This is a genomic window from Paenibacillus sp. FSL H7-0703 (assembly GCF_038003485.1).
Lineage (GTDB): Bacteria > Bacillota > Bacilli > Paenibacillales > Paenibacillaceae > Paenibacillus > Paenibacillus polymyxa_B.
The window spans coordinates 1,959,803-2,075,145 of sequence record NZ_JBBOPF010000001.1 but is presented as its reverse complement, the minus strand read 5'-3'; the positions used below and the strand labels follow the sequence as shown (position 1 = coordinate 2,075,145).

Annotated in this window: 110 protein-coding genes, 1 pseudogene, 1 riboswitch and 1 other annotated feature (2 of these 113 running past the window's edge); of the genes and pseudogenes, 73 read left to right on the top strand and 38 right to left on the bottom strand. The window is 46.7% G+C overall.

Translation table 11 applies throughout. The features are described 5' to 3' along the window. Positions 1-61, top strand: partial view of an AraC family transcriptional regulator gene (locus tag MHB46_RS08935; protein ID WP_341162121.1) — the 3' portion only. It extends 851 nt beyond the left edge of the window; the window shows 61 of its 912 coding nt (coding positions 852-912); its start codon lies off the left edge, out of view; it ends in the stop codon at positions 59-61. Positions 62-129: 68 nt separating this feature from the next. Here MHB46_RS08935 and MHB46_RS08930 read toward each other — a convergent pair whose 3' ends face one another. From MHB46_RS08930 to MHB46_RS08915, 4 genes are all read right to left on the bottom strand, one after another. Further along, entirely contained in the window at positions 130-1,530 is a 1,401-nt protein-coding gene (locus tag MHB46_RS08930; protein WP_341162120.1) for a sugar porter family MFS transporter, read from the bottom strand. Positions 1,531-1,756: 226 nt separating this feature from the next. Further along, complete coding sequence (locus MHB46_RS08925; RefSeq protein WP_341162119.1) at positions 1,757-3,094, bottom strand: AraC family transcriptional regulator; 1,338 nt, start codon at positions 3,092-3,094, stop codon at positions 1,757-1,759. Continuing rightward, the gene (locus MHB46_RS08920; RefSeq protein WP_341162118.1) at positions 3,069-4,517 is read right to left on the bottom strand and encodes a sensor histidine kinase; all 1,449 of its coding nucleotides are present in this window, start codon (positions 4,515-4,517) and stop codon (positions 3,069-3,071) included. Before MHB46_RS08920 ends, MHB46_RS08925 begins: the two co-directional genes overlap by 26 nt. After that, complete coding sequence (locus MHB46_RS08915; protein ID WP_341162117.1) at positions 4,514-5,512, bottom strand: sugar-binding protein; 999 nt, start codon at positions 5,510-5,512, stop codon at positions 4,514-4,516. The genes MHB46_RS08920 and MHB46_RS08915 overlap by 4 nt, the downstream gene beginning before the upstream one ends. Before the next feature lie 218 nt (positions 5,513-5,730). Between MHB46_RS08915 and MHB46_RS08910 the strand changes: the two genes are divergently transcribed. The 8 genes from MHB46_RS08910 to MHB46_RS08875 all read left to right on the top strand — a co-directional run bounded on the left by MHB46_RS08910 (position 5,731) and on the right by MHB46_RS08875 (position 18,394). Next, positions 5,731-7,230 carry an alpha-glucosidase/alpha-galactosidase gene (locus MHB46_RS08910; RefSeq protein WP_341162116.1) on the top strand — a complete coding sequence of 500 codons (1,500 nt, stop codon included), beginning with the start codon at positions 5,731-5,733 and terminating at the stop codon, positions 7,228-7,230. 545 nt (positions 7,231-7,775) lie between these two features. Beyond that, positions 7,776-9,929 carry a glycoside hydrolase family 6 protein gene (locus tag MHB46_RS08905; protein WP_341162115.1) on the top strand — a complete coding sequence of 718 codons (2,154 nt, stop codon included), beginning with the start codon at positions 7,776-7,778 and terminating at the stop codon, positions 9,927-9,929. Positions 9,930-10,102: 173 nt separating this feature from the next. Continuing rightward, positions 10,103-11,038 (top strand): nucleoside hydrolase, encoded by a 936-nt coding sequence (locus MHB46_RS08900; RefSeq protein WP_341162114.1) that lies wholly within the window; start codon positions 10,103-10,105, stop codon positions 11,036-11,038. Between the two features lie 184 nt (positions 11,039-11,222). Beyond that, positions 11,223-13,898, top strand: a complete 2,676-nt coding sequence (locus MHB46_RS08895) for a PAS domain S-box protein (RefSeq protein WP_341162113.1) — start codon at positions 11,223-11,225, stop codon at positions 13,896-13,898. 161 nt (positions 13,899-14,059) lie between these two features. Next, entirely contained in the window at positions 14,060-14,449 is a 390-nt protein-coding gene (locus tag MHB46_RS08890; protein ID WP_341162112.1) for a GntR family transcriptional regulator, read from the top strand. Then, positions 14,442-15,344, top strand: coding sequence for an ABC transporter ATP-binding protein (locus MHB46_RS08885; protein WP_341162111.1), 903 nt, complete (start codon positions 14,442-14,444; stop codon positions 15,342-15,344). The genes MHB46_RS08890 and MHB46_RS08885 overlap by 8 nt, the downstream gene beginning before the upstream one ends. Further along, the gene (locus MHB46_RS08880; RefSeq protein WP_341162110.1) at positions 15,319-17,415 is read left to right on the top strand and encodes a multidrug ABC transporter permease; all 2,097 of its coding nucleotides are present in this window, start codon (positions 15,319-15,321) and stop codon (positions 17,413-17,415) included. Before MHB46_RS08885 ends, MHB46_RS08880 begins: the two co-directional genes overlap by 26 nt. Positions 17,416-17,629: 214 nt before the next feature. Then, on the top strand, positions 17,630-18,394 hold the full coding sequence (locus tag MHB46_RS08875; RefSeq protein ID WP_341162109.1) for a class I SAM-dependent methyltransferase: 765 nt from the start codon (positions 17,630-17,632) through the stop codon (positions 18,392-18,394). A gap of 58 nt (positions 18,395-18,452) precedes the next feature. Here the strand turns inward: MHB46_RS08875 and MHB46_RS08870 are convergent, their stop codons facing one another. Further along, complete coding sequence (locus MHB46_RS08870) at positions 18,453-18,725, bottom strand: hypothetical protein (protein WP_165176592.1); 273 nt, start codon at positions 18,723-18,725, stop codon at positions 18,453-18,455. A gap of 99 nt (positions 18,726-18,824) precedes the next feature. Between MHB46_RS08870 and MHB46_RS08865 the strand changes: the two genes are divergently transcribed. The 4 genes from MHB46_RS08865 to MHB46_RS08850 all read left to right on the top strand — a co-directional run bounded on the left by MHB46_RS08865 (position 18,825) and on the right by MHB46_RS08850 (position 23,094). After that, the gene (locus tag MHB46_RS08865; protein WP_341162108.1) at positions 18,825-20,276 is read left to right on the top strand and encodes a PstS family phosphate ABC transporter substrate-binding protein; all 1,452 of its coding nucleotides are present in this window, start codon (positions 18,825-18,827) and stop codon (positions 20,274-20,276) included. A 148-nt stretch (positions 20,277-20,424) separates the two neighbouring features. Then, positions 20,425-21,666 (top strand): WD40/YVTN/BNR-like repeat-containing protein, encoded by a 1,242-nt coding sequence (locus MHB46_RS08860; protein ID WP_341162107.1) that lies wholly within the window; start codon positions 20,425-20,427, stop codon positions 21,664-21,666. A 13-nt stretch (positions 21,667-21,679) separates the two neighbouring features. Continuing rightward, positions 21,680-22,543: an aldo/keto reductase gene (locus MHB46_RS08855; RefSeq protein ID WP_341162106.1), complete on the top strand. Its 864-nt coding sequence runs from the start codon at positions 21,680-21,682 to the stop codon at positions 22,541-22,543. Between the two features lie 14 nt (positions 22,544-22,557). Then, the gene (locus tag MHB46_RS08850; protein ID WP_220027161.1) at positions 22,558-23,094 is read left to right on the top strand and encodes a mismatch-specific DNA-glycosylase; all 537 of its coding nucleotides are present in this window, start codon (positions 22,558-22,560) and stop codon (positions 23,092-23,094) included. 86 nt (positions 23,095-23,180) lie between these two features. On the opposite strand, the gene ald is transcribed toward MHB46_RS08850, so the two are convergent. Continuing rightward, positions 23,181-24,311 carry an alanine dehydrogenase gene (gene ald, locus MHB46_RS08845; protein ID WP_341162105.1) on the bottom strand — a complete coding sequence of 377 codons (1,131 nt, stop codon included), beginning with the start codon at positions 24,309-24,311 and terminating at the stop codon, positions 23,181-23,183. Between the two features lie 245 nt (positions 24,312-24,556). Here ald and MHB46_RS08840 point away from each other — a divergent pair, with 245 nt between their 5' ends. From MHB46_RS08840 to MHB46_RS08805, 8 genes are all read left to right on the top strand, one after another. Next, entirely contained in the window at positions 24,557-26,221 is a 1,665-nt protein-coding gene (locus tag MHB46_RS08840) for a PucR family transcriptional regulator (RefSeq protein ID WP_341162104.1), read from the top strand. A gap of 101 nt (positions 26,222-26,322) precedes the next feature. Then, entirely contained in the window at positions 26,323-27,846 is a 1,524-nt protein-coding gene (locus MHB46_RS08835; RefSeq protein WP_341162103.1) for a copper amine oxidase N-terminal domain-containing protein, read from the top strand. Positions 27,847-28,035: 189 nt separating this feature from the next. Beyond that, the gene (locus MHB46_RS08830; protein WP_341162102.1) at positions 28,036-29,346 is read left to right on the top strand and encodes a galactokinase; all 1,311 of its coding nucleotides are present in this window, start codon (positions 28,036-28,038) and stop codon (positions 29,344-29,346) included. Positions 29,347-29,462: 116 nt separating this feature from the next. Further along, complete coding sequence (locus tag MHB46_RS08825) at positions 29,463-30,380, top strand: PD-(D/E)XK nuclease family protein (protein WP_160789085.1); 918 nt, start codon at positions 29,463-29,465, stop codon at positions 30,378-30,380. Positions 30,381-30,555: 175 nt separating this feature from the next. After that, the gene (locus tag MHB46_RS08820) at positions 30,556-31,821 is read left to right on the top strand and encodes a YVTN family beta-propeller repeat-containing protein (protein ID WP_341162101.1); all 1,266 of its coding nucleotides are present in this window, start codon (positions 30,556-30,558) and stop codon (positions 31,819-31,821) included. Positions 31,822-32,053: 232 nt separating this feature from the next. Next, positions 32,054-32,713, top strand: coding sequence for an SGNH/GDSL hydrolase family protein (locus MHB46_RS08815; protein WP_341162100.1), 660 nt, complete (start codon positions 32,054-32,056; stop codon positions 32,711-32,713). Between the two features lie 141 nt (positions 32,714-32,854). Continuing rightward, the gene (locus tag MHB46_RS08810; RefSeq protein ID WP_341162099.1) at positions 32,855-34,195 is read left to right on the top strand and encodes a hemolysin family protein; all 1,341 of its coding nucleotides are present in this window, start codon (positions 32,855-32,857) and stop codon (positions 34,193-34,195) included. A gap of 263 nt (positions 34,196-34,458) precedes the next feature. Further along, entirely contained in the window at positions 34,459-35,730 is a 1,272-nt protein-coding gene (locus tag MHB46_RS08805; RefSeq protein WP_061831071.1) for a methyl-accepting chemotaxis protein, read from the top strand. 93 nt (positions 35,731-35,823) lie between these two features. Here MHB46_RS08805 and MHB46_RS08800 read toward each other — a convergent pair whose 3' ends face one another. Then, positions 35,824-36,036, bottom strand: coding sequence for a hypothetical protein (locus MHB46_RS08800; RefSeq protein ID WP_025723740.1), 213 nt, complete (start codon positions 36,034-36,036; stop codon positions 35,824-35,826). Positions 36,037-36,176: 140 nt separating this feature from the next. Between MHB46_RS08800 and MHB46_RS08795 the strand changes: the two genes are divergently transcribed. Then, positions 36,177-36,959, top strand: coding sequence for a YwaF family protein (locus MHB46_RS08795; protein WP_341162098.1), 783 nt, complete (start codon positions 36,177-36,179; stop codon positions 36,957-36,959). 126 nt (positions 36,960-37,085) lie between these two features. On the opposite strand, the gene MHB46_RS08790 is transcribed toward MHB46_RS08795, so the two are convergent. After that, a complete protein-coding gene (locus tag MHB46_RS08790; protein WP_209950035.1) occupies positions 37,086-37,877 on the bottom strand; it encodes an SDR family oxidoreductase in 792 nt (263 codons plus the stop codon). Between the two features lie 259 nt (positions 37,878-38,136). Between MHB46_RS08790 and MHB46_RS08785 the strand changes: the two genes are divergently transcribed. Beyond that, the gene (locus MHB46_RS08785) at positions 38,137-39,510 is read left to right on the top strand and encodes an N-acyl-D-glucosamine 2-epimerase (RefSeq protein ID WP_341163709.1); all 1,374 of its coding nucleotides are present in this window, start codon (positions 38,137-38,139) and stop codon (positions 39,508-39,510) included. Positions 39,511-39,628: 118 nt separating this feature from the next. Further along, the gene (locus MHB46_RS08780) at positions 39,629-40,300 is read left to right on the top strand and encodes an MgtC/SapB family protein (protein ID WP_341162097.1); all 672 of its coding nucleotides are present in this window, start codon (positions 39,629-39,631) and stop codon (positions 40,298-40,300) included. 230 nt (positions 40,301-40,530) lie between these two features. On the opposite strand, the gene MHB46_RS08775 is transcribed toward MHB46_RS08780, so the two are convergent. Both MHB46_RS08775 and MHB46_RS08770 read right to left on the bottom strand, forming a co-directional pair. Next, the gene (locus MHB46_RS08775; protein WP_341162096.1) at positions 40,531-41,208 is read right to left on the bottom strand and encodes a peptidylprolyl isomerase; all 678 of its coding nucleotides are present in this window, start codon (positions 41,206-41,208) and stop codon (positions 40,531-40,533) included. A gap of 331 nt (positions 41,209-41,539) precedes the next feature. Further along, entirely contained in the window at positions 41,540-41,797 is a 258-nt protein-coding gene (locus tag MHB46_RS08770; protein WP_023987317.1) for a YqkE family protein, read from the bottom strand. A 130-nt stretch (positions 41,798-41,927) separates the two neighbouring features. Here MHB46_RS08770 and MHB46_RS08765 point away from each other — a divergent pair, with 130 nt between their 5' ends. Then, positions 41,928-43,160, top strand: coding sequence for an MFS transporter (locus MHB46_RS08765; RefSeq protein ID WP_341162095.1), 1,233 nt, complete (start codon positions 41,928-41,930; stop codon positions 43,158-43,160). A 150-nt stretch (positions 43,161-43,310) separates the two neighbouring features. Continuing rightward, positions 43,311-43,490, top strand: a complete 180-nt coding sequence (locus MHB46_RS08760; protein ID WP_061831220.1) for an aspartyl-phosphate phosphatase Spo0E family protein — start codon at positions 43,311-43,313, stop codon at positions 43,488-43,490. Positions 43,491-43,606: 116 nt separating this feature from the next. Here MHB46_RS08760 and MHB46_RS08755 read toward each other — a convergent pair whose 3' ends face one another. Beyond that, entirely contained in the window at positions 43,607-44,509 is a 903-nt protein-coding gene (locus MHB46_RS08755; protein WP_029516111.1) for a DMT family transporter, read from the bottom strand. Between the two features lie 154 nt (positions 44,510-44,663). Between MHB46_RS08755 and MHB46_RS08750 the strand changes: the two genes are divergently transcribed. After that, complete coding sequence (locus MHB46_RS08750; protein WP_134903740.1) at positions 44,664-45,524, top strand: TrmB family transcriptional regulator; 861 nt, start codon at positions 44,664-44,666, stop codon at positions 45,522-45,524. An 85-nt stretch (positions 45,525-45,609) separates the two neighbouring features. Here the strand turns inward: MHB46_RS08750 and MHB46_RS08745 are convergent, their stop codons facing one another. Together MHB46_RS08745 and MHB46_RS08740 are read right to left on the bottom strand one after the other, a co-directional pair. Then, entirely contained in the window at positions 45,610-47,232 is a 1,623-nt protein-coding gene (locus MHB46_RS08745; RefSeq protein WP_341162094.1) for a DUF1593 domain-containing protein, read from the bottom strand. A gap of 236 nt (positions 47,233-47,468) precedes the next feature. Continuing rightward, a complete protein-coding gene (locus MHB46_RS08740) occupies positions 47,469-48,551 on the bottom strand; it encodes a bifunctional 3-deoxy-7-phosphoheptulonate synthase/chorismate mutase (RefSeq protein WP_013309063.1) in 1,083 nt (360 codons plus the stop codon). A gap of 91 nt (positions 48,552-48,642) precedes the next feature. Next, positions 48,643-48,914: a binding site (T-box leader), on the bottom strand. Between the two features lie 161 nt (positions 48,915-49,075). Here MHB46_RS08740 and MHB46_RS08735 point away from each other — a divergent pair. The 3 genes from MHB46_RS08735 to MHB46_RS08725 are packed head-to-tail and all read left to right on the top strand — an operon-like array spanning position 49,076 to position 51,320. After that, positions 49,076-49,936: a carbon-nitrogen hydrolase family protein gene (locus MHB46_RS08735; protein WP_028543188.1), complete on the top strand. Its 861-nt coding sequence runs from the start codon at positions 49,076-49,078 to the stop codon at positions 49,934-49,936. Between the two features lie 16 nt (positions 49,937-49,952). Next, on the top strand, positions 49,953-50,624 hold the full coding sequence (locus MHB46_RS08730; RefSeq protein ID WP_341162093.1) for a GNAT family N-acetyltransferase: 672 nt from the start codon (positions 49,953-49,955) through the stop codon (positions 50,622-50,624). A gap of 24 nt (positions 50,625-50,648) precedes the next feature. Then, positions 50,649-51,320 carry a hypothetical protein gene (locus MHB46_RS08725; protein WP_028543187.1) on the top strand — a complete coding sequence of 224 codons (672 nt, stop codon included), beginning with the start codon at positions 50,649-50,651 and terminating at the stop codon, positions 51,318-51,320. Positions 51,321-51,408: 88 nt separating this feature from the next. Here the strand turns inward: MHB46_RS08725 and MHB46_RS08720 are convergent, their stop codons facing one another. Beyond that, positions 51,409-51,588, bottom strand: a complete 180-nt coding sequence (locus MHB46_RS08720; protein WP_250259190.1) for a hypothetical protein — start codon at positions 51,586-51,588, stop codon at positions 51,409-51,411. 91 nt (positions 51,589-51,679) lie between these two features. Beyond that, positions 51,680-51,940, bottom strand: coding sequence for a hypothetical protein (locus tag MHB46_RS08715; RefSeq protein WP_341162092.1), 261 nt, complete (start codon positions 51,938-51,940; stop codon positions 51,680-51,682). A gap of 183 nt (positions 51,941-52,123) precedes the next feature. Between MHB46_RS08715 and MHB46_RS08710 the strand changes: the two genes are divergently transcribed. Together MHB46_RS08710 and MHB46_RS08705 are read left to right on the top strand one after the other, a co-directional pair. Further along, a complete protein-coding gene (locus MHB46_RS08710; RefSeq protein ID WP_023987328.1) occupies positions 52,124-52,411 on the top strand; it encodes a hypothetical protein in 288 nt (95 codons plus the stop codon). 132 nt (positions 52,412-52,543) lie between these two features. Beyond that, on the top strand, positions 52,544-54,433 hold the full coding sequence (locus tag MHB46_RS08705; protein WP_341162091.1) for an ATP-binding protein: 1,890 nt from the start codon (positions 52,544-52,546) through the stop codon (positions 54,431-54,433). Positions 54,434-54,532: 99 nt separating this feature from the next. Here the strand turns inward: MHB46_RS08705 and MHB46_RS08700 are convergent, their stop codons facing one another. The 4 genes and pseudogenes from MHB46_RS08700 to MHB46_RS08685 all read right to left on the bottom strand — a co-directional run. Beyond that, on the bottom strand, positions 54,533-54,769 hold the full coding sequence (locus MHB46_RS08700) for an NHLP leader peptide family RiPP precursor (RefSeq protein ID WP_013309068.1): 237 nt from the start codon (positions 54,767-54,769) through the stop codon (positions 54,533-54,535). Positions 54,770-54,844: 75 nt separating this feature from the next. Continuing rightward, complete coding sequence (locus MHB46_RS08695) at positions 54,845-55,780, bottom strand: hypothetical protein (protein ID WP_341163708.1); 936 nt, start codon at positions 55,778-55,780, stop codon at positions 54,845-54,847. Positions 55,781-55,956: 176 nt separating this feature from the next. After that, positions 55,957-57,030: a polysaccharide deacetylase family protein gene (locus tag MHB46_RS08690; RefSeq protein WP_341162090.1), complete on the bottom strand. Its 1,074-nt coding sequence runs from the start codon at positions 57,028-57,030 to the stop codon at positions 55,957-55,959. A gap of 82 nt (positions 57,031-57,112) precedes the next feature. After that, a pseudogene (locus MHB46_RS08685) lies at positions 57,113-57,355 on the bottom strand (glycoside hydrolase family 11 protein); the annotation flags it as partial. A gap of 393 nt (positions 57,356-57,748) precedes the next feature. Here MHB46_RS08685 and MHB46_RS08680 point away from each other — a divergent pair. Then, on the top strand, positions 57,749-58,261 hold the full coding sequence (locus MHB46_RS08680; protein ID WP_341162089.1) for a hypothetical protein: 513 nt from the start codon (positions 57,749-57,751) through the stop codon (positions 58,259-58,261). A gap of 56 nt (positions 58,262-58,317) precedes the next feature. Here MHB46_RS08680 and MHB46_RS08675 read toward each other — a convergent pair whose 3' ends face one another. From MHB46_RS08675 to MHB46_RS08665, 3 genes are all read right to left on the bottom strand, one after another. Beyond that, complete coding sequence (locus MHB46_RS08675) at positions 58,318-59,196, bottom strand: (Fe-S)-binding protein (RefSeq protein ID WP_341163707.1); 879 nt, start codon at positions 59,194-59,196, stop codon at positions 58,318-58,320. Between the two features lie 261 nt (positions 59,197-59,457). Next, positions 59,458-59,913 (bottom strand): MarR family winged helix-turn-helix transcriptional regulator, encoded by a 456-nt coding sequence (locus MHB46_RS08670; RefSeq protein WP_341162088.1) that lies wholly within the window; start codon positions 59,911-59,913, stop codon positions 59,458-59,460. Positions 59,914-60,127: 214 nt separating this feature from the next. Beyond that, positions 60,128-60,577 carry an AbrB/MazE/SpoVT family DNA-binding domain-containing protein gene (locus tag MHB46_RS08665; protein ID WP_341162087.1) on the bottom strand — a complete coding sequence of 150 codons (450 nt, stop codon included), beginning with the start codon at positions 60,575-60,577 and terminating at the stop codon, positions 60,128-60,130. A 198-nt stretch (positions 60,578-60,775) separates the two neighbouring features. Between MHB46_RS08665 and MHB46_RS08660 the strand changes: the two genes are divergently transcribed. Together MHB46_RS08660 and MHB46_RS08655 are read left to right on the top strand one after the other, a co-directional pair. Further along, positions 60,776-62,173: a helix-turn-helix domain-containing protein gene (locus MHB46_RS08660; protein WP_028543178.1), complete on the top strand. Its 1,398-nt coding sequence runs from the start codon at positions 60,776-60,778 to the stop codon at positions 62,171-62,173. A 226-nt stretch (positions 62,174-62,399) separates the two neighbouring features. Next, the gene (locus MHB46_RS08655) at positions 62,400-62,585 is read left to right on the top strand and encodes an aspartyl-phosphate phosphatase Spo0E family protein (RefSeq protein ID WP_025723187.1); all 186 of its coding nucleotides are present in this window, start codon (positions 62,400-62,402) and stop codon (positions 62,583-62,585) included. Positions 62,586-62,849: 264 nt separating this feature from the next. Here MHB46_RS08655 and MHB46_RS08650 read toward each other — a convergent pair whose 3' ends face one another. Further along, positions 62,850-64,076, bottom strand: a complete 1,227-nt coding sequence (locus MHB46_RS08650) for an acyltransferase (RefSeq protein WP_341162086.1) — start codon at positions 64,074-64,076, stop codon at positions 62,850-62,852. A gap of 218 nt (positions 64,077-64,294) precedes the next feature. On the opposite strand from MHB46_RS08650, the gene MHB46_RS08645 reads away from it, so the two are divergent. The 4 genes from MHB46_RS08645 (at position 64,295) to hcp (ending at position 70,027) form a co-directional block, all read left to right on the top strand. Further along, a complete protein-coding gene (locus tag MHB46_RS08645; protein ID WP_341162085.1) occupies positions 64,295-65,302 on the top strand; it encodes a substrate-binding domain-containing protein in 1,008 nt (335 codons plus the stop codon). A 34-nt stretch (positions 65,303-65,336) separates the two neighbouring features. Next, a complete protein-coding gene (locus MHB46_RS08640) occupies positions 65,337-67,337 on the top strand; it encodes a cache domain-containing sensor histidine kinase (protein WP_341162084.1) in 2,001 nt (666 codons plus the stop codon). Then, the gene (locus MHB46_RS08635; protein WP_341162083.1) at positions 67,288-68,589 is read left to right on the top strand and encodes a response regulator; all 1,302 of its coding nucleotides are present in this window, start codon (positions 67,288-67,290) and stop codon (positions 68,587-68,589) included. The genes MHB46_RS08640 and MHB46_RS08635 overlap by 50 nt, the downstream gene beginning before the upstream one ends. Before the next feature lie 145 nt (positions 68,590-68,734). Then, positions 68,735-70,027, top strand: coding sequence for a hydroxylamine reductase (gene hcp, locus MHB46_RS08630; RefSeq protein WP_013309082.1), 1,293 nt, complete (start codon positions 68,735-68,737; stop codon positions 70,025-70,027). 41 nt (positions 70,028-70,068) lie between these two features. On the opposite strand, the gene MHB46_RS08625 is transcribed toward hcp, so the two are convergent. Then, positions 70,069-70,416, bottom strand: a complete 348-nt coding sequence (locus MHB46_RS08625; protein ID WP_023987345.1) for a helix-turn-helix domain-containing protein — start codon at positions 70,414-70,416, stop codon at positions 70,069-70,071. 354 nt (positions 70,417-70,770) lie between these two features. Here MHB46_RS08625 and MHB46_RS08620 point away from each other — a divergent pair, with 354 nt between their 5' ends. The 5 genes from MHB46_RS08620 (at position 70,771) to mmsB (ending at position 75,923) form a co-directional block, all read left to right on the top strand. After that, positions 70,771-71,307: a hypothetical protein gene (locus tag MHB46_RS08620; RefSeq protein ID WP_341162082.1), complete on the top strand. Its 537-nt coding sequence runs from the start codon at positions 70,771-70,773 to the stop codon at positions 71,305-71,307. Positions 71,308-71,383: 76 nt separating this feature from the next. Beyond that, positions 71,384-71,716, top strand: a complete 333-nt coding sequence (locus MHB46_RS08615) for a nucleoside triphosphate pyrophosphohydrolase (protein ID WP_341162081.1) — start codon at positions 71,384-71,386, stop codon at positions 71,714-71,716. Positions 71,717-72,107: 391 nt separating this feature from the next. After that, positions 72,108-73,193, top strand: a complete 1,086-nt coding sequence (chvE, locus tag MHB46_RS08610; protein WP_336077296.1) for a multiple monosaccharide ABC transporter substrate-binding protein — start codon at positions 72,108-72,110, stop codon at positions 73,191-73,193. A 32-nt stretch (positions 73,194-73,225) separates the two neighbouring features. Then, positions 73,226-74,776: a multiple monosaccharide ABC transporter ATP-binding protein gene (gene mmsA, locus MHB46_RS08605; RefSeq protein WP_250259152.1), complete on the top strand. Its 1,551-nt coding sequence runs from the start codon at positions 73,226-73,228 to the stop codon at positions 74,774-74,776. Continuing rightward, positions 74,760-75,923, top strand: coding sequence for a multiple monosaccharide ABC transporter permease (gene mmsB, locus MHB46_RS08600; RefSeq protein WP_023987351.1), 1,164 nt, complete (start codon positions 74,760-74,762; stop codon positions 75,921-75,923). Before mmsA ends, mmsB begins: the two co-directional genes overlap by 17 nt. A 97-nt stretch (positions 75,924-76,020) precedes the next feature. Here mmsB and MHB46_RS08595 read toward each other — a convergent pair whose 3' ends face one another. Next, positions 76,021-76,920 carry a glucose 1-dehydrogenase gene (locus MHB46_RS08595; RefSeq protein ID WP_061831188.1) on the bottom strand — a complete coding sequence of 300 codons (900 nt, stop codon included), beginning with the start codon at positions 76,918-76,920 and terminating at the stop codon, positions 76,021-76,023. A 76-nt stretch (positions 76,921-76,996) separates the two neighbouring features. Beyond that, a complete protein-coding gene (locus MHB46_RS08590; RefSeq protein ID WP_341162080.1) occupies positions 76,997-77,749 on the bottom strand; it encodes an MBL fold metallo-hydrolase in 753 nt (250 codons plus the stop codon). Between the two features lie 158 nt (positions 77,750-77,907). On the opposite strand from MHB46_RS08590, the gene MHB46_RS08585 reads away from it, so the two are divergent. Beyond that, on the top strand, positions 77,908-78,333 hold the full coding sequence (locus tag MHB46_RS08585; protein ID WP_025720601.1) for an Lrp/AsnC family transcriptional regulator: 426 nt from the start codon (positions 77,908-77,910) through the stop codon (positions 78,331-78,333). Positions 78,334-78,398: 65 nt separating this feature from the next. Here the strand turns inward: MHB46_RS08585 and MHB46_RS08580 are convergent, their stop codons facing one another. Further along, on the bottom strand, positions 78,399-78,911 hold the full coding sequence (locus MHB46_RS08580; RefSeq protein WP_341163706.1) for a GNAT family N-acetyltransferase: 513 nt from the start codon (positions 78,909-78,911) through the stop codon (positions 78,399-78,401). 133 nt (positions 78,912-79,044) lie between these two features. Between MHB46_RS08580 and MHB46_RS08575 the strand changes: the two genes are divergently transcribed. Further along, positions 79,045-79,971, top strand: a complete 927-nt coding sequence (locus MHB46_RS08575; RefSeq protein WP_341162079.1) for an EcsC family protein — start codon at positions 79,045-79,047, stop codon at positions 79,969-79,971. A 50-nt stretch (positions 79,972-80,021) separates the two neighbouring features. Here MHB46_RS08575 and MHB46_RS08570 read toward each other — a convergent pair whose 3' ends face one another. After that, entirely contained in the window at positions 80,022-81,290 is a 1,269-nt protein-coding gene (locus MHB46_RS08570) for an MFS transporter (RefSeq protein ID WP_069291294.1), read from the bottom strand. Between the two features lie 357 nt (positions 81,291-81,647). Here MHB46_RS08570 and MHB46_RS08565 point away from each other — a divergent pair, with 357 nt between their 5' ends. Both MHB46_RS08565 and MHB46_RS08560 read left to right on the top strand, forming a co-directional pair. Then, entirely contained in the window at positions 81,648-83,639 is a 1,992-nt protein-coding gene (locus MHB46_RS08565) for a copper amine oxidase N-terminal domain-containing protein (RefSeq protein ID WP_341162078.1), read from the top strand. A 209-nt stretch (positions 83,640-83,848) separates the two neighbouring features. Next, entirely contained in the window at positions 83,849-85,618 is a 1,770-nt protein-coding gene (locus tag MHB46_RS08560; RefSeq protein WP_341162077.1) for an acid phosphatase, read from the top strand. Positions 85,619-85,720: 102 nt separating this feature from the next. Here the strand turns inward: MHB46_RS08560 and queF are convergent, their stop codons facing one another. The 6 genes from queF to MHB46_RS08530 form a co-directional block, all read right to left on the bottom strand. Further along, positions 85,721-86,218 carry a preQ(1) synthase gene (gene queF, locus MHB46_RS08555; RefSeq protein ID WP_013309106.1) on the bottom strand — a complete coding sequence of 166 codons (498 nt, stop codon included), beginning with the start codon at positions 86,216-86,218 and terminating at the stop codon, positions 85,721-85,723. Positions 86,219-86,496: 278 nt separating this feature from the next. Further along, positions 86,497-87,375, bottom strand: a complete 879-nt coding sequence (gene queE / locus MHB46_RS08550) for a 7-carboxy-7-deazaguanine synthase QueE (RefSeq protein ID WP_341162076.1) — start codon at positions 87,373-87,375, stop codon at positions 86,497-86,499. Next, complete coding sequence (queD, locus tag MHB46_RS08545; protein ID WP_025720580.1) at positions 87,368-87,859, bottom strand: 6-carboxytetrahydropterin synthase QueD; 492 nt, start codon at positions 87,857-87,859, stop codon at positions 87,368-87,370. Before queD ends, queE begins: the two co-directional genes overlap by 8 nt. After that, a complete protein-coding gene (queC, locus tag MHB46_RS08540; protein WP_341163705.1) occupies positions 87,852-88,535 on the bottom strand; it encodes a 7-cyano-7-deazaguanine synthase QueC in 684 nt (227 codons plus the stop codon). The genes queD and queC overlap by 8 nt, the downstream gene beginning before the upstream one ends. A gap of 134 nt (positions 88,536-88,669) precedes the next feature. After that, positions 88,670-88,713, bottom strand: a riboswitch (PreQ1 riboswitch). Positions 88,714-88,792: 79 nt separating this feature from the next. Continuing rightward, entirely contained in the window at positions 88,793-89,497 is a 705-nt protein-coding gene (locus tag MHB46_RS08535) for an AIM24 family protein (RefSeq protein ID WP_013309110.1), read from the bottom strand. 25 nt (positions 89,498-89,522) lie between these two features. Then, positions 89,523-89,963 carry a hypothetical protein gene (locus tag MHB46_RS08530; protein WP_023987365.1) on the bottom strand — a complete coding sequence of 147 codons (441 nt, stop codon included), beginning with the start codon at positions 89,961-89,963 and terminating at the stop codon, positions 89,523-89,525. Positions 89,964-90,277: 314 nt separating this feature from the next. On the opposite strand from MHB46_RS08530, the gene MHB46_RS08525 reads away from it, so the two are divergent. From MHB46_RS08525 to MHB46_RS08515, 3 genes are all read left to right on the top strand, one after another. Then, on the top strand, positions 90,278-90,433 hold the full coding sequence (locus MHB46_RS08525) for a hypothetical protein (RefSeq protein ID WP_165176511.1): 156 nt from the start codon (positions 90,278-90,280) through the stop codon (positions 90,431-90,433). Positions 90,434-90,656: 223 nt separating this feature from the next. After that, positions 90,657-91,424: a hypothetical protein gene (locus MHB46_RS08520; RefSeq protein ID WP_069291299.1), complete on the top strand. Its 768-nt coding sequence runs from the start codon at positions 90,657-90,659 to the stop codon at positions 91,422-91,424. A gap of 71 nt (positions 91,425-91,495) precedes the next feature. Next, positions 91,496-92,473: a helix-turn-helix transcriptional regulator gene (locus MHB46_RS08515; protein WP_250243617.1), complete on the top strand. Its 978-nt coding sequence runs from the start codon at positions 91,496-91,498 to the stop codon at positions 92,471-92,473. A 46-nt stretch (positions 92,474-92,519) separates the two neighbouring features. Here MHB46_RS08515 and MHB46_RS08510 read toward each other — a convergent pair whose 3' ends face one another. From MHB46_RS08510 to MHB46_RS08495, 4 genes are all read right to left on the bottom strand, one after another. After that, positions 92,520-93,191 carry a 3'-5' exonuclease gene (locus MHB46_RS08510; RefSeq protein WP_061831175.1) on the bottom strand — a complete coding sequence of 224 codons (672 nt, stop codon included), beginning with the start codon at positions 93,189-93,191 and terminating at the stop codon, positions 92,520-92,522. Between the two features lie 244 nt (positions 93,192-93,435). Beyond that, a complete protein-coding gene (locus MHB46_RS08505; protein ID WP_341162075.1) occupies positions 93,436-95,328 on the bottom strand; it encodes a 5'-nucleotidase C-terminal domain-containing protein in 1,893 nt (630 codons plus the stop codon). A 194-nt stretch (positions 95,329-95,522) separates the two neighbouring features. Then, positions 95,523-95,948 (bottom strand): ImmA/IrrE family metallo-endopeptidase, encoded by a 426-nt coding sequence (locus MHB46_RS08500; protein ID WP_165176508.1) that lies wholly within the window; start codon positions 95,946-95,948, stop codon positions 95,523-95,525. A gap of 11 nt (positions 95,949-95,959) precedes the next feature. Then, complete coding sequence (locus tag MHB46_RS08495) at positions 95,960-96,433, bottom strand: helix-turn-helix domain-containing protein (protein WP_165176506.1); 474 nt, start codon at positions 96,431-96,433, stop codon at positions 95,960-95,962. Positions 96,434-96,765: 332 nt separating this feature from the next. Here MHB46_RS08495 and MHB46_RS08490 point away from each other — a divergent pair, with 332 nt between their 5' ends. The 22 genes from MHB46_RS08490 to MHB46_RS08385 all read left to right on the top strand — a co-directional run. Beyond that, positions 96,766-97,242, top strand: a complete 477-nt coding sequence (locus MHB46_RS08490; protein ID WP_013309118.1) for an ArpU family phage packaging/lysis transcriptional regulator — start codon at positions 96,766-96,768, stop codon at positions 97,240-97,242. Positions 97,243-97,711: 469 nt separating this feature from the next. Further along, positions 97,712-98,572 carry a hypothetical protein gene (locus MHB46_RS08485; protein ID WP_341162074.1) on the top strand — a complete coding sequence of 287 codons (861 nt, stop codon included), beginning with the start codon at positions 97,712-97,714 and terminating at the stop codon, positions 98,570-98,572. A gap of 10 nt (positions 98,573-98,582) precedes the next feature. Further along, entirely contained in the window at positions 98,583-98,801 is a 219-nt protein-coding gene (locus tag MHB46_RS08480) for a hypothetical protein (protein ID WP_028543149.1), read from the top strand. A gap of 2 nt (positions 98,802-98,803) precedes the next feature. Beyond that, on the top strand, positions 98,804-100,270 hold the full coding sequence (locus MHB46_RS08475) for a phage tail sheath family protein (RefSeq protein WP_341162073.1): 1,467 nt from the start codon (positions 98,804-98,806) through the stop codon (positions 100,268-100,270). Positions 100,271-100,392: 122 nt separating this feature from the next. Beyond that, entirely contained in the window at positions 100,393-100,800 is a 408-nt protein-coding gene (locus tag MHB46_RS08470; protein ID WP_013309122.1) for a phage tail tube protein, read from the top strand. Between the two features lie 76 nt (positions 100,801-100,876). After that, positions 100,877-101,311 carry a phage tail assembly chaperone gene (locus MHB46_RS08465; RefSeq protein WP_007429164.1) on the top strand — a complete coding sequence of 145 codons (435 nt, stop codon included), beginning with the start codon at positions 100,877-100,879 and terminating at the stop codon, positions 101,309-101,311. A gap of 176 nt (positions 101,312-101,487) precedes the next feature. Continuing rightward, positions 101,488-103,281 carry a hypothetical protein gene (locus MHB46_RS08460; RefSeq protein ID WP_341162072.1) on the top strand — a complete coding sequence of 598 codons (1,794 nt, stop codon included), beginning with the start codon at positions 101,488-101,490 and terminating at the stop codon, positions 103,279-103,281. Positions 103,282-103,319: 38 nt separating this feature from the next. Further along, on the top strand, positions 103,320-103,964 hold the full coding sequence (locus MHB46_RS08455; protein ID WP_023987378.1) for a LysM peptidoglycan-binding domain-containing protein: 645 nt from the start codon (positions 103,320-103,322) through the stop codon (positions 103,962-103,964). Continuing rightward, entirely contained in the window at positions 103,961-104,938 is a 978-nt protein-coding gene (locus MHB46_RS08450) for an XkdQ/YqbQ family protein (RefSeq protein ID WP_341162071.1), read from the top strand. The genes MHB46_RS08455 and MHB46_RS08450 overlap by 4 nt, the downstream gene beginning before the upstream one ends. Next, positions 104,931-105,338, top strand: a complete 408-nt coding sequence (locus MHB46_RS08445) for a hypothetical protein (protein ID WP_014280222.1) — start codon at positions 104,931-104,933, stop codon at positions 105,336-105,338. Before MHB46_RS08450 ends, MHB46_RS08445 begins: the two co-directional genes overlap by 8 nt. After that, complete coding sequence (locus MHB46_RS08440; RefSeq protein WP_254326557.1) at positions 105,331-105,795, top strand: contractile injection system sheath initiator; 465 nt, start codon at positions 105,331-105,333, stop codon at positions 105,793-105,795. The genes MHB46_RS08445 and MHB46_RS08440 overlap by 8 nt, the downstream gene beginning before the upstream one ends. Continuing rightward, positions 105,795-106,946, top strand: a complete 1,152-nt coding sequence (locus MHB46_RS08435; RefSeq protein ID WP_341162070.1) for a baseplate J/gp47 family protein — start codon at positions 105,795-105,797, stop codon at positions 106,944-106,946. The genes MHB46_RS08440 and MHB46_RS08435 overlap by 1 nt, the downstream gene beginning before the upstream one ends. After that, positions 106,939-107,613, top strand: coding sequence for a YmfQ family protein (locus tag MHB46_RS08430; RefSeq protein WP_165176495.1), 675 nt, complete (start codon positions 106,939-106,941; stop codon positions 107,611-107,613). Before MHB46_RS08435 ends, MHB46_RS08430 begins: the two co-directional genes overlap by 8 nt. Position 107,614: 1 nt before the next feature. Further along, complete coding sequence (locus MHB46_RS08425) at positions 107,615-110,206, top strand: hypothetical protein (RefSeq protein WP_341162069.1); 2,592 nt, start codon at positions 107,615-107,617, stop codon at positions 110,204-110,206. 12 nt (positions 110,207-110,218) lie between these two features. Then, entirely contained in the window at positions 110,219-110,830 is a 612-nt protein-coding gene (locus tag MHB46_RS08420) for a hypothetical protein (RefSeq protein ID WP_341162068.1), read from the top strand. Between the two features lie 61 nt (positions 110,831-110,891). Further along, on the top strand, positions 110,892-111,158 hold the full coding sequence (locus tag MHB46_RS08415; RefSeq protein WP_341162067.1) for a hypothetical protein: 267 nt from the start codon (positions 110,892-110,894) through the stop codon (positions 111,156-111,158). A gap of 41 nt (positions 111,159-111,199) precedes the next feature. Next, entirely contained in the window at positions 111,200-111,331 is a 132-nt protein-coding gene (locus tag MHB46_RS08410) for a hypothetical protein (RefSeq protein WP_341162066.1), read from the top strand. 52 nt (positions 111,332-111,383) lie between these two features. Further along, positions 111,384-112,151 carry a putative phage tail protein gene (locus MHB46_RS08405; RefSeq protein WP_445667609.1) on the top strand — a complete coding sequence of 256 codons (768 nt, stop codon included), beginning with the start codon at positions 111,384-111,386 and terminating at the stop codon, positions 112,149-112,151. Between the two features lie 42 nt (positions 112,152-112,193). Further along, entirely contained in the window at positions 112,194-112,583 is a 390-nt protein-coding gene (locus MHB46_RS08400) for a phage tail-collar fiber domain-containing protein (protein WP_235307581.1), read from the top strand. 15 nt (positions 112,584-112,598) lie between these two features. Then, positions 112,599-113,549 (top strand): phage tail protein, encoded by a 951-nt coding sequence (locus MHB46_RS08395; RefSeq protein ID WP_341162064.1) that lies wholly within the window; start codon positions 112,599-112,601, stop codon positions 113,547-113,549. A gap of 405 nt (positions 113,550-113,954) precedes the next feature. Further along, the gene (locus MHB46_RS08390; RefSeq protein WP_190298786.1) at positions 113,955-114,401 is read left to right on the top strand and encodes a phage holin family protein; all 447 of its coding nucleotides are present in this window, start codon (positions 113,955-113,957) and stop codon (positions 114,399-114,401) included. Positions 114,402-114,568: 167 nt separating this feature from the next. Beyond that, a protein-coding gene (locus MHB46_RS08385) for a glycoside hydrolase family 25 protein (protein WP_341162063.1) crosses the window boundary here: on the top strand, positions 114,569-115,343 show its 5' portion. The gene runs 191 nt beyond the window's last position; the window shows 775 of its 966 coding nt (coding positions 1-775); it begins with the start codon at positions 114,569-114,571; its stop codon lies off the right edge, out of view.

Here is a 115,343-nt window from a genome sequence, read left to right as displayed (position 1 = left end):
AGAATACCGCTCAGCTGTGGAGCGCAATGTGAGGAACTATGCGGAGGAGGTTGGGAACTGATAATAAGAAGCCTCTGAACCATTGCCGATTTAGGTCGGTATGACTCAGAGGGCGTGGTTAAAGTTGGGTCATTTCCCAAGCCACATATTTTCCATCTGTTCAAGTGATCTCCCCTTGGTTTCGGGAACCTTGCGCCATATAAAGACTACGACGAACAACGAGATGGCTCCGAATAACCAGAAGGTATTGGACGGGCCGGCTGAACTCAGCAGAGGAGGGAAGGCCTGCGATACTAGATAATCGCCGGCCCACAATGCCATCGAAGCGATGGCTACCGCTTTGCCGCGAATGCGGTTCGGAAAGATCTCCGAGATCATAACCCATACGATCGGTCCAAGCGATATAGCATAGGAGGCCACGTAGATCAATATTAGGATGAGTACGAGCGGTCCGGTGGTCAAACCCATTTTGAATGCGGCTCCAATAATGACCAAACAGCAGGTCATCAACGAGGTGCCGATGATCAGCAGGACTTTTCGTCCCGCTTTGTCGATCAGCCATACGGATACGATGGTGAACAACACATTGATCAACCCGATCCAAATGGTCTGGGTCAAAGAAGCGTCCGTACCGAGTCCCATTCCTTTAAAGATAACCGGCGCGTAATACAAAATGGCATTGATACCGGTAATATGCTGCATAATGGCGAGCATGACACCGATAAAGAGAGCGACCCGAATACCGGGAGCAAACAATTGCTTCAATGAGTTGTTCTCATTTTTGAATGATTCCTTGATATCAAGCACTTCCTGCTTAGCGGCTTCTTCACCGTGAATTTTCAGCAAAATCGGCAGCGCTTCATAAGGCCGATTCTGTTTAATAAGCCATCGCGGGCTTTCGGGTATGAAGAGCATCAAGAGCATAAAGATCAGTCCGGGAACGGCTCCCACTCCGAACATCCAGCGCCAGGCTGTTGAGACACCCCAGGCTTCATCCCCCATGCTGACGATCCACGAATTCTGAAAATAAACCAGGAAAATCCCTGTTACGATCGCCAACTGATTTAAAGCAACCAAACGACCTCGGTATTTAGCGGGAGCAATTTCCGCGTTGTACACCGGACAAACGGTGGAAGTGATTCCTATGCCAATGCCGCCGATCATGCGAAAGATAACATACCCGGTGAACGTGTCTTGAAGCGCAGAGCAGATCGAGCCGACGACGAATAAAAATCCGGCGGCCAGTAATACCTTTTTTCTGCCGATCTTTTCACTCATGTAGCCGGAGAGAGCCGCTCCGGTGACACTCCCGACAATCAGACTTGACACCGCCCAACCAACCTGAAATTCGCTCAGCGAAAAACGTTGCTGTAGGAATTCGACTGCTCCCGAAACAACCGCGATATCAAAACCGAACAGGATACCTCCGAGCGCAGCTACGATGGATACCAACGTCACAAAAAGCATATTAGGTTTTTCTGATTGAAGCGCTTTCCGTTGAGCGCTTTCATTATTGATGATTACTGCCATATGATCATCTCCCCTCCAGATCTCTGGAACCTCATTCCGTTCTTCGAGGAGAAGTATAACATGCGCTTATAAAAGAAAGGCCGGTTATCGTCTTCAATAAACGGACCTTTTCATGCACGATTTTGGCTTCGGTTCCCGAATCGGAGATAGAGGGGCTGAACCTAGCATTACCTTGTCATTCGAGCTTAAAAAAATCCATGCTGATAGTCGGCATGGATGAATCTCACTATTTTTGGCCTTTAAACTCAGTGGGAGGAACGCCCGTTATCTTTTTAAAGACGCGGCTAAAATAGTTCGGGTCCTTATAACCCACTTCAAAGCTGATTTCCTTAAGAGTAAGGTTGCCAGCCTTAATCAGAGAGATGGCTTTATCAATCCGCAGCCGGGTTACAAAGTCGATAAATGTTTCTCCGTATTCCTGTTTGAAAATTTTGCTGAAGTAGTGAGGATTCAAATGGACAAAATCAGCCACTTCTTCCAGCGAAAGATCATCGTTGAACCGTTCCTCGATATACATTTTCGCCCTACCCAGCATAGTCAGTGTTTGAACCTCTCGCTGTTCGCGTATCCGTTGCAGTGCTGACATGACGTACGTCTGCTGAAGCATTCCATTCTCCGCTTTGATGGCAAGCAAAGAAGCGTTTCCAGCCTCTGATGACTTTAGTTCGTCAAAGTGGCAGTAACCTCCATCCCGTTTACGTAGGGTGGAGGCAAAAACAGCTTCAAAATAGGATTTGCGAAGTCCTTCCTCGCCGTTATGCAGCGATCCGATTCCAATGGCTGTCTTTATACCAAGTTGCTGCTGGGCAAGCTCGGAAAGCTGCTGAACAAGGTGTTTAACCAACTGGCGCCAGTCGTTTTCGTTGGTGGCAGGCGGCTTGCGTAAAAAAGTGGCTACATGATGGTCGATCAAAGAGCTTACAATGGCATTCGGGCCATGCGTTTTTACATAGCTTCGGAAATGATCGTAAATTTTCTTTTTATCCTGCTCGTCCGTATATCCGTCAAAGGCGGCAATGATGGCGCTTCCCTGATCAAGAGGAAAGTCCAGCCATTCTGATAGCTGGGAAGCGCTCGAATCCACGGTCTGGTCGACCATAAGCATTAAAGCTAGCTCATTTTCTGCGAGCGGCATTAACTGTGAGATTTTATGCCTAAGCTCCAATTCTTCCGTACGTGCCCGCTTCTCGCACTCAATTTCTTCAATCAGTCGTTTCAATGTGCCGATGATGAGTTCTCGCTTCGCCGGCTTCAGAATATATTCTTTTACGCCCAAAGAGAGCGCCTCCCGGGCATAGGCAAAATAATCGTAGGCAGTGACGAGCACGAATCGGGTATCGGGAAGCCGCTCCTTTAATTCACGAAGCGCCGCAAGCCCGTCAATTCCGGGCATATTGATATCCAGAATGGCAATATGGGGACGGTGCTCTTCCGCGCATTCAATCGCCATGCGGCCGTTGCCAGCATGAATAAACCGGAATATCCCCGGCATCGCCCGTTCCACTGTCAATTCCAGTCCTTCCCTCTCCAAAGCCTCGTCATCCGCGATCAACAACCGATACATCAGTCCGCTCACTCTCCTTCTTGACTGGAATTCGTATGGTTATGGTAGTACCTCGTCCGATATTGCTATTGATTTCAACCATTTCTTCTTCCTTTCCGTAGAACAACTGCAGCCGCCTAAACACATTTTGCATTCCAAGTCCTGTTGAACTGCCGCTTTCGGCTTCGCCTTTAAGACGGAGTACGGACAGTCGGGTTTCCTCCGTCATACCCTTTCCGTTGTCCGAGATTTCAATTTGTACATCCTCGTTCGCTCGCGACAATGTCAACGTGATAATGGCTCCGTCTTCCATATCTGCCACACCATGAAGAAAAGCGTTTTCAATAAATGGCTGGATCGTCAAGGCCGGAATTTGCTGCTGAAGTACGGAAGCGTCAAAGTGAAGAATAAAGAGAATTCTGTCCCGAAAGCGTGCCTGCTGGATGGTTACGTATTCGCGAATATGATCTAGTTCCTCTTGGAGTGTTACGGGTTTGTCCAGCTTTTGCAGGCTGTACCGTAGCAGATTGGACAGCGAAACGATCAGGTCGCTGGTTTTCTCCGCCCCTTCCAGGATCGCCAGCTTGGAGAGCACATTTAAGGTATTGAATAAAAAGTGCGGATTAATTTGATTTTGCAGAGCCAGAAGCTCCAGTTCCTTCACAAGCCGCCGCATTTCCAGACTCTGTTTATCCTTCTCAATGAGGATACTCAAATCGGCGGACATTTGCGAAATGGCGTCCGACAGTACGCCTAGCTCGTCATCCCGTCGCGGTTGGGGCTTGATGTTCAGATCACCTGTGGCGATTCGCTTCGCCAGTCCGACAAGTCTGCCGACAGGGCCAGTAATGCTGCGCGAGATCCAGATTGCAAGCAAAACCCCCATCAGCGCGTTCATGCCGAACAACGCGACTCCCCATCCGTTCATTCGCTCATTCTTGTTCCGGATGTTCTCAATGATTGGTCGGTAATAAGCTAGTTCAGCATCGATCAGTTGCTGACCCTCCTCATGAATATAGCTGACGGTTTTTTCCGCTTCAATATAATGTTCAAAAGCCGATTGAGGATCTTGTGCCTTTGCATCCAGAACTGCGGCTTGTTTCTCTTTAAGAAATGTGGCCAACAGATTCACGTAGTCCTCCTCGGCGAAAGAAGGGTCGGTCGAGTCGGAGACTTCCTGAATTCTGCCTTTTAACTGCATCAATTGGTATTCTGTCGGGCCCTGCACAGCCTTATCGCCTCTTGGATTAAGCAGATAGGCATATAGGAGCTTTAAGTTGCTCTCCGCCGATTCGGAGGTTTGCTCAATGAGGAGAATTCGGCCAAGCATTTCATCGTAGCTCTGTTGTACGACCTTTCCGCTTTGGAATACAAAATAAGCGATGATATTGGCGAACACAACTAGAAGAGGGATGAACAGAAGCAGCTTCGTTCTGATCGTCATCGTCTGTCATCTCCGGACATGTTGTCGGGAGTGTCCGCATGCACTTCATATACCCTGGTGTATGTTAATTGCTGGGGATCATTCCCCTTTAGATAATCATTCAGCAATTTTATGGCCTTAGCCCCCATTTCTTCTGGCTGTTGAACAATGGTCAGTTCGATTTTGCGATCTTTGATCGCTTCCAACGTCTCGGCCATATCGTCAAAAGCGAAAATTTGCAAGTTCTGCGCTCCGCGCCGTTCCGAGGCTTCCAGAATGCCAAGGCCGTCCAGCGCACTGAATCCGACCATGTAGCGGATCTGCGGATACCGGGTGAGCATGTTCTGAGCTTGCTGTACTGCCTGAAGCCGTGAAATATTTGAGGAGCGAATCTCCACAATGCGGAGCTTGGGATAGCGACCGATCACGGAACGAAATCCAGCAAGCCTGAGTCGCTGATTCTCAACACGCTCGCTACTGATCATAACTCCGATGTCGCCACGCTCTCCAGAGGCTTTCGCTAACAGCGCGCCCATCCGTTTTCCAGCTCCTTCGTTATCCGTTCCCACGTAAGCTAGTCTACGGGAGCCTGGTTCATCCGTATCGATCGTGATGACGGGGATGCCAAGTCCGGCTGCTTTGTCGATTAATCGGCGATACTCTGGATCATTTATCCCTTGAACCAGAATTGCATCCGCCTTGCTGGCGATCGCTTTATCCAGCAGTTTGACCTGCTCGGACGGATTAATGCGGTCCGGCCCGATATAATCGAGCCGCATACCGTACTGTTCCGCTTCCTTTCGGGCTCCTTGTTCGATTGACCGCCAGTAATAATTATCCAACTCCTGTGATATCAGTACGACTTTTGTATCGGAAACCCCGTCTTTTGGAGAAACCGTCTTCAATAACTCTGCAAATTGGTGAATTTGAAAAGAAGACAGAGTGAACTGGAAGAGCATCCAGGCAAATAGCAGGAAGACGGGGATAAGGATAAATGTCCATTTACGGTTTGACATGTCTTGCTCCTTTGTAAATATTTAGAGACTTAATTCATTATACAGCAACAAAAGAAGCGTAGGCAGCTATCGTTAACGGCAAGCAGTATTTATTGATGCGAAAGTTAGGATTTTTGACACCTAAATACGAAACTGGTCATGATTTTGATAACGCTTTCTACAGGCCTATTGCTACAATGACGGTATATACCCATTCTAATTACCGGAGGTTGAATGCCGTGTCATTTAAAGTAGCTTTTATTGGAGCAGGAAGCATCGGTTTTACCCGTGGAATTTTACGAGATCTGTTATCGGTGCCGGAATTTAATGATATTGAAGTGGCTTTTACGGACATAAGTCAGAACAATTTGGATATGGTCACTGAGCTGTGCCAGCGGGATATTCGGGAGAACGGTTTATCGATACAAATACAGTCCTCTACGAACCGAAAGATAGCTTTAAAGGATGCCAAATACGTCATTTGTACGATCCGGGTTGGCGGTCTTGAAGCCTTTGCGACCGATGTGGATATTCCGCTGAAATATGGCGTGGATCAATGCGTGGGCGATACCCTGTGTGCAGGAGGCATCATGTATGGTCAGCGCGGCATTGCTGAAATGCTGGAAATTTGCAAGGATATCCGCGAGCTAAGTGCACCGGATGTATTGCTGCTGAACTACTCGAACCCCATGGCGATGATGACGTGGGCCTGCAATAAATACAGCGGTGTGCGTACAATCGGTCTATGTCACGGCGTCCAGCATGGGCATCACCAAATTGCCGAGGTGTATGGTCTGGAGAAGCAGGATGTGGACATTGTGTGTGCCGGAATCAATCACCAGACGTGGTACATTCAGGCGTCACATGAAGGCAAGGATCTGACAGCCGGACTGCTGGAGGCTTTTGAAAAACATCCCGAATATAGCCGCACCGAAAAGGTACGCATCGACATGCTTCGTCGTTTTGGCTATTACAGCACAGAGTCGAATGGTCATCTAAGTGAATATGTACCTTGGTACCGGAAGCGTCCGAATGAAATTCTGGACTGGATTGATCTAGGCAGCTGGATCAACGGAGAAACAGGCGGTTATCTGCGTGTATGTACAGAAGGACGTAATTGGTTTGAAACAGATTTCCCTAACTGGATGAAAGAAGATCCATTGGAGTACAAGGCGGAAAATCGCGGCGAAGAGCATGGTTCATACATTATCGAAGGTTTGGAAACCGGACGTGTATACCGGGGGCATTTTAATGTCGTAAATAACGGTGTGATTTCCAATTTGCCAGACGACGCGATTATTGAAGCACCTGGATATGTGGATCGGAATGGTATCTCCATGCCACATGTAGGAGACCTTCCGCTCGGTCTTGCTGCCGTCTGTAATGTAAGTATTTCCGTCCAGCGTTTGGCTGTTGAAGCGGCTGTACACGGAGATGATAAGCTGCTGCGACAAGCATTTATGATGGATCCGCTAGTAGGCGCGGTGTGTAATCCGAAAGAAATTTGGCAGATGGTTGATGAAATGCTGGTGGCGCAGGAAGCATGGCTGCCGCAATATGGAGCAGCGATTGCCGAGGCGCGTCAACGTCTGGCTGCAGGCGATCTGATTCCAACCCGACCCTATGAGGGAGCAGCACGACTTAAGGTGAAGACGGTTGAAGAAATGCAGCTGGATCGGGATGCCGCCAATAAAAATGCAGGGCAATCCGACAAAGGCAAGGATCGCGAAAAAGTGTAGAACAACAAGAGCAAAGATTGTCTTCACAACAATTAAAGGGTGTTTTCATGGTCATGAGGGCCTGAAAACACCCTTTTGCTGTCGATAGATATAACGATTTGGCATAGTTGGCGTTCTGGAGTTTATCATTGTCGATTTAGGCTGACGGAAATTAAAGAATACGGTCTTACTTTTTATGAATTTGCTCTTTTGCCGTCGATCCTAAATCTCCCGAAAGCTTGTTATAGCAGGGATGTTCAACAAATGAAGAAACCGACTTCAGAAAAAGAGGGGCCGCGATGAACCACTAGGGTGGCAATTCATATGCCTAATTAATAATGTAGTCCTTAATTTATTCAATTTACAGCAGATTTCCAGTTCACTATAATCTAACATAGGAGGTGACAAAAAGGGGAAAATGTGAGCGCATGGACAAATAGAAAGCGCTTACCTTTCGCAACTATGAACGCCGCTTTTTTTTGGAGAGAGTAGGCGTAACTCGCATTTAATCATGTAACAATCAGGTGCCGACATAGGAAGATTCAACAAAATCCACGGAAAGATAGGTGAAGCAATTGAAAACAAAGCAAGTGCTTCGTAAAAGCATGAAGTATGCTTTTGCGCTATCACTCGTCGCAAGCAGCTTTCTACCAGGTGCAGGATTTACGGATAAAATACATGCAGAATCCCATGTGGACAATCCTTACCAAGGGGCGACAAAATATGTTAGTCCTGATTATGCGGCTAGTGTTGATACATCGATTGCCAAGATTACGGATGCCAATCTGAAAGCAAAAATGCAAACGGTCAAAACATTCCCGACAGCCGTATGGCTTGATCGTATCGCTGCTATTAACGGCGGTGGAGGCAAGCTTGGCCTGGAAGCGCATTTGGACCAAGTATTGGCGCAAAAGAAAGGCAGCACACCGATTACGGCGGAATTTATTGTGTATGATCTGCCCGGACGGGATTGTCACGCCTTGGCTTCCAATGGTGAATTGCCGCTGACCCAGGCAGGTCTGGAAACCTATAAAAAGGATTATATTGACAAAATAGCTTCTATTTTTGCAAATCCCAAATATAAGGATATTCGTATCGTAGCGATCATTGAACCAGACAGTTTGCCAAATCTGGTAACTAATCTGGATGATCCGAAATGTGCACAAGCCAAGTCTACAGGAATCTATGAAGCTGGCGTGAAGTACACAATGAATAAGCTGAACGAGATTCCGAATGTGTACAAATACGTAGATATCGGTCACTCTGGTTGGTTAGGTTGGGATAACAACCGTTCAGCAACGGTATCCCTGTTTACAACTATTTTCAAAGACACTAGCAAAGGTCTGGCCAGTGTAGATGGCTTTATCACGAATACAGCCAACACTTCACCGCTGACAGAACCTAATTTGCCTGATCCAAATCTGAATATCGGCGGACAACCGATCAAATCGTCCAAGTACTATGAATGGAATCCTAATTTCGATGAATCGGATTTCGCAGAGTCATTGCATAGAGATTTTGTCAGCGCAGGCTGGCCGAGCTCACTCGGTATGTTAATTGATACAGGCCGTAACGGATGGGGCGGACCTAACCGTCCGACTTCCGCAGTCGGCAATGATATTAACTCCTATGTAAACTCAGGCCGTGTTGACAAACGCTCGCACCGTGGTAACTGGTGTAATAACAGCGGAGCAGGTATGGGAACGCCGCCACAAACGGCTCCAGCTGGTCATATCGATGCCTATGTCTGGGCGAAACCTCCGGGTGATTCCGATGGTTCCAGCTCACTCATTCCGAACGATGAGGGTAAAGGCTTTGACCGTATGTGTGATCCTACCTATACAACCAAGGATGGCACATTAACAGATGCTCTACCGAATGCACCTATTTCAGGAGCATGGTTCCATGATCAGTTTGTGATGCTGGTACAAAATGCGTACCCTGCTATCGTGCCTTCCACTGGTGGTGTGGACCCAGCGCCTACAGCTCCAGCTGTACCGTCTGGCTTAAAGGCCGTAGCTGGTAATGCTCAAGTAACGCTGACTTGGAATGCGTCTACTGGTGCCGATAGCTACACGGTCAAACGTGCCACTAGCGAAGCAGGTCCTTTTACAGCCGTTGCGCCTCTTGTAACGGAAAGAGAGTACACGGATAAGGGACTGACGAACGGAACAACTTACTTCTATGTTGTAAGTGCTACGAATGCGAAAGGAACAAGTAAGGATTCCGCAACGGTAAGCGCTGAACCTAAAGGTACACCGACTGATCCGACGGACCCTACAGAACCAGCGGGAGATCTGGTTGTAATGTATCGGGCTGGGGACACTGATCCAGCGAATAACGCAGTCAAGCCTTTCTTTAACTTGAAAAATAAAGGAACAACACCTGTGAAGCTGAGTGAGCTGAAAATTCGTTACTATTTCACGAAAGATGGCAGCCAGGAGCTGCAATCTGCAGTAGACTATGCGCAAGTAGGTAATGATAACGTGCTGCGTACCTTTACTGACAACTATATTGAAATTGGTTTCAGTCCTGCTGCCGGTACGCTTGCTGCCGGAGCGCAAACAGGTGATATTCAGATCCGCATCAACAAAAGCGACTGGTCTAATCTGGACGAATCCAATGACTACTCCTTCGATCCAACCAAAACCTCTTATGCAGAATGGAACAAAGCAACGTTGTTCCACAATGATAAGCTGGTGTGGGGAATCGAGCCTTAGGATTTGGTCAGAACATGTGCCCTTGAATGATTGAAAAGTATTAAAAGAAGGTTACGGCATAACTGTCGTAGCCTTTTTTACGTCTTCGAATAAAGAATTTGATGACCAAGGGAATAAGCATTGAAATTGTGTATAATGAAAAAAAGAATGCTGTTCTACTGTGGAGGGTCATCATGAGCAAAAAGTTAATCTTAGATGTAGATACTGGCATTGACGACGCGCTTGCTATTGCGTACGCGGTCCATTCGCCGGAATTGGAGCTACTCGGTATTACAACCACCTTTGGTAATATCTCGGTGGAGGAGGCAACACGTAACTCACTGATTCTGCTGGAAAAACTGGGGGAAGAGGCTCCGGTCGTGTCTGGCGCTCACAAGCCGTATACTCGTGAGCTGTTCAAACCTTATTCCCGGCATATTCACGGCGAAGACGGTATTGGCAATCAGTTGAAAGGAGCACCCTCCCGTCAGGCTGCGTCTGGGGATGCCGCTGATTTTATAATCGGACAGGCTCGTCGCTATGAAGGCAAACTTACCCTGGTAGCTGTGGGACCGCTGACCAATCTTGCGATTGCATTGGATCGCTGTCCCGAATTGCCCCAATTGCTTGACCGCCTGATCATCATGGGCGGTGCGGTCACAGTGAAAGGGAATGTAACTCCGACGGCTGAAGCGAATATTTACGCCGATCCAGAAGCCGCAGCCTATGTGCTGGGAGCGGGTTTTCCGCTTACGCTCGTCGGGCTGGACGTCACGATGCAAACCCTGCTTCCACAGCAGGATGTGGACAAATGGCGTGAGCAAGGGACCGAGCTGGGCGCGTTTATGGCAGATATGACGGACTTTTATATGGAAGCTTATCGCAATTTCAGACCTGGTATTGCAGGCTGTGCTTTGCATGATCCTTTAGCCGTAGGGTTGGCTATTGATTCTAGTTTTGTGGAGACACGTCCAATGCACATTGCCGTTGAGGTGGGCGATTCCGCCGAGGTTGGTCGCACCCGTGAGGTGCAAAATGAGAACGAAGCTCAAGCACTGACTACGGTTGACGTGGCACTTAAAGTCGATGCGGAGCGATTTTTGCGTCATTTTCTTAGCCGGGTGGTATAAATTAGCCGGGTGGTATAAAAAAATAATTCAAAGATTGCCGATGAATCTGCATCGGCAATCTTTTGTGCATACATGTTTTAAGGGCTTTCATCTAGAGGTGGACTCACCGCTATAAAAATCCCACATCATGTTATAATGTGTACAATTGGATAAAACTGCCAGACTACAAAGGAGGAGATTGATTGTGTTTTCTGCTGCTCGACGACTACCTTTGCTGGAACATATGTATAATCATGCCCCGACAGGAATCGTGATTTTGTCGAGGGAAGGGAAGTGCCTGTACGTCAATCCCGCCTTTTGCAAAATGGTCGGATATGAGCAGGAGGAATTACTGGATATCCGATATTACCATCTCTTGTATAAAGAGGCTCAGGATCAGCGAGGGTTGAGGGAGGCTTATGCAGGTTGGCTACAGGCTACGGATCAAGTCTATAAGACAGAGCTGCGTTTGAAACATAAAAGGGGAACATCCGTCTGGCTAGCGCTGGAATTAACCATATTTGATGATGAGGCTACCGAACAATCTTATTTGATTGCGTATGCAATGAACATCACGGAGAAAAAGGACATGGAGCAGGTGCTTTCGGACAATGAGGATCTGTACATGCTGATTACGGAAAATACGCCGGATGTCATCTCTTACAGCACCGCAGACGGCATACTTCAATATATTTCTCCATCGGTGGAAAAACTCCTAGGCTATACAAAGCAGGAAATGCTCGGCAAAAAGCGGCTCCAATTCTACCATATTGAAGATGCCGATTATATGCGTGTACATGGACTTTTCAAGGAAACAGGCATCATGAAGCGGCGTGTTCGTCATAAGGACGGGCACTATTTGTGGCTGGAAGTATCGTACCGCATTATTCGGGATGAACAGGGCAAAATCAAGCGGGTTCTGTCCATTGGTCGGAATATCACTGAGCGCCAGAAGAGCGAGGAGAATTTGGCAAAAGCTCAGCGGTTGGCGATGTTCGGCTCCTGGGACTGGGATCTGGTCAACAATGTTATGCATTTTTCTAAGGAATTTCGCAGCATTTTTGGCTATCTCGTCAAGCCGGTTGAAACAAGTATTGACGCCTTCATGAAGGTGGTTCATCCCGAAGATACAGAACGGATGAAACAGATTATCAACAACGTTATTTTAAAGGGAATTCACGAAGAAACATTTTACCGGATTGTATTGCCCAATGGGGAACAGAAGGTACTGCGTTCGATTTGGGAAGCTGAGATGGACGAGCAGGCAGGGAAGCCTGTTCAAATAGTCGGGATGATACAGGATGTTACAGAGCACCGGGAAATGGAGCAGCGCCTGCGTGAAAGTGAAAACCGCTATAAGTCACTATTTCAACATAATCCACTCGGGATATGCGCCATGAATATGGAAGGTCATATCTTGAGCGTGAATCCGAGCTTGGAAGAGCTTACGGGTTATACGAAGGATGAGTTGCTTGGGGCTGACATACTTATCATGGCTTCCTCTGAGGAACAGGACAAAATCAAGCGTCATATGGAGCTGGCCAAGCAGGGTGAGACGCAAACCTATGAATCGGAATTTATACATAAGGAGGGGGAGCGTCTATTCATCAAGATGACGAATATCCCGATTTTCGTGCAAGAGGAAATTGTAGGCTGCTACGGGATTATAGAAAATGTGACCCCTCTTAAGAACTACATTGCTCAAATTGAAAAGCTCAGCAACGAGCATTCGCTTATTTTGAATGCCGTATCCGAAGGAATTGTGGGTTTAAGTAACGAAGGACATGTCCGCTTTATGAACCCGGCAGCTATCGAGATGTTCGGCGTAGGATCGGCTAATCCGCTGAACGGCGCATGCATAGATATCATTCGCCATGCAGACCAGATTGGCAGCCATTTTCCGGACGAACAGTCCTCTATTCTTCAAGCGATTCGAAGCGGAGCTTCTTATCAGGCAGAGGAAGCAGTATTTTGGAAAAAAGGCGGGTCCAGCTTTCTGGCCTCCTATCGAATCAGTCCTTTGATGGATAATGGCGAGCGAAAAGGGGCTGTGATGGTTTTTGTAGACAGGACGAATGAAAAGGAGATCATTCGGGCCAAGGAGTCTGCCGAACGCGCCGATCGGGCCAAGTCAGAGTTTCTCTCTGTGATGAGTCATGAGCTCCGTACACCGATGAACGGCATTATAGGCATGGCAGGGTTACTGGCAGATACTGAATTGGATGAGGAGCAGCGTAGCTATATAGACATTATTACCAGCAGCAGCGGTGCTTTAATGCAGATATTGAACGAGATACTGGATTTGAGCAAAATCGAAGCTGGCAAAATGTCTTTGTTGCACGAGCCCTTTGTGCTAGATGATGTGGTCGGCAGTGTGGCTGACCTATTCATGACGCAGGCTATGGAAAAAGGCATTGAGCTGGAATGGCATGTGGATCAGGAAATGCCGGGAATGCTGGTCGGTGATCATGTGCGTATTCGACAGGTGCTGGTGAATTTGGTGAGCAATGCGATCAAATTTACGGAGCGAGGGCGTGTAAATATCTTTGTGGAGAGAAAGGCTTACAGCCGTCGTAAAAATAGATGCCTGATTGAGTTCAGTGTAACGGATACTGGAATCGGTATTCCAGCAGACCGCCAGCATCTATTGTTTCAGCCTTTTTCCCAGCTTCATCCGGCACTGAACCGAAAATATGGAGGGACAGGACTGGGATTGTCCATCTGTAAAAACTTGGTTAAGCTGATGGGGGGTTCCATTGGTGTGGATAGCGATGAGGCCAGAGGAGCGACGTTCCGGTTCCAGCTGGATCTTAAGCTGCCGGAAGGTTCAACGCTTGCGAATATAAGCCGTGATGAACCTTATGAGTCAAGGGAAGGCTAAAAAGCGATAACCGTGATGCATGATGCATCACGGTTATTTTTGTAAGGAATACCCAAAGAAAAGATTGACAAACTGTTCTAACTGTACTATTAATGATAGTACAGTTAGAACAGTTCAGTATATACAAGTGAATCAGAGTAAGTCTTGAAAGGAGGAAGTCCATGTTCGAGCTGGATATCCGCAGCCGCAAGCCGATCTACGAACAGCTTATGGACAGGGTAAAGGAAATGATCGTGTACGGATCACTTCAGCCGGATGAGCAATTGCCTTCCGTACGGACATTGTCTGCTCAGCTAACGGTGAATCCGAATACGATTCAGAAGGCGTATCGAGAGTTGGAACGAGAAGGATACATTTATTCCGTTCAAGGCAAAGGCAGTTTTGTCACACCTGCCCAGCATCAGCCACAACAAATAAAACGGGATGAGATTCGGACGGCATTGTTAAAACAGATGATTGAAGCCGTCCATTTCGGTTTTACACAGCAGGAAGTGGACGACATATACGTGGAAGCTATAGAAACAAAGGAAAGGGGGATGTCCCTTGATTGAATTAAGGGAAGTCACAAAGACATTTACAGAAGAAAAGGCTGTCGATCAGCTCGCCCTTACGGTGAAGAAGGGCTCCATTTTTGGACTGCTGGGCTCGAACGGAGCAGGGAAAACAACACTGCTCAAAATCATTGCCGGGATTTACCGACCGGATACTGGCAAGGTGCTAATCGGTGGACAGCCGGTGTATGAGCAGCCTGAAGTCAAGCAGCACATTCTGTTTTTGCCGGATACCCCTTATTTTTTCCCGCAAGCGACAATTCGTCAGATGGCCCGGTTTTACCGCTCCATTTATCCAACTTGGAGTGAGGAACGCTACACACAGCTTACCGAGATTTTCAAGCTAGATCCTAAACGAAAGCTTCACCGTTTTTCCAAGGGGATGAAGCGTCAGGCCGCTTTTTTGCTTGCCTTAAGCTGTATGCCTGAGCTGCTGGTTTTGGATGAACCCATTGATGGTCTGGACCCCGTGATGCGTAGAATGATCAAAAATCTCTTGTTCCAAGAAACCGCTGCACGTGAGATGACCGTCGTAATTTCATCTCATAATTTGCGTGAGATTGAAGACATGTGTGATCATGTCGGCATTATGCACCAAGGACGGATGCTGTTGGAAAAAGAGGTCGACGACCTCAAATCTGATACGCATAAGGTGCAGGTTGCTTTTCGGGACAGCATGCATGAGGAAGCTGTCTGTGGCCAACTTTCGGTCGTACATAAGGAGCGGAGGGGCAGTGTTCTGCTGCTTATTATCCGTGGTGAGCGAGAGCGGATTGCAGAGACAATTGAAGCGTATGAGCCGCATGTATTCGATTTGTTGCCGCTGACGCTTGAGGAAATTTTCATTTATGAAATGGAGGACGCAGGTTATGACATCCAACCGATTCTTCTGTAGCGGCGGCGTAATTCGCCAATGCTTGAGACAGCATGGCTGGATCGGTCTATTGTACTTGGCGGGATTGCTGTTTACAGTACCGCTGCCATTGTTTATGAGCATTGGTGATGAACAACCGCGAGTGGTTTTAAAAAGCTTGTTCGATAGCACAAACTCGGGTAATGAATTGCAAAAATTAATTTTAATGACCGTACCGGTGCTGGCAGGCGTGATGCTGCTTCGTTTTGTTCAGCGACAGGGGCCATCCGATTTGTATCATAGCCTACCTTTGCGTAGAGAGCATCTATTAACGGCACATTTCATTAGCGGTCTTATTCTTTTACTTGTACCTGTGTGGCTGACGGCGGGAGTAACTGCTTGGGTTAACACGTCAGTCGAACTGCCTTATATTTTCCATATCCATGATATTGGATCGTGGGCTCTGGTCGTATCCGTCCTTACGATTTTCCTGTTTACCTTTACCGTGTTTGTAGGGACTTGTGTGGGACAATCGTTGCTACAGACCGTAGTAGTGTATGTTTTGCTGCTATTGCCTCAGTTTCTATTCATGATGATGGGGCGTTTTCTGGAACGTAATTTATACGGTTATGTGCGGGTGCGAGAAACCGTTGTCCAATATATTAACGGTTCGGAGTTTCGTAGCAATAATAATGTTTGGGAAAACTTATCGCCGTTTGTACGCATTATGGAGAACTTGCCGCAGCGCGCCTTTTCCTACATAGAGCTACTTGCCTATTTAGGTATCTCTCTGCTGTTTGTCGCCTTGAGTTATGGTTTGTATCGTATACGCTTGGTCGAAAAGGCGACTCAGGCCATAGCATTTCCTTTCTTACAGCCTTTGTTCAAGGCAGGGGTTATACTATGCGCCATGCTAGTACTAGGTGATTATTTTTATAATGCAGGTACAAGAGGAGTAAATTGGTCGATTTTTGGGTATACACTTGGAGCTATTTTAGGCTACATCGTTGTAGAGATGGTCATCCGCAAGACGTGGCAAATTGTGCGTGTTCGTGCTTTGGTGGAAATGGTTGTTTACGGTGTGATCATGGGGCTGGTACTATATATCCCGATTTCAGGTTGGTTGGGTTATGAGGGACGGATTCCAACAGCTCACTCCGTAGAAAAGGTTTATGTGGGGCAAGAGGAGCCTCTAGGGGGAGATGCACAAACAGAAGCTTATTACTCCCAAGACAGGGCTTATATCGCCTCTGTGCTAAATTTACATCGTGAACTTGTACGTGCACATGCAGCTGGCGAGAAAACGTTGTCCAAAAACCTGGCCGTCGAATCGGCAGTCATAGTCTACCGTTTGGATGATGGTTCCACCATGACTCGCCGCTATACATTCCCGGAGAAGCCCTTCCGGACAGAACTGACTAAAGTGATGGAAGCAGAGCCTTACAAAATGGTGAGGTACAAGTTGGATAAGCTGCAAGGAAAAGCAGAGACGATTAATATCCAATCCGTAGATGATAATGAAAGACGAGTGGTTTTAACCAATCCCAAAGAAGCACGTGAATTTGAAGATATACTCAGAGAAGAAGTATTAAATATGAGTTATAGCGAAATGCAATCACATCGATATCCCCTAGGGAGTGTTTCTATTACAAACAAAGAGTCATCCTTTACCAATAACGAACCGAGCTGGACTCGTGAATTTTCATTTGATTGGCCGGCTTCATATCACAAGCTTACAGGTTGGCTAGAGCAAAAGGGGTATGCGGATAAGGTGATCATTGATGCCAAGGATATTTTTTCGATACGGGCTGTTCCTATTATTACTGAAGAGCTTGAACCTTATCAACCCAATCAGTATATTGAAGACTATAAGCTATTTAGAAGTATTCAACAGAAACACAAAGCAACAACTATTACAGATCCGAAGCTTTGGAGTACTGTACTGGAAAAGCGCAGACCTTATAACCTTACTCCAAATATAGAGAAAGGCACTTATATGTTTCAAGTTAAGATTAAGCCTTTATACAGTTCAGATGCCCACACAGGCTATTACTTATTAACTCCGAAAGATATGACACCGGAGCTTGCAAAGGCTTTACCAGCAATTCCTTAAGCTCTTACGAAGGACAGTATCTGGTTTGGATAGCATATGGACGGAGGTAGATGAACATGGGATGGTTCGGACACGACATATAACAACCTTATCGACGGGTAAGAGCTCCTCCACATTAGGGCTGACATAATAAAGGCACAGAGAGATACAACGTAGAACATACAGAGAGAAGAGTTCAATTATGTCCAGTCCAATAGTGGAGGAGCAAAATAATATGAAATATACAGAAGATCGTGAATTTCTACAGTTGTTGGAGCATCATAGGCAGCCATTTTCCGGATGGGATTTTTCATTCATTTTGGATACAGGACGAGTGGCGAGCGAGCCTTTGGACTGGTCTTATGCCGGCAAGGCTTTGGCATTGATCCATTCCTCCAAAGCGATGCTGGATATGGGAACAGGTGGGGGAGAGCTATTGTCGCGGTTACGTCCTTTTCCAGAGATCGTTTGTGCGACAGAGGCATATGCACCGAACGTTCCTATCGCCAAGGCAAGATTGGAATCGCTGGGTGTGCGCGTGATGGCTATACATGATGACGATTCCCTTCCGTTTGGCGATGCCGGGTTCGATCTTGTGCTGAACAAGCATGAGTCATTTTCGCCAGCGGAAGTGCGCCGTATTATGCGTCCAGGAGGTACGTTTTTGACTCAACAGGTGGGAGGCCTGGATTGTGCAGGCCTTAACGCCCGCTTGGGAGCACCTGATTACGAGTATGCGGACTGGACCCTTTCTCAAGCACTTGCAGGTTTGAAAAGCAATGGCTTCGAAATTGTAGAGCAGCAGGAGCAGTTTCCAATACAGCGGTTTTACGATATTGGAGCACTTGTCTACTATTTAAAAGCCATTGAATGGCAGATTGCAGACTTTCAGCCAGAGAAATATATAGAACAGCTGTATGGTCTGTATTTGGATATCCAACGTGATGGGTACTGGGGCGTGAAGCAGCACCGTTTTTTGATCCATGCCAGAGCGATATAAAGAAGATTCGATACCAAAAAGGTCCTTCCCGTGGGGGAGGCCTTTTTTGCCATAAGCATTAGGGTAAGAACAATATCAGAAGCCACATGGCGGTTGGCAGTGAAATACCAACGGCTATCGCTATATAGGGCAAGGGAGTTCGGAAGTAGTTTTTACAGTCCGCCTCCTTGTCCTTTTTCTCGTGATAGAACGCTACCTGGGTTGCAAAGCTGTGAAGTAGCTTGAGTGCTTCATCGCTTGGAATGTGCTGTAAGGAATGCCATAGATCATCATGTGCTTTTCGGAGCAAGGTTACATCAGATGTATGATTCGGGTGATCGGTTAAAGACATTTTTATCCTCCTCTCGTATACTAATCTTTACCATAATTGTACAATGAAGAAGCAATGGCTTACAGTCTCATTTCATTCATTAGATATAGGGGGATGTACATGTCTGATCCAAAGGGAGTTATAACCAAGCCGGAAAAGGACGAGTCTGTTCGGATAGCATGGTTCTGGCCATGGCTGGGCGGTACGTTTATGTTTGGATTGTTTTCAGTCATGTTTAATGTAGTTTGGAGTATGGTTGTGGCACCCCAAGTGCAGCTTCTGCTGAGGCATGAAGGTGTGACAGATACAACTGTGTTTGTAATACTACTTCTATATGCATGGATTATCGGTCTCATTTTTGCAGCTTATGGTGCCTTGAGTGCGCGTATGTCTAGCATGGGCAAGCTTTCGCTGATGCTGACTGGGCTATTATCATTATTATGTGGGCTGTGGTTGTGGATTGTAGGAATACAAGGGTCTGGTGGTCAACCTGCTGAAGTGGGAGGAGCGTGGCAGCTCTTTTCACTCTATCACACCTGGGCGGAGCCTGTGTTGGAGGTATTGGGACCCTATACACAGCATGGTGAATTCTGGTTTCTACTGGCTGCACTGCTGCCGATAGCTGGCATGGTAATAGGAGTTGGGGTGAATCGTTATCCAGCGCTAACCGACAAGAATGGTAAGGTGGATCATAGATGGCAATGGATTGTTGCTGCGATATCTGCTGCGCTCGTCATTGTGCTGACGATTTCATTGATGCTTCCTCAACGTCCGTACATCGCGGAGAAGGATTTTCCGGTAGTTGACGGGGCGACGGCGGCCATTCCGTTTGCACAGGATATGCTGCATGAACTGACCGGAATGAGCAAGGCGCGAGCGGCACACGAATTGAGATTCAACACGACCCATCAGGCATATGTCAATTTGATCGAAAAGAAGGCGGATCTGATTCTGGTGGCTGGTCCTTCCGATGAGGAACTGCGTCTGGCAAAAAGCCGGGGAATTCAAATGAAGCTCACACCCATTGGGTGGGATGCGTTTATTTTTCTCGTGCATCAAGACAATCCGGTTGACGGACTTTCTTCGGAGCAGGTTCGTCGTATATATGAAGGGGCTATCCACAATTGGAATGAAGTAGGGGGCAGGGATCAGCCGATCATTGCTTACCAGCGAGAAGAAAATTCAGGCAGTCAGACATACATGCAAAAGAAAGTGATGGGAGGCCATGAGATGGCTGACCCGCCACGTGAACTACAAATTGGCATTATGGGTGGTATGATTAATGCAGTCGCAGATTTTAACAAGGATCACAACGCGCTCGGATATTCATTTTATTATTTTGCAAATGTGATGCATAATCGTCAAGAGGTCAAATTTTTGTCTATTGATGGAGTGGAGCCGAACAAAGAGCACATTCGCTCGAAACAATATCCATTCACAGCTCAACTGTTCGTGGTCACACGGGAAGGCGAGAAACCAAGCCCTTCGATGCAACGATTACTCGAATGGCTGCAAAGCGAAGCGGGAACCCGGGCCATCGAAAAGGGTGGCTTTGTTCCTGTAAACTCGTAATCCTGTAACACTGGTTTGCATTCAGTCCATTCCGTATATTCACCTTAAGAGTGAAACGAAGACAGCAGGGTAATACATAGAATATACATGGCTGTGAATACAATACCCGCACAGCATGTGTATCACCAACATAAGGGGATGAACGAAAATGAAGAAAAAAACATCGGTCTGGGTGCTTTTACTCGCCGTAGCCATAGTGACAGCGGGGTGTGAAACAGGCTCACAAACAAGTTCGCAAACAGGACAAACGGCTCAAAATGAGCAAAAGGGTGTCACCTCGGCACAAGCGAATGGTTCAGGAACCACTGTAGATACACCGAAAACAGGAGGACAAGCAACCACAGACACTACGATAGCGAAGGTCCGCATGGACAATATTACCGCGCTGCGTTTGATTGACGGCCAATCCGGCTGGATCGGCGGAAATGGCTGGATTGCCCGAACGGACGCGGTTGCATCCGGTTCAGTCGGATCGACGTGGAATGTGCAATATCAGGGTCAAGGTACGGTTCAGCAGATTTTTGCCTTGAACGGGCAGCAGGCTTGGGCTGTTATGGCAGATAGCGGATCGCTGCTGGCCACTCGCGATGGCGGCAAACGCTGGGAGGTTGTCGGGACTGTGCCTGAGCAAGGGCAAGCGGGCTTTTTACACTTTGTATCATCCAAGGAAGGGTTCAGTGGCAACCAATATACGAAGGATGGTGGGCAAAGCTGGTCTTCGCTCCCCGTGCCTGGTCACACGGTAGGACAGCCATATTACCATGATCAGCAAAACGGCTGGGCAGTTACGCAGGACACAGACCGTTCGTTTCAGATTTTACACACGGTTAACGGGGGCCAAAAGTGGACTACTGTCATGTCACGGACAACGGAGGCGCCTCTAAATGGAGCCATTATTCGTTCGGTAGAACGTGGCAACGCATGGATCGAGCTGGTTGGCGATACGGGGATGAATCAGACGTCGTATTCGCTTTGGCATACTGCCGATAGTGGACAAAGCTGGCGTGCTGTGCTGGCGAATGCCACTGCTGGCGGCGGTCCGGCACCAGGTATTAGCCAGCAAGACAACCAGGTTCCCAAAAATGAAGGGGCTGCACCAGGTATGCTCTATGCGGTTAATAGCAGTACCGCATGGATGGGTGGTTACTGCGCACCGTGTGACAAGCCCAATACCATCGGCTGGACGACTGACGGCGGCAAGACGTGGAACAATGGCAAGCAAGGCTTTGACGGTTATGGTGGTCAGCAAATCGGGATGGCAAATGCCAAGGAAGGCTGGGCTATTTTCTCGGATTTAGAGCAGGCCCCAGTCATGTATACCACCTCGGATGGTGGACAGCATTGGACGCAGAGCCATCTATTTGACAAGCCTGTGGCATCAGGCTCCTAAGGAGGAAATGCATATGAGCCAACATAAGAAAAGTGTGATTACCTGGACTGACGGTCGTGAAGTGCCGCTAATCGGGCAGGGCACGTGGCATATGGGTGAAAAAGCATCACTCCGCCAGAAAGAAGTGCGCGCGCTTCAACTTGGCTTAGAGCTGGGCATGACGCTGGTGGACACGGCTGAAATGTATGCGGAGGGCGGCGCAGAAGAGATCGTCGGAGAGGCCATTCGGGGTCGCCGGGATGATGTCTATCTTGTTAGCAAGGCGTATCCTCATCATGCGGACCGTCAAGGACTGGCTCAAGCGTGCGAGGCGAGCCTTACCCGAATGGGAACGGAGTACGTGGACATGTATTTGTTGCATTGGCGTGGGAATATTCCGCTGGAAGAGACGATACAAGGTATGGAAAAACTGCGTGAGCAGGGCAAAATCCGCAACTGGGGAGTGTCCAATCTGGACAAGTCCGACATGGAGGAGCTATGGAGCCTAAGTGGAGGCGAAGCCTGCGCTGTCAACCAAGTGCTGTATCACGCAGCTTCGCGGGGCATCGAATATGATCTGCTACCTTGGAGCCGTACGCATGGGGTGCCTGTGATGGCCTATTGCCCGATTGCCCAAGGTGGCCGCCTGCGACGGGGGCTGTTGGAGCATCCTGTTATGGTAGACATTGCTGCCAGCCACGGGGTAACTCCATCCCAAATTGCGCTCGCTTGGGTCATACGGGACGGTGATGTCTGGGCAATTCCGAAGGCGGTGCAGGAATCGCATGTACGAGAAAATGCAGCGGCAGCAAGTATTCGGCTCACTCCTGAACAACTTCAACAAATAGACGAAGTTTTTCCTCCGCCAAAGCGGAAGCAGCCGCTGGATATTGTTTGAGGAAGGAGGAGCCCATGACAGAGCGAGAGACAGAACTGCATGAGGTAGATGATCATCTGGATTATGGATTATCCGTTGTATTCATCGGCTTTAATCCCAGCTTGAAATCAGGCGAGGTAGGACATCATTATGCGAATCCGCGCAACCGATTTTGGCGCATACTGGAGGGAGCAGGCTTGACACCTCGCTTGTACGATCCATCGGAAGATCGGGAGCTGCTGAAGCTGGGCTTCGGCTTTACGAACATTGTTTCCCGTCCAACGAGGGGAGTAGAGGATATTGCACGCGAGGAATACGCCGAAGGACGTCTGAAGCTATACGAGAAGCTAAAGGAATACCGTCCGAAGGTTGCTTGCTTTGTCGGCAAAGGCGTGTACACCGAATACAGTAAAAAATCCAAAGTAAATTGGGGATTTCAGCCTGAACCGCTCATTCCCGAGATGCATGAATTTGTGGCACCTTCGTCTAGCGGACTGGTGCGCATGTCGCTAGACGAAATCACAGATATTTATCGCCATCTTCAAACGTTCCTTTCGTCAGAGATCGTCTGAAATGCAGTAAGTACGGTGGATACAGCTAGCACAAAAAGAACCACACGCTTCAGTCCCTGCTGGGAAGAGCGTGTGGTTCTTTGAGCTTATTGTAAGGCTTTTGCCTGCCATGCCTGTTCTACGGGAACATAAGGATATCCCAAATCACGTGCGACCGCTTCATAGGTAATATGTCCGTTCAGGACATTGGTGCCGCTAAGCAGTGGCTTGCTTCTGCGAAGCGCCTCCTGCACACCCAAATCTGCGAGCTGGAGAGCAAAGGGGAGCGTTGCGTTCGTCAGAGCGAGCGTCGAGGTTTGCGGTACCGCGCCCGGCATGTTTGCTACCGCATAGTGAATGACGCCATGCTTCACATAGGTAGGCTGATCGTGTGTGGTGATGTGGTCAATCGTCTCGACTATGCCGCCCTGGTCGATGGCCACATCCACAATCACAGAGCCGGGCTGCATCGTCTGTACCATGGCTTCCGTTACGAGCCGCGGAGCTTTGGCACCAGTGATCAGGACAGCACCGATCAGCAAATCACTTTGCGCCACGGCTTCAGCAATGTTGGACGGGGTGGACACCAGCGTATGGAGCTGATTGCCAAAAATATCGTCCAGTTGGCGCAGTCTTTGCAGGCTCAGGTCGATCAGTGTCACATCTGCCCCAAGACCGATGGCGACCTTGGCAGCATTGGTGCCGACCACCCCTCCGCCAATAATGGTCACTTTACCGCGTTTCACCCCCGGCACACCTGCCAGCAGAATGCCTTTGCCACCCTTTGGTTTTTCCAGCAGTTGTGCTCCAATTTGTACAGCCATTCGACCGGCAACCTCACTCATCGGAGTAAGCAGCGGGAGGCTACCTTCAACATCTAGCGTCTCATAGGAAATGGCGGTTACGCCGTTGTCTGTTAAAGCGCGGGCCAGTGCTGGCTCGGCAGCCAAATGTAGATAGGTGAATAAAATCAATCCTGGTCGAAAATATACGTATTCAGAGGAGAGCGGCTCTTTTACCTTGATAATCAGATCCGCCTGGGACCACACGTCCGCAGCTTGCTGCACAAGAGTCGCACCCGCAGTGGCATAATCTCCATCCGTAAAGCCGCTTTCAACACCTGCACGGCTTTCCACAAATACGTGATGTCCGTGTTGAATCATTTGAGCTGCACCTGCTGGCGTTAGAGCGACACGATTTTCATTGTTTTTAATCTCTTTCGGAACCCCAATTTTCATTTCATTCACCTCTCCTAAAAATAATTGTTAAGAAAATTACACTATCATTTTTGCGCAGCCCTGCCGATTAGTTACATGGACTCAAGCCGATAAATGCAATTCATGTTAGATTAGGTACAGTTTACAAGGGGTGAAGCTCCTTGACATCATACATTTTGTCGGATTATCTGACTTAAAGGCTCGACTTTTTGATGAATATATGTCATATAAAATGACATAAAGACATATACATAAGGAGAATGCCGATGAACGGTAAAAAAACATTTACCATTGCGGATGTGCTGGAACGTCCCGTTTTCCGGCGGGCGAAGCTGGCGGCGGGGGAACAGGGCGTACATCGCCTTGTGGGTTGGGTCCATGTGCTAGAAATCACAAATGTTTCTCCGTTTGTGAGCCGTCATGACTTGATTTTGACGACCGGCCTGTGGCTCACCCGAAAGGGGGAAGAGCGTGCCGAGTATATGGAGCAACTGATCCGCTCGGAAGCCGCAGGATTGTGTGTGGAGCTGGGCACGAGCATTCATGAAATCCCCTCTGAAATTCTGGAGTTGGCGGAACGACATCACTTCCCGGTCATCGTATTTGAGCAGCCAGTGCGTTTTGTTGAAATTACACAAGATATTCATTCCCTACTTATTAACCGACATCATGAACTTCTAAAAGATCTGGAGCGATTTTCACGTCAGCTTCAGCAGGAAACCCTGCGCAGCACTGATATGAACGCCCTCTTGCGTGTGCTTCATGACTATGCAGCCCGGCAGGTCATCTACATGTCTTCCATTGAAACCAATCGATTCGTACCTTCCGTCCAGCCGGATCTAGCGGACCGTATTGCAGATTTTTATGCCAATGAAGTGGAATCTAGTATGACCGCCGATCGGGAGGGGCATCTGCTGTTTCACCTGAATGAATCCACTGCCGTCTTGTTCCAGCCCGTTGTATGCTTCGGTCAGGTGTTTTCCGCAGTAGGTTTGGTACTGCATAGTGAAATGCCGACGGAAGAAATGTCGCTGCTACTCGATTACACTGCCAAGGCAGCCGCTACATTGGTGCTGAGAACACAGTTTCTTGAAGACCGATTGCTGCGTAATCAAAATGAATTGATTCAGGATGTGCTGAGCGGACAGCTTCCCAGTGAAGAACAGGCTCAGACCCGGATGGGCCTGCGATTGTTATCGAAGGGGCAGTATTTATTTTGGGCAGGGGTCATTGAGGTAGAACATCAGGACAAGGATGCCAGTCAGGTACGCAAGGAATCCATCAATCAGGATGTGCTAGTGCTGCTTCGTTCATTGTTGAAAAAAGAAACGTTGCACAACCTGCTGATGATGAAGGGAAGTCAATGCTACATCCTTTGTGCCAAGGAGGAATTAACACTGCGTTCCGCAGCGCAAATGAAAAAAGTGCTTGCCCATACTGTTCAATATATTCAGAATTATGCCGCAGGACAGCTTGATAAGGTGCGCATTCATGCAGGCTTTGGTAAGGTAAGGCATCGCATGACGGGGACGGATCGCAGTTTTGAAGAGGCATATGAGGTCATTGAAGTGGCACGAAGCGTCCCAGTCATGAAGGATCGGTTATTTTACGACAGCATCGGAATCTATCAGTTGTTGAAGGCGGTGCCCCGCATTCCATTTCTACAAGAGTTCGTAGAGGACCATTTAGGCGAGCTGATTGCGCATGATCGTGAGCACCATATGCAGCTTTTGGATACACTGGATGCCTATTTTCAATCCCATGGCTCCAAGCGTGATACCGCCGGAATTTTGTACATTCACAGACAGACCCTTTATAATCGGCTGGATAAAATTAATGAAATCATAGAGGGAAATCTGTCAGACCCTGACAAACGTCGTTGCCTGGAAATGGCACTACTGGCTTACCGGATGCTTCAGGCTGAAAATTGATTCTAAATAACTAGTTCTATTTTCCATTCTACTCATTTACAATGCGTGTTAACACTGAGATAATAGAAGAGATTACGGAAATATCTTGAAAGGGGATTAATATGAATATAAAAAAATGGATCGCCGTCCCTCTTATTCTGTTAATGGTAGCTTTGACAGGTTGCCAGGCAGTAGGTGGATTTGATGTAAGTAAAAATTTATTGGGAACACTTGATGTGAAATCCCAGCAGACAACGGAGAAAATCTCTCTTAAATTGACTCCAAAAGAAGGAATCACGCAAGGAGATAAGGAAATCGTAGATTTGATTAATTCGATTTCCGTCACTGTGGATGAAGCCAAAGTACAATCGGAGGAACTTGCTTCTGCCAAAGGTACATTGCACATCGATAAGTATAATTTGCCGTTTGAACTTGCTTTAGACCGCCAAGGTTTGGCTATTCAACTGGAAGGTGCCAAAAAACCTTATTACATATCTATGAACTCGCAAGAGAGTTTGAGCGGTCTGCCTGCTGGATTTGATCCATATGTATATTCCAAAGACGTGAGAGAACTGACGAAAACAGCCGCTGCACTTATGCTCAAGCATGCGCCTAACCCTTCTACCATTTCTGCAACGTCTGTAACCGAGGAAGTATACGGTGAAAAGGACAAAGTGAAACTGACCCATCTGCATGCTGAACTTCGTGGTGATGAGCTGGTAACATTGGTAAAACCGTTCCTGGCGAATCTGGCGAAGGACGAAGCAGGCTTGAAAGAGCTGATCGGGCAAGCCATTGATATGACTAAAACGATTGCTTCCGGCATGAATATTGAAGGTAGTGATAAAGTAACAACGGAACTGAGTGCTAACAAAGAAAAAATGGTCAATGAGGCTTATACCGAAGTTAAAAAGTATTTGGATCTGGCCGTTGATCAGTATGATGTAGGCGTTAGCACCATGTATGCACAGTCCCCTGAAATCAAAACGGTTCTGAGTGCTAACACGGTTCTGAAAAGCGACATGTATTTTGATGAAAAAGGAAATGTTCGCAAAGCGGCGACAGACCTGACGGTTGCTTTGCCAGATGTGGACGGTCTTCCGGTGAAGTCCTTCACAATTCTGACCGAAACTCAATCCTGGAACGTCAATGGTAGTGTGACGGCTGATAAAGTGGATATTTCTAACGGTGTTATTGACTTGAATAAACAAGCTGAATTAACTCCGGGAGCAACGCTGCGCAATTTTGAAGCGAATTCTCCGATCTACAACATTTTAAAAAATGATTTGGAAATTACAAAAGTAGAAACAACTTTCGATCCTAAAGACGATTACTACGTCTTGGAGAATCGTGGTGGTACTGCCTTTATTCCATTGCGTGAACTGACGAGCGAACTGAACTCCGAGTTAAAATGGGATGCAGCTGCCAAACAGACTACTGTAATTGATGATATTACAGGTAAGACGATTAAGCTGAAAAGTGGCTCTAAACAGGCTGTATTGGAAGGAAGCACATTGACGCTGCCACAAGCTCCATATACGGATGAATATGGTACATTGTATGTTCCTTTCAAATCAGTTGCCGAGGCGCTTGGCGCCACAGTAACTCGTAATAATGATGGGGAATATGTACTGAAACGCGACTAAAAAGAAATTCAAGGAACCGGCCCAATTAGGGGCTGGTTCTTTTTTTGTTATATTGGTAAAATGCTCAGTAAAACGATTAAAATAAGCGCTTACAAATTTTGAAAGTGCCATACTTTTATACAGGGAAAATTGAGATAATGATAGTATCATTCCAGCATAGGAAAACACATACAATTAGGGGGATATACGATGAAGGATATGGAACTATTGAATTCCAGAGAGGGACAAATGGTGCTTGCCCGAATGTACGGTCAACAGCAAATCTCTGAGCAAACGACTCGATATGAATCACTTATACAGGCGTATCGGGAGCATTTTGGTGTAGGGGATATTGAACTGTTTAGTGCTCCGGGACGCTGCGAAATTGGTGGAAATCATACAGACCACAACCACGGGAAGGTGCTGGCAGGCAGTATTACACTCGATACCATCGCTGCAGCTTCTAAAGTGGAGGAGTCTATAATTACATTCTTTTCTGAAGGCTACAAGACGAAGTACGTCATCGATTTAACCGACTTGTCGCCAAAGCCGGAGGATGACAGTACGATGCTGCTGATCCGTGGCATTGCCGCTGGTCTACTTGAATTCGGATACCGTATCGGGGGATTCCAAGCTTATATATCAAGCAATGTGTTCTCTGCTTCAGGTTTAAGCTCTTCCGCTTCTTTTGAAATGTTGATATGTACGATATTAAATCATTTTTATAACGAGGGAGCGTTAGATGCTGTTGCCAAATCCAAAATTGGTCAGTATGCGGAAAATGGCTATTGGAACAAGCCGTCGGGGCTGCTCGATCAGATGGCTTGTGCATATGGCGGCTTGATTTCCATTGACTTCGAAAATCCCAAGGAACCGATCATAAATCCTGTTCATTGGAATTTTGAACAAAACGGATATTCCCTCGTTATTGTAAATACAGGTGGAAATCATGCTGATTTAACGGACGATTATGCGGCGGTGCCCAACGAAATGTTTGCAGTGGCTCAGTCTTTAGACGCTTCGGTTTGCCGTGACTTATTGCCGGAGGATCTATATGCCAACCTTAAAATGGTCAGGGAAAAAGCAGGAGACCGTGCAGTACTGCGGGCATTGCATTTTTTTGAAGAAAATAGACGCGTGGATGAACAGGTGAAATCACTGGAGGAGGGGCGCTTTACTGATTTCCTGAGGCTCGTTACCGAATCTGGTAATTCCTCATGGAAATGGCTCCAAAACGTATATAGAAGTGGGATTGCGCGGGAACAAGACGTATCGGTTGCACTGGCTTTAACAGAAATGTATTTAAAGTCAATAGATAACAGCGCATGCAGAGTACATGGTGGTGGCTTTGCTGGTGTCATCTTGACGATTCTTCCAAATGATCATGTGGATGATTATAAGGAGTGGATCAGCGGCATGCTAGAAACTCCGGTACTTGTTGTCAACGTCCGTGAGGACGGTGCTGTTAATGTTAGTGATTTGATACATGTTGAACGGACTCATTGCGAGTCTACAAACTAGTCAGTCAGTAGAAGACTTTAACCCATGGGTTAAAGTCTTCATCCTTTTTATGGCCGATACAGCTTAGGTTTGCGTTATAATAAAGAGATGATAGTTTTAATGAAGGAGGGCCTGTCATGGCTATATACCCGTCCTGGTCCTATTCGCAATCGAGGGCTCAAACGTTCGATGAATGCTTACGCAAATACTATTATCATTATTACGGCTCGCATAATGGCTGGAATTCGGCACAGGGCACTGAAGAGCAAGTTACGTTGTATCGGCTCAAGCAACTGAGCAACTTATATATTTTATTCGGGAATATCACGCATCAAATGTGTGAATCAGTCATACGTGGATGGATGGAAAAAGGGGCTATCCCGCGTACAGCATACCTCGAGACAGCTATGAAGAACATGTTGAATGACAGCTACAAGGAATCGCTACACCGTGAGCTGTGGCTACAAGATCCGAAAAATCGCGTCATGCTGGCGGAGGTTTATTACGACGACGAGGTGCTTTCGGAACGGATCGCCCTTATTAAGGAGCGACAGCACGCGGTGATACACAATTTATACCGTACTGCGGTTTGGCATGAACTGCAACAGGGAAAGGCCCGAATTGTAGAAGTGGAGAAGTGGGATACGATGCTCCTTCACGAGACGAAAGTGTATGTCAAAATGGATTTGCTCTACCGTAGAGACAATGGAGACATGGTCATCGTGGATTGGAAAACAGGCAAGGAAGGCGATTTTTCCGACCAACTTTTTTTGTATGCTTCCTATGTGCAGGAGCACTATCAGCTTCCTTTAGAAAAGATTGAGGTACGTGTGGAGTATTTGATGACAGGAGAGCATGAGGTATATCGTCCCGAGCAAGAGGATATCGACAAGGTAGTTGGCAATGTAGGGCGATACATCGAGGAAATGAAGTCCTGTCTCGATGACGATTACTATAACCGCCCCAAGCCCGAGTCTTTCTTCACTCCGATGCCTTCACGCAGAGCGTGCGGAGGCTGTAATTTTCGTGAGGTGTGTAAGTACCGAGCGGTGTGAGGGGGATAGAGTAAAAGAAAGACACTCCTTTTAATTAAAATGGGTGTCTTTCTTTTACTCTATTGAGTTAATGTCCAATTTATATTAAAAATCCTGCATATATTACAAATAGAATTAGTAGTCTTTTAAGACTGGAATTTAACTGTAATATCTGAATATAGGAGGTTTCATTTAAATGGCCATTCTCTCAACTGGACCTATTAATAATAGTGCTGTCAGTGGTATAAGACCCACTCAAGAGGTGACGATCAAAATCGAAAACCAGGATTCTGTCAATTTTTCGACTCTAATGATAGAAGGCTATATATTAAACGGATCGAGAACGTCATATGTACTTGAGTCTTTCTCAGTCGCTCCGAATCAAGTCATTACTAAAAATTATTTTGCAAATTTTGATGCATATTCATTCGTTTTTACAACGGGAGGTGTTGCCGCAAGTCAGACTGAAATTTCCGTTTGGGGAAAAAATGCAGCTGGAGAGTTGGTTACGGCTCATCGGCTTGTATCGTCTGAGCTGTTAGGGGCTGGGGCAGAGTCCGGCCCCCTATCAATCAATCGCATTTTTGTAGCCAATTTTGATAGTAATGATGTTTCTGTGATTGATGGATCGACCAATGAGGTGATCGTGTCCATTCCTGTTGGCATTAATCCCGCGGGAGTAGGAGTTAATCCATTAACCAACCGAATCTATGTAGGAAATTTGAACAGTGATGACGTTTCCGTAATTGACGGATTAACTGATACGGTGATTGCTACCGTTCCTACTGGAGATGGAGCAAGCTCAATTGGGGTCAATACTGCAACCAATGCTATATATGTAGCAAATTTTAATGATAGCACAGTTTCCGTAATTAACGGTTTGACCAATACAGTGATTGCTACCATTATTCCTGTCGGAGGTCTGTCTCTTCCAACGGGGATAGGTGTCAATTCATTAACCAATCGCATCTATGTAACAAATTTTAATTTTGATGTCGTTACGGTCATCGATGGAGCAACAAATACTGTGATTACCCAGATTCCAGTTGGGGTGAATCCATTTAGAATAGGTGTCAATTTACAAACTAATCGTATTTATGTGTCAAATTTCACGGGTAACAGCGTTTCTGTAATTGATGGAGTAACGAATACGGTGATTGCTACCGTACCAGTTGGGACGACTCCAGGTGAAGTGGGAATTAATCTCTCTACAAATGCTATATATGTAGCAAATCGCGATACGGATAATGTTTCCATAATTAGTGGGTTGACGAATACAGTGCTTGCTACGATCCCGGTCGGGAATAATCCGAATGGAGTAGGTGTCAATCCAATAACTAATCGTATCTATGTAACAAATCAGGATGATAACAACGTTTCCGTAATTGATGGAGTCACCCAAACTACGATTACTACCATTCCGGTGGGAGCTCGTCCATTCGCAGTAGGAGTAAATCCTTGAATTGGAAAGGGGTCTTGGGAAGAACTCAACCTAGGAGCCGAAGAAGGAGTATTAGTGATAGCCCGTGTGACGACGGGCTTTTTACTTGCGACTACAGATAGCAAGGTGAACAGAAATGTATATCATAATGCAAATCTGTAATTCTTCTATATTTTGAAACCGCTTTATAATTTAGAAGATGCGAGGTATGATAAGGGTATTATTGGAAAATGCGAAGGAGGAAGTTAGGAAGATGACGAGTACAGAACATGCACGTATTCTTTTTCAGGGAGATTCTATAACAGACGGAGGAAGGGGACGAAATGAGGATGCGAACCATTGGCTGGGTCAGAGCTATGTGTATCTGATCGCAGGTGCGTTGGGGAGCCGTTTGACTACCACGCAGCCAGAATTTGTGAACCGGGGAATTTCGGGGGATCGAGTTTCGGATTTGTATGCACGCTGGAATGAGGACATGTTTAGCCTGAAGCCGGACCTGCTCAGTATTCTAATCGGAGTGAACGATGCCTGGCGGATCGTCGAGCAGGAGCCGTCCGGGGTGACGGACCGATTTGAACGAGCCTATCGCCACCTTCTAGAAGAAACGCGTGAGGTGATGCCCAATATCGGACTCGTGCTGTGCGAGCCGTTTATTTTGAAAACGGGAGCTACCGAGGCGCGATGGGACATTTGGCAAGAAAAAATAACGGGATACCAGCGTATTGTACGTCGGCTTGCGGACGAATTTGGGGCTGTATTTGTGCCGCTCCAGAGCATGTTGAACGAAGCCGTTACCAAGGCGGACGCTTCCTATTGGCTGCATGACGGGGTTCATCCGACAGCGGTTGGGCATCAGTTGATAGCTGATCAATGGATAGATATCGTGCAAAAGAGTCCGCTGGCGATTCGCTAACAGGATCATACATAGTCTACTCCTTGTCATTTTTGGGTAATACACGATTATGGACATCATTACTTATGTTATGGTTCCATCCAAAAATGAATGTCAAAGGGGGTGCTTCTTGCTTCGTTGTGAACGGAGCAAGAGAGGGCTATGGAAACGATAAATATCATTCTGGTTATATTACTTATCGCATTAACTGCTTTTTTTGTGGCCTCGGAGTATTCCATTATTCGTGTGCGGGTATCTCGCATCAATCAATTGGCCTCTGAAGGCAACAAAAATGCGAAAGCCGTTAAAAACATTTTGTCTCGGCTGGACGAGTATTTATCTGCTTGTCAGCTCGGAACCACACTAACCTCAATGGCGCTAGGCTGGCTAGGGGAATCTACTGTTGAACATCTGCTACATCCCCTGTTTTTGTTGGCTCATATTCCAGCAGGCTTGACGGGAGTGCTCTCCTTTTTGCTGGCTTTTCTAATCTTGACCTATTTCGAGGTGGTCATTGGGGAGCTGGTACCGAAAACATTCGCCATACAGATTGCTGAACCCATGGCATTGTTTTTTGCCCGTCCGATCACGATATTTTATAAAATGACCTATCCCCTGAATTGGGTGCTCAGTCGTTCATCGCGTGTCATTACGGGTCTCTTCGGGCTCAAAAAGGTATCTGAAGAAGATGCAGCACTCAGTGAAGCTGAGCTTCGTTTGGCGTTATCTGAAGGGTTTCGTAGTGGTGAAATTACACCGACAGAATATCGATATCTGAACAATGTATTTGATTTTGACGACCGTGCAGCGCAGGAAATTATGGTACCGCGCATCCACATCCGTTCTATCTCCCATCAGGCAACAGTGGCCGAGTTAATGGAGCTGATCGAGGATAAAGTTTATAATTTTCTACCTGTAGCTGAACATGGAGACCGGGATCGTATTATCGGAATGATTCGCGTCAAGGAAGCCCTGCATGATTTGGCACGTGGGCACAGCACAGGGAATACGACGATGGCTTCTTATATTCACCCGGTGCTTCAGGTTATCGAGACGGTTCAAGCTCGGGATCTGCTGATTCAGATGCAAAAACGACGCATTCCAGTAGCGGTGCTGGTGGACGAATATGGTGGAACATCTGGACTTGTCACACTGGAGGATATTATGGAAGAAATTGTTGGAGATATTCCTTCCTATACCGACACCGAAACCCCCGCAGCGTTAACTCCACTCATTACAAAAACAGATGATCATCGTTACATACTCAAATCACAGGCGCTCATTCATGAGGTCAATCGGCGCTTGGAGACGGATATTGAGGCCGGGGACGTATATACGATTGGCGGATGGATGCTTTCAGAGCGTTTTGATATCCAGCAAGGAGAAAAGCTGACCATTGGTGTATGGGAGTTTACCGTACTGGAAAAAAATAGTCACCAAATAGACACAATTGAAGCGATTAAGAAAGCAGTCGTTGAACAGAAAAATGACAATGATTTTTAATAATGGAAATTGACTTTGTCGGTAACAGCTCGCTTAAGATGTGACGAATGGCCTGTAAAGCTTGTGACAGCGCGATTCGTCCATTTTAAGATGCAAGCTGCTACCTGGTAACATATTGTTTTTTTGTAATTAGGATAGGGGACTTAAGGCTCTGTATCTTTATGCTCATAAATATATCTGTCTGTGAAAAATTCTACTAGAAATGTAGCAATTTTATGGTAAAATGGAATCAAATTTGAGTTTTTTGGGGTGGGCTACAGTACATGAAGATGTCACTAGGTACGAAAATGGTTACTGCATTTGTCTCAATTTCTGCAATAACCTATGGAACAAGCGCTTTTTTTATTTTTGTACTCAAGGACTGGCTTGCTCAAGGTACACAAGAATGGGTGTACACTTCGATCATTCTGTTATTGGGTGTTCTGTGGAGTGGCATTTTGGGCTGGTTGATCTCAAAATTACTCACACGGCCAATTGTTAGGTTGGCAAAGGCGGCAGAGGAAGCTTCGGCGGGGAATCTGTCTGTTGTAATTCCTGAACGTCGTTCGGAGGATGAAATCAAAGTTCTGTATGATGCATTTCGGCATATGATGCTGAACATTAAAGATATGTTCAATGAGATCTCGTACAGCACCAGAACAACTTCGCAAAGTGCGGAAAATCTGAGCTTGGCTATTGTGCAGGCTACCACACAAATTGAGTCCATGTCTTCGGTGGTAGAAGATATTTTGAATGGTGTGGAGCAGCAAAAGCAAGCATCTGCCCAATCTATTAAAACAGCAGACCGAATGCTGGGCGATTTTAAAATGATGCGTAGCAAATCGGGGCATATGCTGGAACTGTCAGGCCATATGGAGCATTCAGTAGATTCGACGCAGACTGTATTTTCATCCCTGATGGATGGAATGGGAGAACTGACAGCATCACATGGTCGTTCGCAGCAGGTAATTGCACGACTGGAAAAAGAAGCTTCCCAAATTGAAGCGATTACAAGCACCGTGAAGGATATTGCCGAACAGACCCATCTGCTGGCGTTGAATGCTTCCATAGAAGCGGCGCGTGCGGGAGAAGAAGGGAACGGGTTTGCGGTAGTGGCTCACCAAATTCGCGCACTTGCCGCCCAAAGTACGGAGTCTGTGCAGCAAATAAATGCCATCGTTAGCCGTGTCCAGTCACAAATCGTAGAGACAGTGCAGTTGATGCATCAGCAAACGTCATTGGTCAGTGCTGAGGCAGAACGGACAAGCTCTGTGGATCAGACGTTGAACCGTCTGAACGCTATTGTACGTGAATTTGTCGAGAGCATCCGATTAATGGAAGAAGCCGTGACGGAGCAGACGAATCGGGTAGATCAAACCTTTGAGCAGATCCATCGTATTCAGCAAATGTCAGGGGCCTTCTCTGAAGGAGCTCATAAAATTTATAAGGCTGCTCATGAGGAGACAGCAATTATGCAGGAAATTTCGTCTTCTTCCGAGGATTTGAAAGTGCTTACGAATAAACTCATGATGAAAACACGTGGAATGCAACTATAACAGAAACCATCATGTGAGGCATGATATATACAAACAAAAAATAGCCGCTATACACCGGAAAACGCAGCAAAATGGTTCCCCGGTGTGTAGTGGCTATTTTTTAATTTCAAAAAACTCACATTGTTTTCTGGGGTGGTAAGCCAGATCACTGACGCTGGATTGCACGACAATGGTTTGATCGTCGAAACGGATGATGATTCCGCCAGAGCCAATCAATTGGTCATCCTGAAATACCCGGACACGCAGATGACGTTCCAGTGCCTCGCTGAAATCCTGATCTGTAATTAATCGGCGATTAATGGCCATGAGGGTTCTCCTTTGAATATAATATCTTTTATCATAAAGGTAAGGTATGGAACAAGCAAGAAACACGGCTAGAACATAATCGGCTATTGGGTATAGAATAGAATGCAACGAAGAGAGAAAGAGATCAAAGGGGGCTAGCTATGGATAGGTCGTGGTCAGGGCCTTGGTTCGATGCCAACGCGCCAGAAAGGTTCGAGGCTTTTACTTCGTCACATGGGTTGGCTATATTGGGACTTATTGTATGCGCTTTGATACTGTGGCTGACTCGGGGGTGGATTCGGTCGAACAAGCCTATAAGCGAGGGAATTCGCTGGTTGTTAATTACAGTCCTCATTCTGTCAGAGGTGACTCTGAATATTTGGTATGTGATGCAGCATATTTGGGATGTCCAGACCTCACTGCCATTAGAACTGTGCAGTGTGACACTGCTGCTGTCTATCCTGATGCTCATTTTTCGAAGCCGCTGGTTATATCCGATCATCCTTTTGGCCGGAATTGGAGGGGCGCTTCAAGCCGTACTCACGCCTAATTTGGCATACGCATTTCCGCATTATCGTTTTATCCATTTTTTCATAGCTCATAGTGCTATTATTCTGGCAGCCTTGTATATGACCTGGATAGAAGGACTCCGACCGACGTGGAAGAGTGTGGGAGGAGTGATGCTTTTTCTGAATGGCTTGGCGCTGATGGTGTGGATCGTAGACGATGCTCTCGGAGCTAACTACATGTTTCTGGCCGGAAAGCCGTCAACACCGTCGATATTAGATTTTTTAGGGCCATATCCTCTGTATATTGTGGCTGAAGAAGTCATTGCACTGCTGTTCTTTTCTCTTCTGATGCTGTTGTTCGAGGTGCTTCCGGGAGGCAGGCTGTATATCCGCTCGCGTAAAGGAACTGTGCATAGTGCTGACAGGTCGTCATAGTGAGGTTGTAGAGGCGTTGTAAAGCCATATAAAAGCAGCCTATTCCACAAGTATATGACTAGGGATAAGGCTGCTTAGAAGCCTAAACAGTTGTACGAATGGGTATAACGTTCCCCATTCTAATACTTAACGCAGTAGTGATTCTGCTCCGTCTACATAAATTTCCGTACCCGATACATGAGATGACTCGTCTGAGGCGAGAAACAGGACCAGATTGGCAACCTGCTCTGGCTCACCAGGGGCATCCTCTAGCGGATGCTCTCCGCCCTTCGGAAATTCGACTGGAATTTGTACCTTCTTCAAGTCTTCCGAAGGGTACGTGTTATCGTCAATTTGCGTGTCGATAGCTCCCGGGCATATCGCGTTGACCCGAATTTTGTAACGTGCCAGCTCCAGCGCTGCCATTTTCATAAAAGCAACCTGAGCTGCCTTGGTGGAGGCGTAGGCTGAGAATCCAATACCCGAAAAGGTTCGATTACCGTTGATGGAGCTGGTAATGATAATGCTGCCACCGCGTTCTTTCAGGTAAGGGACGGCATATTTAACGGTAGCAAAGGTGCCGCGAAGATTAATGTTCATCGTGCGGTCCCATTCCTCCAGTTCCAGTGTCTCGATAGGGGCCATGGTGCCGTTAATGCCTGCGTTGGCGAACACAATATCCAGCTTTCCGTACGTTTCCACGACTTTAGCGAACCCCTGCTGAATCATATCCGGCTTGGATATATCACATTCCAGTACAAGCGCCTCGCCGCCAGCCTGCTCGATGGTTGCTTTGGTCTCCTCTGCATGCTTGGGTGTCCGATCCAGCATGACCACCTTGGCGCCTTGTTCTGCAAAACGGATCGCGGTCGCCTTGCCAATTCCTGAACCTCCACCACTGACCACTGCTATCTTTCCTTGCAATCTCTGCTCTGCCATTGACTATTCCTCCCATTCCGTTCATAAACTAAACCTGACTCGTTATTCCATACCTCTGGACGTTGAGGGTGAAACAGTCACAGCTGGATTTTATCCCATTTGCGAAATATGGTAACATAGGCGAACCAGCAGGAACTTGTAGCAAAAATAAATAGCAGGAACAAGTATGGAGAAGACCGAGTGACGGAGGTGGATCGAATTGAGCTATAACGCAAATAACCGACCCGAATCGACAGACGCTATAGCACTGACCGGAAAAATGAAACCGTGGGCACTAAGCGGCCCCAGTATTCAAATCGATCCGTTGTTTCCCTATTACGCCAACCGTTCGCGGGACAGTATAGCAGATGAGATCGCCCTTGCGGGCTACCAGACCGTTCATTATTTTGTCGTGCGTGAAAATGAAGTGGATGGAGCGCTTGTTGCTGCTTTTCAACGCAGAGGCATAGCGGTGTGGGCAATGGTGCTAGGCAACGGCTCTTTTGGCGTGTCCCAGCTACCGCCGGAGTGGAAAGAATGGCGCATGGAGCTGCTGCGCGAACCGAACGACGGATTTCAGCGGCTTTCGCATTTTGCTCAGGAGTATGTGGAATGGAAAAAGAAAGCCGCTGCCCGGCTCGTCACCGACATTCCGTTCGACGGGTTCGAGGTGGCGGAGCCTTATTTCCCCGAATGGAACGGGCTGCGCAGTGGAGTGTACGGGGATGTTGGGCCGCATGCACAGCGTGCCTTTCGCGAGCGTAGCGGTGAGGACATTCCTGATTTCCGCGACAGGCATGCGCGGAATTATTACCGGAAGGTTCCGAAGCTGTACGCGCAGTGGGTTGATCTGCGTGTGGACGCCGTGAACGGCCTGATCAGCGAGCTGGTGAACGGCGCAGGCGGTGTGCGTGATGTCCGGCCGGACATCTGCGTGGCGACATGGTCGCTTGCTGTGAGCGGACGCGGCGATGTCCCAGGCCAGCTGCGGGAATGGCAGGGTCTGGACGCGGTAGCTATGATCGGGTGCGTCGCCCCGGATATGCACGTACTCCAGACCCATTGGCCGGACTGGATGCGCCGCCGTCTGCCGCCACAGTATATTCGCGGCTACGCCCGCATCGCGCAGTCGATTCGCGCCGCTTATCCGGGCCTGCCCCTCGGGGTGCAGGCGGATATCGGTTCGCTCGCGCGGATGGTTCGAGATCGCGAGTGGACGCGGCGGTTCGGGGCTACCGCCCTCGAGGGCGACTACGACGCCTGGACCGCCTATGAATACCATGTGGGTGGTTACATGTACGATGAGCCGCCCAAACCGCTTAGGGCGGAACGTTCAGCCGAAGATGAGGTAGTTATTTCTTTCAGCAAGCGGATTGCCACACCGTCTGTAGATGAGCTGCGTATTTGGAGCCGGGAGGACAGAGCAGGTACAACACGCGAGCTGAGCCGCCACCTAAGAAACGATTCACTAACGTTGCTGGAGCTTGTGGATGCCGTAGCAGACGGAAACCGTCTATTGCTGCGTGTACGCAATTTACCAGTGGGGGCGTTCAGCTTGCGCCTTGATGGTGTGCAGGATACACCGGAGCTATGGCTGCTCAAGGGAAGAAAGGCGCATCGCAATCTGCCAGAGGATGAAGTGAGGGTTCCTTAAAATTTGGGTAATAACAAAATAACAGCTGTATAAATGGCTCATTTGCCGTAGTATTTTTAAATTGTATACTTTGAGGCAACATCTTTCAAAACATAAACTATAGTGGAGTGAAAAAAGTATGTGGGATTGGGATTACCTGATTCGGGTCATGTTTGCAGGATTATGCGGCGCGTTAATCGGCTATGAGCGCAAAAGTCGGATGAAGGAGGCGGGCATTCGCACGCATTTCATTGTCGGTATTGGCGCAGCGCTCATGATGGTGGTATCCAAATATGGTTTTCAGGATCAAACCGTCTGGTCTAACCTGTCGCTGGACCCTTCCAGAATAGCAGCACAGGTTATAAGTGGAGTCGGCTTTATCGGCGCAGGGATGATTTTCACACAAAAAAACAGAATCAAAGGACTCACCACCGCTGCGGGCATCTGGACTACCGCCGGGATTGGTATTGCCGTCGGTGCGGGAATGTATGGGCTAGGTGCGGGTGTGACGCTGTTTATTTTGGCGGCTCAGTCCTTGCTCCATAGTCGTTTTTATCAGCTGGCTACCCCGTCTACGCGACAAGTGGTTGTTCAGGTCGATAATGAGCCGGACGTACTGAATCGAATCAAAGAACTGCTGGAGCACAAGAAGCTGACGATTCACAGCTTTCACGTCGAGCGCATCAATAACGGTGAGCAGTGGGTTATTCATATGCTTTTAAAGCTGTCCCGGTCAGAGGGAGTGGAGGAACTGCTGTCACTGCTTCAAGAGATGGAAGGTATTCGTTCAGTCGAGACCAAGTCCAATTAGACGAAGTTACTTACTGCTCACACAGTAGCTTTTTTGTCGAACGCTGGCGGCTTTTATAACGGAAAAAAACTTTAAAAATAATGATTGAAAACGCTTCCTTTTGTGTATATACTCTTACTACATCACAGAGACAGCAGCTTAGAAAGCATCAGGGGATAAGCAAAAACGACCTCATGCGTATGCACAAGGTCGTTGCTGGTGTCCCGTTTTGAAAGACTGATTTGAATGTCTTACTTTACTTTGACTGGAGCTGGATATTTTTTACCCAGCGTATCCACAGTGACTTTTTTCATCGTAGCCGGTTGGATCGGTTTGTCATTGCTATCCCGTTTGGAATTGACGATAGCATCGACCACATCCAACCCGGACGTTACTTTACCGAAAGCGGCATATTGACCGTCGAGGTAGTCCGCATCGGCAACCATGATGAAAAATTGCGATCCGGCCGAATCCAGATCCGCTGAGCGGGCCATGGATAATACGCCACGTGTATGTTTGAGTGTATTGTTAACACCATTGCTCTTGAATTCGCCTTTGATACTGTAGCCGGGGCCACCTGTACCGTTACCTTGCGGATCACCACCCTGAATCATAAAGCCTGGGATAACACGGTGGAAAATGGTACCGTTATAGGCTCCCTTTTGCACCAAAGAAATGAAATTGTTAACCGTGTTCGGTGCTACTTCCGGATACAGCTCAAGCTTAATTTTCTTGCCATCATTCATGACAATCGTGACAATCGGATGGGAAACAGCCTTGTTCTTCTCTTTAGTCGCAGCAGGAGTTGTAGTGCTTGTCCGGCTGGCAGCTTCCACATCGGCCGCTTTTGTACCGCATCCAGCAACCAGCACGAGCATGATGGCCAGTAGGCACAGCGTGTACCATGGGCGTATCGTTTTTCGGTTCATTGATATTCCTCCTGAAAGATTGGATGGTGTAACATCCTAATTTTAAAGTTTGGGGGCAGCGCAGAACACTTTTCCATTTTCTATCATACCTTTTTTGCTGGGGATAAGGAAATACGGGTTTGAAAGCCGTATTCTTGACCCATACTGCTGCTATTCCCAAGGAAAGGGGCAGGATCATGATGGAGGTAGACAAAAAGCTGGCGAAAGGTCTCATATGGGGTATGGCGTTCAGTCTGCCGGTTTGGGTAGGGGTGCTGTACTCAGTACAACATATTCGTGACTGGCTATAACATAAAGCGTAAAGATAGGCCAAAACCGTTATGGTTTTGGCTTATTTGTATTTGTGCCAGTCCAAATTGCTGTTATTCAGCAGATGCTCAAAGTTGTTATCCAGCTTCTTCTGTTCAGCTTTTTTTGCTTCGACGGCACGCTGCCGTTCGTCTTCTTTACGCTTGTCCTGTTCTGCTTGGGCTTCATTGGCTTGAGCCTTAAGTTTATTCAGCACATCCTGACTCAACAGATCCTTTAACGTAGCAGGTTTGTCCTGAGCCGCAGGAGCAGGGGAAGACGAATTTCTCTTCTTAGCCATGTCATCAACTCCATTCCATTCGATTATATCAGCTTCTTCACGGTTGTTCCACGATTGAAGGATGAGGGGACGGTAGACTTTTCTAATTTAGAGGGTAATAATGGAATGAGCAGAAGGGACGTGTGGCATCATGCATCTATATTGGAAGCGAAATCTGGTCATTTTGTGGATTGGAGTATTGTTTTGCAGCATGGCCTATTCCGTGTCTATTCCGTTTTTACCTATATTTCTGAATACGGAAATGGGTGTAAATGATCATCTGGAACTGTGGTCGGGGATTGCCTTTGGAGTCACTTTTTTAGCCAGCGCGCTGATTGCCCCATTTTGGGGTTCGCTTGCGGATAAGTATGGACGTAAGCCGATGCTGATTCGTTCAGGCTTTAGCCTGGCGGTGTTGTACCTGATATGTGCTTTTGTGACAGATCCATATGTGTTCGTAGGAGTACGGTTGTTTCAAGGCCTACTATCCGGGTTTATTCCTGCTGCGATTGCGCTGGTCGGAACAGGTTCGCCTGAGGAGAAAACCGGCTATGCACTCGGTATTATGGCGACCGCTGGGGCGACAGGCAGCATTATAGGTCCGTTAATTGGCGGTGTGGTGAGCCATTATTATGGCAATCGGAATGCCTTTTTTTTCTCAGCGGCTCTTGTACTGGTATCTGCGTTAATCGCGACCTTTGGCGCTAGAGAGGACAGCTTCAAGGGAACCAGTACCCGCTCGCATGTTCGTGATGATATCAAGGAGGCTATTGCTAATCGGCCTTTGTGCTTTTTGCTTATTCTGGCGGGATTAAGTACCTTTTCCGTCATGATATTGGAACCGTTAATTACGGTATATGTGCTTGAAATGGGAGTTGACCGTAGCCAGGCGTCTTTAAGTTCCGGGATTGTATTCTCAGCCGTAGGCATCGCGGCGGTGCTGATGGCTCCCCGATGGGGACGGATTGGAGGACGGACCGGATTTGCACACGTGCTGCTGATTGGGCTGATCGGTTCGGGAATCGGGAATATCTTACAATTTTTTATAACCAACTTTGTTGGTTTTGGTGCGCTTCGGTTTGGATATGGATTGTTTTATGCGTCCGTCATGCCTGCTATCAACGCGATGACTGTGGAGGTCACCAAGCCAGAGTTTCGCGGACGAGCCTTTAGCTTGAGCCAATCAGCCACTCAACTCGCGACAATGGCAGGGCCGTTGATTGGCGGCATGCTTGGCAGCTGGATGCCGATCCGCTGGATCTTTGTGTTAAACGGTGGCATACTGCTGCTTGCAGCGTTGTTGCTAGGGGTGAAGGGGAAAAACGTGTTCCCGGTTTCAGCCAAGAAGAACGTCACGGATCAGGATATTCATTCTGCCGGATAAGCGAATCACACAGGATTGTCGAAGAGGACAACCTTAGAGTTCATAGAGCAGGTCTTTTTTTGTGTTATTAGATAATTATCCCAAACCTTTACTTTTAGTATACTTATTCATAACCCTCTACACTGATAATATGACAAGGAGGGATATATTATGATAAGAGACGACATTTTGTGTCAACAGCTTGAGAAAGCTCGTCAAAAGCTGTATATTTTGCAAGCAAAACATGGTTTTAATCATGCCAGTGTGCTCAGACAGTCTGTAATTATGGATAACCTCATCAATCAATATAACCACCTTTTTTATATAAAAGAAAAAAAGCCAACTGCATAAATGGAACCGATGGGCGAGAAACTTTTGGTGAGGTCACTCGCCCTTATATTGTAGCGCTGATACTTATAACAACGATGATTGTCTTAACTTTTATAACTAGTGTGCAATCTTTCATTTTAGGTACGGTTTGTTTGATGTGCACTCAGTAAAACACCGATAATAACGACCAAACCGCCAATGATTTGGCGCCATGTAATCGTTTCTTGCAAAAGCAACACAGAAAATAAGACTCCAAATATCGGAACCAAATTCATCAGAGAAACGGAACTACTCGGTGACAGCTTGATTAATCCGTAATTGTAGAGCAAAAATGCGATAACGGAGCAGAATACACCCAGATATACTAACAACATAAACGATCCGGTTGTCGGAACCTGCCAACGATCCTTTTCTAATAGAGCCAACGGTATGAAAAAGATACTCCCTGCAACGGTTTGATAAAAAGATAACGTCACAGGCGGATATTTGTCCACAACCTTGCGCGTCATGAAAGTGTAAAACGCCCACGCAAAACCCGTCCCGATTAATATTAAATTTCCGATTAGTTGATTCTTACTATCCGAACTTTCGCCAACTGAAGTCAAGAAATATACCCCGATCATGGCCAGTGCTATGCCGCAAATTTTATATTTGGATATTTTCACTTTATACAAAATAAGTTCAAGCAGCGACGTAATTGCGGGATATGATGCAACAATTAATGCTGCGTTGGAAGCGGTAGTCAGGCTAACCCCTATATTCTCCATTGAAAAGTAGAGAGTGATCCCCAAAACACCACTAAACGAAATCGTAGCCAAATCTTTTGGCTTTACTTTGACATGTTCTTTTTTAATCAGCAAAACGATACCTAGCACAACGGAAGCTATAATAAATCTGGAAAGACCCAAGGTAAGAGGGGGGAACGTCGTGTAGGCTGCTTTGGTGGCAATAAACGATGTACTCCAGATCAATAGGGCCAGAATCGTAGAACCGTAGTAAATCCGGTTGCTTTCGCTGTGATGAGCTATGACTTTGTTCAAGTTAAATCCTCCCTGAAGTAATTCCCTGTGAAATATAATAGTTGCTACTATAGTGACTACTATAAAAACGTTACTAAAAAGATAGTGTGTATATCAGTTTTTGTCAAGGGGAAGTGATATAGTAAGGATGAACACGAATTGAGGAGAAGACGTCATGAAACCAAAACCAAATATATTAGAAATTCTACGAGATTTGAATTTTAGTGAATATGAAGCCAAGGCTTATGTGACCTTATTGGAAAGCTCTCCACTTTCGGGATACGCCGTTTCATTGAATTCCGGGGTACCGAGATCCAAAATTTACGAGGTTTTGTCTGGAATGGTTAACCGTGGGGATATCATGGTCAGTCAAGAAAATACGCCTCTATATGTGCCGCTTCCGCCACATGAATTGATTGCCCAGAGAAAACGCAAAGCAGAGCAGATTTTCAATGTGGCGCAAGAGAGTTTGGAGCAGTACACAGCATCATTTCAAAATAGAGAGAATATTTGGAATATTTCGGGGTATGAAGCCATTATCAATCGCATAAATGAAGGGGTAAAGGGAGCAAAACACCGAATTTTATTGGAAATTTGGAAAGAGGATGCCGAGGTGTTCCGAGATGCCTTAGAGCAAGTCGCTCAACAAGGAATTGAAGTGATCATTGTAGCGTATGGGGAGCTTAACTTTGATTTCGCTACTGTTTACCGCCATGATATGAGTGAGGAGATTACGTCTGAAATTGGTGGTCGGTGGATTGTACTTAGCGTAGACGACCGGGAGGTCGTAGCTGGCATACTTTCACTTGGTGATGACAGTCGCGCGGCATGGACGTTGCATCCGGGGCTGGTGATGCCGATTACTGAAGTGATTATACATGATATTTATATCATGGAAATCCTATATGAGTTCCGTGAACAATTAGAGGAGAAATTTGGCCCTAATCTAATTCATCTTCGCAATAAATTTGCTATGGGCCCGAATGGCAAAGGATATTATGTTCCTTTGACTGAAAAAAGCATTAAACGTGTATAGGGATTGTCTGAGGTCCGATGTGCAAAAATAAACAGGCCCATGGAGTGTTATTCCATGAGCCTAATTTTATTGATGTTGTGTTCTATTATTTTACGGTTATAATCACACGTTGATAATGCTTTAAAGGATGTTTACCATTGTCCTGTACCTCTGCAATGATATGAATCGTATTTCCAGACTTAGCATCTGCTGGAACTGTGAAACTTGCTGTATTTGTGTCACTTCCTTGCAAGTCAATCGTGTTTACTTTCTCGCCTTTAGCTACTTCTCGGTGAAGCCCAAGCTGCATTTCTCCCAGCAATTCAGGTTTAACTTGTGCGGGTTTTACTTTGGAATCTTCATACGTGTCGGCTTCAAAATATCTCCACCATTTGTAAGTCAATTGATCACCGTCTGGATCTGCACCTTCTGCATGCAGGGTTATTTTCTCCCCTGGACTAGCCGTTAGGTCTATTCCTTCTTTAATGGTCAATGTTGGATTATGGTTGGTATCTTTGTAGTCGGATGCAATAGCCCAATCTGCACGAGCAGCAAAGTCATTTTGAATATCATCAAACCAACGCATCAAAGAATATTCTGCTTCGAATTTTTTCGTATGCACATCATAATCTAACACAGTATTTCTAAACAATTTATCGTTAACGACACCGAAACGACCTCCCCAGCCACCATAGGTTGGGTTTTCCATACTCCGCAATCCATTATCAATTAAATAGAAGAAGGATGGAGAATCACCTTCAGAAATAAAGTCATACTTGCCGTATTGTGGATTTTTCTTTAAGTAGGCTTCACTGCCTCTTTGTTCTTCATCCAACTCGCCTTTGATGATATTGCCATCGCCCATCAAGGCATACATATTGAGCAACTTGCCATGACCCTCTTTAATATTTTTAAAATTCCATTCCCCGTGCAACTTGCTGTTTACTTCTTCTGTGTGCATTTTCCAAGCATAAGCGAAATGCCAGAAGTTAGATTGATCATTAATAATTCTGATGTCAGGCCAATTTTTAGCGATGTAATTATTGTAGCTATCGTCCTGGTCCAGAATGATGTACAGTACGAGTTTATCACTTACTTTTTTTCGAATCGTTTCCCATTGATCTGTATTTTTATATTCGTCTTCAATGGACTTTAGAGCTCTGGCCGTGGTATTGGTTCCACCCCAAGTTTGTACATATAAATCTCTTTTGTCATTGTCCAGGAAAAGCGCTTTAAGGAAATTGGAGCCTTCCGTTTCTTTGTCCATTTCACCTTTATTTGAAATGTTACCTATTTTGGTAACGCTCTTGATATATTCAGGCTTTGGATATCCCTCGGCATGTTTAATTAAGTTGGGATAAATCTCTCCGTAGGCATCAATCATGTCCGTTACCCATTGGGTTCCGGTCCATCTAAATGGCTTGATGCCAGCTTTTTCATCACCTGCATAATGATACACAGAGCTAGTCAGTACAATCCCGGACAAATCCATTTCATTGGAGTAAAGAAGGAAGCGAATGACAGAGTTCATATCATCTACTTCTCCATCAGTAGTGATCACCGTTCTGGCTTTGGTAGTTTTATTTTCTACTTTATTTTCCGTTTGTTTTTCTGTTGGAGCAGCGCTTTCATCTTTCACAATGGCGGGCGCCTTACCACTGCAACCACTGATGATCAGAATACATATCATGGCTAATAGAAGAATGCTTAACCCTTTTCTTTCTCTCATTTCTGTTCCCCTCTCTGAACGTTCCTATGATGTTTTTTTAGGATTATAACCATGTAGGTATTCTTTTTATTCAAGAATTAGGCATAAAAAAAACCTAAACATATATATGTCTCAACAAAAGTCGAGCATATATACATTTAGGTTTTGCCTGCATGATCAGTCACAATCCTAATCCAATTCTACATCATTATCTGAGAAAATGAAAGCGGTTTATGAATGCCGGCATAAAATTAGTTTTACGCTTTGAATAAACCGGATTCTTTGACTTCAGACAGGAAGTTGTGGAACTCAGGAATGTTCAGCTGTTGCTGAGCATCGGACAAAGCGACTGCCGGGTTCGGATGGACTTCCACCATGATACCGTCAGCACCAGCAGCCAGGGCAGCTTTGGCACAAGGGGCCAGGATGTCCTTACGTCCTGTAGAGTGAGTCACATCCACCAATACAGGCAGATGGCTTTCCTTTTTCAAAATCGGAACAGCGGAAATATCCAGCGTGTTACGCGTCCATTTTTCGTACGTACGAATACCGCGTTCAATCAGCATGACTTGCGTGTTACCACGGGAAACGATGTATTCAGCAGCATGAAGGAACTCTTCCATGGTGGCAGCCAGTCCGCGCTTGAGCAGAACCGGAGTTCTGGTTTCACCCGCAGCTTTGAGCAATTCAAAGTTGTGCATGTTGCGCGCACCAATTTGAATGATGTCGATGTATTGGATGGCTTCCTCCAAATGTCTTGGATCGACGATTTCACTGATTGTAGCCAGCCCGAACTCGTCACCTACACGTTTGAGAATTTGCAGTCCTTCCACGCCCAGTCCTTGGAAATCGTACGGAGACGTACGTGGCTTGAACGCGCCACCACGAAGAATCGGCACACCGGCTTCCTTGAGAGCCGCACCTACTTCGCGAGTTTGCTGGTAGCTTTCCACCGAGCAGGGACCTGCGACCATAATGGAAGCTTTGCCGCCCACCAGCGTATCTTTAACCTTGATAACTGTGCTATCCGGTTGATTTTTGCGGCTGACGATCAGATGTTTTTTGTGTTCTTCTTTTTGATAGTTCAAAGAAGCCTTGAAAATATTTTTGAACAGCTGGCGAATCGTAGCATCGTCAAACGGTCCACGGTTAGCCGCAATCAGCTTGTCCAGCATTTGTTGTTCACGTACTGGATCAAAGTCAGGTACCCCTTGAGCTTCCTTCAATTTTCCAAGTTGTCCTGCCAGTTCAGCGCGTTGGGACAGCAACTCCAGCAATTGCAAATTTGTAGCATCGAGCTGTTCACGCAGCAGCTCCAAAGAATTTTCATTTGTAGACATACAGTACTACATCCTTCCCGAATTTAAATTTGTTTTTTCTGTCAGCCCATAGACTTTTTTTTGCAGAAAATAACACAAAAAGGCACTCGTCGCAAGGGACGAATGCCGTGGTACCACCCTAATTACAGAAGTATACATACGAATCATCAACGTCGTTCAGTCGACGGCAGTAACTTCTGAGCTTGATGCCCGTAACGGGGGCTTCCGGAAACCTCTACTGCGGACAAAGGAATGAATCCTTCTGTCGGTTCAAGGCTCGACTCGGGAGTGAATTTCAACGCGGGATTGCGGTACGCTCTCAGCAATTCGTACCTTTCTGTGGGAATCCGTTAGACGTTTACTTGTCTCCGTCACTGTCTTTGTTCATGGTATTCAAAAGATTTGACCTTATTTTAAACAAAGTAGGTGCAGAAGGCAAGCCCTGATTATCAGGTTCAGTTTTCGCACCGTTTTGAATCGGTTATAATGTGAACAGCAACGGGCCCCCCTTGCAATCTAAAAGACGTGATGTCCGAGGAGGAATTATGAGCAAAATCAGAGTATCGGCGGTTCAATATCATCTGCATACGATTGACTCATTCGAGCAATTTGCCCTGCAATCGGAACATTATATCAAAACAGCGGAGGAATTTGGTGCGGAATTTGTTCTGTTTCCCGAGTTTTTTACGACCCAGCTTATGTCGATTGGTGATAGTGAAGGCAAAGCTCTGACGATCAACTACCTGCCGGATTTTACGGACCGGTATCTTGAATTATTCACTTCGTTCGCACGTCGAACCGGGATGCATATTATCGGTGGCACTCATGTAGTTAGGAGAAACGAACGTTTATATAATACGGCACATTTGTTTTACCCGGACGGGCGTGTGGCCACTCAGGACAAAATTCACATTACACCGACAGAGGTGCATGAATGGAATATGGCTCCCGGTGAGGGGCTGAATGTGTTTGAGACGTCCAAGGGCACCATAGCGATGCTGACCTGCTATGATATTGAATTTCCCGAAATCGTTCGCATGGCGAAGGCCAAGGGAGCAGATATTATTTTCTGTCCTTCCTGTACGGACGATCGTCACGGATTTTACCGGGTACGATATACAAGCCACGCCAGAGCGGTTGAAAATCAGGTGTATGTCGTTTTAACGGGAACTGTCGGCGCTTTGCCTACGGTTGATTTTATGCGTGCCAATTATGGACAAGCCGCAGTCATTACACCCAATGACATTCCTTTTCCGCCACGCGGCATTATGGTGGAGGGTGAACTGAACAACGATATGATTGTGACAGCAGATCTCGATTTGCAGCTGTTGTACGATGTGCGTGAGCGGGGCTCGGTTACAACCTGGCGTGACCGTAGAACAGATTTATACACAGACTGGAGCTAATGAAAGGAAATAAGCCATGTATCGCAAAGAATGGTTCATCTTTGACGGCGATCGGCCGCTACGGGCGGTGATTCGTAATTATTCTACAGCCGATTATGAGGGATTGCTGCGTATTCAGCAGGAGAGCTTCCCCCCACCTTATCCGCAGGAGCTGTTATGGAGCCGGGAGCAGATTGCCAGCCAGACAGAGCATTTTGCAGATGGAGCGCTGTGTGTGGAAATTGAGGGGGAACTGGCGGGTTCGGTAACCAGCCTACTGATGCATTATAACCCCGAACATCCCCAGCATACATGGGAGGAAGTAGCAGATGACGGTTATATTCGTACGCACTGTGAGGAAGGCAAGGCGCTGTATGTGATTGATTTGGCGGTACGTCCTGCTTACCGCAGATTGGGTCTGGGCAAATGGCTGATTTTTTCCTTATATCATCTTGTGATTGAACGGAGACTGGATCGTTTGCTGGGCGCGGGGCGTATGCCTAGTTATCAGCATCATGCCGACCAATTGAGCGCAGAAGCGTATGTGGATGCCGTAGTGTCTGGTGAGCTGAAGGACCCGGTATTAACTTTTCTGCTTCGTTGCGGACGGGTGCCTGTTTGTATCCTGCCGAATTATTTGGATGATGAACAATCGCGTAATTATGCTGCCCTCATGGAATGGCGAAATCCGTTTCATACCCATCACTAATTGTAGAGGAGCGTGTCCTATCCTATGGAATATCATCGCATTACTCATATTGAAGACCCCTTGTTTGCGAGCATGCATCAGCTAATGCAGGAAGTATTTCCACCAGAGGAAGTGCTGGAGTACAGTCTGTGGAAGGAACCGCTGGAAGACCCGGGTATTCGTGTCTTTGTTGCGGTACAGGATGATAAGGTAGTTGGTGCAACAGAGTATCGTTATTATGAGGACTTTAATGTAGCTATGACAGATTTTACGATCATCGGACAACCGGGACTGGGCATTGGCCGTTTTCTTTGGACACGACGCCAGAATGACTTGCACGCGCTTGCTCAGGCCAGCGGACAGCAGTTACAGGGGATGTTTGCTGAAATCTATGACCCTTACCGTGGCAACGAGCATCCCTTTGGTGGTGTCAAGCCAATGGACCCGTACGTGCGACGTGAGGTGCTATCTCATCTGGGCTATAAGCGTTTGGATCTGGACTACGTACATCCGTCCTGGAATAACGATGGTGTAGCAGTAGAAGGGCTGAATTTAGGCTTTATGCCTGAGGATGATAGCGTGGAAGAAGTGAGCGCCAAATTGGTGGCAGCTTTTATACGTCGGTACTATACAGTATTGCCGAACAAGCCTGCTGTCTGGAACGAAATGGTAGATGGATTGGAAGCTAAATCGACAGTAGCATTGCTGCCATTGTAAACATATGAAGTACAAAAAGGGTGCACTCAAGCCATGTATCATCTGCGTGGCTTGGGTAGCACCCTTTTTGCATTCTCTATCTGTCCTTTCATTTTCCTTGATCCCTGGGTTCGGGCTTCGCAGATGCGACTCCTCGTGGGTTATCTTCGGCCGAGATATCATCTGTAGTTGTCTTGTCCGCAGACCTGCGGTCATCCTCTTCCACGGGATTCAAGGCTTTGTAGCGCTTATACTCCATATCGGCTTGAGACATCGGATCTTTATACATAGGAGATCAGTCAACTCCTTTCGGTTATACACTTCATTACCCGCATAGCAGAATGGGTAACCGTTTTCTTTCACCCGATAAAATGAAGTGTTTAATCCAGCATATCGTCGCTGTCCAGTTGCTCTTCTTCGTCCCCATCGGTACCATTCAGCAAATCGGTACCATGCAGGAATTCGGCAGGAGCAGAAGGATCAACAGGACTGTTCGGTGTCAGTTCATCGGCATCTGGGACGTCTTCGAGAGGAGTATCTGGGCCCTCGGTTAGATTCTCCCAGTTGTTTTCTGCATTTTGTAGAGAAGGCTCAAAATCATTGTCATGTAGCTCATTAACTCGATCATCACGATTGGCCATGTTGCTCAGCTCCTTTACTTTTTGTTGCTTATTCCGACCTTACCCAAACAGTAGAACGGCTAAACCTTGAGTTAGTGTGTCTGTAGGAAGTTAAAATCATGCGAATAGGGATATGCCCATTCTCAATTAGCGTTTTTTTGGTAACTGCTGTGATATGATAAAGAGGATAGGGAGGGATATGAATTGGAATGGTACATGTTTGGTCCGATGATTAGTCGTATCCGAGTAGGTCAAAAGGCATCTACCCCGGGATTTTCCCGTACCCTCATTCGGCGCCCGGAAGGCTTATACTGGACAGATGGCGGACAGGCCGGAAAAATAGTAGAAATACGCGATTATTTATTTTCCGATATTTGGACGATCTATGAGGATGAAGATTGTGAACCATGGTTGGGGCTTAGAGAGCAGAAGGAGCGGCGCGAACAGGAAATGATCATTAATCAATATGAAGATTTTACAAAAAATGAGTAAAAAGAACATGATACCCTACTAATGAAGAAGGTATGCACATCATCGTATAGAATAATATAATTTCAGGACGTAAAAAATGTTAAAACGTATACAATCTTGTAAATCCTACTATGTAACTTTGAGGTGCTTAATATGAGGCATGTGCCCAAAGCTGTCGCCGCCCTGCTAGCGGTCATTGTGATACTGTTGTCGCTGGGTCACTCCACCTATGCGGCTAAAATGACCCCGGAAAGGGATTATAAAATACCCTCCTGGGATATGAGATGGGGAGCGGTAAACGAGGATGGCTCTTTAGATGAGGTAAAGGATCCCAGCAAGGTCTGGATGCATATTGAAGATGATACACAACTGCTTAGGCAGCCCGGTAATAAAGGATCTGCTTGGATTCGTATTAAGTTACCTTCGCTAAATGATGAAACGCCAGCGGTACTTTTTGAAAATATTTATGGCAGGCATATTACGCTGTATAAAGATGGGACCAATTTTTACGAATCCTACCGTGGGTACAATTATGAGAATAATCGTATTCTGATTCCGCTGAAGCCGGAAGACAGCGGTAAAGCATTATACATATGGACGGAAAGCAGTAAGAATAGACTGGGCATTATCGGCAATGTGATGACCGGTGATTATCGTGATTTGTTGGGGACCTTGGTCAGAATGGATGTTTTAGATATTGTACTGGGCAGTACGTTTATCTTTATCGCCCTGGTACTACTGATCTGCTCATTTTTCCTGTTCCGTCCGAGTATGGCCATGTGGCTGTCCCTAAGTGCGATTGTATTGTCTATTGGTCTGATGATCGTAACGTATTCACCATTCTTGTATACATTCTATCGCGGCTATGGCAAGCTGTACTTACAACTTTTTGATGTGGCACTATTTATTCTGCTGCCTTCATTAGCTTTCTTTTTTGAACAAAATATCAATTCGATTATACTGATTCGCAAATTCAGAAAGTTGTTAACCGCATACTCTTTGTTCTGCTTTATCATGATGATTGTGAATTTAGGAGCACAGGAGCGGTTGAACGATATATATTATTTTTTTAGTGTAGTCATCCTGGGTATATTACTCGTCGCCTTAATGATACTGCTGGTATTTGCTTCGGTTCGCATGGCACTTAAGGGTGACCACGAAGCGATCATTTTATCGACAGGCTTTGCATTTTTTGCAGTCATCTCTATCGGGGAACTGAGCTGGTTCTTCATTCTGGACGGACACTACAATATGTTTTTGTGGAAATGGGGCGTGTTCGGTTTTGTACTGGCGTTGATCGCGATATTGGGCAGAAGGCTGGCAGAAAAGCACAAGCAGGTGGTTCGGTATTCCAGAGAACTGGAGATGTTCAATAATGAGCTTCAACGCTCGGAGAAAATGGAGATTATTAGCGATCTGGCTGCATCTGTAGCTCACGAGGTACGTAATCCCCTTCAGGTTACACGTGGATTTCTTCAGTTGATGAGCAAGCAGGAGGATGGTAAAAATAAAGACTATCTACATATCGCTCTGGAGGAGCTGGATCGAGCTTCCGCGATTATTACTGATTTTCTGACTTTTGCCAAGCCAGAGTTTGACCAAACCAAAACGTTGACCATATTGGACGAATTCAAACATATTGAAGGAATCATCAGTCCAATGGCTAATTTGCAAGGTGGGAAAATTTCGCTGGATATTCCCCAGGAAATCAAAGTGCGCGGGAATTCCTCCAAGTTCAAGCAAGCGTTCATCAATATCATCAAAAACAGCATTGAAGCGCTGCGAGATCAGGGTCATATTCATATATGGGCTTATGTGGACAACGGAGAAGCTGTCATTCATATTCGGGATAATGGTGAAGGGATGGATGCTCAGACTTTATCCAGACTAGGTGAGCCTTATTTCTCGAATAAGACAAAAGGCACGGGTTTGGGGATGATGGTGACTTTTCGGATTATTGAAACGATGAATGGCAAAATAACTTTTACAAGTGCAAAAGGGGTGGGAACAGAAGCGACCATCCGCTTCCCCGTAGCCGGATAATATCCGGCTTTTTTGCATTCGGAGAAAACGGAGGGAAGCTTGCTGAGCCCACCCACATGAGATTAAGGAATATAGATTAAATAAGCATTAACAACTAATTTACCACATCGAGCGAGGTTTCTGGGAGGCAGCGAGCACGCCGGAGGGGTCTGGAGGAATTACCAGAAAAAACTGATCAGGCGTTTCCTCTAATGTTTTGATTTGGATATGATCGGGGATCACGACTCCTAACACATCACGAATTGCAGATTTGGGATCTGTCATCAGTTTCTCTCTGAAACTGGCATCCTCCCAAGCTTTTTGAATGACTTGTGTTTGAAGAACTTCAGTAGCCATCAAAAATCACCCTCTCATTCAATTGGTTATATTTACCTAGTCAGTATACCACGAAAGCCTCAGAAAAATCTAGCATTATTTCATATTTTTGGAGAGCCAGTAGTCAAGTCCGCCTCTTCTCAAATGCGAGCGTCCGCCTTCAATTTCCGCCGCCACTTCGCCCAGTTCTGTTGCGATAGAATGTGCAAAGCTACGTAGGCCGTGGATAGAAGGGTCCAGGGTCTCTAACTGTTGGACTGCTTGATCGGCAATGTTCACATAGCTGGCCAGCGCACCGCGTACATAAATCGCTTCCTGAATCTGTTGAGGTCCCAATCCTTCACAGTAAGCTGTCTTCTGCTCGGCACTGATATGGGACAAAAGACAGTTATAGCTATGTTCGACCAAATCTTCTGACCAATCCGCCCAATCATCCGACATTTGAAGCACGAGTAGCGCCAAGTCCGTCATATTTGTAATAGTCTGGATCAGATCAGCACGGCCTGCGAGCAGTAAAGCACCCGTTCCGGCCATTTTTAATGGACTTGCTTTCAGCGCGACCTTATTTCTTTCTCCTTGAAAATAGTCCTCTGTTCCTTCGGATATCACACTAACGGCCCATTCATCAATATACGTTCGGGCATATGACCAAAAAGGAGAGGTTGCCGGAAAAAGGTCCCGATATACGCTTAGACACTCGGTATAGAATAGCTGGCTTAAGGCAAGTTGCGTTTTACGGTTGTCTGCTGCTGTGTCCATCACATCATCTTGAATTAAATAGTGGGCCATGACGAACACGTTGCCAAGTGACAGCTTGCGGCATGTTTCGGGGGGGAGTCCGGTGAGTTCTTGCAGCCAAAATGGAAGCAAATAGCATATGTAATTACGCGTGCTGTCTTCCCGCAACGGATTAAAACGCGCCAGATAGTCCAACCCCTCTTGCTGAAAGGGAGCTGGAAACGTGGACGTCCGTTCCTCCGCTTGACGAAATACTTTTTCCAATTCGTCTTTGTATGCAAAATACCATTCCATCGCCATCACCTGCATCTCTTATGAATATTTTTATAGCGACTTCTAGTTGTTACCCGCCATTATACAACAGATTGCAATTTTCAAGATTTTGTTATTTTTACATTGAGAATGTTGTAAAAAGAATATAGACAAAAATCCCGACTGGGAAGATCCCGCCGGGATTTTGTTTTTTTAAATTAGATGATCTCTAAATAGTCAATATAAGCATCCCATGTCCCATCATCGGCTGTTACAACAAGCTCAATCTCTTGATTTCCGGTTCCATGGCTGACATTGTTTAAAGTATAGACCGCAGGACTGCTCCCGCCGAAGTAGAAGGTACCCTTCGTTTGTCCACCAATTTTCAAGTCAACTTTGGCCATGTTGGAATTATTTGAAGCACCACGGAGTGAAAAGCTATGGGTGCCGCTGGTAAAATTCTGTGTGAATTTCACTGAATCATTGTTGGAGTATAAAGCCACTCCGTTGAACGGCGAGCTGATATTTGAAGTATACTGACCGCCTTTGGTCATATTCTCTGCTTCCACTTTTGTGCCTTTGTTTGGCGGCGTTTCGCCGTTTCCGCCATCAGGCGCTACCGCGCGGCCATTGCTTGGTGAGATCATACCAGAGCAAAGATTACGGTTTTTGAGGTTCTGTGCAATTTGTGGAATAGCTTGGAGTGTAGTCTGGTACTGATCATGCATCAGGATCACATCGCCGTTTTTAAGTTTGCCCGCAGCAGCTACGATCTGTGCGGTGGAGGCGCCGTTCCAGTCTTGGGAGTCAACGTTCCACAATACTTCGGTAAGACCGTTTTGGATCTCAATGGATTTGAGGGTTGCGTTGGTCTCGCCATACGGAGGACGGAACAACTTTGGTGCCGTGCCAGTAATGGACTGTATCGTTTGCTGCGTGCGTGTAATTTCCGATGACATCTGCGATGTGCTCAGTTGTGTCATATGCGGATGTGACCATGAATGATTACCGATCCACATGCCTGCTGCTTGCTGGTCACGTACAAGCGAAGGATTATTCTGCGCGTTTTGTCCAAGATTAAAGAGCGTCGCGCGTAAACCGTTTTGCTTCAGAGCACTAAGCAGCGCTTTGGTGTTAGAGGGATTGGGACCATCGTCGAAGGTTAACGCTACATAACCGCTCGAGCAATCAGCCGCAAGCGCCTGGTTGCTCGAGATCACCAGCGAGCCAGTGAATAAAGACAAGGTGATTGCCATAATCGCCGTCCATTTTCCTGCTTTAGCTATAAACATGGGTCTACCTCCTAGCTATTTTAATATAGTATGGATGTTCCGATACTCCGAACCGATTCAACTCTTTACTAGATTTGAAATTTTAGTCAATCTCCAAATAGTCAATATAAGCATCCCATGTCCCGTCATCGGCTGTTACAACGAGCTCGATCTCTTGGTTTCTGGTGCCATTATTGCCGCCAATTGTAATTGTATTACTAGTTACATTGGCACTCCGACTGCTTTGGTATCCCTCTACAGTAAGTAAAGCTTCATACATCATGTCCATGTCTTCCCACTTTTTGAAGTGCTCGCTGACCGATATGGTTTTGCTCGTGCGTTTGGATGTCCATAAAAATAACCTTATTTTTTTGTTTCATTGGACTTTCCTCCTGTAGCCTCACTATGATGCAGTGCATTCTGTAGTAGCTTGATGCAACATGTCTTTCCAAAAATATAATTGTAAACGTTTACAATTTGATTTTATCATATTTTCCTTAATATATAACTTGAAAAATTTCAAGTTATATTGTAGAAAGTATAGTTATTCATTCTTGCTCACTCTACAGGATAGGGTTCCCCAAGGAGCGCGTGTAGATCGAAGGTTGGGTGTAATTGTGAGAGCAATGTTCATAATTTCTTTTTCCCGTCTTATGGTTACTTAACAGGCGAAAATATGAATAAAAATAGCGGGAAAAGAAAATATTATTTTAAAAAGGATGAAAGAAGGGTCTGCAACATGAAAAAACAATGGAAATTGACCGCTGCTATTCTGTATGGAGGAGTGATGATGTATGGCACTGCGGGTGCAGCTGGAGCTTCCGGGACGGAACCGAGTAAGTCGTTGCAAACTCTCACTCCCAACGACTCTATCCAAGGGGCAGCCCGCCAATGGAATGCTGAACCACAGGACGACCACGGGCATGGGCATGTTCACAGACATAGACATGGCAAAAGGCCTGGCGGCTTGAATCACCATCTCAACGAGAAAGTAGCCAAGCTGCTGGGCATCACTCCTGTCCAATTAGAGAAAGAACTGGGACAAGGGAAGTCATTGGCCGAGGTTGCTAAAAGCAAAGGCATCCAAGAAGACCAGCTCATTGATAAATTGAAGAATGAAATGACCGTGGATCTGAAACGGCTTGTGAACCGTAAAGGCCCGATTACATTCGATCGTAAGTCCGGGGCTTCGAATGAAGCTCAATTAAAACATGAGGCAGGGACGCCCTCAACCTCGGCTAACGAAAACTAAATGTATCTTTTTGCACTAAAAAACCTTGAGAATGGCGGTCCTCAAGGTTTCCATATTCACCGGGCATTACGCATCGGATTCCTGCTCTCGCAGGGTACCTTGGTCTGGCACAGTCCGCAGCCAGCACCCGATTTGGCCTCGCCGCCGTTTAGAACCGCAAAGTCCCGTGATGCCTGTCCGTACACAAAATTCATGCAGGCGATTTTGTCATGTCCGCCGTCCTTGCTGATGGCCTGCACAGGGCAGCGGGTAATGCACACACCGCAGATGCCCTTGCTGCACAGCAGGCAGTTACCGGTATGTCCTGTGGCTGAAGATATTCTGGCATCAGGCGGCACCTTGAGATCGGTCACCACGGACAGCAGGCGGATGGCAATTCCTTTTTCGGTGATGAAGCCGTCATTGATACTGAAGGTGCCGAGACCCGCAGCATATGCAATGTGGCGCTCCGACCAGTTGGAGATCGGCCCCCCCTCGGCGCCATGGATGCTGTACCAATCCGTATCCAGCGGTGCAAACGCACGGTAACCAAGGCCTGTTAAGTATCCCGCCAAATGCCGCCTTGCAGACTGTACAAAATATTCATCGCCAAAGGTCCGCAGCAGCGCCCATTCCCTTGAGGCTCTTTCTTTTTGCGCACGATTAGCCTTACGGATCGTCTCGCTGATCGGCAGCACAACGCTGATAACGGTTCCTCCATCAAAACTCCCCGTTCCAAAGGAGCGTTCAAATGCTTCCTGCGGCGTGGCGTGATCGGGCCCCACCACTCTTTTGTACTCCTCAAACAAAGGATCATTAGCCGCGGCAAATTGGATAATCGGCTCCTCGTAATAAGGACTCTGCAGTTCTTCACAAACATTGCCTTTGTCTTCGCTCACATAGGTTTTCATCTCGGCTGCGATGTTTTCTCTCATATCCGGTACGGATTCAACCATCCTATCCACATCCCTCTCCGTGGTTATTGTTCACAGTAAAGCTTCCCTTCAGAAGTCTTGTGGCGGGCTAAGGTATATCACTGACCTCTTACTACAGCTGGAAGTACTTCTCCGATGACCCGCAGTGGTGATCAAGTGCAATGCGATCGCTATAATAGCATTTTAAAGACTTCTCTAGCCTTGATACCGCAATAAACAATTCAATCTTTTTCGTGTATATACACGAATTGAGCAACACTTCATGTATGAGTAGGCGGCTAATCACAAACCCAAATGTTCAATTTTGGATAAGAGTGAGGTAAGTATCTGCAGATTCCCGTTTCCCAATGACTCCTGCAAAAAACGTTGCGCCTCCTCCCAAAGCTCTGCTGCGTCGTTGTATACCGTTCTTCCACTCTCCGTCAGAGTAAGGCAGCGGTTTCGACTGCCCTCAGCAGATGTATCCTCCACATATCCGCTATGCTCCAGCGCCTTCAAATTGCGCACAATCGTGGTCCGGTCGAGCCGCATCTCCAGTGCCAATTCGCTTACACTTGCCGGTCCCAGCGCAGTTAAGTGCTTGAGAAGCGAGAATTGGCTAATATTGAGTCCGCTCGGGGCCAGATACCGGTCATACAGTCCCGTAACAGCCATCGAGGAACGGCGCAGATTAATGCAGGTACAGACTGAGGCTGATTGCTTCTGCGAAGATTTCTTATTCTTCCTTGTCGTTGTCATAAGTTCCCCATTCTTTGTACTGTTTCGTGTATCTACACTATCTCAGAAGTGGTAGGTTTTGTAAGCGATATTTGTCACAGCAGTCAGCTCTGTCGGTCTATCATGATTTATCCCCTGTAGTCCTTCCTACTAATGAAAAGTTGAAATAACCAGTCGCACGAAATCAACCGGCGACTGGTTATTTAGCTTTGCTAGAATAAGAGTTGAGCGATACCTATAATAGCTTTTTAAGCTGGGAAATACGGCCTTGGGACACGCCGAGCCATTCAGCATATTCGCCTTGCTTGGCTGTTGGATACTCGCGCATGAGTTTTCTTAGATTTTCAACTAAATGTTGTGAAGACAACCGATGTGCATTTTTTTCTTTGAACGCAGGTTTCTTTACGACGGGAACAGGTAATTGACTCACACCTATATTTCCCTTCAGATCGTTTATGCATTTTTTACATAAAAATGAATCCCTGAAATAGCTTAAATCCTGAATCGAATAGCATAAGTGACAGCAGACTCCAATATACTTCCGCATACTCAATAAACCTGTTTCAACATCTAAATAAAATTCTAAGGACTCACCAGCTTGAATACCCATAGAGGTTCGCAACTCCTTAGGGATAACAATCCGGCCTAACGTATCCAAGGGACGTGTCATACCTGTATTTTTCAAATGATATTCTCCTTCCATTGTCCAACATCCAATGATCTCCTAATAAAAATATAAAAATCAATAAAGTAAAAGCATTTATGTTTGTTCCAAAAGATGGTATTATCGTGAAGGAAAATCAATAATTATACTATTAGTTTCCAAACTATATTGTTTATTGAAATTGAAATTCTATGAAAATGCTGAAAGGGTGGTTTATCCATGGAAATCACACCTACGATACAGGCAGAAATTCAAACCTATTTGAAACGAAAAGGCTTAACGATGACCAAGTTTGGTCACACGATTGATTTGAATGTAGGTACAGTTAGTAGCATTGTGACCGGTAACCGATCTATTTCTGTTCACCAACTGGATAGCATTACTGCGGGAATGAATTTACCACCGGATTATTTTTACGAACGTTATATTGAAGAATGCATTGAAGAATCTCCGCTCAACTGGAAAAAAATCAGCCCTTTCTTATACCGATGTATTGAGCTAGGACGACTGGACTGCTTGCAGCGAGTTGTAATTTTATTATTGGATAACCCTAATTATCCGCCATCGCTCTTTGAAGTTGCCGAAAATGTATACAAAGACGGTTACAATGAAGCAGCGGCATACCTTTACAAAAAGGTGGCTGAAAGTGAGAAGCAGCAGCATTCAGAGCGATTGGCGATCTGCCAGTATCGTTTGTTCCAAATCAATATTGGACAAGATAGAGCTGTAAATCTTCAGGCTGCCATTGAATTTGCCCCTTTTGTTGATCGTTTAGACGAGATAGAGCAATTAGATGCTCTAAAAGATTTAGCAAACGTGTATAGATCATTAAGTATGTGGGACAAGGTGTATGAATTTGCACATCAAATGGGTCAATTAGGACAGATCCAATATAATTTGGTTCATAACTCTAAGCGAAAAGGAACAGAGCCACGAAAAAAGCTAAGCAGGCCACTGTTTGTATACATAGTTTACTCCGAATTGCTGTGTGCTAATGCTTGCGATGCGAAAGGAGATCATGAACAGGCATTAGAACATATTCGAGGTTATGCCGATCTAAGTTGGGTAAAAGAGAAGGACCCTGATTCACTTTATTGGAAGAAACAATATCAGCAATGGGCGAAAATTAATACGTACGTCAACAGGCTTATGTCCGGGGATATTAGTGTTCTCCCCGATTACGTAGAACACATGGCTGCCGAAAATGAGATTTTTGCCGAGCTACTAAACGTTCTTGAAGTTGCTAATCGGTACAATGTAGATGTAGACCATATCCTTCAGCGTTTTGAATCTCAAATTGCAGCTTATCAGGAACCGTTGTCTTCTGACATGTATACACAACAAGTTTTACCGGAAGAGTACGTACGCTTCTGGTACAAAATGGCTAAGTACAGCCTAAATAAAGGTAGATATCCATATGGTTTCAAATGTTTAATAAACGCGTTTGAAAAAGCTGTTACAATTAATCATGTACTACTTATTGCCAATTGTTTTGGATTATTTTCTCATTTCAAAACACATGCGGCTCCTGAAACACAGACACAGTTCCAATCTATTTATGAGGAGGTGTGGGAAAAAAATGATCAAAAGGATGGCTTTCTACTTGGCGGTAACTAGCTTATTGCTGGTATTCACAGTACCAGTGCAAGCCGGAAATCCAAGCTCCGGCACGATCCAAACACAAGGACACGTTGGTGGATCTTGACCAAGCACTAATTCATTACTATGGACCAGCTTATTGCTGGTCTCTTTTTGTATTATTTTGTAATTTTTTGGTTCAAAAAAGATTATGACGTATTTGTACATCCCTCCTTAAAATGAGATTCATTAGGAGGTATGCAGGATGAACAGGTATGAAACGGTAACGTTAATTCAACAGATGGAACACGCCAGACAACATTTGCATGATCTTTACGAAGAGTATGGCTTCGGACATGCTTGTGTACTTGAGCAGTCTATGCTTTTGGATGAACTGATTAATCAGTACAACCGTATGTTTCAGACCAAGAAGCTGCCTCACTATGTTTAGGGCTAGATCATTAACAACGACGATATCATGTTCAGTCCATCCTCTCCCTTCTTTGTTATGCAAAACTATGACTTCTACCGCGTAACGTTTATTATTATTCTATATAATGACTTATTTTAAAATAAAATACATATTCATGTCATAAAATGTTAATCATCTTTTTGAGGGGACGGCATACTAAGGCAATAAAAAAAGCAGCGCTCAATAAGCGAGCCCTGCCAAAGTCCATTGGAATTATAACCCCATGCTGAAACACAGACGAGTTTAGCCAAGCTCCTGCGTGCTTTTGGAAGCACGTTTGGAGGAAAAGAACTGGAAGCGAAACGAATGCCAGTTCCACCGCTGTCTGCCTTTGGAGCCAACAATCCAGTTGCCGCCGGGCAGATGGGCAAAGAGCCAGCTGATGCCCAGAGAAACACTTGCCACAACAATAAACGTAATGAGCGTAGCTGTAAAATGATGATCGCCCAGTGCAAGCGGGCGGGTGTAGTAGGATATGAAGGCCAGCACGAGCGCATGGGCCAGATATCCTCCAAAAGAATAACGCCCGATCCAGTTCAACATACGGCGAAACGGCTCGGATCGTGTATCTTTTTGCAAATGGAGCAGCAGTCCGTACAATAAAAGCAGCTGCGACACAATTAGAACAAAGGTGCTTGGCTTCAAATAGGTGGAAATATTAAGATTGATCGTATCGCCCGACTGGATCAGCATCGTGTGACCCATGAGCATGAACAAACCAATAAAGACAAATACATTCCACGGCAACGTCTGTTTGGCCAGTCCACGCCACGTGTCTGTCATGTAAGCACATACTGCGCCCAGCATAAAATAGAAAAAGTACATGACAAAGTTATAGGTGCGATAATCCAGCAGAGTCTGCCAAAAGGACGGCAACCCAGTGCTCCATGCAGACATGTCATAGTAGGACCATTGTAACAGCAAAGCATAAGCCGTAGCGGCAATCAGCATAATAGCCAAAACAAGCTGTTTGCGTCTTTTCGTGCTGTAACGACGTAGAAACGCTTGAACCTGCCCGGCTGCTTTTGCAAATAAAGGAAACAAAATATAAAACTGAAAGATCATCACTACAAACCATAGATGATATCCGCTGACGGGGATGATCATTTCCTCGAACATACCTTTGTAAAAATAAATATTTCCCCACTGCGCCGTTGACCAGTTTTGAGTACATACCCAATAAATAACAGTCCAGCAAAGGAAAGGAACATAAATATCTCGAAACCGCCTGCCAATATAGCGAGGATAGCCAATCGGTTTGTTGCCGTTATAAAATAGCAGCGCCGCAGACAGGAAAACGAACGTCGGTGTGCCAAAACGTGTCAAATGATACAGCATCGCGAGCATAACAGAATCTGGCTGTTGGATGTCGCTGCGATAAATATATTCGCCAATGCAATGCTGAAGCACGACAGCGAGGTAGGCAAGGCCCCGTAGTTCTGTCCACTCCGCGATACGCGGCTTGCTCATCCATATCACTCCTTTTCCGCAAGATATGCACATGTTTTTCCTAGCACAATTGTAGGTATTGTAACGTAGAAACATTAGTGCAGGATTAACGCCACCTGAAAGTAAGAAGAGTGAAGTAGTTCCAATTTAATATGATTGCGTTTACAATCTAAGTAAAACCAGAATAAATTAAAGTGAATTTATAACTTAAGGATACACACAGGAAGAGGAGAGGAAGGATGAAAAAAACGCTACTGGTATATATGCTGTTGATTGCGGCCTTTGCTCTCTATGTGTTCAGGTATGAACAATCTGGCCCGTTGAATGGCACTTGGGAGGATAAAGGGCTGCGAGGCAGTATCGGAGAGACCTATATAATGATTACGTTCCAGTCCGGTTTGGAGTATTGGAAAAGCGGGCTCAAGGGCTTCGAGGATGCGGGTGATGCTTTGGGGGTGACTGTGGAGTATCGGGGAGCTACCCGTTATGATGCGCAGGAGCAGACAACTGTTATTGAGCAAGCAATTGCTCGTAAACCCGCAGGGATTGCGATTTCCGCGATTGATCCTCACTCTTTGATTCCGGTGATTAATAAGGCGCTGGATGCGGGCATTCCTGTGGTACTGTTTGATGCCGAAGCGCCGGGGAGCCGGGCGTATTCCTTTTTGGGCACGGATAATTATAAGGCGGGCGTGACCGCTGCGGATAAAATGGCAGAGCTGTTGGGACGGGAAGGTCAAGTCGCTGTTCTGACACTGCCTGGACAGCAAAATCATGAGGAACGCTCGCGTGGCTTTCGCGATACCATTAGGCGGCAGTATCCTGCGATGAAGGTGGTGGAAGTCGCAGATGGCCGCGCAGACGCGATGGTCTCACGGGATGAGTCGCAAAGGCTGATGAAAGCTTATCCGAAACTGGCGGGCATTTTTGTGACCGATGCAACGGGAGGAACAGGTGTGGGTGAAGCGGTACTGAGTCAAAAAAACAGCCATCCGCTGAAAATCATTTCTTTTGATACGAATAAAGCGACACTGGATATGATTCGTGGTGGGACGATCTCGGCAACGATTGCCCAGGGAACATGGAATATGGGGTATTGGTCGCTTCAATATTTGTTCCATCTGCATCATCATTTGACGATTCCTGCACCTTCTTCCACTGGAGACAACACTCCGTTGCCCGTGCGGGTAGATACTGGGATTTCCGTGGTCACCCGGGCGAATGTAGATGATTATTATGCGAAATAAATTTTGGGAGCGTATCCAATTAGGGGTGCGCCAAATGATGCCGCGGTTACGCTTGCGCAATATGCCTTTACGTTATCAGCTCATGCTGCTGTTCCTGCTGTTTGGCATTGTGCCTTCGCTGGGATTAGGTCTGCTGGTCAATTGGACGGTGGAACGGATTATTGAACGGCAGGTGGAAAACCATACAATGCAGTTGATTGGCAAGGTGAACGAAGCGCTGGACACCAAAATGGAAAATTTGCAAAACATGACGTATCTGATCGCTTTTAACCCCGATATCGGGGAGTTCTGGAAAGGGAAGACGCTGGCTGACGGCCACGCGGGTCATACGAATGTAATAACACCGGAAAAACAGGGGGAGCAGACTCAGAACTCGGCGCAAAATCAGGCTCTCAGCTCCAAGCAGGCATTAAGTTCTGTACAGGAGCAGGATACGCTGTATAAAATGAAGCAATTTTTGCAGGGCTATACCACGTTATATCCTGAAATTGCAGGGATTCTGATCGTGAACGAAAAAGGCGACTATATCAGCAACGAAATGTACGCTCGAAGCACGCGTAGCCTGACGGAAGAAGGCTGGTACCAACAGGCGGCGCAGCATGCAGGCATATTCACTGTGCTAGGACAGCCGAGCCACCGTAATGTGACCACTCATGTCCGGTACAAGGACAGTGAAATTGTCTCCGTCGTTCGCTCGGTTACAGATCCGGAAACCGGACGCGTGCTAGGCGTGATTATGATTGACCTCAAGCTGCGGGCTGTATCGCAGGCCGCCAGGGATGTAACCTTGGGCAAAAGCGGGTATTTAATGGTGACAGATGCTGAGGGGCGCAGCGTGTACAGGCCGGATATGCCTTTGATTGAGCGTATTCCGCCGCAATGGTTCGGGGCAGGTGACAGCGGGATGTTTACCCGTGAAGCTGGGGGCAGGGAATTGCTGTTCATGTTCAGGGCTTCCGAATTCACGGGCTGGAGAACAGTGGGGGTATTCCCGGCGCGCGAATCTACACTGGAAGTGCGGCAAATTCAGTTCTATGTCATCTGTTTTGTTTTTATTGTATGTCTATTTGGCTTAACGGCATCCTTGCGATTGTCGAGTTCCATTGCGCAGCCAATTTTCCGGCTGATGTCCTATATGCGGACGGCAGAGACAGGGGATCTTACAGTTCGCCAATGGAGTGACCGTGGGGATGAAGTTGGAATGCTGGGGCGGAGCTTTAACCGAATGCTGGAGCAAATTCGCCGTCTCATGTCACTTAGCGAACTGAGAGAACGGCAAAAACGGGATGCCGAGCTGCGCAGCCTTCAGGAGCATATTAAGCCCCATTTTCTATACAATACGCTAGATACGATTCATTGGATGGCCCGGAAAAATGGGGCGGACGACGTATCTGACATGGTAGGAGCGCTATCGAGATTGTTCCGTCTCGGGCTGAGCAAGGGGGATGACTTTATTCCGCTGCGCTCCGAGATGGAGCATATATCGAGCTATATGCAAATCCAGCAAACCCGCTATCGTGACCGACTTCGCTGGGAATTGAATCTACCTGACGAGCTAAAGGATCTGTTCGTGTTGAAGTTAATGCTTCAGCCTGTAGTGGAAAACGCGATTTATCACGGCATCAAGGCCAGACGTGGTCCAGGCACGATTTGGATAGAAGCTAAAGCTGAGGACGACAAGCTGCTGCTGACGGTACGTGACGATGGCGCAGGAATGACGGCGGACCGTCTGCGTGAATTGCGTGAATGGCTGGAAATACCCCTGGAGGCGATGGAAGTAAAGCAGAAGCAAAAGGGAGTTAGTACCCATGGCAGAAGCTATGGCATGCTGAATGTACAAGCGCGTATCCGGTTATCTTTTGGCGAGGAATATGGAATTGTACTGGAGAGCAAAGAAGGGACAGGTACCTGCGTGACGATTACTCATCCGTTGCTGCTGGATATGGCGCAACTGAAGAAGCCTTATGAAAAAGGAGAGGGTCAGGATGACGAAATCAAAGGCCACACACAACTCGACAACGGCGAGTCTGATTGACCAGGCCATAACAGAAGTGACCATAGGCACAGCAAAACGTTACCAAGTATTGATCGCAGATGATGAGCCGATCATTCGTGAGGGGATACGAGATTGCATAGATTGGGCGGCACTGGGCATGGAGGTGGCAGCAGAGGCGGAGGACGGAGAAGAAGCGCTGGAGCTGGTGGGTCAGCTTCATATCGACATCGTGCTGGTCGATATGAATATGCCGTTCATGGACGGGATTGAACTGATTCGGCGTCTGCGGGAAGATCGTCCGGAATGCCGCTGTCTGATCATTTCCGGGCATGATGAATTTGCTTATGCGCAGGAGGCTGTCCGACTTGGCGTAGAGGATTATATTTTGAAGCCGGTAAATGCGGATCAGCTTCATGCTGCGTTGTTGCGGCTTCGTCAGCGAATGGACGAAGAGCACAAACGTGCCGCCTATGTAGAACAAGCCGCCGGACAGATTGAACGGAATATTCCGTTGCTGCGTCAGCGGTTTTGCCTGGAATGGCTGGAAGGGCAACACACGGGAAAAGACATCATGGAGCAATTGGCGTTTTTACGGCTTCCATCGCGGCCGCCTGCTCAGATCGGTGTCGTACGGTGGCCTGCGGCAGAGGCCCGGCAGACGATTATGCGCGAGAATGACCGCCAGTTGTTTCTTTTTGCCGCTGAAAATATTATTGGCGAACTGCTGGAGGACTGCCCGCATGTGTTGTTCCGCGATGCGAACGGACTGATCGGCATATGCCTATGGCAGGAGGCACCCGAGACGATAGGCGCTTCCATGGAGCAGGCGATTGGACGCTACCTGAATATAGCGGTTCATACGCATGTGGAGTCCAACGCGGGTGGGCTGGAAGGCGCAATTGACGCGTACCGGGTGAGTCGGGATCGAGTGTATGGCGAATCGCAGATGTCTCCCATCGTACGCCGGGCTCGGCAGCTTATTCAGGAAGGTTACGCCGATCGGGAATTAACGCTGGAAGCCCTTGCTTCGCGGCTACAAGTATCCGCCGTATATCTCAGCCGTGTGCTCAAAAAGGAGCTCAACGACAGTTTCGTGACCCTCGTCACGCGTGCCCGTATCCGTAAAGCACTACAGCTGCTGGATTCCACGACGTTGTCTATCTATGATATAGCAGAACGTACGGGTTACGACAGTCAGCACTATTTTAGCACCGCTTTTAAAAAGACTATGGGTGTGTCCCCTGTGCAGTACCGTAAAGGCGGTGGAATTCAAGAAAGCACGGTAGAGTAGGAAGGATTGGAATGGGAGATGAGTCCCACACTATTTCATCATGAACTGTAAGAAAAAGTGTGTGTGTAATCACACCTACGCATTCAGGGGTTTGTTACGCTGGGGATAACGAACAAATATCTATCAATATTTGGAGGAAAACGATATGTTTTGTTATCAGTGTGAACAGACGCCGAGTGGCGGGTGTAAAGTAGTTGGGGTGTGCGGGAAGGATGAGACGATAGCAAGCTTGCAGGATACGATGATTTTTGCATTAAAAGGGATTGCTGCCTATGCGACACATGCTCGTCAGTTGGGATATAGCGATCCTGAGGTAGATCGGATCACGCATGAAGCGTTATATATGACCTTAACCAATTCTAACTTTAATGTACAAGAGCATTTGGAAATGGCGATGAAGGTCGGAAATGCGGCTGTACGGATTATGGATGTGCTGGATCGTGCGCATACGGATCGTTTTGGCATTCCGCAGCCGATTACGGTCAGTCAGAATAAAATCGAAGGCCAATGTATCGTCGTGACTGGACATAATCTGTATGCGCTGGAGGAATTACTGCGCCAGACGGAGGGTAAGGGCATCAACATCTATACCCACTCAGAAATGCTGCCTGCTCACGGTTATCCAGCATTGAAGAAATACGCACATCTCAAAGGGAATATCGGTAAGGCCTGGTACGATCAACGCAGACTGTTCGAAGAGTTCCCGGGCGCCATTCTGGCTACGACGAACTGTGTTATGCCGATTAAAGGCACGTATGCAGACCGCTTCTTCTCTTATGAAGTAGCCGGGCTGGAGGGAGTAGCCAAGATCATGGACGACGACTTTTCACCATTGATCGAGCGTGCGTTAGCCCTGCCAGCCGCAGATGTAGATTCGGAGCAGGTGCTTACAACGGGATATCATCATGAGACGGTTATCGGGCTGGCTCCTGAGATTATTCAGGCGGTTAAAGACGGGCATATCCGTCGTTTCTTTGTCATTGCAGGCTGCGACGCACCGGGCAAAGGCGGCAACTATTACCGCGAGCTAGCTACATCCTTGCCGAATGATACGGTCATTCTGACCACGTCCTGTGGTAAATTCCGCTTTAATGACGTGGATTATGGCACCGTTGGAGATACCGGCATTCCGCGTTATATTGATTTGGGGCAATGCAACAACTCGGGTTCTACTGTGAAAATCGCTCTGGCATTAGCGGATGCTTTCGGTTGTACGGTGAACGAGCTGCCTGTTAGCATTGTGCTGTCCTGGTTTGAGCAAAAAGCGGTTGCCATCCTGCTAGGCTTGTTCAGCCTTGGCATCCAGGATATTCGCATTGGGCCGAAGCCGCCTGAGTTCATTTCTTCTGGCGTACTGGATGTACTGGTGGAGATGTTTGGCTTGAAGCTAATTACTACCGCAGAGGAAGATATGAAAGCGATGTTGGCGTTGTCGTAAGAGGTTGGTGGGGAACTGCAAAGCGCAGTTCCTTTTTTGTTTCATCGTTCATCGATTCTAATAAAGATGTCCGTAAGAATCTTTAATGCCAGCTCAGTATCTTTGGATTCACGAGTTCTTAGGAGAGTCAAAATGGTTTTTATACTCGAATCTTCTTCGGTAAGCTCATCATTGTCCTTCACATATGTAAGCAACTGATAGACGCCCACGTTCAATGCCTTCGCTATTTTCTCCAGATTTTTCAAAGATATATTTCTCTCCGCACGCTCAATGAAACCAATATAACTCGAATTGAATCCTGCTTTTTCGGCTAAAGCTTCTTGGGAAAGCCCTTTAGACTTTCGAATATCTCGAATACGTGTACCGACTAATTCTAAAAGTTCTGACATGATTACACCTCTCTATAGTAAGAATTTCACAAAATTCGATTCCAATCGCTCCAAAGTGCAATATATAGACGGACTAGATCATCTCAATCTATATATTATTAATTGGAAGTCGCTTATTGGATTTTGCAAAATCCTCTAGTTAGAAGTGTAGAGAAAGAGTTACATCTAATTAATATGTGTTAGTAAGTAAATTGAATTAAAAACTACTATATAGTAATATTTATTATGAAGCTTGTCCGGTAGCTAGAAAATTATACATCTTGATGGTTACATAATTGTGCTACGTTGCTCACATTGTTTCAGGATTTTGCAAAACCCTTATTTATGAAATTTTAATTCAGGAGTTGATTCCCCTTGAAACATTACTCCTTAAGTCCCCTACATAGTGATTCCGATTTCAAATTGCCTAAGTACAGCGACACCTACATATTCAATTGCATGATGGATTTTCAAAAGCTTGCCGAATACCAGATCAAGCTTGCACAGATGATGCGCGACCATCATCAGTTTCAAAACTGCCTCATTCTTTGTGATCGAGCGATGTTTTCTATGGCTAAGGCCATGTATGTTCATCGAAACCAAATCATTCCATTGTACATTCGATCCATGACTGACCTATTCCCTTTAATTCACACAGATGCTGAGCCCAATTTAGATATGGTTCTGTTTATCGGTACGGTACATTATCTGGTTTCGGGAGAAGATGATGTATCTAAAGAGCCGATGAAGCTGGGGGAAGTAGACAAGTTGCTTTATAAAACGGACTCTATTCTAGAGTCTCTGTCACAGCGGATCGTAGCTGATCCGTCTAAGCGGTATCCATCTATTTATAAAGAAAATCCATTTAATGAGTCGTTAGATCTTTTATCAATAATCCCCGGTTCTTTTTGAGCTAATATTATAATGACGAAAAGGGAGATGTTGGATACAGGCTAATGCTTCCACATCAGAAAGGGTGTTATTTCATATGCCTACATACAACAAACTGGTGCGGGATCGGATTCCGCACCTCATTATGTCTCAGGGCAAGGAATGTCGAACACGCATTTTGGACCCAGAGGAATATAAGCAGCAACTGCGAACCAAGCTTCGTGAAGAAGTCGAGGAATATTTTGAAGCCGAAAAAGATCAGGATGCGCTGGAAGAACTGGCGGATACGCTGGAAGTCATCCGAGCGCTGGCAGAAGTACATGGAGCGAATGCAGAAGAGCTGGACAAGCTACGGGCGGACAAAGCCGAGACACGAGGCGGATTCCAGGAGCGGGTATTTTTAATTGATGTAGATGAAGGTAAGAGTTAACTGTGAAAATATTTCAATGATATGCACATTCAAAAAGGTAGCTTGATAAACTGGAGCTACCCTTTTTTTGTCTCTCTTAAGCGTCCCGTATTGCTAATGTTGATAACACCGACGTACCTTATAATTAATGCGCTGTCAGTAAAGATGTAGAGTTTTAGACTAGCCTCCCCACCACAAAGGTTAAAATTTTATAAAAAAAGTTCAAAACCAGCAAAGACCTTTCCCGGGCTGGAATGATACCATGTGTTTGCACATAAAAAAAGGAGAGGCACTCGTTGCCTCACTTATGTAAGCGCTATCTCATCTCAACTCTAATTAGCACTGACCTGAGGATTTTGCAAAATCCTTACCTTCAAATGACCTGCATTACATGAGGAAAGGGGAACTTCATATGAAAAAAGGAGCTGTTGTCGTATGGCTTCTGGTTTTGGCCCTGATGCTTTCGGCCTGTAATTTGGCAGAGAGTGGAACGGGCAGCAAGGAGAAAGGCTATGTGGGCATTTCCATGCCGACCAAATCGTCCGAGCGTTGGGTAGGGGACGGAGAAAATATGGTCCGGTTGTTTCAGGAGCAAGGCTATAAAACGGATTTACAGTACGCCGAGGACGTAGTGGAAAACCAAATCTCCCAAATCGAAAATATGATCACCAAGGGCGTCAATGTTATGGTGATCGCTTCGGTCGACGGAAACACGCTGACGGATGTGATTCAGAAGGCACACGACCGAGGAATTCAGGTCATTTCTTACGACCGTCTGATTCGCAACACACCGTATCTGACGTATTATGCGACCTTCGATAACTTCAAGGTGGGCGTGCTACAGGCAGCATATATTGAGAAAAAGCTGGGACTCAAGGAAGGCAAAGGTCCTTTCAATATCGAGCTGTTCGGTGGTTCGCCGGATGATAATAACGCTTATTTCTTCTTTAATGGCGCGATGTCTGTACTTAAACCGTACGTGGATTCCGGCAAACTGGTCGTGCGCAGCAAGCAGATGACGATGGCGCAGATCGCTACACTGCGGTGGGACGGAGCATTGGCCCAGTCGCGAATGGATAACCTGTTGAGTGCGTACTATTCGGGGGCTAATCTGGACGCGGTACTATCCCCTTATGACGGCATTAGCATCGGTATCATTTCATCCCTAAAAGGGGTCGGATATGGATCAGCGAACAAGCCGCTGCCGATCATTACAGGGCAGGATGCAGAGCTGGCTTCCATCAAGTCCATTGTGGCTGGGGAGCAGACGCAAACCATATTTAAGGACACTCGCAAGCTGGCTGAGCAAACGGTCGTGATGGCCAACAGCATTTTACAGGGCAAACAAGCGGAAGTGAATGACACCGAATCCTATAACAACGGTAAAAAGGTCATTCCTGCCTACTTGCTTGATCCAATCTCGGTGGATCGGACGAATGTGGAGAAGGATATTGTCGGCAGTCACTATTACACCAAAGAGCAAATCGGATTGAAATAAGAGTAAGAATCCAACCGAAAGGAGCGTATCCCATGACTGGAATCATTCTAGAAATGAAGGGAATTACCAAAACCTTTCCCGGCGTGAAGGCATTGGAAAATGTAAATCTCAAGGTCAAGGAAGGCGAAATCCATTCCTTGTGCGGTGAGAACGGTGCAGGCAAATCGACGCTGATGAAGGTACTGAGTGGTGTATATCCGCATGGAACCTATGAAGGGGATATTGTTTTCCAGGGCAAAACGTGTGAGTTCAAGGATATCAAGCAGAGCGAGGAATTGGGCATTGTCATTATCCATCAGGAGCTGGCGCTGATTCCATATCTCTCGATTGCTGAAAATATTTATCTGGGCAACGAACGCGCCAGTGGCGGTGTGATTGATTGGAAAGAGACTTTTGTGGGTACACGCGATCTGCTGTCCAAGGTCGGTTTGAGTGAGAATCCCAATACATTAGTTACGAACATCGGGGTCGGGAAGCAACAACTGGTCGAAATTGCGAAAGCGCTCTCTAAAAAGGTGAAGCTGCTTATTCTCGATGAACCGACAGCGGCGTTGAATGAGGATGATAGTGAAAATCTGCTTAATTTGATGCTGGAATTTAAAAGACAGGGCATTTCCTGCATTCTCATCTCCCACAAGCTGAATGAAGTCGCAAAGGTGTCGGATTCAATTACGATTTTGCGGGACGGGAAGACGATTGAGACACTGGATATGAAAAAGGATGAGGTCACGGAGGATCGGATCATTAGCGGGATGGTTGGACGTGATCTGACCAGCCGTTATCCAGAGCGTCATGCCGAGATTGGCAAAGTCGTTTTGGAAGTGAAGGATTGGACGGTCTATCACGAGCATCATGCAGACCGCAAGGTGCTGGATCAGGTGAATTTGAACATCCGTCGCGGTGAAATTGTCGGTATTGCCGGGCTGATGGGAGCGGGACGGACCGAGCTGGCGATGAGCATTTTTGGCAAGTCGTACGGACGCAACATATCCGGTCAGCTGATTAAAGACGGCAAGCCGATCCAGAACAACACGGTTACGGACGCGATCAACAACGGCTTTGCCTATGTAACAGAGGATCGCAAGGAGTATGGCCTCATTCTGATGGATGACATCAAGCGTAATATTTCGCTGACTGGCTTGAACAAGCTGACGAAGGGCGCTGTCGTCAATGAGCAGGAGGAAGTCGTTGTTGCAGAGGAAATGAAAAAAAGCATGAACATCAAAGCGCCGAGCATTTTACAGAAAACGGGTAATTTGAGTGGCGGCAATCAGCAGAAGGTGGTGCTGAGCAAATGGATTTTTGCCGGGCCGGATATTCTGATTCTGGATGAACCGACACGCGGCATTGATGTGGGCGCCAAATATGAAATTTACACGATTATTCATCGACTTGCCGCTGAAGGCAAGGGAGTGCTGGTCATTTCGTCCGAGCTGCCAGAGGTACTAGGTTTGTGTGACCGGATTTATGTCATGAATGCTGGGCGGATCACTGGAGAGGTTAGCCGTGAGGACGCGTCGCAGGAAACGTTGATGAGATATATGACCAAGTCAGGAGGCGTGAAGCATGGAAACCATAACTAAACTATTTAAAAATAACATCCGCCAATATGGCATGATGATTGCGCTGGTCGTCATTATGATTTTGTTCGAGGTACTGACAGGCGGCCTGCTGTTGAAGCCGATTAATATTACAAATCTGATTCTGCAAAACAGCTACATTCTCGTGCTGGCCATCGGGATGGTGCTGGTTATCATCACTGGACATATTGATTTGTCCGTCGGCTCCATAGCCGCTTTTGTCGGTGCGGTTGCCGCCATAATGATGGTCGACTGGCAGCTTCCAGCATGGATCGCTGTGATTGCATCTTTGCTGGTCGGGGCGTTAATCGGCGCATGGCAAGGGTTCTGGGTCGCTTATGTACGGATTCCGGCATTTATCGTTACATTGGCGGGAATGCTGCTGTTCCGTGGATTGACCATGATCGTGCTGGAAGGTCAATCGATCTCTCCATTTCCGGGGGGCTTCCAGAAAATCAGTTCAGGCTTCCTGCCGGATTTTTCATCTACCGGGTATAATCTGGTATCCATCATTGTCGGCATTGCACTCACGGTATGGTTTATCGTGAACGAACTTCGCGAACGCCGTTCTCAGCTTAAATATGGATTTGAGGTTCCGTCACAGACTTTATTTGTACTCAAGTTGATTGTGGTAGCTGCGGTTATCAATTTGTTCACCTTTATGCTCGCGAGCTACGCGGGGATACCTAATATTCTCGTGCTGCTGTTCATACTGATCGTTGTATACTCCTTCGTCATGAACCGCACGATTATGGGCCGTCATGTGTATGCGTTGGGTGGAAATGAAAAGGCAGCGGGTCTGTCCGGTGTCAAAACGAAAAAAGTAACGTTCTGGGTATTCGTCAATATGGGTGTGCTGGCTGCCATTTCCGGTTTAATCTTTGCTGCACGTCTGAACGCGGCTACGCCGAGAGCAGGTACGAACTTTGAGCTGGATGCCATCGCGGCTTGCTTTATCGGCGGTGCTTCGGCATCCGGCGGGATCGGAACCGTTTTTGGAGCCATTATCGGCGGTTTGGTCATGGGCGTACTGAATAACGGCATGTCTCTGATTGGTCTGGGTATTGACTGGCAGCAAGGCATCAAGGGCTTAGTACTTCTGCTGGCGGTTGCCTTCGATATTTACAACAAAAACAAAAGATCAGCTTAAGCTCAGATTCGATATCGTAAAACAATACACCTCCAGTCCCACTTAAAATGTGGGTGCCGGAGGTGTCTTGTTTGTTAGGTCTTGTCAGCCAACGCAACTAATCCGTCACCATTTGTCCGCCATTGACATGCAGCGTTTGCCCTGTAATGTAGGAGCCATCATCCGAAGCCAGCAGCACATAGGCGGGGGCCAATTCATAAGGCTGCCCGGCACGCTTCATCGGCGTATTGGTGCCAAAGGTGCGGATCGCTTCGGGCGACTGTGTCGCGGCATTCAGCGGAGTCCAGATCGGGCCGGGAGCAATGGCGTTCACGCGGATGCACTGATCGACCAGATTATTAGCCAGAGCGCGGGTGAAGCTGACAATGGCTCCTTTGGTAGCTGAATAGTCGATCAGATTTTTTTGACCAACATAGGCTGTAACCGATGCCGTATTGACGATGCTGGCCCCAGCCCGCATATACGGCAGTGCTTCTGTAGTCATATGGAAGAAGGAAATAATATTCGTATCAAACGTATCACGAAGCTGCTGTTCGCTGATATCCAGATACGATTCGCGCACAAACTGAACACCCAGGTTGTTAATCAGAATGTCAATCCGACCAAAGGTTTCCATCGTTTTTTGAACAACCAGACAGCAGTTGCTTTTTAGCCTTAGATCGCCCGGAATTAACAAACAACGTCTGCCGAGCTTATGAATGACATCACGGGTTTCCATAGCATCTCGATGCTCATCGAGATAGGCAATGACCACATCGGCCCCTTCTTTGGCAAAAGCCACAGCAACCGCACGACCAATACCGCTGTCTCCGCCGCTAATAATAGCCACCCGATCCAGAAGCTTTCCGGTGCCGATATACTTTGGATTATCATAAATAGGGCGTGGAACCATCAGGTATTCCAACCCCGGCTGTCTATATTGATGCTGGGGAGGAAAGGTAATCGGAACTTCTTTACATTGGGTTTCTGTACCATAATAAGGATATTGCCAATTCATTGATAATCCCTTCTTTAGGCGTTTTGAAATCCAATATATTCAAAATGGGCGCAAGCGGTGACTCTGGATTATCGCCTTATGCCGAAATCGTCGCTCCATCTGCTGGAATATGGACACGTCTCTCCAAACCTTCACGGTTGATGTGTTCCGTAAGCTCGGAGCGAGTTAGTAAACAATGGTTGATTGCTTCCATGTGGACAGCCACGATTTGTGTGTAAGAGGCATGCTGCGCAACAGCCGTTACATCTTGGGCAGTCATAATAATGGGATCACCTACCGTGAACCGTGCTCCTCCAGCGTTCACAATTGTCCACTCTGGACGGTATTTATCCAGTGCTTCGGCGACTTCACTGCACCAGATCGTATCCCCGGCCAAATAGACGACAGGTTCACCGGGAGCCTGAAACACAAAGCCGGATACGGGTCCCATCTGTTCCCCGATTTCTCCGGTGCCGTGATGCCCGGTAGTACGGATGAGCTCAATTTCTCCCACGGAGCCAGCCACCGAAATCGGAGTAACCTGTGTAAAACCGTCAGCAGTAATTTGTTCTTCATTTCCGGGCTGGCAGAAGACGGGAAGTTGTTTGTCCAACCAGCGTACTGCTGCCGGGTCCCAATGATCTGGATGTAAATGTGTGACGATCACAACGTCAGGCTGTCCGAGTGCCTGCCATTGTGGCGGCAAGGGAACCAGCGGATTAAGGCGGGCATTTTCCGTATTGGGAACCGGCGGATTTGCGCCAGCATCACTCAACATCGGATCAATCAGAAATTTTACTCCAGCGTATTCGATCCATAAGGTTGCGTTGCGGATTAGTGTGATTTTCATCTATGGAAGCTCCTTTGGTAGTGAATGTTTTTGGACAGAGTGTATTTTCGGTGGTTCTTTGTTTCTGTTACAATCATATCTGACGCAAGGAGCTACAGGCTACGGCCTGCTGAAAGGAAAACCAGTATTATCGTTTCATCATGAAAGGAAAAATAACTATGGAACTATTCGTACCTGATGACACCGATCTGCGCATTCTTCATCATTTAATTGAAGACAGCTCTTTATCGCACAAGGAGATCGGTCAGCTTGTTCATTTGACAGGCCAAGCAGTAGGAGCGCGTGTTCGAAAAATGCAGGATGCGGGCATTATCGAGGGCTATACGCTGCGCTGGAACCCTGAGAAAATTGGGCAGACGATTCATGCCTTTATTACGGTTTTTTTGAATTCAGGAACAACTCACAGTGCTTTCCAGGCTTTTGCACGGGAGCATCCCTATATTGTCGAAATCCATCGAGTGAGTGGGGAAGGCTGTTATTGGATGCGCTTGCGCATGTCATCACAGGCAGAGTTAAATACCATGCTGGATGAGCTTACGAAGTTTGGTAATTACAAATTGAGTTTTTCCATTGGTGAGATTTAACGATAAAAGCTTTCGGCGTTTGTGCCGAAAGCTTTTTTATTTGGGGGAGGGCTATGAGGTCAACGTTATAGGCTCATTTTTAAAATATGCTGCAATCCGTGTTGTCCCATTTTAGTGTTGCCTTCATCGATAAAGCCGCATTTGCGATACAGACTTTGGGCAGGCAGATTACGGGCATTGACGCCCAGTACAATCTCGCGAATATGTGGGAAGTGTCTGGCGATGAACTGTGGTAGTAGAAGCAGCCCTTTCTTAGCGAATCCTTGTCCCTGATCTGCGTAATGAATAGAGAACGCGCGCAGTAGCAGTGCCTCAGAAGTATTCGTATAGTCCGCTAATTCATCCCCATCGTATAAAATGAAAAATCCAACGGGTCTTCTAGTAGCCGTAATCACGACAGGATGGCGGTGCGGATCTTCCTTGGCCAGTGTCAGCATTTCATCCGGCATTCCAGTAAACTGCTTCTGCTCCTCAGGCAAGTAGAAGGTATGTAAAATGGCATCATGTTCACAATGGTAAGGGACAAGCTCTACATTAGCAGTTGAAGAAGACTGTGAGGCGAATGTGGGATTATTCATCATTACACTCCGATCTGTATGGATTTTTAACTTTCTTTATCATCTAGTTTGCTAAAAAAAGAAACCTGAACTCGCCTTACTTACGTATTACTCATACATAAACTAGCATAGTCAAAAGGAGACGTCTACGGTTATGAAACAGCTTACAGAATATCGGGAAAGCCAGGACGTATTGCGTCATGAGCTGACGAATATTGAAAAATGGGAAAAGGAACAGAAGGACATTTTTTTCTGGGAAAAAATCGGCAGATGGCCTTTTATGTTGCTGGATCGGCTGACGCCCAAAGTCATTAAAGACAAGCTGGAGCAACTGCTTAATGAGATGGGTAGTTTCATTCAGAACGGCGGCAAATATTTGGTGAAGGAAGAAACGGTTCTGAACAGGCTGAAAAAGACGGCCCATGAACATGTAATTCAGCAAAATGGCGCAGATTCCGTGTCGGATACGCAGGACCTGCCTCGTGCCGGGGAAAACGCTGATTCGGAACATAGTGCCGAACCTAGGTGGGAGTTGAAGCAGGCGGCTGAGCTCCCGCTAACAATCATGGATCGGACTGCTGACGATATGACGTCGGCTCGCATTACCTTTGCTACCGCTCAGGGAGCAACAACGGGAATTGGCGGTGTGTTTACGATTGCGGCGGATATTCCTCTTTTGCTCGGCTTGTCACTCAAAGTGCTTCAGGAAATAGCCTTGTGTTATGGCTTTAATCCCCATGATAAGCAGGAACGCATTTTTATTATTAAATGTATGCAATTCGCTTCATCTGATATTGTGGGTAAAAAGGCTGTTTTAGAGGAGCTGGCTTTGTTTGATGATCCTTCACGTCAGGCACAGGTTTTTTCCCAAATGCAGGGATGGAGAGAGGTCATTAACACTTATCGTGATCAGTTTGGATGGAAAAAGCTGCTTCAAATGGTCCCGATTGCGGGTATTTTGTTTGGCTCCATTGCAAATCGAAGCGCTATTAGTGACGTAGCTGAAGCAGGGAAAATGCTGTATCGGAAGCGTCGGATTTTAATGCGTTTGGCAGAAGTAGAGAGTGAGGAATCACGTTAGTTGGCTATAAAGGTGTGCAGCGGCCAAGATGGCCGCCACACGTTTGCCTGTTACACTTCGGCTCCATTTTCTTCCGCCCAGCGGTTCAGTGTTTTATCTGTCGGAAGCAGGAAGGTTAAGATGCCGAGCAGTGGCAAAAAGCCGCATAGGAACATGATATGGGTGATGCCTACTTTGTCGATCCAGTTGCCGAGCACGAGTGCGCCGACACCCCCAAGGCCAAAAGCGAGGCCCGTAATGAGACCGGACACGGTCCCGATTTTGCCGGGCACGAGCATCTGTGCATATACGACTGTGACCGAAAAGCTGGACAGCATAATAAATCCGATAATTGCCAGCAGGATCGCCGTCCAGAATTGGTTGGCATAAGGTAGTGCCAGCGCGAGTGGTGCAGCTAATACCATGGACAGAAATATCATATTGCGTTTACCAAAACGGTCCGCGAGCGGACCGCCAAAGAAGGTGCCCAGCGCTCCAGCCCCGAGGAACAGGAAAATGTAAAGCTGTGCATCAGCCAATGGCATTTTGAATACTTCCATCAGGTAAAACGAATAGTAGCTTCCGACCGAGGTCGAGTACCACGAACGGACGAATACCAGTAGAATGAGGACAATCATGGCAAACATAACACGGTTACGCACTTCAGGCTTCATGCGGCGTGCCACCGCTTTTTTGCGTGCAATGCCTTCTGTACGCAGGACGTTACCGTACCAGCGGGCGATGAACGATTGCACCACAATTCCCGCTGCCGCAATACCTGTGAACCAGATTGCACCGAATTGTCCTAACGGGATAAAAATCCAACTCGTGAGCATCGGCGCCAGCGATTGGCCCGCATTGCCGCCAACTTGAAAAATGGATTGTGCCAATCCCCGACGCGGCCCGGCCGCCATATGGGATACGCGCGAGCCTTCAGGGTGAAAGGCAGCCGAGCCCAGACCCACAAAGATGACTGCGATCAGCACCGCTTTATAATCGGCAGCATAGGCGAGCAACAGCATGCCAGTCAGCGTAAAGCCCATGCCGATGGGAAGGATAGCGGGCGTAGGCCGTTTGTCCGAAAACAAGCCAATCACAGGCTGCATGATTGAAGCTGTAAAATTGATCGCGAATGAAATCCAGCCGATCTGCGTGTAGTTCAGGCTCATAGATTCCTTCAAGATCGGAAAGATCGCTGGAATGACCGATTGAATCGAGTCATTGAACAGATGGACGAAACTGATCGCAATCAGTATCGCAAAAACGGTGCCTTTCGCTTGTGGACCTGGGAGGGGGAGTGATCGGCCCGTTTCATTTTTTGTAGCAGATTTACTAGTCATGGCATCCTCCGAATATGTATGTATATTTTAAGATATAGGAAGCGATCCGTTTGCAGCAAATGGCTGAAAGTGGGATAAAGGCCACCTTTACTCATTACTGCTTGCCCATCCTGCTGGATACTCTTCATTGCTCCATTTAGTTAGAATTTCTAAAATGACATATCCAAATTCAAACATTTATCATCCTCAAAACCGATATATATGTGAGTATTTTGCATAAGTCCCAAGAGCGCTTTTCAAATCAGCAATATAGAGATCGAAGTGATCTAGTTCGTCTATATAATGTATTTTTGAGCGTTGGGAATGAAGTTATGCAAAATATTGATATGGAAATATAGATAGAAAAGGGGAACCACGATGAGAAAAGCAACGAAGATTTTGCTGGCAGTATCTTTGGTATGTGGAGCGGTGGTGGGAACTGCGTTAAACAATGGAGAAACAGCAGTAGCGGCAAATGTAACGACAAACAACACTTGGAAAAACGCTAAAATTATAGACGTGATCGACCGGAATAACTACATACTGGATGATGGTTCTTTATGGAGAAAGAGTATAGATGGCCCGGTTATTGAGAAATTGAATTTGAAAGGCATTACAGGCAGTAAAGACAAGAGTCAAGGTTATTATGGCTGGACTGAGGACGGGAAGGTAGCCATCTGGGATGATAATTCCGACCCAAAAGTGACGGCTCAATCCTCAGGAGTTAAAGAAATTACAGGTGAGGGTTTGGCTATTAAAACCGATGGGACGATCTCCTGGGGAAGAGAACAGGTTGAGGGAATATCGGATGCTATAGACGGTGATAAGGTAAGTACCTACTTTACGGTTCTTACTCGATCCGGTGATGTATGGTATTCCACAGGGTACGCAGAATCTAAGCCCCGCAAGATAGGTCATGTAGATGGTGCGCTTGATATCAAAATGAGTACGGCGTATGCTGCAGTACTTAAGGAAGATGGCCATGTCACGATGCTGGATATGCTGACCAATGAACCACCGCGCGAAGTGGGAAGTGATATTGCTTCGATTTTATGGAAAAAAGGTACACATGTCTTGATTACTGTACATCATGACGGGACTGTATGGAGCTATGACCGAATGAAGAAATATCCAGCTGTGCAGCTTAGCGGGTTATCTAATGTTGCACGGTTGGTTGATTCGCCTGACGAGCTTTTTGCACAATTAAAGGATGGCTCTTGGGTCGGCTATAAGGACGGAATCACGACTGCGCTGAGCTTGCCTACATTAACGGGTATGTCCTTGTTGACGACCTCCAAAGAGGCTGCCATCGGCGATACGATTCAATTAAATGTACAAGAGACGTATTCGAACGGTTATCGACTAACACGTCATCCCGAAGCTAGTGAGATTGAAGTGGAGAAACCGCAGGTTGCCGAGCTACAGCAGAATGGTTCCGGTACACTCAAAGTAAGGGGCATTGGAAGCACATCCGTAGCTCTGCGGACCGAAGGAATACCCTCTTCTTTTACACTAAAGGTTTCGTCCGATCAAACCTTGACCGGGGCGGCTATACTGAACGGCAATGTGTATTTGCCTGTGCAGTCTGTGTTCAAGACGCTGGGTGGATCTGTTACCGTGGCGAACCAGACCTTTACGATCAAGCTGGGTAAAAACAATATCGTACTCCAAAAAGGGAGTTCCACCGCAATGGTGAATGGTAAACCTGTTGCACTGAAGGGCAAGGTTCAAACGGTAAACGGACAGGTTGTATTCCCGGGAACATTACTGACCGATCTGAAGTTGGGCGGATTCAAATGGAATCGTGACCGCCAGCAAGGAGAATTATCTGTGGGCGCTACCAAGCTGGTCATTGAGACGCCGGAAACGGCAAAAATTATTAGAGCCATTGATCTGGGCAGTCTGTCCAAATTAATTGGCAAAACCTATTGGGTCAATAACTTCTATAGCGCTGGAGAGCGATTTGGCAAGGTAACAGTTAAAGATATCGAAGTCAGCACGGACCCGAACGGTGTTAAATCTTACGAAGTTATTTTCCAGGGGGACAATGGCGAAACTTATAACACGTTTTCCATCATCGGAGCTTCACGCATTCCACAAATGCTGTCTGATTCCGATCAATTTCTGACTTACGATCCGTACAAGAAATACCAATGGTCGCAAGCCATCTGGAACAAGATTAAAAATAATGAGGTAAGCTTGGGCATGAATACGACACAGGTACAGTTCGCATGGGGAAACCCAACAGTCAGAGAAAAGGGGGCTGCTTCAAACGGAACTCAAGTCGAAGCCTGGGTATACGGCAACCGTAGTCTTTATTTCAAGGCGGTGGCTTTCGTGAATGGCAAAGTCATAGAAGTATGGCTGTAGGGTAGTGTTTTTTCTATAACGGTTTGAACGAGGTGTCTCCAGAGTCGTATATACGGCTCTTGGGATGCCTTTTTTTCATTTAACAAAACTAAGCTCTTCATTTAACAAACGTAAGATATGATTCTTTATGTCATACATCTTGTTATATAGATAATAGCTCCGTAGAGAAAGTATGAAGAGCACAAGAGAAGAGAGGATCTGATTTGAGAATGAAATCGCTAAGGAAACCACTATCAGTTGCATTACTATCTTTACCACTACTTCTAGGTTCCCTGGGTGGAAGTTATGCGAGTGCGGCAACCCTACCAACAACGGTAACTCCAACAGAACCGTCGTGGGGATATTTCGTAGATCATTATAAAAATAATAGTTCTGCAAATAAGACGGAAAGCTCTAATCCGACCCTCGGGTTGCTCTCCGAATTTAATAAGCTTTGGACTCCCGGCGCTACCTGGGATACAGGTACCAAGCTAAACAGCAGCGTGCTGGACGCCAATATTCAAAAAGTGATTGATATAGCTGCCCGTCGCACTTCAAGTGAGGCTGATGCGGCTTATTTGGATGATCGCAGAAACCAGAGCTACAGTGTGATCGACGGTCTGGGTTCGCTCACTGATGTATATCGAAAGAATGCAGGTGCCACGACAACGATCAACGACATTCCGGCAGATGCCCTGACTAAGAAATACGAAGATGAGGGAACGAATGCTGGGAGTACAAGCTCCAATCTCGGCAACATCGTAAATCTGGTAAATACCTTGCGCGGAGAATATTCTACGACGAACCCGGCTAAGTCTTATTTTAGCTATCCTCGCCCGTTTCGATGGAGCGATAAATCAGTAGTTGTTCCGAGCCTTATTCCCGCTCTCAAAGCTGATGCTACTAGCGATGGCGGCTTTCCTAGCGGTCATACCAATGCTGCGTATCTCAGTTCTATTGCTATGGCCTATGCCGTGCCGGAGCGTTATCAGGAACTGCTGACACGAGCTTCGGAGCTGGGCAATAACCGTGTTGTTGCCGGTATGCACTCCCCGCTTGATGTTATGGGAGGACGTGTCATGGCAACGGCGATGGCTGCTGCTATCCTGTCTGATCCAGCCAATAGCAGCTTGAAGAAAGCAGCTTATCAGGATGCTCGCAAACAACTGCTGTCTCAAAAAGGTACAGCTCCAGATCGGTTCAGCAATTATGCCACAAACAAAAAAAACTATAATCAACGATTAACATACGGATTCAGTCAGGTTAATCCAACTACGACGCCAATGACAGTGCCTAAGGGAGCTGAGGTACTGTTGGAGACACGCTTGCCTTACCTGGATAGCACACAACGTCGTTGGGTTTTGGCTACTACAGGGATTCCTTCCGGCTATCCTGTACTTGATGATGCTGAGGGATGGGGACGATTGAACCTGTTTTCAGCTGCGGATAGCTACGGCGCTTTCGCCAATAATGTGACGGTGAATATGGACGCTTCCAAAGGCGGTTTCAATGCATTGGATCGCTGGCGCAATAATATCTCTGGTGTTGGAAAGCTGACTAAAAAGGGAACAGGTACGTTGAAGCTAATGGGTAACAATACGTATTACGGCGGTACACAGATCGACCAAGGTACTTTGGAGGGAACTTCGGAAACGGCTTTCGGAAGTGGTGGAATTACGAATAACGGGGGAACTCTTCTTAAAAATGCTTCTGGAAAGCTGATTATTGGCGGAAATTACAGACAATCTGCCAAGGGAACACTTGAGCTTAACCTGCGCAGTAAAAATGATGTGCTCAAAATAAAAGGAACAGCTATACTCAACGGAAAATTACGTCTGAATTTTTCTAACAAATATGTACCGGCTAATGGTGCTACGATCTTAACTTATGCTAAACGAAATGGAGCATTTTCTTCCATTGAAACGGTAGGTTTACCAAGCAATTATAAAGTGAAGGTTATCTATACAGCTGACAGTGCTCAGTTGAAAGTCACTAAGTAAAACATAATTAGCTCGCTATTTAACAATAAAGTGCACCTTTAAAATACATGGGGATGTATTCTAGGGGGTGCACTTTATTGTTTAAGGATAGGGAGTATTAGCTTAACGGTTATCGATCTTTTCCGGGTACATATCATGGTTCATCATGCGGTGCTCCGCTATCTGTTCATACTTGGTTCCTGGCTTGCCGTAGTTGGTGTACGGGTCGATAGAGATACCGCCGCGTGGCGTGAATTTGCCCCATACTTCAATGTAGCGAGGGTCCATCAGCTTAATCAAGTCATTCATGATGATATTGACGCAGTCTTCATGGAAATCGCCGTGGTTACGGAAGCTGAACAGGTACAGCTTAAGGGATTTGCTTTCTACCATTTTAATATCGGGAATGTAGCTGATGTAGATGGTTGCAAAATCAGGCTGTCCTGTAATCGGGCACAGGCTGGTGAACTCCGGGCAATTGAACTTTACAAAATAATCCCGATACGGATGTTTATTATCAAAGCTTTCGAGAATGGCGGGATCATAGGCAAAAGTGTATTGTGTGCCTTGATTGCCAAGCAGGGTAACGTCGGTCATTTCTTCGGGTGTTCTTCCGGTCATATGGATGAGGCTCCTTAAGTTTAGTTTGGTAAAAGAGAGAGGGAGTTATGGTGATGGGGAGGTCGCTCCGCCGTCAACACCATAAAGTCCCTACTCTACCTGTAGGCTGGGGCAGAAGTGAATAATGCTCGCTCCTATATGAAAGGAGCGTTATTTTGCGAGAAACCCCGCCCTTACGGACGAGGGTTTCTCTTTTGGATGTCGAGGGTGTACTTCGACTAATTTGGCGTAACTTGTGTATCACATACAGCTCATACGGAATATATTACATATAAGTGTTATACGCCGCGTTTATTGCCCCATACGAGGGTGTGGAGCTGTGGGAGTACTCTTACGTCGTTAAGTCGGGAATCGTCCATGACACGGTCGATAAGCCATTCATAACGATGGAGTAGGGACTCCGCAATCTGTCCGGTGTTCTCCGTGTTTACATCTGGATTACCCGTCTGAAGGAACAATGGTACGTGTGGATAGCGCTCGTGAACGGTGCGGGCGTAGGCAAGATCGGTGTCATCGAAGATGACGACCTTCAAGCTGCAAGCTCCGGTATAGAGCTGCGCAGATTCATTAGCGGGTTCCTTCAAGCCTGTTGCGGTTGGGACGTTGGACGTAGCTCGGGGCTCACCAGCCATCTTCCGGTTCGACAGACGGGCGACGATATCATCCAGCACGTCCCAGTTGGTCGTCATACCCGAGCTGGGCGGCTTCGGGGATAGGGTTACCTCATCGATATCGTACAGCCATTCCTGCCAGCGGGATCCTTGTGTTTCGACAGCGGTGGCAATGCCTTGGCTGCGCAGCAGGGTGATTAGCTCCCCAAGCTGCGGCAGCAGGGCAGGGTTGCCTCCAGAAAGGGTCACATGCGAAAACCGTTCGCCACCGATGGCCTTCAGCTCCTGCCAAATGTCTGTGGCACTCAGACGACGGATCTGATCCTTGGCGCTGCCGTCCCAGGTAAAGGCGGAGTCACACCACGAGCAATGGTAATCGCAGCCTGCGGTACGAACAAACATTGTTTTACGACCAATGACCATCCCTTCGCCCTGAACGGTGGGACCAAACACCTCCAGTACGGGAATAGGGGCTGTTGAGGCCTTGTCGGGTGTAGTCATAGGTTGGTGAGTATTTACGATATTAGCAGTTACAGTATTACTCATCGAGCATCCACTCCCGTCGGAATTCGGCGTAGCTGGTAGGTGTCTCGAACAACCGTACAAACTCGGTACGTCCACCTTCGACACGGTTGCAGTATGCATCCGAGGTCAAGGCTGACTCCATTTGTTCAAAGATCCAGACGACCATATTTTCCGCCGTTGTATTCATTGGAGGAAGCGTCTCATTTAAGTAACGATGGTCCAGAAAAGGTTCAATCCGCTCTTTCCAGATCGTTTTGATGTCACCAAAATCCAGCGTTAGACCCGTTTCGCCCGGTATACCGCTTATGCCAAAAACGACGATATAGGTATGACCGTGCAGATTTTTGCATTTGCCTTCGTAGCAGTGCAAATGATGTGCTGCATCGAATGTAAATTGTTTGCTAACGAGTACACGTTTGCGGTGATAACGCAGCTGAGAGTGCTCAATGTCTGTCCCGAACTGCTGGAGCTTGTCGACAATGCGGAAGGTACCTGGCTCACGCATGACCTTCAACTCCTTGGGAGGAAGCTCCGCGTATCGCGAGATATTGCTCGAGTCCAGCACGGCGAAGTTTGCAAGCAGGGCATTCGCCACAGCCGTCGCCAATGACGCCGTTATAGCACGTTAGTGTACGTGTTCTTACAAATTCAAAAGCTTTCAGCTCATCGGCCATCTGCCAGGTTTCGGCCTTGTTCAGCCACATGAGCGGGGTATGAATCACAAAGGGATAGTCCATCGAAAGGTTCAGTGTGACGTTCAGCGATTTGATAAAAGAATCCCGGCAATCGGGATAGCCGCTGAAATCCGTCTCACAAACGCCTGTAATCAAGTGGCGCGCTCCTTTTTGCTTGGCGAGAACTCCCGCGAAGCTCAGGAACAGAAGGTTGCGACCGTCTACAAAGGTGCTAGGCAGTTCGCCTTCCTGTTGTGTAATGTCAATGTCGGTGCGTGTGAGGGCATTAGGGGCTAGTTGATTAAGCAGGCTCATATCCAGTACCGTTTGCGGAACACCTAGTTCACGGGCGATTCCAGCGGCTACTTCGATTTCCTGCTTGTGGCGTTGACCGTAATCGAACGTCACGGTTTCTACTTCAGCAAAATGTTTTTTTGCCCAAAATAAACAGGTTGTGCTGTCTTGGCCGCCGCTGAATACGACGACTGCTTTTTCGTTTGCAAACATAAAAAAACCTCTCGATCTTCTTGGAATGGTGCAAGACACGGAGTCTTGTCACTTGGAAGAAGGAGAGTTCTTGAACCGACTTCAACAAAAAACAGGCCTTGCCCCGCGAATTCATTTTTCTTGCGGAGGACAAAGCATCGTTAGTTTTTTATAGAGGGAGTTCGCGAACCTCTCCCATGCATGACGCATGGATTTTCTTCATTAGTATCTGCCACGAGGACAGACGGCTTTAGCATTGTCATTATAGCATGGCAGGGCTATTTGATAAACACTCCACCAAATGGAATGACTTCCCGTAAAAAGCGCTTGATCACGCCATCGTCGTTCATATCCTGTTGGAGCCGCCGATGATGTTCCCCGGCATGGAATAGTACGGTACCTTGTCCGGTCATTTTAAAATGATAATTCATATGCTGGCTGGCCAGATGGTTGCCGTACACGGTCAACTCCAGTTTGGCGTTTTCGGGATAGGCAATGACGCTGCTCGCATCCACATATATCGGCTCTGTCGGATGAAGCTGTTCTTGACACACCAATCCCTGTGTCAAAAGACCGATTTGACCCACACCGTCAAATTTCATTTTTATAACATCGCGGCTAAACAACATGTTTTTCATGCTTAGCAGCTTGGTACGCATTTGAATACCGGAGCTGTACCAGAACAGGTTGCGAAAATCGTATAACAGATCATCGCTTCCTTCAAGCTTAATCATTTTTAGACTAAAGCCAGGTGGAAGTGCGGCAATTAGGCGACAAGCTCCTGTGAAATCGGCCTGAATCAGTTTGTGTTTGCGATACATCCCCTTAATGTTCATTAGTTTATCACTACGGCCTGAGCTGGGTCCGCGGTATGCGATGATTTGCTGCGGATGCAGAACGTGCAGCTTTTCTCCTTCCGCCAGATCGAGCGTTACGACCGAACCGACGCTTTCATCATGGTGTTGTCCTGCTTGTATGTCCATTCAGACCTTTCATCCTTTCAGACAGTTAGTATCTTCCCGAACGTCGACGCATCCCGTAACGCAACAGTCGGATACCGATAAAATAACCGGCCAGCAGAATTATAGCTGTGATGATGAGCATTTTATTTCGGTGTGAAGCCTGATCGCGCTGGGTTTGAAGATTTTTTAATTCTGTGACGGTGTCAGTCAGCTTGCGGTTTTGCTCCAGTAATTGGGCGTTTTGCTCTTGATAGGCTTCTAAGCTGTTACGGGCCTTCTCCAGATCCTCCTGTGTTTGTCGGTAGCTTTCCTTGAGCTGATACACATCACCGGGCAACCGCGAAAATTGCTCGAAGCCTTGGTACACATCATCCCAATAAGCAGCATGTACTTCGGGTACACGAGTTATCCCAAAAATAAACAAAAGTGCTATAGCAGCGCAGACAATGCGGCGGTACAAAGCAAAACGACAAGTTGGTCGTGCCAAGAGATGTTCCCCCTTTTGATAAACCAAGATGTTAGATGATATAGATCATTACCCATATGACATGGTTACGTATAATATAACGATTCGGATGCAGATTTTAGAATAAACGGACGATAAATATGAAGAAAATGTCCTCAAAAAAAGTCGATATATTAGTTTAAGTGTACCTTAAAACGGGTATATCAAGGAAGCGGCAACATTCCGGCATTTTTCCCAGCATACGAGTAAAGAACGATCCGCACCTGATCAGGGGTTTAAGTTGAATATATGAACTGAAATATATTAAAAATTGATATAAAAGGAGATTTTGCAAGATGAATGAGAGAGAACAAAACTATAAAACTTTAAAAATCACTGTAAATGGAAAGCCGTTATCAAAGGATCTCGTCGTAGATAGCACTACTTTTGCTCCTATATCTGATATTTGCACAAAAACGAATGTTTCTTTAACAGAAACTACAATCTCATAAGTTTAAATATAGAAGTAGACTATGATATGGCCCGGCATACGCCGGGCTATTTTTGCGCATTCATGTAATTCAAATGGTTTAAAATGTTATTTACCAAACTAGGTCCCCCTTCATAAAGATTCCCATGTATAATTTTCACAATCAAACATACGTTCCCTGACAATATAGTGTCAGATAACACTGTTAATTTAGAGTTACATGTTCTTTTAGGGGGAATTTACCAGTGGTGAAGTCAATGCTCAATGTAACGTACACATGGGACAAAGAGTCTATATCTGCGAATGGGTCCAAACAAGTAAATCTACTGATAGAATGGGGCTACGGAGCTATACGCAAAAGAAAAGGAAATCTAATACCGAAAGCAGCGGGATGTGACCTTCAACTCCAGTTCATTCCAGAAAACGGGGTAAGTCTATTAAAAGCTGAAGGGGTAAGGCTCGGTTTTAAACGCTCGGAAAACGGAGATAGCATGTTTGTTCACTGTGGTGATGTAAGGCGGGGAAAATATAGACAGGCTATTTTGACGTTTTCTATACCGGCCCACTCGTCCGGAAGACATACGATTGGAATGATGGAGTGGAGCTGGCGCAAGCCATCGCAGGAAAAGCGAACGCTGATCCGGACAGATCAGCTCTACATCCATTTTACGCATCATCTTGGTCTGCTGAGCATTCCATCCAACCCGAAGGTGGAAAAATACATAAAGCTGAATGAGACGTCCCCTATTGTAAAAAAGGCATTGCGTATGTACGAGAAAGGGGAATATGAGCAAGGGGCGTTCATCCTTACCAGACAAGCAGATGAATTACTTATACGTGCAGCAAGAAGCGATGATATGGACTACCTGCAGGAAGCCGAGTTGCTTCTGGCTATACGTAATAAATGGAGTGGTACTTTTGTATCATTTACAGCGTATAGTTCTAAAGTCTTTTTTAATAAGGCGATATCGCTAGAAGATGTTCGTTTTACTGAAAATGATACTTTGAGATAGGCAATTATGCTAGTTTATTTGTGTAATATAGTGAGTCTAATTTACTATCTTTTTGTAAAGGAGAGACTTCCTTGACTGATCGGTTGATACGTTTAATGCGGATTATTACTATTGTTCAGGCAAATCCAGGGATATTGGCAAGAGAGCTTGCCGAACGTTGTGAAACATCAGAACGTACCATATACCGAGATATGGAGGCGCTAAGCGCTATGCATATACCGATAACGAATATGGGGCATGGCAAGGGGTACATTTTTATTAGCAATTTTGCTTTGTATCCTCTGAATTGGACGGAAGAAGAGGCAGAGGCTTTTACTAAGCTGGGAGAGATTATGGAAACGGTAAAGCCTCTTTTACCGCCAGCTTTTGAAAGTGCTTATGAGAAAGTGATGGCCTCTAGTCAGAAAAAAAAGATGGACCAGACGAGCTTCGCGCAGGAAATGAAAAATATTGTCCGGCTCGGCTCGACACTTGATCGGGAAAACCAGCCCTATCTGCTCAGGCTGATTGTTTTAGCGAGTCTTACGCAGCAGACTATTGAAGCGGAATACAGCTCACCTCAAAATGAAGATGTATCACTCGTTCAGGTGGATCCTTATTGTTTGGTTCCGCAGGATCGGCGATTCTATATGCTTGGTTTTTGTCACAAGCAATCCGCGATGAGAACCTTTCGGATCAGTCGATTTCGGAACATGAGAATTTTGCCGTATACGTTTCAAAAAAATACAACTGAAATGGAAATGTTTTTTAAAGGGACCTGGTCGGTGACCAAAGGAAATCAGAATATCCGGTTTGTGGTACGTTTTTCTGCCGAGTCTGTATATCGGGTCAAAGAAGAGGAGCTGTTCATCAAGCCTTTTCTTAAGGATTTGCCGGATGGAAGTTTGTTGTTTGAGGTGACGGTCAATCATGACCGTGAATTTTTGGATTGGCTCACTTCCTATGGAGCTGAGGCCGAGATCCTGGAGCCTTTACGGTACCGCAAACGAATGCAAGAAATGCTGCGGACCTGGGGGGCATTCTATTTCGATAAAAAGGCAGGAAATTAAGAATAACAGGGGGAGATCCCCCGGAACGGGCCGGGGAGCTATCCGCTTAACGGTCCTTAAACAGGTTGGCGAGATTGCCAAAAGGACTGTACTGTTCCTGCTCTTCTTCTGGTGAGGAGTAGACGAGCTTCGATCCACGGCTTTCCTCATCGTCAGCAGCATTATGAACTAATGTAATACGATCAAAATGGTACATGAAAACCTGAGCGGTGTTCACGGCATCATCCAGTGCCCGGTGTTGTTGACCGTCAAAGTCAATGTTGCACAATTCCAGCGCCTGAGACAGGCTCAACTGACGGTACTTTCCATTGGAACCAAACAGACGGGAAATCTGCTTCTGTATATCATTTGTATTATGAATCCATCCGAGATCTACATGATGGGTACGACAATGGGATACCAGCTTCTGACGGTCATCCGGGCCCCATGCGCATAAATAATAAGGGGAATCCGTACCGAGCCAGGCTATGAATTCCTTCACAGCTTCAGGAAATAGTGGAGCGGCATCAATATCTCGTTGAGTAATACCTGTGAACTGAACGGTATCTGTAGAGAGTACAGGCCGATTCGAGGGTCTTACAAAACTGTGAAACGTATCCGCAACGTATAGGCCATCGTCTCCCTGAACAACTTTGACGGCACCAATATCAATGATTTCGGAGGAATATCTGGCGTTGCGGCTAACAGTAAATTCAAGATCGTAAATAATGTATTGCATTTCAGGACTCCTTTCACACATATAACTGATCCCGATGGGTATCGGGACGAATGTTCTCAGCCCGAATGACTCTTCTCCATCATACCTCTCGGTTCACAACTTGTCAGCGGTTAAAAGGTTTGCTTTTAAAAAAAAATATGCGATGTCCAAGTGAGCTTGGACTATCGCATATCTAAAAACGCCTGACATACAGCAGCATCCGAAACCACTAGGATTCCGGATGCTGCTTTTGCTAGCTATTGAATTAGGCCGGGAGGTCTAACTTTTGTCCCGGATAAATGCGGTGAGGATTCTTCAACTTATTCAACTGCTGAAGCTGTTGCCAGGTGGTACCATGTTTGCGGGAAATGTCATACAGCGTATCCCCTGATTTCACAACATATACATGGTTATTTGTAACTTGTGCAGAATTTGATGTCTGCTGTGGCTTGGCTGTTTGAGACTTTGCCGGCGCCGGTTTTGCGGGTGCTGGTTTCGCAGCCGATGTAGGAACGGGTTGCGGCTTTTCCTGCACAGGTGCAGGTGTTGCGGTTGAGGCAGACGGCCCAGTTTGTGTGGCAGGGACAGAAGTTTTGCCGTCAGCCTTGGCTTCTTGAATGCGACCGTCCGCTTGTACTTGCAGGCTAGCGGAGCCGACCTTTTGCATATAACGGATTAACGCCTCATCAAGCGAGCCGAACATACCTGCTTGTGGATATTTAGCGAACATCGTATATTGGTCACCACCTACGGCAGTAAAATCATTGGTGGCCAGTGTGTATGTTGCCTCAGGATCAAGTGTTTTTCCGCCGATCAGGATGGAATGAACACGGCTGCCTTTGGCTGCTGATGTGTCTATTTTGAAGGTGATACCTGATACCTGTGGGAAACCTCCGCTTGGCTCTGGATAGGAGGCTGTACCATTTTCCAGTGCGGCCTGAATGTCAGAGCCCTTCACTTTCAGGGTAACGATCTGGTTGCCGAAGGGCAGCACAGTGATGATGTCTCCCTTGGTTACTGTCCCCGTCTTGATGGAAGCCCGTATGCCGCCACCGTTCGTTAAAGCCACGTCTGCTCCCGAAACATCACGCATAGCATCGGTGAGCAGGTCGCCAAGATTGGTTTCACTTGCACGTACCTTTTCGCGTGCTCCTTCCAGATCCACACTTGTTTGCGTTACAACCTCTTTAAGAATAGGTTCCTGGTCCTTTTGAATGGAGGCGATCAATGCAGCAATTTCAGCGTTGGGCTGAACGTCGACTGCTTGAGTCGAATCAATCAGCTTGGCTTGCTTTTGCGTAACCTTACCGCCGTCGACCCATAAGTCCACAACACCCAAATACTTGGTGTATTCACCTGCGCTAGCGATCAATGTACCATTGTCACTGATCAAGCCCTTTTCCAGTACGGTATGGCTGTGTCCATCGATGAAAATATCAATGCCAGGCACTTCCTTAACAACCTTGAGGCTGGTGTCCTTGCTAGACGCATCCTGCCCCAGGTGACCAAGAACAACAACGACATCTACTTTGCTGCGGATTTCATCAACAGCCGCTTTAGCCTCAGCCGCAGGATCGGTGAATTGAATACCCTCAACATTTTTGGGATTCGTCTTATATGCCGTTTCTGGCGTAGTCAGACCGATAATACCGATTTTAACGCCGTCCACTTCTTTAATAACATAGGGTTTGAACAAACGTGTTCCGTCTGTTTGTTTAATATTGGCGCTGAGCACAGGGAACTGAATATCCTTACTTAGCTCCACAAGATGCTTCCAACCATAATTAAACTCGTGGTTACCCGGAACCATAGCATCATAGCGCAGCTTGTTAATCACTTTCACAATGCTCTCGCCGTTAACCAAAGTAGCGAAGGTCGTTCCATGAACGGTATCCCCGTCATCTAGCAGCAGTGTATTGGGATTGGAAGCCCGGTACTGATCAATGATACCCGCCAGCTTGGCGAATCCCATTTCCTTGTCGTTCGCGACCACGTGGGCATGGGTATCGTTCGTATGTAGGATGGTGATGTGTTTACCGCTGACTGGAGCCGTTGCCGTTCCCACATTGGTTGCTGGGTCTGCTGCTGCTGTACCGAGACACCCAAGTAAAAGCGCGGCAGTCGTCAGGATCGACGAGAGTTTTTTCCATGAGTTCATGTTGTTCCTTCAACCTCCCATAAAATGAATGAATTAGAGAAACCGCTTACGACCACATTTTATCAGATGATTGTAAAAATAACTTCTATTTTATATCAAAGCATTAAAATTTTTTGATATATCGGTTGTTAAATCCATCGTCTAGTTACCTATATTATAGAGGAAGTAATCAACAGCAGCTCACAGAATGAGAACTAATGTTCTAATTTATGGTTAAAAAAAAGGGCAGTCTCTTTGGGCAGCCCGATCCGGGGTAAATAGTGATCCAACGTTTCGTCAGCTAGTGGCGGTTTTCCTTCACTCAGCAAAAGCACGGCAAACCGATTGGCCTGCTGTTCAAATTTTCCTGGGGAAAAGTAGGAATGCTCCTCCATAAAAAAGCGGCTGATGCCTTTATGCAGTCGGTCATGTCCCAATTCATGCGCACAGACGAACCGTTCCCATTCGGGTGTGAGGCCATTGTGGATAACGATAAATCTTCTACGCAGCTTGTGGTAATACAGCCCTTTGGTTGTGGGGCCTAGATCGCAGTATCGGATATGGATACCTAGGGCTTTCGCAATATCGAAGGGGCAGTTGGTACGGTATTTTCGGACAAGTTTGTGAATGAGTTCGTTCATACGCTCACCTGCTATCCCTGATCTTTGCCCGTTCGGGGCTCTTTGGGCTTTTTATGTTTGTTCATCTGCTTGGCTTCCCAGAACAGACCTGTCAGCACGTCTTTGATCCGTTGACGATCTTTTTCATCCAGCGGAATGCCATCGAACATTAATTCGTCGTCTTCCTCCAGCATTTTTTTAAAATCCCGGCGATCTTTGGAGGTTGCCCATTCTGGCACAGTAGAACGATAAAGTTCATGTGGACTTTGCTCCATTGAATCATCGTCTCCCCAATATCCGGCGGCCTTCATCATTTCGGTATAGGATACGCTAAGCGCGTCCGCTATTTTGCGGAGAGTGGAGGGTTTGGGGATTCCGCGCAGACCATTTTCAATGCGGGAAATTTGTGAATTGCTAATACCTGCAGCATCTGCCAACTGGTTGATGCTCCATTGTTTGTGCTCACGCTGCTGCTTTAAGTAAGTTCCGAATGCTGGCTGTTCCACAATGGGGGCTCCTTTCTGCAAGAGAATCATAGATATTAGTTTTATTATACCATTAGGTAAATAGTAAAAGCACGTAATATGCCAAAAGGCATAGGAAAATGAAGTGAATATCCTGTTTTTGGAGCTATACTGCTTTTTTTGACGATGGATACCTATCCTAAATAATGTTATGTTATACTCAAGATACGAACAAAAGGGGAACAAAATGTAAACATGAGCGTTTTTCTATTTCGGGATTTTGCAAAATTCGATTCCAGTCGCTTCGAAGTGCAAAATCCTCATTTAAAAATACATCATTGTCAAAAGGCATAAGATAAGGAGTGTTGCTTTACATGAGAAATAACTTACCCGAATTGGACCGTCGCAAAACGCAGAATGCATTGGAGGGTGTGTTTGAGAAATACCGAATTTATAAAACGATTACTTTTATGGATCGGGAGAGCTTTATTACGGCTGGCTATACGGATCGCCCGAACGGCCCAACGAATGTAACAAGCGATCCAACGGCTCGGACAGCCGTATATAATGTAGATGCTCCTGCCGCCCGCTTGGCCTACTGCGAAATGGTGGATGCCGTAGTGAGTCGCTTGAATGAACGCGAACAGCTGCTCATCCGTGAACGTTATTTAAAGGATGACGATGTGTTTGATTACAAGGTTTACAATTATGTGTTAGACCCGCCAGTCAGCAAGGATACGTATACGAAGCTTCGCACGCGTGCTTTTTACAAAATGGCGCTTGCACTGGCGGACCAAGGCGTTTTAAATTTGGCAGGCTTGCAGAAGGGAGCGGATCGAAAACTGGGTTAATGTAATAATTATCCACTTGTTCTCATTTCTATTTTAAAATGGTTTCCTAAAAGGCTTTGATTTCCTGTAATAACAGGGATCAAGGCCTTTTTTATAATAGGAACACACGTTCTCTAAAAACCTCCCAACATCATCCCTAGTCTCTGCTTTTATCGTCCATTTCCCCGGCAACGCATTCGTTATTAGGGTGTAAGATTATATCATCGGGAATCAAGACAAGAGGACATACCGAAGACACACACAGTCAAACGTTAGCCGGCCATTAGGGCCGGTTTTTTCATGCGGTGATCGTCTCTGTCGGTTCCCGGGAATTCGTTGTACAGAAAGGAGGAGTCGTGTTGCCTAAGCAAGGGATGCTGCAATGCATGAGTACGAGGCTGCGCCGGATGAGAACACGAAAGTGGAAAAAAGCCTGGCTGAATAGCCACAACATGCGAACGCAGGGGACGCAGAGGTGGCATGCCGCAGGATGAGACAAGCCTTTAAGCAAAAGCTCATTGAAATTATTCCAGCGCTACAAGGGCGTGTATACGATGTTCAGCCACCGTCGCAGACGGCAGAGGAGCCGTATGCTGTTATGGCGCTGGGCGAGGAAATTTGGAAGTCTTCCTGGGCCGGCTATCGGCAGGTTGTTCGCATCAAGCTGTACGCAGGACAAGCCGGGCTGGCGCAGGCTGATGTATGGGCGAATGCCCTGATTGCCGGGCTGCACCGGGAACCAGTGACAGGTGCAGGTGAGGACACATCAGCTTTTACCGCGCACTATTTGGGTGTGCGGGATGCAGAAAAGCTGGACACTGTTACGGGGAAGGCCTATAGAACGCTGCGTTTTGGCGTGTATGTGCCTGAGACGGAAGGTGGTTTGGCCGTTCCAGCAAGCGGTGCTACACAGCCGGAAGAGTGGCTGGCCGCGCTGGTCCGCTGGACGCAGAAGCAACTGGGCGAAACGTGGTCGGTATACGCCGACGCTTGGCCCGCACAGCCGGGACGGCACGCGGTACTGTGGCGGATGAGCGGCTGCGAAACTAGGATGGCGGGAGCCTCCATGTATGAGCTGCGCAAACGGTTCATCGGGCATATTACCGCCCCAGACACCACTGAAGAAAACCGTGCAGCTTCCGCACTGATCGAGGGCTTTGCCGCTCAAATCCAACTTCCTCTGGATCAGGACAAGGGCCGTTATATGTCTACAGCTGAAGCTTCAGCCGATTTGCAGGCAGATGCCATTTTAGATGGTCAGCTTCGGCTGATGCTGGTACAGCGGCGTATGCGCCCAGCTGAGGAAGCGGCGTTGATTCGCAGAGTGGAAATTCATCCTATTTTGAAATGAGGTGGTCCGAGTGACCTTGGAAAACCATGAGAAGGCCCCGGTACATTCCGGGCAGGAAGCCAGTGGCCCCCGCTATACGCTGGAGGAGCTAAAGGAGCACGCAGAACAATTGTTTTCCGTGAAAGAAGAAGTGCTGGCAGGCGCCTTTTTTGGCACACAGGACAAGCTGTTTACAGTAGCAGAAGCACACACTAAAATCGAACAATTTATGAAAGCGAAGGTGGACTAATTATGGCAGGCGGAACATGGGAAAACACGAATAAACCGGTATTGCCGGGTTTGTATATGAATTTTCAGGCAGCAGCAGCTTCAGCGATTCAAGGTGGGTCGCGTGGTACGGTCGTTGTACCCGTTAAGGCGAATTGGGGCCCTGTACGTGAGTTTGTAGAGATCGGCAGTGAAACGGCAATCAGTCAAATCTTTTCGGGAGACAGTCTGGATGGAGCGACCGCGTATTCGACGCTGTATCTGGCTTTGCTGGGCGGCCCGAAAAAGCTGTTAGCCTACCGTTTGGCAGATGATACAGCTGCTGAAGCATCTGTGACGCTGAAAAGCGGCGGTGCGACCCCAACCGACGTGCTGCGTTTGCGGGCTTTGTACACAGGTAGCCGCGGTAATGGTTTTGCTGTAACTGTACAGCCAACATTGGGTGATGAGCAAGCACGTGAGGTGCGCCTTTATGAAGGAACCAAGCTGCTCGGCACGTACAAAGGTAGTGACGGTACGGCTGCCTCTATTGCCAAGGCCATGAACGAGAACAGCGAAAACGTATGGGTGAAGGCTGAGGTTGTCGGCGACGGCGGCATTCCGGTGGATGTCAGCGGCGTACACCTCACTGGCGGCAACAGCGGCAATAGCAAGCTGGTTAATGCCGATTACATCGCGATGCAGGAGGCACTTGAAGGACAGGAATTTAATGTCTTGGCCCTGGATTATGCAGCCGATCTGGCATTGCTGCAAAGCTTCGCTGCCTGGATCAAGCGTGTTCGCAACGAAGGTAAAGGCGTAATCGCTGTATTCGGCGGTTCTGCGGCAGACGATGTGTCCAAAACAGCCGTCAGCGTGGCCTCTGCACGTTCCCTGGCACTGAACCATGAAGGCATCGTGAACGTCGGTACAGGCGTACGTCTGGCAGGTACGGACTACAGTTCTGCCCAAACGGCTGCTTATGTAGCCGGACTGATCGCAGGCCAACGTCTGAATCAATCGGCAACATATGCGGTTACGCCATTTGAGGATGTAACCCGCCGCTGGACACGTTCCGAGCAGGAGCAGGCTGTCCGTAATGGTGTCTTCCTGCTGTTCTTCGACGGCCGTCAGGTCAAAGCGCTGCGTGGGATCAACAGCTTGGTGAACCCGTCTGTCGGACAAAACAACGCATGGAAGAAAATCCGTTCCATCCGCGTTATGGACGCTATTAACGCTGACTTGCAGCGTGCAGCCGAAGAGACATACATTGGCAAAATCAACAACACGGTGGAAGGTCGTCTGGCGCTTATCGGTGCAATCAAAGAATACCTGGCACAGCTGTCGCTGAGCAACGTCATCGAAGCAGATGGCTACGATGTCATTCTCGACCCGGCTTACTACGGCGATGCGCCAGTCATCAAACCGGAGCCGGATCAAGTGTTCCTGCAATGGAACGTGAAGCTGACCGATGTGATGGAGCAGCTGTTCGGCACATTTTACGTACAATAAATAAGCATTTTACGTGTACAAGCATTTCGCAGGCAATCAGCAGAAATGGTGTAGCTTGTTAACAACGAGGATTTTGTGAAATCCCGAACTATATTATGGATCATTTTGAGGAGGAAAAAGAAATGTTGGATGCTTCAAGAGTCATTTTAGGTACGTATGGTCAGGCGCATGTGGACGGGGTGTGGCAGACGAATATCAACAAGCTGGAAGCCAGCGTGGAAATGGAAAAACGCGAGCTGAATCTCGTGGGCAATGAGTGGAAGGTGCACAAGCGCGGTATCAAAAAGGGAACGGGAACAATGAGTGGCTACAAGGTCACATCCGATATGATTCGTCGCGGTTTTAACCGTTTTGAGATTATTACAAAATTGGATGATCCAGAAGCCTTCGGACATGAAAGTATTCGTCTCATTCGTTGCACTGCTGACAAAATCCAACTGGCCAACTGGACAGCAGGAGAAGAAGTACAGGAAGAAACGACCTTCACCTTTGAAGGTTATGAGCTGCTTGATCCGATTGTAGCAAACTAAATTGGAAGACGGGGGATGGGATGCTGTCAAGCGTTCCGTTCCCCAAATACAAATGAACAATAAGGGAGAATGACTTATGAGCTTGAATGAGAATATGACAGAAGAACAAATTTTGGACAGCCTGTTTGAAGCTGCTGAAAAACTACCTGAGGAAACGGTCCGCATCAAGCGCCTCGACATGAAAATTGTGCTGCACGGCCTGACCTCCAGTAAGGTGGATAGCATTCGTGAACGCTGCACGATTCGCCGAACCGTGAAGGGTGCAGTGGATGAGAAGGTAGATACTGAAACGTTCAACGCCTTGTTGATTTCGGAAGCTACCGGCAAGCTGGAAGTGAAAGGCTTGTCCCTTAACGGTTGGGGCGATCCCCGGATTACAAGCCGCTTGAAGCTGTCCGGTGGTGAACAGTCCGTCCGCCGTATGCTGCTGGCAGGTGAACTGGATGCAGTGGGGGATAAGGTGCTGGAACTGTCTGGCTTTGGCGTTGAGATTGCTGACCTAAAAAACTAATCGGCTCCGGGGGAATGACGACGATGCTGTACCACTTGTGGGTCCGGCACCACCTCCGCCCCGGAGACTTTTGGCGGCTTCCTCGCGGTGAGCGCATGCTGCTGCTGGCGTTTGCCGAACAGGAAATGGATAGCATAGCAGCTTCAAAAGCATAAACAAGGAGGTGAACATGATAGATGGCAGAAGCATTAAATTACCGCATGAACCTTGTGATTGATCCTAAAAACGTCATTAAGGCGAACAGAGAATTGCGCGCAATGGAACGCTATTTTGAGCGGATTCAAGGACGTGTGTTGAAAATTGGACGTACCCGCATGGCCCCGGAAATTGTACTGAACGATATGGCCTCCAAAGGGCTTGATAATCTGTTGAATAAGATTAACCGGGTCAAATCCCAGATTATTAACGCTTCGGGTAATGTAAATGTGAAGGTAAACTCCCAATCTGGCTCAGGCTCCCCGAAGACTGATAACAATCCAAGTATCGTTTTGCTAAGCACTGCGGTGCAATTGAATACTGTAGCTGTAAATGCCAATACAGCAGCTATTGTTGATTTAGGTACTAAGTTGGGATCTGTGACACCAGCTGCAGAGAAAAAAGAAGAGCCTAAGGATGCATTAACTCAGGTAAAGGATTTTCTTGGTAATGTAAAAAAAGTTGGTGAAGGGGTAAAAAGCATATCTGAAGCTCCTGAAGCATTTAAAAAATTTAAAACTGATTTTGGTATTTTAAAGGGACCGCTCCAGGGAGCTAACCGAAGAGAGAAGTTTAAAGATTTTGCTAGTAAAGCATTTAATGTAGGGAAATCTGGGGGTGAGTTTTTAGAAAAATTTGGAGGGTCTTCAGATTTAATTGAAGGTGGACAGGGATTGTTTGATCAGGCTAAAAGCTTGGGGATGATAAATCCGAGTGAAGCCGCTGGTGTGGTGCCTAGCGCTGCAAGTTCGAGTGCTGCGGCAGATGCAGCCTCAAGTATTATCAGACCAAGTAGTGTTGCAGGTGCAGCTGAGGAAGCCGGATCAGGCTTATTCAAAAACCTTCTAAAAGGTGGAGCGAAAAAACTGTTGGGACCTTTAAGCTATGGAATGGATATTGTGAACATCGCGAAGGCTACCTCTGGTAAAGAACGTGCAGAAGCTATCGGTTCCACAGTTGGTGGGACTGCTGGTTCTGCATTAGGCGGAGCTATAGGTTCATTTTTGCTTCCGGGTATTGGTACTGTAGTTGGTTCTACACTTGGGGGTATGGCGGGAGACTTTGTCGGTGGGAAAATTGGTGGATTAGTCTCAGATTATGGTCCAGCCATGATGGACAAAGCGAAGTCCGCTGGTAAATTCCTTGGAGAAAAAGCTTCCCAGGTTACAGGCTGGCTTTCGGATAAGGCTGGAGACTTCGGTAAAGGCTTTTCTGATTTCTTTTCTTTTGGTAAAAAAGATGAACCTAAGAAAGAGCCAGCTAAGCCGCCTGAAGTACCTAAACCAGCAACCTCTAAACCAGCAATCCCACCTCATTCGAATTTAGGTAAGTCATTTGAGCCCTTAACGCCTATGGCTATAAATTATAGTGCTAGTGCAGTTGCAAACGTACCTCCGCAACCAGGTGCAAAAGGCGTCCCTAATCCTTACGGACCGATGGCTATAGCTAACCAGGGAGTCAATCCAAACCCACTACTGAATACTGCGGCTCATGCGAATAATGGAGCCAAAGCTAAAGGCAAAGGTAATGGTAATCCGACACCTCAAGTAGTACAGATCAGTCCTGAACAAATGGGAACACTGTCTGGCTTTTTGAAGGATTTTAAAACGGAAACCACCAACCAATTCAATCTTCCTGCGGGGGCTGTACAGGTCACTGTACATGAGAACAAGCTGGATGTGGATGGGCTTATTACGCAAATTGGCTACCGTCTCAAAGCTGAAATTTTGCGTGCAACGCAGAACACCAAGCCAGCGGGCGCTGGAGCTATGTAATGTAGTAGAGATGGTAGCAATGGGGAAGGAGGAAAGAGATGGAATTTAGTTTGACGGATGGTAAAGGAAAAAAGTTTCAGTTTCCGGTGAATCCTGAGGAAGTGACGATCTCACGGCAAAAGGGATTTGATACAACGACGATTTTATCCTATGGGGAGTTTGACTTCCCACAAGGGGAGAAGGTGAAGGAAATCTCCTTCTCTTCTTTTTTTCCGAAAGAATACAATCCAGCGTATTGCACATATGAAGATATCCCTGATCCGCAGGAGGCCATGAACACGTTGAATGGCTTTTTGTTATCCAAGAACCCGCTACGTTTTATTATTACGGAGACAGCCGTGAATGTGCCAGTAATTGTGGCATCTCATAATTCGATCTTTCGCGGCGGCGAGTATGGGGATGTGAATTTTGATCTGTCACTGCGGACCTGGAGTGATATGAAAGTTGCCAAAAAAGCTGGCGTCACGGGTAGTAAGGCTGCTGCGGTCAACAAAAAGCCTCGTACGGATATGAAAGAAAAAAAGAAGACTTACACGGTTAAATCGGGAGATTCCTTGTCCAAAATTGCCAAGCTGGAGTTGGGGGATAGCTCCCAATGGAGTCGCATTTATCAGCTTAATAAAAAGGTCATTGGACAAAATCCGAATGCAATTAAACCGGGGCAAAAGCTGGTGCTGTCATGAGCTATAAAGTCATTTTACAGGATAAATATGATTTGTCGCCGCTTGTGGAGAACATTAATTTGAGGGATTCGCTGGAGCAAATCGCCTATCAGGGCACGGTCAATCTGGTCGTTACGTCGGATATGCCGCCGATTTCTCCAGGGATGTCGATCCGGGTTAGCGGAATTCCTTATGGTAAAAAAGATTATGTTCCCTTGTTGTCCCCCGCAGTGATCTGGGAAGTAGAAACCTCTAACAACGGGCTCAAACGTATGACGCTGACGTTATATGACCGTACGGTGTATTTAGACAAGTCCGAGGATGAATATTTACTCCCTGCTAAGCAGACGGCTACTCAGCGTTTTCAGAAGTATGCTAGGGACTGGAAGCTGAAAATCGCTTCATTGCCAGATACGAAAAAAACGCTGGGACGCGCCGTATACCGCACACAGTCCATCTATTCTATGATGCTGGGAGATCTGCGCGAAACGGCAAAGGCGGGGGGGAAGCTATATCATCCACGGATGATTTCTTCCGGGCTGGAGCTGTACGAGCTGGGAACGAACAAAGATGTGTATATTTTGGAGAGAGTGACTGATACGACACAGTCCCGTACACTGGAAGGCGCGGCCACGAGAGTGAAGGTACTGGCTACGGCTGCCAGTGAATCAGGCAATGAGGTACCGTCCAAGGTGATGGCGATTCAGGAAAAGGATATTGCCAAATATGGGACACTTCAGGTGATCGTGCAGGATGACGAGGTCAAGTCCGGTGCAGCAGCACGTGAGTTGGCCAAAAGTAAGCTGAGAGGCATACAGCAAACGATATCAGTGAATGCACCGGATATGAACACGATTCGAGCAGGAGATGCGGTGCTGCTGGGTTCCATGAAGCTACTGGTTATTTCAGTGAGCAGGGAATTGGGGAATCCCGGCAGTATGTCGCTGGAGCTGGGAACGTATGACGATGTAAAAAGGAGGTTTTACCTTGAATAAGGACCCCTATGGGCATTTGGCTACTGCGCTGCAATCTTCATTTCATAAGCATACCAAGCAAGCACTGAGTGGGGTAGGCGCGGTACTAGGAACGATCACCTCGACGGGACTCAAGCTGGACGATTTTAAACATGAGCTTCAGGATTATCTGGTCGCCGAGCTGCCGGGGCTGCTGTCTGTACCACGTCATATGTATAAAGGCACCTCAACCGCAGTGGAATCGGAAAATTGGGAAGGCAAAGAGCTGAAAACTTCCTTTTATATTGGGGAGGACGAGCTGGAGGATGTGAATCTCAGCTTGAACGAAGGACTCAAGCCCGGAGATCGTGTACTTGCGGTTCGGGTGAATAGCGGTAACGATGTAGTTGTTGTGTGCAAGGTGGTGAGTGGACGTGGCTAATTTATTTCCCGAAACAGATGATATGATCTGGACAGACATGGATATGACCGACCCGGATGTACTGGAGGATAACCGCGCAGTATTTGGGCGAAGCTGGCGGTTTGATTTTGAAGCTGGAGAGTTTGTTATGAGCCCTAGCCGTAAAATCGTGACTACAGGTGAGAAAGAAGCCTGGGTACAGTGGTGTGAAAAAGCGATTCGCACTCCTCGCTACCGGCATGTGATCTATTCACCTGACTATGGAAGTGAGCTTGAAGAGCTGATTGGCAGCAGCTATGGGCACGGTGTGCAGGAAAGTGAAATTAAACGCATGGTCACGGAGGCGTTGCTAGCAGATGCACGTACGGCTAGTGTGGACCAGTTCACGTTTCGCTGGGAAGGTGAGGCGTGCCATTTTAGCTGCCAGATTACGAACGTGCGAGATGAAACGGAAATTGTGGAAAGTGTGGTGATCTAATGGCAGACTTGCCGGAATATTTGGTAGACCAGACGGAAGAGGAAATTTTAAATCGGATGCTGGAAAAAGTGCCTTCGGACATGGATAAGTCCGAGGGCTCTTTTATTTGGGATGCGCAGGCCCCAGTGGCTTTTATGCTATCCGAAGCCGCAATCTGGGCGCAGGAGCTACTGCGACGTGGCTTTGCCAGCACCGCAGCCAGCGATAATCCGGATTTTCGCTCGCCGGAGCTGGATTTGCGAACAGCAGAGCATGGGGTGACACGGCGAGAAGCGGTTGCCGCTTCAGGTATGGTCACGTTCACGGGCACAGCGGGAACGACTGTCCCGGCGGGAACGTTGGTGGCGACCCCGGCAGATGATGTATCCGGGGAAGCTTCCATTGAATATGCGACCACGGCATCGGTCACGCTGGATGAACAAGGTGCCGGGGAAGCAGCTATTCGGGCGGTTAATCCCGGGCGTAGCGGCAATGTGCCTGCGGGTGTCATCCAAGTGATGGCCACCCCGGTTAGCGGGGTGGCCTCTGTGATCAATACCGAGGAAACAAAAAGCGGCACAGACGTTGAGAGCGACCAGCTGTTGCTGGAGCGTTTTTATGCCAAGGTGCGGAACCAGGGCACAAGCGGCAACAAGGCGCAGTATACCCAGTGGGCGAATGAAATTGCCGGAGTAGGCGGTGTAGAGGTTGTTCCATTGTGGAAAGGACCTGGAACCGTAGGGTTATATGTACTGGATACGGACAAACGAGCAGCCAGCTCGGATATCGTGGCTGCGGTGCAAAAGTATATTGATCCGACCCAGGATGGGCAAGGAGAAGGGCTGGCACCAGCGGGTCCTGTGGTGACGATCATGCCAGCGACAGAAGTGGAGATTAACATCTCAGTCAAGGTACAGCGTACCAAAGAGAAGCCGTCCACATTGGATGAAATCAAAAAGCTGATCGAAAGCGGTGTGCGGACGTATTTGAAGCAGCTTGCTTTTTACAAGGAAGACCCGTTGGTACGGTATACCCGGATTTCTGCTGTTTTGCTCGACATTCCGATCATTATTGATTTCTCTGAACTGAAAATCAATGGACAGAGCAATCAGAATATTGAGATTGGATCAGGTCAGGTGGCAGTGCTGGGGACGGTGAGCGTCAGTGAGTAACAATGGAACGAACAGCTTTGAAGATTTATTGAATAACCCAGACCAGGGAAAACGTGCAAACCGTAGTGACACTTTTGTTAATCGAGTAACTATAGCGGGAGATACATTGAGCCAAATGAGCAGCGAGCGGGGACGCGAGCTGCTTTCCTATTTGCCTGCCTATTATGAAACCTCACGTGTGATGCGTTCCGATATGGATGCTAAAGGAAGCGAATTGGACGCTTTGTATCTTGCAATGGATGCAACGGTGGGACAGTTTTTCGTACGTACCGCCACTTGGGGGTTGGAACGCTGGGAAATGGAGCTGGGGATCGAAACCGACCTGGCGAAGCCATTGGACCAACGGCGTGCTGTGGTGGAATCGAAGCTGCGAGGGGCAGGAACCTTTTCCGGCCGGCTTGTCAAAAATGTAGCTGAAGCGTACGACGGAGGCACTGTAGATGTCACTTTTCGACCCGCCGAATGGGGATTTACGGTCAAATTTATCGATACCATAGGGATTCCGCCCAACGTGGAGGATCTTAAAGCAGCCATTGAGGAGATCAAGCCCGCTCATATGGCGGTGGAGTACAAATTACGCTACCTGACCATTGCTGAAGTTGAGTCTATGACCCTCTATGAAAATGAACATACAACACAGGATAGATATTTAGGAGGTGGCGCATAACATGGCAAGCGAAAAAACACCGAATCTTGGCTTAAATCAAATTGACCGCACATCGCCCAAAACCACGTATTTTGATCTGGAGAAGTATTTGGACCAAAACTGGCGCGCTGTAGACGATTTCGCAGGTGATGTGAATGATGGTGTGAATGCGATCAAGAAACGTCTGGATACGACGGAGCGTAAGGCGGTGACTCTCGAACCCGGGGTGCAAATTGTTCATGCGGAAAAGGCATCGCCGTTTTCGCTGACGGGGATGAGCGGGCGTACGTTGGTGAATTTGTTGGGAAGATGGGGGAATTTGAGTAGCTTAAGGGGGGTAACACCGTATCAAGCTGATATAGCGCTAGATACTTTGAATAAAGGGACAATGCCTAATTCGTTAAAAGTAACGATCAAGCCTGGATATACCGTTGGAGTGGGGTTTTATAGTAATTTTAAATTTTTAGCTGGGAAATACTATGTTGCAATTGTAAGAGCTAAAGTAGGTAACGCTATAGATGCAGGAATCTCGGCTCCGAATGCTCTGGTAGAATCGAAAGTTGTAGTTACGGATAAGACTAACTTTGCTACGGCTTGGTTTAGGCTGGCACCTACCAGCGATATTATTACTAACATAGATTTGGTAACACAGGGTACTGTAGGACAGTATTCTTATTTTGAGGCTGCGCGTATCTATGAGATTTCTGCAGCAGAATATGCAGCATTAGCAACGATGACCGACGATCAAATTGACAACAAATATCCTTATGTAGATAGTGTAATGCCTGTGCGTAATCCATATGCAATTCGGCATGGGGCGAATTTGGCCCCACACTCTTTTTATTCTTGGGACGCTACGGTCGGAACACCTCTTATTAAAGATAATCGAAATGTTGTTGTTTCTTCTTCGAATATAATGATATCTTCCATCTACCCATTAGTTCCGGGTCAGGCTTACACGGTTTCCGCTCAGTCGAGTGGAGCAACGGGTAGAATACATGTAAATATGCAAAACGAGACTGCGGTTATCGGTAATGTAACAGGTAGTGGAATTATATCTTATACATTCACAGTTCCGGCAGGTACTAAAGGTGTAGTGATCCGCTTGTTGGGCACATCCACTGCCGAAGTAACGATTTCAGACTTTATGTTCAACATCGGCAGTATTGCCAAACCATTCAAGCAGCATGAAGACTCCATGCTGGCACTGCAAACAGACCTGTACGCCGATCCAGTTACAGGGGCTAATGCTGATACAGTGTTTGAACGTGATGGGCAATATTATAAAAGCAAACGTTGGCACAGTATGACGCTTGACGGCTCGCTACCCTGGGGTTACTTCGATTCAGCCGCAGGCTACAAAGTTGTGCGGATACCTGCCACTAATGGAATGGTTGACAGTGAGAGGATAACAAAGTTTGACGGTAAGTTGGTTCAGCATGTTTTCCCGTTAAGCGGGCCGGATCAATCCCACCTTAGCCCAGAATCTGGTGTTGTGGGTCTGTCCATTTCTAGCGCAGACAGTGGATGGGGAGATAACTACACACCTACAACAGACGAAATAAAGGCGTATTTTATGGGCTGGAAGATGTATTTGGCTGGTCAAGGAGACGTTAGTAAGCCGTTTAACAATGAGGCAGTAGGGAAGGCGTGGTGTCCGCTTGATTCTATCTACGATTCGAACGGGGCCGCAGCAACGCTGTACGTAACTACTTTGCCGACAACAGCGATAACATCCTTGTCGTACGTAAGATATGGAAATTGGTCGGCATACCAACTCGTATACAAACTCGCAACGCCTACAGCAGAGCCTATCATATCCGAAGGGCAACTAACGTTCGTTGCGGGAGACAATCAGGTTGAAGTAGGTACGGGAATTGTGTTGCGCGAGCCTGCCGACGTATTTATGGAGACAGGAACTATGTTCGGCAACAGGATGAACATAAATAACGCCAGCTTTAGCGCGCGCTTGCTCAGGAACAGGTCTATACAACCGTTGACGGTATACAAAGATGGGGTCTTAGACACAAGATGGACTAAGGGCGTCGGATGGATCACGAGTGCAGGTACGTTATCGCAACTTTTGAATGCATCGGATAGCGACAGAGTATCGGCCTACAGTGTCACGTACTTTATGGTTGGTCTCTCACCCGTTGTGCCGTTCACAGGAATCTACGCAGCCAACGAAAAGACACTGCTGTTGGATTTGATAGACTGCGTGCAACAAGCAAATTTGCGCCTGTCTGTGGTGGAGAACAAAAAGGCGGACAAGGATAGCCCTTCCTGGATTACACCCACGTTGCTTAATGGCGTTACAGCAGAAACATCCTCAGTGGATATGTGGCCTCAGTACCTTAAAATGTCAGATAATCTTATTAAGATGCACGGGTCAATAAAGGTACCGACTTCTAATGCAACCGTTACATGTTTTAGGTTGCCGGAAGGATACAGGCCAAAAATACTAACGGTATTAACCTGCGCAGCATCTGATGCGGTGTCCGCTGACAAAACTGCCGTAATTGCAATATCCTCTGACGGACGTGTTGAAGTAGTAGGCAGAGGGGGCTATGGTTGGATACGTTTAGATGCCGTTCAATTTATAGCAGAAGTTTAAGGAGGATAATATATGAAAGCAGTACCTAAAGTAAATACAGATGGCCTCTATCTGGAGGACAAGCTAGTGGACGATGCCTTTTCGGGTATCGTCCCTTTTTATGCTCCATCTTCACTCATACTATCTGACACAGACCAGCAACAAGACATCTATGTGCGTACTACCAATAAATCGAGTGCCATTGATGAAGAGAATACAGAAACCAGCCCTGCTGGCTATACGGTTGGTATTCCAGTTCCACCGGGCTTATATCATCCTCTGTTTGATATTCAAGGCTGGTTGGCCTATGAAGCAGAATATAACGAAACTCTGATTGAGGCACAAAAGAAGTACGAGAAAATTAGTAAGGAATCGCAAGCTTCATTTCAGAAGTTGCATGTTGAATGGCAAAACAAGCTGGGAAACGAACGTGGAGACGAACCTATATATTCTGCTCCGGCTTTTTCGACTCCAGAACGAAGAGACCCAACGACGTTCTGGAGTGAAGGATTGAGTGAGGAAGCAATTAAGGAACTGACACAAAAAGCAGAGCAACAGCCAAGTGAGACAGATCAATTGAAGCAGCGTATTGCAGATCTCGAAGTAACGCTGACCCAGCTCATGCTTGGTAACACAGGAAAATAACCATGTACTGACTCCTGTTTAGCCGCAAAATTCTTATTTAAAAAGAGGTGAGGTCATAACTATGACTGCTTTAACAGAGACTCAATTACGTATTTGTGCTTATGCTTGTATTACCCGCTATGATCGGGGAGAAGGTAATATAGCAGCTATCATTGGAAGCTACGCTTTAGATGAAAAACAACGTAAACAAGTGAAGGAAATGATTTTATCCCATCGTTCTGATCTGGTATTGGATAACGTAGAGGAATCGTCATCTATGGAGGTTTCCAGTGCACAGCGAGAACCGGTTAAATGGTATAGCTCTATTTTTCGTAAAAAAACGGTATAGAGCAGAGAGCAAAAATGTCTGTGCTCAAAGGAGGAGCGAGCATGTATGAAAGAATGGATCTGATTATAATGGGTTTCTCCAAGCTGAAAATGAACAGACAAAGCAATCCTTTTATAACGATTCAATTTGATCAGGGGGTAGAACTGGGGATGGTGAGTATGGATGGATATTGACGAAAAAAAAGAATCTGTTATCCAAGATGTAACGGATGATTTTAGTAAACGAATGTTCAGTTCGCGGGGACCGGAGCTATTTTCCTATCTTCCTGCCTATTACGAAGCATCCCGTGTTATGCACGTCGATATGGATGCAAAGGGTAGCGAACTAGATGCTCTATACCTTGCGCTAGATGATACGTTAGCCCAGTTTTTTGTTCGCACCGCCACTTGGGGGCTTGAACGCTGGGAAATGGAGTTGAGTATCCCGATCTATTTGGAAAAGCCACTGGAACAGAGGCGATCCGTTGTGGAGTCAAAACTTCGTGGGAGTGGCAAATTTTCAGGGGATTTAATACGGAAAATCATGAGCTCATTTGGTGTCGATGGGGAAGTAGATTTTTATCCGGCTGAGTACAAGTTTGGTATAAGCTTTGAAAATAGAATCCCTGAAAATATGATTGATTTCAAAAAGATCATCGAGGATATTAAGCCTGCTCATCTTGCTTTTTATATGAATAACAAAACTAGGCTTGAATTTCTTCATGAGAATGAAATGGTTTCTCGTATTCGATTACGTTCAAGAGTTCGCTTTTTTGGTGGGAAGCCATGGTATTTAGATGGTGTCGAATTACTGAACGGAATAGCTTCTTTGTCCGGGTGGACAGAGGAACCTATGCGCTATTTAAACCGTACAAAAATGGTCATCAAGCATCGAATGGATCATCATCAGGAAGGCAGAATGATAATTCGAGACCATTATTGGAAGTTAGATGGATGTATGAAGCTGGACGGTAGTCAGATGTTAAGCTCAACCGAGAAAGTCATTTCAATCTAAACCAATATAACTTTTATTTTTAAGATAGAAAGGATGGTAAGTATGGTAGAACAAGTTTTGACAGTTACGACTGCATATGCAAGGGAACAAATGGCTCGTGCCCGTGCCGAGGGAGGAACGCTGACAAAAGTAGTAAAAATGGCGTTTGGTAGCGGCGGTGTGGATCAAGCAGGGAAGCCACTGCCTTTGGATGGAACAGAACAGGTGTTGAAAAAGGAACTGGTTCAAAAGGATATTACGAGCTTTGAATTTATTGCTCCTGCAACAATTCGTTATACTTGCTCACTGGCAGAAAATGAATTGGTGGGTGAGACGATTAATGAGCTGGCTTTGGTAGATTCAGCGGAGAAGCTGACGGCCATCCGTACAATGAGCAACAAGATCAAAGATAGTGATATGGAGTTTGTTTTTGAAATTGAAGACATCTATTAAGGAGGATGAAGAAGTATGAGCATACAACAGCCACGCAGATTTGTTACTACCGACCAAGGACATGCGGACGTCCTGAATGGACCGATTGATACCCTTTATGCTAACGATCAGGAATTGGCCGCACAGGTTGAAAATATCAAAAAGGACCCGGCTGGAAACGGAGTTGCTTCTAAGGAAGCTTTAGACAATCATGCCAGCAATACAGATTTCCACGTTACGGCAGCTAAGCAAGCGGCATGGAGTGCAGCAGAGGGAAATGCCAAACAATATACTAGGGATTATGCAGCACCTAAGGCGCATACGCATCCTGCATCGGATTTACCATCTGCTTCTACGCAGGCTAGGGGGATTGTACAGCTCGACACTTCTGTAAGCAGTGGAGCTACAGATCGGGCAGCTACACCGAGCGCCACCAAACAGGCATATGACCGGGCAAATGAGGCATACAGCCGGGCAGACCAAGCTTTTACGCAAGCCGTTGATTTTAAAAATAAAATCGTAGGCGCGATCAACGGCAAGTTCGGAGGCGCCAATCCTGACATGAGCAGCGATCAGATAGCAACAGTAATTACAAATGCACCTATAGTGAAATATGCCGAAGGGACAATAGTCCGGAATGGGGATAATATAAGTGTAAATGATGGCTATGATATAGGTCTACCTGCCACGGCTTCTGTATCGTATACAATTCCGGTGGCATTTACCGTAAGTAAAATATTTGTTTACTTGTTGGGATATGCGTACTTCCATTCCGGTGGTTGGAATGGCAAGACCATGCCGAGTGGAATCTCACTGGTAACCCCTAGTTCGAATGGTCGATTATCCAATGAGGTCGGTGAATTCATCGTAAGTATAAACTCAAGTAATCTACTTACGGTCACAATGAATATGAGTTCTGGCACTACGACAAGTTCAACCGGAAGGTATTATAAATTAAATAACATTCAATGGTGGGCAATCGGTTAAAGGAATGATGTGATGGAATCAACGATTGACGACGGCTTTGGACTTTATCCTCAATAAAAAAGGCTATTTAGGGAGCAGGTAGGTGTTTTGCAGTTGGAATATGGACTCTATTTTTAGGCTGTCCTGACTTATGAGGGGAAGTGGCATCATGAATGAACAAATCTGAAAAGCCTTTGCAACCAAATTTGTACATCTTATCCTTGCTGACCGCCGTACTGTTGAAGACGCCAGAAGCATTGCATGAACTCATAAGGCTTTTATTAAAGAAGTAGCGCCAGTTATACAGGTGGAAGAACGAGCAACATCGCAAAAATTACTCACACGCTCACACAGAGCGTGTTTTTTATGCCCTTGGACAACTAAGGGCATTCATTTTACACCTAGGTTCAAAAAGGGGGAACAAACATGCATGAAAAGATCGATCAGATTTGGCTGGGGTTTTCCACGGGGACCCTGATCGGTTATTTTTTCGGGGGGTGGACGACGATGCTAACGTTGTTGCTATGGATGGTCGTGATCGACTTTTTTACCGGATGGGCTGCGGCCTGGATTAACGGAGAATTGAAAAGCCGAGACGGCTATTACGGTATTTTTCGCAAGGTTACGGTGTTTTTGATGATTACGGTGGCTCATCTGATCGATGGTATTCTGGGGGATGCACATTATTTCCGAGATGCCGTCGTTTTCTTTTATTTGGCGAATGAACTGCTGTCCATCATTGAAAATGTGGGCAGAATGGGGGTGCCGATGCCGGATATTTTGCGGAATGCGGTAGCTATTTTTGAATCCAAGTCAAGCGGGGAAAAGAAAAAGCCAGCAGACCCTTCTGACAGAGGGAATAAAGCTTCATAAAAGTGTCATCCTTAACTCAGTACAAGGATAGCAGTGGCGGAATCCACTTTTACCCTATTTTCGGCACAAAGATGGAAAAGCCCGGACCGTTTCAGTGGTCCAAGCATATGGATAATCAAGACATAGATGGGATACTTGATCACAAATAGATAAGGAGGGGACGCCTTATGCAAAATCGCAGCCCTAACGCTGCCGAAGGCATTGACGTGTCCCGATACCAGGGAACGATAGATTGGAAACGTGTACGTGCCGATGGTATATCGTTTGCCTTTATTAAAGCGAGTCAAGGACAGCGTTACGTCGATCCGACATTTATCACGAATGCAAAAGGGATCAAGACAGCCGGGATTCTCCTGGGAGCTTACCATTTTGTAGATGCAACTAGTGTAAACGCAGCAAAAGCGGAAGCCAGGCATTTCTCCGAGGTGCTGGATCAGGTGGGGGGGGCGAAAGCGCTAGACTTGCCAGCGGTGATGGATTACGAAAATAATCCGGGAGGGCTTAGCTCGGCCGCGATTCATGAGGTTGCGTTGGCATTTGTAACAGAATTTGAACGGGTAAGCGGCCGTAAGCCGATGGTATATACAGGGAATGCTTTTGCTGCCCATTTCAAAGCGCCATTGGGTAGTTATAAGCTGTGGATTGCACGTTATAGTACACGGGTGCCCGGCGACACCACAGCATGGAAGCGCTGGGACTTTTGGCAATACAGCGATAGTGGACGGGTTGATGGAATTCAAGGGCCGGTTGACCTGAATGTATACGCCGGAACAGAGGCCGAGCTACGCAAAGCATTTGCAGGAGAAAAGGGGGATGAGCCAATGACAGCAGAGGAAAAAGCGGCATTTAAGGCCCTGCAGCAGCAGGTCGCCGCCCTTGAAAACAGCAAAGATGTGCTCAAACAAACATTGAATGAACAAAGCGCTTATATTAAAAAAGTGG

Coding starts and splice junctions, on each gene's coding strand:
- MHB46_RS08930 (WP_341162120.1), bottom strand. CDS start 1,530: ATGGCAGTAATCATCAATAATGAAAGCGCTCAACGGAAAGCGCTTCAA.
- MHB46_RS08925 (WP_341162119.1), bottom strand. CDS start 3,094: ATGTATCGGTTGTTGATCGCGGATGACGAGGCTTTGGAGAGGGAAGGA.
- MHB46_RS08920 (WP_341162118.1), bottom strand. CDS start 4,517: ATGACGATCAGAACGAAGCTGCTTCTGTTCATCCCTCTTCTAGTTGTG.
- MHB46_RS08915 (WP_341162117.1), bottom strand. CDS start 5,512: ATGTCAAACCGTAAATGGACATTTATCCTTATCCCCGTCTTCCTGCTA.
- MHB46_RS08900 (WP_341162114.1), top strand. CDS start 10,103: ATGAGCAAAAAGTTAATCTTAGATGTAGATACTGGCATTGACGACGCG.
- MHB46_RS08890 (WP_341162112.1), top strand. CDS start 14,060: ATGTTCGAGCTGGATATCCGCAGCCGCAAGCCGATCTACGAACAGCTT.
- MHB46_RS08880 (WP_341162110.1), top strand. CDS start 15,319: ATGACATCCAACCGATTCTTCTGTAGCGGCGGCGTAATTCGCCAATGC.
- MHB46_RS08875 (WP_341162109.1), top strand. CDS start 17,630: ATGAAATATACAGAAGATCGTGAATTTCTACAGTTGTTGGAGCATCAT.
- MHB46_RS08870 (WP_165176592.1), bottom strand. CDS start 18,725: ATGTCTTTAACCGATCACCCGAATCATACATCTGATGTAACCTTGCTC.
- MHB46_RS08865 (WP_341162108.1), top strand. CDS start 18,825: ATGTCTGATCCAAAGGGAGTTATAACCAAGCCGGAAAAGGACGAGTCT.
- MHB46_RS08860 (WP_341162107.1), top strand. CDS start 20,425: ATGAAGAAAAAAACATCGGTCTGGGTGCTTTTACTCGCCGTAGCCATA.
- MHB46_RS08855 (WP_341162106.1), top strand. CDS start 21,680: ATGAGCCAACATAAGAAAAGTGTGATTACCTGGACTGACGGTCGTGAA.
- MHB46_RS08850 (WP_220027161.1), top strand. CDS start 22,558: ATGACAGAGCGAGAGACAGAACTGCATGAGGTAGATGATCATCTGGAT.
- ald (WP_341162105.1), bottom strand. CDS start 24,311: ATGAAAATTGGGGTTCCGAAAGAGATTAAAAACAATGAAAATCGTGTC.
- MHB46_RS08840 (WP_341162104.1), top strand. CDS start 24,557: ATGAACGGTAAAAAAACATTTACCATTGCGGATGTGCTGGAACGTCCC.
- MHB46_RS08835 (WP_341162103.1), top strand. CDS start 26,323: ATGAATATAAAAAAATGGATCGCCGTCCCTCTTATTCTGTTAATGGTA.
- MHB46_RS08830 (WP_341162102.1), top strand. CDS start 28,036: ATGAAGGATATGGAACTATTGAATTCCAGAGAGGGACAAATGGTGCTT.
- MHB46_RS08825 (WP_160789085.1), top strand. CDS start 29,463: ATGGCTATATACCCGTCCTGGTCCTATTCGCAATCGAGGGCTCAAACG.
- MHB46_RS08820 (WP_341162101.1), top strand. CDS start 30,556: ATGGCCATTCTCTCAACTGGACCTATTAATAATAGTGCTGTCAGTGGT.
- MHB46_RS08815 (WP_341162100.1), top strand. CDS start 32,054: ATGACGAGTACAGAACATGCACGTATTCTTTTTCAGGGAGATTCTATA.
- MHB46_RS08810 (WP_341162099.1), top strand. CDS start 32,855: ATGGAAACGATAAATATCATTCTGGTTATATTACTTATCGCATTAACT.
- MHB46_RS08805 (WP_061831071.1), top strand. CDS start 34,459: ATGAAGATGTCACTAGGTACGAAAATGGTTACTGCATTTGTCTCAATT.
- MHB46_RS08800 (WP_025723740.1), bottom strand. CDS start 36,036: ATGGCCATTAATCGCCGATTAATTACAGATCAGGATTTCAGCGAGGCA.
- MHB46_RS08795 (WP_341162098.1), top strand. CDS start 36,177: ATGGATAGGTCGTGGTCAGGGCCTTGGTTCGATGCCAACGCGCCAGAA.
- MHB46_RS08790 (WP_209950035.1), bottom strand. CDS start 37,877: ATGGCAGAGCAGAGATTGCAAGGAAAGATAGCAGTGGTCAGTGGTGGA.
- MHB46_RS08785 (WP_341163709.1), top strand. CDS start 38,137: ATGAAACCGTGGGCACTAAGCGGCCCCAGTATTCAAATCGATCCGTTG.
- MHB46_RS08780 (WP_341162097.1), top strand. CDS start 39,629: ATGTGGGATTGGGATTACCTGATTCGGGTCATGTTTGCAGGATTATGC.
- MHB46_RS08775 (WP_341162096.1), bottom strand. CDS start 41,208: ATGAACCGAAAAACGATACGCCCATGGTACACGCTGTGCCTACTGGCC.
- MHB46_RS08770 (WP_023987317.1), bottom strand. CDS start 41,797: ATGGCTAAGAAGAGAAATTCGTCTTCCCCTGCTCCTGCGGCTCAGGAC.
- MHB46_RS08765 (WP_341162095.1), top strand. CDS start 41,928: ATGCATCTATATTGGAAGCGAAATCTGGTCATTTTGTGGATTGGAGTA.
- MHB46_RS08760 (WP_061831220.1), top strand. CDS start 43,311: ATGATAAGAGACGACATTTTGTGTCAACAGCTTGAGAAAGCTCGTCAA.
- MHB46_RS08750 (WP_134903740.1), top strand. CDS start 44,664: ATGAAACCAAAACCAAATATATTAGAAATTCTACGAGATTTGAATTTT.
- MHB46_RS08745 (WP_341162094.1), bottom strand. CDS start 47,232: ATGAGAGAAAGAAAAGGGTTAAGCATTCTTCTATTAGCCATGATATGT.
- MHB46_RS08740 (WP_013309063.1), bottom strand. CDS start 48,551: ATGTCTACAAATGAAAATTCTTTGGAGCTGCTGCGTGAACAGCTCGAT.
- MHB46_RS08735 (WP_028543188.1), top strand. CDS start 49,076: ATGAGCAAAATCAGAGTATCGGCGGTTCAATATCATCTGCATACGATT.
- MHB46_RS08730 (WP_341162093.1), top strand. CDS start 49,953: ATGTATCGCAAAGAATGGTTCATCTTTGACGGCGATCGGCCGCTACGG.
- MHB46_RS08725 (WP_028543187.1), top strand. CDS start 50,649: ATGGAATATCATCGCATTACTCATATTGAAGACCCCTTGTTTGCGAGC.
- MHB46_RS08720 (WP_250259190.1), bottom strand. CDS start 51,588: ATGTATAAAGATCCGATGTCTCAAGCCGATATGGAGTATAAGCGCTAC.
- MHB46_RS08715 (WP_341162092.1), bottom strand. CDS start 51,940: ATGGCCAATCGTGATGATCGAGTTAATGAGCTACATGACAATGATTTT.
- MHB46_RS08705 (WP_341162091.1), top strand. CDS start 52,544: ATGAGGCATGTGCCCAAAGCTGTCGCCGCCCTGCTAGCGGTCATTGTG.
- MHB46_RS08700 (WP_013309068.1), bottom strand. CDS start 54,769: ATGGCTACTGAAGTTCTTCAAACACAAGTCATTCAAAAAGCTTGGGAG.
- MHB46_RS08695 (WP_341163708.1), bottom strand. CDS start 55,780: ATGGAATGGTATTTTGCATACAAAGACGAATTGGAAAAAGTATTTCGT.
- MHB46_RS08690 (WP_341162090.1), bottom strand. CDS start 57,030: ATGTTTATAGCTAAAGCAGGAAAATGGACGGCGATTATGGCAATCACC.
- MHB46_RS08680 (WP_341162089.1), top strand. CDS start 57,749: ATGAAAAAACAATGGAAATTGACCGCTGCTATTCTGTATGGAGGAGTG.
- MHB46_RS08675 (WP_341163707.1), bottom strand. CDS start 59,196: ATGGTTGAATCCGTACCGGATATGAGAGAAAACATCGCAGCCGAGATG.
- MHB46_RS08670 (WP_341162088.1), bottom strand. CDS start 59,913: ATGACAACGACAAGGAAGAATAAGAAATCTTCGCAGAAGCAATCAGCC.
- MHB46_RS08660 (WP_028543178.1), top strand. CDS start 60,776: ATGGAAATCACACCTACGATACAGGCAGAAATTCAAACCTATTTGAAA.
- MHB46_RS08655 (WP_025723187.1), top strand. CDS start 62,400: ATGAACAGGTATGAAACGGTAACGTTAATTCAACAGATGGAACACGCC.
- MHB46_RS08650 (WP_341162086.1), bottom strand. CDS start 64,076: ATGAGCAAGCCGCGTATCGCGGAGTGGACAGAACTACGGGGCCTTGCC.
- MHB46_RS08645 (WP_341162085.1), top strand. CDS start 64,295: ATGAAAAAAACGCTACTGGTATATATGCTGTTGATTGCGGCCTTTGCT.
- MHB46_RS08640 (WP_341162084.1), top strand. CDS start 65,337: ATGATGCCGCGGTTACGCTTGCGCAATATGCCTTTACGTTATCAGCTC.
- MHB46_RS08635 (WP_341162083.1), top strand. CDS start 67,288: ATGACGAAATCAAAGGCCACACACAACTCGACAACGGCGAGTCTGATT.
- hcp (WP_013309082.1), top strand. CDS start 68,735: ATGTTTTGTTATCAGTGTGAACAGACGCCGAGTGGCGGGTGTAAAGTA.
- MHB46_RS08625 (WP_023987345.1), bottom strand. CDS start 70,416: ATGTCAGAACTTTTAGAATTAGTCGGTACACGTATTCGAGATATTCGA.
- MHB46_RS08615 (WP_341162081.1), top strand. CDS start 71,384: ATGCCTACATACAACAAACTGGTGCGGGATCGGATTCCGCACCTCATT.
- chvE (WP_336077296.1), top strand. CDS start 72,108: ATGAAAAAAGGAGCTGTTGTCGTATGGCTTCTGGTTTTGGCCCTGATG.
- mmsA (WP_250259152.1), top strand. CDS start 73,226: ATGACTGGAATCATTCTAGAAATGAAGGGAATTACCAAAACCTTTCCC.
- mmsB (WP_023987351.1), top strand. CDS start 74,760: ATGGAAACCATAACTAAACTATTTAAAAATAACATCCGCCAATATGGC.
- MHB46_RS08595 (WP_061831188.1), bottom strand. CDS start 76,920: ATGAATTGGCAATATCCTTATTATGGTACAGAAACCCAATGTAAAGAA.
- MHB46_RS08590 (WP_341162080.1), bottom strand. CDS start 77,749: ATGAAAATCACACTAATCCGCAACGCAACCTTATGGATCGAATACGCT.
- MHB46_RS08585 (WP_025720601.1), top strand. CDS start 77,908: ATGGAACTATTCGTACCTGATGACACCGATCTGCGCATTCTTCATCAT.
- MHB46_RS08580 (WP_341163706.1), bottom strand. CDS start 78,911: ATGAATAATCCCACATTCGCCTCACAGTCTTCTTCAACTGCTAATGTA.
- MHB46_RS08575 (WP_341162079.1), top strand. CDS start 79,045: ATGAAACAGCTTACAGAATATCGGGAAAGCCAGGACGTATTGCGTCAT.
- MHB46_RS08570 (WP_069291294.1), bottom strand. CDS start 81,290: ATGACTAGTAAATCTGCTACAAAAAATGAAACGGGCCGATCACTCCCC.
- MHB46_RS08565 (WP_341162078.1), top strand. CDS start 81,648: ATGAGAAAAGCAACGAAGATTTTGCTGGCAGTATCTTTGGTATGTGGA.
- MHB46_RS08560 (WP_341162077.1), top strand. CDS start 83,849: ATGAAATCGCTAAGGAAACCACTATCAGTTGCATTACTATCTTTACCA.
- queF (WP_013309106.1), bottom strand. CDS start 86,218: ATGACCGGAAGAACACCCGAAGAAATGACCGACGTTACCCTGCTTGGC.
- queE (WP_341162076.1), bottom strand. CDS start 87,375: ATGAGTAATACTGTAACTGCTAATATCGTAAATACTCACCAACCTATG.
- queD (WP_025720580.1), bottom strand. CDS start 87,859: ATGCGTGAGCCAGGTACCTTCCGCATTGTCGACAAGCTCCAGCAGTTC.
- queC (WP_341163705.1), bottom strand. CDS start 88,535: ATGTTTGCAAACGAAAAAGCAGTCGTCGTATTCAGCGGCGGCCAAGAC.
- MHB46_RS08535 (WP_013309110.1), bottom strand. CDS start 89,497: ATGGACATACAAGCAGGACAACACCATGATGAAAGCGTCGGTTCGGTC.
- MHB46_RS08525 (WP_165176511.1), top strand. CDS start 90,278: ATGAATGAGAGAGAACAAAACTATAAAACTTTAAAAATCACTGTAAAT.
- MHB46_RS08510 (WP_061831175.1), bottom strand. CDS start 93,191: ATGCAATACATTATTTACGATCTTGAATTTACTGTTAGCCGCAACGCC.
- MHB46_RS08505 (WP_341162075.1), bottom strand. CDS start 95,328: ATGAACTCATGGAAAAAACTCTCGTCGATCCTGACGACTGCCGCGCTT.
- MHB46_RS08500 (WP_165176508.1), bottom strand. CDS start 95,948: ATGAACGAACTCATTCACAAACTTGTCCGAAAATACCGTACCAACTGC.
- MHB46_RS08490 (WP_013309118.1), top strand. CDS start 96,766: ATGAGAAATAACTTACCCGAATTGGACCGTCGCAAAACGCAGAATGCA.
- MHB46_RS08485 (WP_341162074.1), top strand. CDS start 97,712: ATGAGACAAGCCTTTAAGCAAAAGCTCATTGAAATTATTCCAGCGCTA.
- MHB46_RS08475 (WP_341162073.1), top strand. CDS start 98,804: ATGGCAGGCGGAACATGGGAAAACACGAATAAACCGGTATTGCCGGGT.
- MHB46_RS08470 (WP_013309122.1), top strand. CDS start 100,393: ATGTTGGATGCTTCAAGAGTCATTTTAGGTACGTATGGTCAGGCGCAT.
- MHB46_RS08465 (WP_007429164.1), top strand. CDS start 100,877: ATGAGCTTGAATGAGAATATGACAGAAGAACAAATTTTGGACAGCCTG.
- MHB46_RS08460 (WP_341162072.1), top strand. CDS start 101,488: ATGGCAGAAGCATTAAATTACCGCATGAACCTTGTGATTGATCCTAAA.
- MHB46_RS08455 (WP_023987378.1), top strand. CDS start 103,320: ATGGAATTTAGTTTGACGGATGGTAAAGGAAAAAAGTTTCAGTTTCCG.
- MHB46_RS08450 (WP_341162071.1), top strand. CDS start 103,961: ATGAGCTATAAAGTCATTTTACAGGATAAATATGATTTGTCGCCGCTT.
- MHB46_RS08435 (WP_341162070.1), top strand. CDS start 105,795: ATGGCAGACTTGCCGGAATATTTGGTAGACCAGACGGAAGAGGAAATT.
- MHB46_RS08425 (WP_341162069.1), top strand. CDS start 107,615: ATGGCAAGCGAAAAAACACCGAATCTTGGCTTAAATCAAATTGACCGC.
- MHB46_RS08420 (WP_341162068.1), top strand. CDS start 110,219: ATGAAAGCAGTACCTAAAGTAAATACAGATGGCCTCTATCTGGAGGAC.
- MHB46_RS08415 (WP_341162067.1), top strand. CDS start 110,892: ATGACTGCTTTAACAGAGACTCAATTACGTATTTGTGCTTATGCTTGT.
- MHB46_RS08410 (WP_341162066.1), top strand. CDS start 111,200: ATGTATGAAAGAATGGATCTGATTATAATGGGTTTCTCCAAGCTGAAA.
- MHB46_RS08405 (WP_445667609.1), top strand. CDS start 111,384: ATGTTCAGTTCGCGGGGACCGGAGCTATTTTCCTATCTTCCTGCCTAT.
- MHB46_RS08400 (WP_235307581.1), top strand. CDS start 112,194: ATGGTAGAACAAGTTTTGACAGTTACGACTGCATATGCAAGGGAACAA.
- MHB46_RS08395 (WP_341162064.1), top strand. CDS start 112,599: ATGAGCATACAACAGCCACGCAGATTTGTTACTACCGACCAAGGACAT.
- MHB46_RS08390 (WP_190298786.1), top strand. CDS start 113,955: ATGCATGAAAAGATCGATCAGATTTGGCTGGGGTTTTCCACGGGGACC.